The sequence below is a fragment of the Paenibacillus sp. JNUCC32 genome, assembly GCF_014863545.1.
Lineage (GTDB): Bacteria > Bacillota > Bacilli > Paenibacillales > Paenibacillaceae > Paenibacillus_AQ > Paenibacillus_AQ lautus_A.
In genome coordinates this window covers 6186543-6301885 of record NZ_CP062260.1, presented here as the reverse complement: position 1 = coordinate 6301885, position 115343 = coordinate 6186543, and the positions used below count along the sequence as shown (strand labels likewise).

Genomic DNA, 115343 nt, shown 5'->3' with positions numbered 1-115343 from the left:
GGGACAGCAGATCCACGGTATTTTCATAAGTGACTCCGGTTGAGCCTCCGACCATAATGGCATCGGTTCCTGACAAGCATACCGCATCAAGGGTCTCGTCATCGATCTCCTTGTCGGGGTCCAGCTTAAACACATGCCTCCAGGATTGTATCATCTCTTTCAAGCGTCATTCCTCCACGTTCACGGGTTACTATCATACTAAAATAAGTCTATGCTAGCACGGTAAGCAAGTCAATTTATGTTCGTATAAAATACGAACATTTTTTTGGTAATTGCGGTTTATCGGTTCAGCCGATATACGAACCTCGTCGCTGGAAAGAGATTTGGGCGGATACCTGGTTAAGAAAAACGTCTACCGACGTACAATCCCAGACCGCATGACGCACAATCCCAGACATATAAATGGTGGCTTTCAGTGATATCAAGTAGGCCAAGCTTCGAAGTTTATATTTCTGATAGCATGAAAAAGCCCGCAATCTCTTATGGAGATCACGGACTTCCATGCTCTGCATTATTATGGATGCAAACTTAAACTTTTCCACAGACGGACGCGATATGAGGCGTGCCTTGTAAGGTACATCTACTCCAGTCGCTTTGTCATCGTATATCTCAAGCTGTTCCGCTCCAGCTCCGGCTCGGTCAGCAGATCCGAGTAGACGCCGTACACGCCCCATTTTTCATAATTGTTCACGGTGTTCGTGTCATTGATGGTGTGGACATAGGTCACGGCTCCCGCTTGCCTTAGCTTGGCTACGAAATTCGGGCTGACCTTGTACTCCGGCATGGTAACCGCGTCAATGTGGTTCTCCTGTACGAAGGCGGTGATCTCAGCAGGTGAGTCCTGCGTGGCATACAGCGTATATATAATCGATTGAAACGGATAGATGTCCTGAACCATATCAAGCATCGGCTCATTGTAAATTTGGACGACGACCCGCTCCAGAAGCTTCGGATCCCGTTCTTTAGCAGCGTTTACAATCTCCGCGAACAGGTACTGTATATCCCGGTCCTTCTGCTCCTTCGTATCCGTCACGATGTAGATATCGGGATGACGCTCCATCATATCCATAATCCCCTCAATATCCATCGGCTGGTATTGTTCCAAAATCGGCGTGTTAATAAACTCCTCATGGCTCAGGCGGGCGGCCTGCTTATCGTCCGGAAGCTTCTCCTTCTGACCCAGCTGCTGCGTCATGCTCTCCGTCCACTCATGCCTGGCTACGACTTTGCGATCCTCCGTCAGCATCAAATCAATCTCGAATACCCGGGTGCCTTTCTCGTAGTTAACAACCATGGCTTCATAAGCGTTCGTATAGGGCTGTTCGCCGATGCTTCCCATGGCATGGGCAATCAGGCGATAGGCCGCGAATCCTTGCGGCGCTTCCTCCTCCATCTCCAGATGAGTCAGAAGCAGTATCATAATGGCGGAAAATAATAGAAGGACAGCTGCGATCCGTTTCATGGTATCCCCACCCTTTGTTTCGTTCATTGCTGTTGCTAGGTAAATACCCGGTTAATGGAGGGGCCAAACAAAAAAACGCCACTTGGCGGCTGCCAAATGACGGAACGATTTTTATGATGCTTAGGGATCACTAGCTCTTGGCCTTCAAAAGGTGAATATACCATTTCAATCCCGCGTTGTGGTTAAACACGCTGACTTTATCTACGACGTCAAACCCATCACAGCTTTCGATTTCGCCGATCTTATGCTCTACCATGAGATAATCGGGATCCTGGGTGTTCTTATGTGAATATAGGGAAGATATGATGACGCCATCCGGGGTCAGGTAACGTGCATATTCCAACAGCTTGCTAGCGGTATTGGGCACGTACTGCAGCGATTCATTAAAAACGATGACGTCGTAGCTTTTATGAGGAACATAATGATTGATGTCCGCGCGCTGAAATAAGTTCTTTGACGTTTTGCCGGATGCGATTCTGATCGCTTCCTCGGACAGGTCTACACCGGTATAATTCGATTTTTCATCGTCCAAGAGCATGTCATACAACAGGCCGGCCCCGCATCCCATATCCAGAATGCCCTCTTCCCCAAGATACTTTCGGATGTAACCGTACACGACCGAGTATCTGGCATATTCCGTGATGTCCGATAAATAATCCCACATGCGGGATCTGTACTCTTCGTCCCATTGCTCTTGGCTGCTTTCGATGAAATCCTGGACCTTGGCGTTTTCCATATCGATTCCTCCCATAATGCGTATTGGATGTGATCCTTCCGTTAGGCAAATGAAGCGGCTAGATAAAAACACGGTTATTTCGAAAACATTAGAAATCTCCATGACACTGAGAGCGGACCATCATAACTAACCTGAGCCTCTGCGTAATAGGCAACTCTAGCAAAGTATCGATGAATCCAGTATTTCATTATAATAGTATTATAGTTATATTTTGTAAATCATTCCAGACTACTATTGTCCGCTGTGTTGTACATGCATGTTGAAGTGAGCGGAATGGATCGAATGTCCGAAGTTTTTCTCGGCTATGTCACAAACTTACAGGAAGCGACAGCATTCGGTATCTTTACAACGGGACTTGGTAAGCAGCTTTAGTCGAAATATGCTTCTAGGACAGGTAAATAAAAGACGCCATCCAGCTCAAGCCGGATGACGTCATCATTTAAATTTCAATCAATATGCGTTTTTGAATCCGTTACGGATCGTGCGCAGAATGATTTTGATATCAAACAGAATGGACCAATTCTCGATGTAGAAAATATCGTGCTTGATCCGCTCCTCTATCGAAGTGTCCCCGCGCAGGCCGTTGCTCTGCGCCCACCCCGTGATGCCCGGGCGTACGTGGTGTTTCACCATGTACTTCGGAATCTCCTCTTTGAACTGTTCAACGTAATAAGGTCGTTCTGGTCTTGGGCCCACCACGCTCATATGTCCGAACAGGACATTAAAGAACTGCGGCAGCTCATCCAGACTGGTCTTCCGGAGAAACGAGCCGAACTTGGTGCGGCGCGGATCATTCTCCACCGTCCAGCCCGTATCCGGCGCCCCTTCCGGCAGCGGCTTCATCGACCGGAATTTATACATATAAAAGTTTCGGCGGTTCAGCCCGACCCGCTCCTGCTTGAAAATGACAGGGCCCCGGGAGGTCAATCGGACACCGAGGTAAATTCCGATCATCACCGGCAGGGTGAGGATAATGGCCACTAACGAGAATACGATATCAAACGCCCGCTTGAACAGTCGGTTTGCCGCTAGATCCAGCGGGATATCGCGCACGTTGATCATCGGCATACCCGCAAAGTTATCAAACACCGGCCGTGCCGGGAGGTAATCGAAAAAGTCCGGGATAATTAGCGTTCGGACACCTGCTTTTTCACAAGCAGCAATGATCTCCGGATATTTGTGGTGGGCATTCAGAGGAAGTGCTAGCACGACCTCATCGACAAGCTTTTCGTTCAGCACCTTATGTAGATCGCCGACCGAACCCAGAATGGGTTTAAGCCGTCTCGCTTCGATCTCGTCCCACTGTTGGTAATCATCCAGGAAACCGATGACTTCATAACCAAGCTCCGGGTATTGCTTCAGATTTTTGAAGAAGCGCTTGCCCAGTGACCCTGCACCCACGATGAGCACGAATTGGCGGTTGTAGCCTTTTTCCCGAAAATGCTTGAGCGATTTCTTGAGGAAATAACGGTATAGGATAATGAAAGCTACGTTGAGAATCATGTAGATGGCGAGATACCAACGGGAGATATCCACCTCTTTAACAAAAAACATAATACTGAGGAGAATGAACATCCCGATGAAATGCATCTGGAAGATCTTCATGAACTCGTCGGCAAAGCGCTTTTTCCGCTTCGGCGAGTACAAGGTAATCATGATGCCGACAACCACCGCAACCGCTCCGTACACCAGACTCCACAAAGCATAGGTTTCGAGAGGTAACGGCTCTTCATAGGGAAACCAACCACTTTCGAATTTCACCCACCATGCGAGCAAAAACGCTAACTGGATAAAGGCAAAGTCGGTTAACATATACAATTTGGTCAGAAAGCCCTGATTCTGGCGGATCATGATTTCACCTCCATTCCATCTGAAGATTGCGTTATCGTTGCTGGACGAATGGGCTTAAGCCGGTTCGTGAGCAGGGACAGGAGCAATTTTAAACCAACGCCCGCATACACGGCTCCATTAACGAATATGTTGTATTTCTGCCGGTAATGCTTCCGATGAAAAAGAATCATCGCCCGATGGAACTCATAAATGATCTTGAACGGCCGGCGCCGGGCGCTGCCGCCTTTATAATGGGTGATCGTCGTCCGCGGATAATAGTGAATGCCCCATCCCGCCTGCTTGATGCGATAGCACCAGTCGATATCCTCCCCGTACATAAAAAAGGTCTCGTCCAGCCCGCCCACCTGCTCAATCGTCTCGCGACGTACCAGCATGAACGCACCGACCAAACAATCCACCGGATACTCTACGTCCGGATTCAAATACCCCAGCTGATACTGGTTAAACTCCGGCTTGTCCGGGAACAGCTTGCTGAGCCCAAAAGCATAATAGAAGGACGCCGAAGGCGTCGGGAACCCTCTTTTGCAGGCCTTATCCAGTGAGCCGTCCGGGAGGACGATTTTGCAGCCAGAAGCGCCAATGATCGGGTTATAGTCCATAAAAGCGACCATCGTCTGGATCGTATCCTGCTGGATAATCGTGTCGGAATTTAGCAGCAGCATATAGCGGCCTTCCGCCACTTCCATTCCCTGATTGTTTGCTTTGGCAAAGCCGGTATTTTCCGCGTTCTCGATCAGCTTAACCTGCGGAAATAACTCTCGGATGGTTGGAACGGACTCGTCCTTCGAGTTGTTATCTATCAGAATCACTTCATATGTATATTCCGTCTCCGATGCAAACACGGATCGCAAACAGTCCACCGTCAGCTGCCAGGTATTGTAGTTCACGATTAAAATGCTTAAATCCATTGCATAACGTCTCCTGACAAATATAGTAATCTATCGACATTATAGCATAGTTCGTAGGGAAATAAGGAATATCAAGGAATAAGTTTGCTCTGTCCTCTTCCATTCAACTCTCATATAAAGCCGATCAAAATAAAAAACTTAAACAACAAACTCTCTGCCTTGGATTGTCTGTACAATTTGCTCTTGCGTGCATAATGTAATCTGTCCATGAATCTTGTGCGAGTTGCAAGAAATAAATCCAGCTGCTCTTTCTGTTCGCCAATCAATCGCGATCCATAGATTCGATCAAACTCGCTCGCTTGTTTATGCAGCAAGTCTTTGCCTGTATGTCTTTTAAAACTGGCCCATTTGCTCTTCAACTTACCCACGAGGGAGTTGTTGCCCCCTACCACATTATTATTGTGTTGACGGTATAACATGGATGGCTTGTTATCGTAGATTACGGTTCCAAAGGCGGATACGAGCAGGTAGAACCACCAATCGTGCATAAGAACCTTTTGACTGTCCACCGATTGACTATTGATAAACAGGTTTCTCGCCGATCGATTCATCGTGATGGTCGCGCCAATGGCAATATTTTCGTACAACGCATTAAAGAAAGAGGGCTCCTGAGCAGGAGGCTTTGGCCATGCACCTTTCCGGTTTAACTCGTCATCCGTAAGGTAGGTCGATGTAAATACCATCGCCGGCACTTCCGTATGTATAGAGGAATTCAAGCGCGCTATAGCATGTTCTACCTTATGATCAAGCCACACGTCATCCTGGTCGCAAAAACAGTAGTAATCAGCTTCAGCATCTGCAGCACGCAGCAGTTCAAAGAAACTGGACACAACGCCAACATTCGTTCCTTTTATGAGCTTGATCTTATCGGGGTGTGTTGTCACCCATTGGTCGAGAAGCTCCATCGTTTTATCAGTCGATCCATCGTCTCTTATCAGGATGGAGACAGCAGCATGCGTCTGATTGAGAATACTCTGGATTTGCTCGGATATATATTGTTCGCCGTTATAGGCGGATAACAATACTTGCACTTTTTTCATACGGGAACCTCCGAAAAAACACTTGAAATCAATAATCTCGTAGACCCAATACAGCTGAGAGGTCTATAGAGAAAGAAGCTAGCTAAAAAAGGCCAGATCATACAGATCAGGCCTTTCGAGTCGCTGTATTCATTTTAAGTATAGTTCAGGGTGCTGCTTCATATCCAGCATAAACTGCTTCAGCCCTTCACGCCAATGTGGCAAATCCTCAAATTGGTTTAGTCGGATAGCTAAATGATCCATGACTGAATTGGCCGGACGTGGAGCGGGTCTTGGAAACTCTTCAGTAGTACAAGGCTGCAATTCAGCGGTTATGGTAAGTCCCAATTGTTCACGAGCCTCTTCAAAAATGGCGCTAGTAAACTCATACCAAGTACAAGAACCATTGTTGGAGGCATGATATATACCGTATTTTTCAGTGGAAATTAAGTTTATCAAGAACTGCGCCAGATCTACCGTGTAGGTGGGCGAACCTTTTTGGTCGTTAACCACCTTTAACAGCGGTTTTTCTTGTCCTAGACGAAGCATCGTTTTTACAAAGTTGTTGCCATGCAGGCCGAACAACCATGAAGTTCGCACAATAAACCAACGAGAGCAAAAATGTTGAACCATCTGTTCCCCTGCAAGCTTGGACTTTCCATAAACGCTTTGCGGGTCGGGAGAATCATACTCGTTATATGGCCTTTCACTCGTACCACTAAAAACGTAGTCCGTGCTAATAAATACGATCTTGGCATCGATTTTTTCAGCAGCGAGAGCCATGTTTCTAGTACCTACTGCATTCACGAGATAAGCACCGTCCACATCCGTCTCTGCAGCATCAACCGCGGCATATGCCGCACAATGAATGATCCAGTCCGGTCTGCGGGTTGAACTTACTTGGAAGCATTGATCTAAGTCCGTTATGTTTAGTTCTTCTCTACCGCAGCTAAAAACTTCATGACCAGCTAGGTTAAATATCCGCGCAATATCCTGCCCTAGCTGACCATGTGCTCCTGTGATTAATACCTTCATCCGTTCCCACCCAAACGGCTGCCATACTGCTGGGTCATATAATCACGATATGCGCCGGATTGAATTCTCGTCCACCACTCTTTGTTGCTCAAATACCACTGAATCGTTTCCTTAATGCCTGTCTCGAAGTTGTGCTTTGGCTTCCAGCCCAGCTCATTCATGATTTTTGTAGGATCAATGCCATAACGTCGGTCGTGGCCTGGACGGTCTGTCACGTAAGTAATCAGTGACTCCGGCTTACCCAGCTCGTTCAAAATGGTTTTGACGATATGAACATTGGTACGTTCGTTGTTGCCCCCAATATTATAAACCTCACCTAGTTTCCCCTGATGAATAACCAGATCGATCGCACTGCAATGATCCTCGACATACAGCCAATCACGAATATTGAGGCCATCGCCGTAGACCGGCAGGGATTCATCATTTAGGGCACGAGAAATAATCAGGGGGATCAGCTTCTCAGGGAATTGGTATGGACCGTAATTGTTCGAGCAGCGGGTAATGTTAACCGGGAGACCAAAGGTCTCATGGTAAGCTCTTACGAGCAGATCCCCGCCTGCTTTGCTGGCAGAATACGGGCTATTCGGTGCAAGTGGCGTCGTTTCAGAAAACAAACCGGTTTCGCCCAAGGACCCATATACTTCATCCGTGGATACTTGGACAAACTTAGTCACGCCATATTTTTTGGCCGCATCCAGAAGAACCTGTGTACCCATGACATTGGTGTTTACGAAAATTTCCGGTTCCAGAATGCTGCGATCTACGTGTGACTCTGCCGCGAAATTAACAACCACATCGATACCCTGTTGGAAAATCGCGTCCACCGCTGGTTTGTCAGCTATATCTGTTTGGACGAAAGAATAGTTAGGGTGGTGTTGAACGGATCTTAAATTTTCAAGGTTGCCCGCATACGTAAGTGCATCCATGTTGATGATCTGGTAATCGGGATGCTGCTGCATCATATATAAAATAAAGTTACTGCCGATAAAACCGGCGCCGCCGGTAACAAGAAGTTTCATCCTCACTGCCCCCTAGTCAAAATTCATCTCTGCGTCTTTCAGCAGCGGGTGCCGCTGGTCTTTATCCGACAATGTCGGATTCGACGTTGGCCAATCGATCCCCAAAGCCGGATCATTCCATAATATGCCGCGGTCATTCTCGGGGGAATAATATTCGTCCACTTTATAGAGGACCTGGGTATTGGGTACAAGCGTACAAAAACCATGTGCGAAGCCCTTAGGAACAAGCAGCTGACGATGGTTATGCTCGCTCAAAATGACGCCAACCCACTGACCAAAAGTAGGGGAGCTTTTTCTGATGTCTACGATGACATCGTAAATTGCTCCGGTTAGGACACGTATGAGTTTGGTTTGAGCCTTAGGGTTGAGCTGATAATGAAGTCCCCGTAGCACCCCAGCTTCGACGGATAGTGATTGATTGTCTTGAATGAAATTATAGGCAATGCCGTGCTGCTTAAAAAGTGAATCATTGTAACTCTCCATAAAAAAACCCCGGTGATCGCCGTGGACCACCGGTTCAATCACCATAGCATCGTTTAATGATAAAGGAGTAATATTCAATAAAATCCCCCCGATTATTAAAAAAATTTATCACTTTTTGAAAACCCATAATCTTGAGACAGTAAAGTTAAATACTGGAACAACTGCAATAGCTATTAATTGGCCATACAAGTAGTATAAATTCAGCATATTCACAGTAACAAACATTATCAAAACATTTACTAACAATCCAATTAGACATGTTGCTACATATTTAAAGAATACATCGATACTTACAGTAGTACTAAAAGTCCAAATTGAATTAAGTTTATATGATATTACTAGCGAAAATATAAATCCGAGCATAGTTGAATAAATAGGTGCCATCTTAAATAGCTCAACAGAAATAGTTAATACAACTGTATGAACTAGAGTTCCTATCACCCCAACAAGGGCATATTGAATAAACTTAATCAATTCAGGATGTTTTTCAACTAAGATTCTCAATTTATTATTCATAAAATACCCTTGAAACTTCTTTTTTAATACCGGAATTTGTTTTCTTTACTTGTTCTAATTCATTTTTTAGAAGACCAACTTCTTGAGTAAGTTTTCTAGTTTGATTACTTAATTGCGATATAATCACAGTATTACTATAAAGTATTATAAAAACAACCACAAATGATAGTAAATATAAAGCGTTTACTGGCGTTTCAATATAGATATTATCAGAAATAAAAAACAAGATTTTAGGAAAGATAGCTACTACCAAAGAAGCTGAATTCAAAATCAACCACATTAGAGTATATTTTAACTCGAGCTTATATTTTCGAATGCTTTCAAGCAACAAGAACAACAGTCCTATGTTTAAAACAATTAAACCGAGCTGAAGATGTAATGAAATCATCTAGTAATCTCCTTGGTTTTACCTCTAAAAAAATCTATCAATATAGCTATTGATACTTTGATCATATAATACACTGCTTTAAATTTATTAATTGAGGATAAGCCCATTTCTCTGTGATTCATTAAAACAGGTACTTCAACAACCTTCAGGTTATTTCTAAGTAGAGTCACAATGGTTTCAGGTTCAGGAAAATCAGTAGGATATTTATTGGAAAATAGATTTATTACCCTTCTATTGCAAGCTCTTAATCCTGAGGTCGGATCAGTAATGGACTTGCTAAGTAGTAATTTTATTAACCAACTAAAATGTTTAATTCCCACTCTCCTCATAAAACTGGATTGAAAACCTTCACGATGTATATATCTAGAGCCAATTACCAAATCCGCCTCATTCAATATAATAGGTTCTATTACAGCAGAAATATATTCTGGGTTATGTTGCCCATCACCATCAATTTGAATAGCAATATCATAATTAGCCTTAGCTGCATACTGATAGCCAGTCTGTACCGCTCCACCTATACCTAAATTGTTTGGCAGATCAATATAGTTTACCGAATACTGTTTACAAATTTCAATTGTATTATCGGTTGAACAATCGTTTATCACAACTATATCCATTTCATATTCCTGAAGCTTCTCAAACAGCTTGCCCAAATTACCTTCTTCATTAAATGCCGGAATGATAACTAATAATTTCATATTTTACCCACCTTATAGTTAGCATGGCTATCATGCCTTACCGTTACAACGTATGACAAATGCTACATTTTCAAGGCAAATAAAGATTTTAACTAACGCCTTCTCTCATATCACCACGATATCACTACATTTTTACAACTCCGAATTCCTCATTGAATTCCAAGTCCTGTGCTAACTCATTTGCTTTAGCAAGGGATCTATGTGTACCGGCATCAGTCCACCAGCCAGTCAAAACATCATACGTTAATTCCCCATCAGAAATATACGAATTATTAACATCAGTAATTTCTAGCTCTCCACGCTCAGATGGCTCAAGCGTTCTTACTATCTCAAAAACTCGGTGGTCAAACATATATATTCCCGTGACAGCATAATTCGACTTAGGTTGAACTGGTTTTTCCTCTATTGCAACAATATGATTGCCTCTAAGTTCTGGTACACCAAATCTTTTAGGATCTTCTACCGAATGAATAAGAATCTTCGCTCCAATTTCTTGTTCTCTAAATTTTTGAACAAACTGAGATATATCATCCTGGAAAACGTTATCACCTAGTATAACAACCATTTGATCTTTCCCAACAAAATGTTCAGCTAGGCCCAGAGCTTGTGCAATACCTCCTGCTTCATCTTGAACCTTGTAGGTAAAGTTTACCCCCATATCATTACCACTTCCAAGAAGATTCACAACATCTCCCATATGGTCCTTCCCTGTAACAATAAGAATATCAATTATATCTGCTTGTTTAAGTTTACGTACAGCATGGAAAATCATTGGATATTTACCTACTGGAAGTAAATGCTTATTCGTTACTTTTGTAAGGGGGAAAAGTCTAGATCCAGTACCACCAGCTAAAATAATACCTTTCAACATTACACCTCTTTATCTAAATTATTAATATACCTTGCAATTATTCACTTATATTTAAAAGGGATAGGTTCAAGGCACCCAATATCGAAAAATTAATATGAACAACATGAAGGTTGTAGTGAAATAAGCGATAGGGAGTGTTACTACATCAAGCATATCGCGAGCCCTCTTCTTCCACTCATTAACAAATTGGTTGGAATACAAGAGAATAAAGCCCAATATTGAAAAAGGAATAAAATATCTACCCTGAACTCCTGAAACAATCTCAAAACCTATTCCTCCGATTTTTGGTATTGAGGTCCATATCAAGTAGAGGGAAGTTTCAACCAATAAAAATATTAATATAAACAAGGAGAGACAATAAAATTTCATCTTCCAAGTTATTACTACTTGATTATTAGTGTCCACAAAAGAAAACAATAACAAAAGGAGAATGTAAATTAGAATAAAAATTGGTGGAAAGTTAGTATCCAACCATCCTAAGTTACCAATAAAACTATCTAAATAATAGAATTTCAATTGAGAGATTGTTCTTATAAGGACTTCTACATATTTAAAGGGATTATTAATAATAAATATTAATTGTTCCTTAATATACGCTTCTCCTCCAGGAGCAGCAGTCGTGCTTTTTGAAACTAACAACCAAAATATATGCCCTAACAGGCCAGACGTAAAGATAATTGATACACTAGTAATTTTCTTTTTTAGAGTACCAAATTTAATGGTAGGGATAATAAATATTAGTAATAACAATGGAAAATAAACCTGCTTTAATTCAATTAATAATATAGATATAAGAGAAAAAATAATAATCTCTTTTTTCCCAAAGAAAGTATGATCTTTATTGTATCGATAGTACATAATCAAGCTAAAAGTTAGAAAACAAAGTCCGATGACCATTGAATCATAGCTTAATGAAGTAGCTAATCCAACTGACATAGGCATTATTGATAGGAAAAATAGCAACCTCTTATAAACCGGAATTAACCTTATTGATGAATATATGCAAATAATGTAAAAAAAGAGGTTTCCGATTCTTCCTGCATACATATACATTAGTGGAGATATTGATTGAAAGTCTCTCATCCCTAAAAATTTCATAAGTGAATTGACAAATAGCATTGCACCTGCTTGAGGAATGTATAGTATTGGATTGGTTTTTGCAGTGCTATACTCCACATGACTTTTCTCAATATAATCAGTAAATAAAGAAAAATATGTTGAAAGCCTACTATAACTATATTTCTCATCAATCGCATTAATCATATAACGATGAGAGGCTTCAAATTCTAATATTTCATTAGGAATATAGTTCCCAATAACCCCATCTACATTGTTAGGCAAAAAAGAAAACTGAGAAACTAAGTAAGCCTTTTTAAAATGACTGTCCTCATCTGCCATTTGAAAAGGAGGAACAATAAAAACAAACAACAGCCCAAACACAATCAGCAATTTCATAAAATGTTGTTCTATGGTCAAACCCTTAATATGAATATCTCTTGTAGCTTCCATTTCTGTTAACCACCTTCTGAACCATAGGGAAAGTCATTTCGTTCTACAAACCAATCAAGTTAAATAATGTTTTATTGTAATGAACTTTAAAGACAAGTTCTCCTTGCAGTTCAGAGCCATTAATATATAAATTCCCATGTTTATATATATTCTGATTGGAGATGTAGGCAGTTATTGAATCGCCATTAGAGCTGCCCTCCGAATAAATAAATAAATTATACTTGTTGTCTTTAGAATTTTTTATAGGTGGAAAACGATAATCAAAATAATTATTATCAATAATACTCTCGGCTTTAACTGTGGTCGAATAAATAATTCGATTGTTATCGTAACTCTTGATTCCTATAGTTAGTTTCCCTTTGTTCTGTCTCATATAAGTTCCTAATTTAACAGAAATCCCACTTACATTATTTACTGGTGAATAAAAGGATTGTGTAATTTCAGTCCCATCAGTGATTTCCCCTACGTTGTGATTCCCAATGGATTGATCTAGAATAGGTTGAACTTTACCAATGTTACTTCCATACACATATACTAATATGATTAGAATTACAACTAGTGGAAACAGACGATTAGCTCGATTTTTGTTCATAATAATCACCATTAGTTACTTTCTTATGAAAATCATACAATTCTAGCACCTCATATTTAATTTTACTCCATTCTCTTTCCTTAACTGTTTTCAAGCCATTCGCTATAATTTTCTTCCTTAGTTCTTCATTTGTACAAACAATCTCTATCATTTCTAAAGCGTTCTGTATATTTCCTGGCTCATATAATAAGCAGTTTACATTATGAATTAAGTATTCTAAATTCCCCTCATTAGGAGCAACTATCGAAACTCCTCCGGTTGCCATCATTTCAAGAGGGGGGTAGGAGAAACTTTCCAACCGACTAGATTTCAGCAAAATATCGCATTGTGAATATACATCACTAACTTCGTCATATGGAACTTTATGTAGAAACTTGTCTATAACATACCAACTCTTGGGCTTATCATCATAGGTTAGATACCAAATTTCATATTTTCCACGATCGAGTTGATTAGTAATCATAAAACTCTCATCTACGTTTTTATTCCGATCGCTTGAACTGCCTTCTATGAGAATCCTTATTTTACCATAATGTGTCCTCTCTTTAAAAGCGAACAAGCTTAGATCAATTCCATTCGGTGCGTATTTCACTTCTTTTTTGAAGTGATCTTTAAGCCAAGACTCACACCATTTGGAGATGGTTATATACTTAATTTCAGAAAAATAGTTGTAAGTCAAATTTGCCCATATTCTCATGTGGTTTCCAGGCTCATAAAAATTAGTCTCATAGCTTTGCACTAAATAATACTTATCTCTAATCTTTGGATAAGTATTCAAAAAATTTGTTGTTGTCCAAAGAGTCGCAACACACTTTCTAAATAACCCATGAAACGAATGAGCATAATACGAAATAACATTTACTTCTCCATCTTTATTAACTATGTTCTCATCATCTTCACTCATAGAGATTACTGTTACATCTATGCCTTCAGCTCGAAGAATGTTACAGTGTTTAATTACTACATTAACCCCTCCACTAATTTTTGTTGAAGGTAACACAAAAGCCACATTATCATTCAATTTTGATTCTATAAAATCCAGTAATCTATACCCCGTACTTGATGTTGTCCATCCATGCATTACATCTTTATGAGCGTATTCACCAAGTTTAATCCTATATTTTTCATCTTTAATAAGCATTTCCAAATTCTCAAACCATTCTTGTGAGTTATCACATAAGATTCCATTGACCTTGTGGTTGATGACTTCTTTAAAGGCCCCCACACCACTGGCAACAGTTGGGATTTTTACTAAAGCCGCTTCTGTCCATTTATTTTCAGATTTCGCCTCATTGAAGACGTTATTAACAAGGGGAGCTAGGTTTATATCAACGCTAGAAATAATCTCAGGAAGTTTTGTCCAATCCGTAAATTTTTCAATAATGATTCTATCCTTAAACACCTCTAATTTTTCGGGTATATCAAGTATGCCCACCACTTTAAGGAAAACGTTACTATATCTAATGAATATCTTTTCTAAAACTTCTAAAATCAGCTCAAAATCCTCATTATGTGTTATGCTTCCACTAAAATAACCTAATATAACTTTATCAGAAGACCGATCGGTTTGGTTAGCTAGTGCCCTATTAGATAACTCTATCATCTGGTCAGATGCTACGTTACGATTTATATACACCTCCTCAACATAATTACTTAATTCCTTAGCAAGCCTACTCGTTGTGGTTAATGCATAATCGCACATTAAAAGAGTTTTCTTATGGCGTTCTACACCTTCAAGATATAAATCCAACTCGGAACTACTCATTGTGTTGAGATACTTTACATCTTTTACATACTTTTGATCAATAACGAGGTCATCAACATCAAAAAAAACCTTTTTGTTAAAATATTTAGCTCGTTGAATTAATTCCCCTACTTCTTCTGTAAAGGGACAGCGAAAAAACACAAATGCCCTGTAATATTTCGCCATTTCCGATGTTACTTCCTCAAAATAAACCTTATCACATGAATAGCCATTATAATGTAATTGTTCAATCTGATGATCCACCCTATAACGTTGTGGGTGTGGAAGAGCACAACCATTTATGAAAAGTATATCTTTGAAATGGTACGTTGAAGGTTGTTGAACTTTCAATAATCTCCTTTTAGTATAATTTAGAGATTTCTTCATAAATGCAGATACACCTTCATATTTTATAGTAGCCATTGACTTATTAATTAATATTGATATACCCAAAAAAATCATCCCCTATTATTATCTAAAAATGACTCTTCAACATTCTATCCTGAACTTCTTTAATATACGGTTTGTTACCCTCTCCTCCAGAAGTAGACGTAGTTGAAATCCGCCAATGATAAAGCATTTTTGGTATATGTGCAATTTTATCTGTTAAATTCGTAATTCTGATGGCCAAATCCCAATCCTGTGCCCCCTCGTATCCTATTCTAAAACCACCAACTCTGCGTACTAGTGATATTCTATACACAACAAAGTGGCATATAAAATTAACTGAACTAAGCAAATTAATATTCCATTTTTTTTTGAAAAATGGTTGGACTCTCTTCCCATCCAATAGCTTATCCTCATCACTGTAAATCACATCAATATCTGATGAATCGTTTAATTTCGACACTACCTCATATAAAGCAACAGGCGATAGTATATCGTCATTGTCCAGCAACGCAACAAAGTCCCCATCTGCTAGTGAAAGCGCAGTGTTACTACATGCCGAGATATTACCATTGACTTCTCTATAAGCCACCTTTATTCGAGGATCTTTATTTCTGTATTCCTCTAAAATTTCTTTAATATACTTTTCAGATGAATTATCATCAGCTATACAAAGTTCCCAATTGTTATAAACTTGATTGCAGACGGAATCAAGACATTCTCTCAAATAACTTTCTTTGACATTGTATACCGGAACTAATATCGATATTAAAGGTTTGTAAATAAACCTTTCACATTCCCTAGAGATTTCTTCCATGGAATATTTTTCATTCTTGTCGATCCATTCTCCATACCAATTTATTGATCTCATTGTTACAATCTGTTTCACATTAACTTTAGTCTTAAACCTAATAAAGTACTTAATAAATGCATAATATATATTTTTTATATTCATAAAATACCTTCCACAAATTTTTGAGGATTAATTATACTTTGAATAATAAAAATCACAAAGCTCAGAAACTTCACCCATCTTAATCATATTTCCGTTTTCAAGGATTACTCCTCTGCTGCACAAGTTTCTAATTTGGTCAATAGAATGCGAGACTAATAAAACACTTGTACCATTATCTACCATTTCGTTAATCTTAGCCTCGCATTTTTGCTGAAATTTAAAGTCCCCTACGGACAATATTTCATCAACAATTAATATATCTGGTGTTGTAGCTGTAGCTATCGCGAAGCCTAACCTTGCATACATACCTGAGGAGAAATTTTTCACCGGTACATCGATAAAATTTTCAAGTTCAGAAAATTCAACTATCTCTGCAAATTTAGAATTCATTTCTTTTTTACTATAACCAAGCACTGCTCCGTTGAGATAAATATTCTCTCGCGCTGTTAGCTCAGGATCAAATCCCGCTCCTAATTCAATAAGGGGTGCCATTGATCCGAATACAGAAACTTTTCCATTGGTTGGTTTTAATACCCCTGCCACAACCTTAAGTAAAGTACTTTTCCCAGCTCCATTCAGTCCCAGAATACCAAAAAGCTCCCCTTTGTAAATTTTAAAGCTTACATCTTTGAGTGCCCAGAACTTTGTATATGCTATTTGCCCTTTAATTTTTTTTATAAAAAACTCTTTAAAAGTAGTTATCCTCTCAGTCGTCATATTAAAACACATCGACACTTGTTCTATTTCAATAAGAGTACTATTTATATCATTCATGTAGAAAGGATCTCCTTAAATATATAAAATGAACTTATCTTGTTTTTTCTTGAATAGATATAAGCCAAATAATAGAGTAGAAATTGCATACCCTGCACATTGTAAGTTCAATTCTAATGGAGGGATATGTCCATATAGAAGTGACTCTCTAAAATGTGTTAGGAAATAATAGATTGGGTTAGCATACATTAAAACCATATATTTATCAGGCATAATATCCATTGGATATATTATAGGTGTCGCATACATCCACGCAGTCAGTAATATTCCGTAAATATGCTCAATATCTCTAAAAAAAACTACTATACTACAGAGAATAAGCCCCATGCCTAAACTAAAAAAGAAAACATATATAAATGAAAACAAACTAAAAATTACTGTAAATTCTAGTTTAACTCCAGTTAGTATACACACTATTAATACCGCTAAAAATGCAAGGCACATATTAACTAATGAGTACAGGACTTTAGATACCGGAAATATATACTTGGGTATGTAAACCTTCTTAATTATTTGACCAGATGAGTATATTGAAGACATTGCTAGTGAGGTCGCTTCAGAAAAAAAAGTAAACAGAACTTGTCCACTTATCACATAAGCAGCAAAATTCTCTATATTAAATTTAAAAAGTTCTTGGAAAACTAAGGTTATGATTATCATGGTCAATAATGGATTTAAAACACTCCAGAGAATTCCTAGAATTGATCTTTTATATTTTATCTTAATATCTTTTATTACAAGCAATTTCAGCAAATCTCTATACTTCATAAAATTCATTAGATACTTCTTGATATGATTGTCCATTCTTTTCCCTCGCATGATTGTACTTTTTTTTCTTCTCTTCTAAGAAAGATACGTGTTCCCTAGCTCCCTTCAAGTCATTATGCTAAAATATTGTCGTATCTACAAGAAAAGGAGCTAAATACGTTGTCGAATCCAGTATACGGTAAAAAAGCCGCTGAGTCGAGGATAGAAGGAAAGAAGTCTGCTTTGTTTTGGGTGTTAATATCAGGAATTATCTTGTTTCTGACATGGACACCATTCCAAACGGCTCTATTCAATGGTCAAGAGTTGCAATTCGAGAAACCAATCTTCTGGGCTGCTATTTTAGCATGTCTCCTAATGTTTCTTTGGACAGCGCAATACTATAAACAAATCAAACTCAAGGATGAAAGAGATTGGCTTGCTGTTGGTGTGCTATTACTGCCTCTAACTTACATACTATCCCTCATCAGCGCCGCTTCCCATAGTCTTGCCATGAATATGATCATCATAAATTGTATTTATGCCATTATGTTCATCATTGGCTTGTACGTACTCCGTGACAAGTTAGGGAACCGAATCATTCAAAATACAATTATGGCCGTAGCATATCTTATTGTTGGTTTCGGTCTACTTCATTGGTTTGGCCAGGGCAAGACTGCAGGTACCATTGCGAAATGGTTTTCTAACACGGTCCTAAACGGTACATATACTCATGCTGTAATGACTGACTCTAACGGTCTCCGTCTGACCTCGGTGTTCCAATACGCGAATACTTATGCTGCTTTTCTCATGGCTTTCTTATTTGCAGCAGTCTTTTTCGCTACGAAATCAAAAAAATGGTACGGCAAAGCCTTCCACAGCTTTATGCTGGTACCCATCATTGTATCGCTGTTGTTAACATTGTCTCGTGGTGGTCTGGTCATGCTGCCCGTAGTATTTGTTCTGCTGCTCCTATTCTTGAAGCCAGCTAAACAAATATTGTGGATACTGTACTGCGGTATAGCGGGTGTGGCTTCGCTGATCATTTCCAAACCGGTAACAGAGCTGGGCTTGAGTTTAAATGAAGCTTTCAGCAGCAGTGGCGCCCTTAAAGGTTGGGGCATTTTACTCGGTGCGTCCGCTATTGTAGGACTTCTTGGATGGGTCATTCAAAGTTTCATTGCTCCAAAACTGGAGAAAGCATTAAGCAATTGGTCCACTAAAAAAGCCTCCAACATGTGGATTCCCATCGGTTCCTTAGTTTTGGGTGGCTTGCTGATATTCCTATTCATCGGCACCAATCTCAAAAATGTATTGCCACAAAATATAAGCGTCCGGCTCGAAAACATTAACTTCAACCAACATAGTGTCCTTGAACGGTTGACATTCTACAAGGATGCCATGAAAGTTCTGGCTGACTACCCTATTATCGGTGCTGGCGGAGGCGCTTGGGCTTCACTGTATGAGCAGTATCAGAACAACCCTTATACAAGTACTCAGGCTCATAACTTCTTCCTTCAATACTTAATAGAGGTTGGTCTTATTGGCTTTCTAGTATTTATGTCATTCATTGTGTATATCTTCTATAAATACATCCGCGGGTACGTTCAAACTGATGATGAGGGACGCAACAGCCACTTCCTATATCTCATCTTGGTACTGTCAATATTGATTCACAGTATTTTGGACTTTAACATGAGTTACGTGTTCATGGGAATCCTTGTGTTCCTTGGACTCGGCGGCATGGCATCCGTAATGAACAGCAAACCAATTAAAAAATGGAATGTGCAAGATTCGACAGCAAGAAATATCTACTCTGCTATTGTAGGCCTTGCTTCTATTATTTTACTAATTACTTCTATCCGTTACGTACAGGCTGCTGAAGCTGGTTTGGAGGCTCGAAAAATTGTCCAGGTTAGTACATCGTTTGAAGAGATTAAGGCACCACTGGATAAAGATCTCAGCGTTCGACCTAGCCACCCGGAATCCGTCCTTCTATTAAACTCATTGTATCAATCTCTTTACCAACAGAGTCAGGATGAAGGCTTTTTCCAACTATCTACTAATCTCTTAAATCAAGTTCTTGAAGATGAGCCTCATAACAAATCCATGCTGAATCAATTAGTTAAGAGTTATGAAATGAACAAACAGCCTGAACAAGCTTATGAAATTCTTATCAATAATGCCTACAAGTTTAAATGGGATATCAATTGGTACGAGCAGATAATAAATAAAGGATATGACCTGGGAATGAAAGCTTTAGGTGAAGGGGATACTGCCGGAAAAGAAAAGTACTTTAATTCGGCAACATCAGCCTTTGATAAAGTACAAGAAGGTATCAAGCATTTAGCTACATTACCTGAAGGCCAATTCCAAGGTAATCCTTTTGAAAATACACCCGATATGATTCTCCATGCAGGTAAAATGTACTTCATGATGAATCAGCCAGAACAGGCTTCGGAAGCACTAAAGCTTGGCATACAAGAAGATCTCTCGCAATCAACCCAACAGGAAATTGTTCGTTGGTATCTGGCAGCATTGCAAAAGCAAAACTTAAGCGATGATGCCCTTATGGAGAAATTAACTCAAGTTGATCCGAATGCGAAGGATAATGTTCAACAGCTTGCTAATCTTCAATTCTAATTAAAATGGGACAGTTCGTGGTAGAAAACCTCTACCCAACTGTCCCTTTTTTCATATGTTAAGTCTTATTAGATTACTCTACTGAACCTTCGCCAAAACCCCACTCAAATAAGCAAGCAAATCATCTCTTAACTCTTCACGCTGCAATGCATAATGAATGCTGGTCTCAATAAAACCTAACTTCTCGCCGACATCATGGCGCATCCCGTCAAAGTGATATGCATAGATCGGACTCCGATGAGCTAAGGTGGAAAGCGCATCAGTCAGCTGAATTTCTCCGTTCTTCCCAACCTCTTGATTCTCCAGTAAGTCGAAGATATCCGGCGGCAAAATATAGCGGCCCATGATGGCTAGGTTGGAAGGCGCCTCGGCACGGGATGGCTTCTCTACCAATCTCGATGTTTCATAGATTCGGTTTGATTTCTGAAGTCCATCTACGATCCCGTACCGATCGACTTCATTCCAATCGACGGGCTGAACGCCCACAATGGCAGATTGGTAGGTGTCGTAGACCTTCATCATCTGTTTTAGGCAAGGTACTTCCGACTCCACGATGTCGTCGCCGAGCAGCACCGCAAACGGCTCGTCCCCGATGAATTTGCGTGCGCACCAAATGGCATGACCCAGCCCCTTGGGCTCTTTTTGCCGAATATAATGGATATCTGCCATGTTGGAGGGCTTACGCACTTCTTCAAGGAGGCTCCATTTCCCTTTCTCAGCTAGGTTATGTTCCAGCTCAAATGATGAATCAAAATGATCCTCAATCGCCCGCTTCCCCTTACCCGTCACAATGATAATGTCCTCGATGCCGGAAGCGACCGCTTCCTCGATGATGTATTGTATGGTCGGCTTGTCCACAATAGGTAGCATCTCTTTCGGCATCGCTTTCGTGGCCGGCAGGAACCGCGTACCAAGCCCAGCGGCCGGTATGATCGCTTTTCGAATGTTCATCCTATCTTCTCCATTCCCGTAAGTGTCCCATATTGATGACATTGTATCATGAGTCCGGCTAACCCATCGATTAAAATCGGTTTTTGTCTAAGGCAGGCGGCTTATTGTTCGTGGCCTTGCCGCTTAGGCCGAGTTGCCCCTCCCTTCACTTATCGGTTTTGATGTGGCTTTTTCAAGGAGAGACAGAAAACTGGAGACAATACCTTCCAACTTTAACCATGGAAAGCCCCCTTACCGTCCGATATACTAGTACGAAACTTCGATGGACCGAAAAGCCAAAGGAGCTGGTTGCTGTTGAAAGAGAGAGACGCCTATTTCGATAACCTCAAATTCATACTGATCCTGTTGGTAGTCGTGGGGCATCTCATCGAGCCGTTTAACGGCGAAGCAGCGATGGGAGCGATCTATCAGTTCATTTACTCGTTTCATATGCCGCTGTTTATATTTGCGGCCGGTTATTTCGCCAAATGCATTCAATCCCCCAAACAATACGTCGGCCTGCTGTCGGGACTGGTCGTGCCGTATTTCATATTCGAGACGCTCTATACCCTGTTCGACTATTACATGCAAGGCTTGGATCGGATCGATTTCACGTACTTTTACCCCAATTGGATCCTGTGGTTCCTGTTCAGCATGATGCTGTGGAAAATGCTTCTGCCATACCTGCTGATGCTCAAATACCCGCTCGTCGTCTGTTTCGCGATGTCCATCATGCTCGGGTACTCGATCGATGTCGACTATTACGCCAGCATTTCGCGCACGCTTTACTTCCTGCCCTTTTTTCTCATCGGGTATGTTTTCAAAAGGGAATGGCTGGATGCCATCAAGGCCCGGCCATTACAACTGCTCTCGATCATCCTGCTTTCCTCCGGATTTGTCTTGCTGTACGTCATATCGCCGATCCTGCCAACTAACTGGTTCTACGGGGCGATGCCTTACCTGGAGTTTGGCTTGGACTCGTGGTATGCAGGCCTCTACCGTATGATCACCTACGCCTTCACCGTCATCATGGGGCTATGCGTCCTCTCCCTCATTCCGAGGTCGGAAACGCCCTTCACGGACCGTGGGGTGAATACCATGTACGTCTTTTTGCTTCATGGGTTTATCGTCAAAACGATGCAGCATCTGGGCTGGTTCGAAGCGTTCCGGTCCACGGGAGGCAAGCTGCTGCTGATTCTGCTCGGCGCAGTCATAACCTGGCTGCTATCCTCGTCCTGGATCAAACGCGGCTTCAGTTGGATCGTCGAGCCGAACGTCGGGTTTCTATTCCATTATCGATCCAAGCACCGCCATGAACGCGCAGAAACGAAGCGTGCCGACGCAAAAAGGAGTGATGCCTAACTTGGCATCACTCCCTCATATTATCTCGGTATAAACGCAATCCGCGTACTGCTTCCTTACTTCACCAGCTGCCCCCGCGTAACGCCAAGCTGGTTGGTCGCCTTCAGCTTCTTCCACACCTGAGTGCCGCTGATCTCGCCTCGCAGGGCGCGGTTGTAGAGATCGATGACCTCGTGGACTTGCTCCGGCGTTTCCTCGAGGAATTCAACGCGGTAGCTGGATACGCCCAGCTCCATGAAGTTGGCCAGGTACTCGGCGCCGGATTGCTCGATGGCATTGTACACCGTGTTCCGACAGCCTTCGTCCACTCGAACCGGGTGGGACATGCCGATCCGGTCCTGTAGGGATACGCGGCTCTCTTCACAAGGACGTCCACAGTTAGTGAAGTCCGTTCCTTCGCTGAGGAAGGTACAGTACACGCAGTGCTCCGTATGGAACATCGGCAGATGCTGATGGATGACGATCTCCATCTTGGATGTGTCGGCCTTCCCGAGAAGATCCACCATCTGCTGGATGTTCAGGTCATAGGAAGGCGTGACGGCGTCGCATCCGGCTTCGACGAACAGGTCAACCGCCTTGTGGTTGGCAATGTTCAGGGAGAAGTCGCCGATCAGCCGGGGATGCTTCGCCCCCGGGTTCTCCATCCGGTGGCGCAGGTAGAAATACAGCGCACCGGTGTTGCGCACCAGCACGGCGTCCGGCTGGAGGCGCAGGATGTTGTTGTGGTAGCCGTTCTCGCCCGGCATGTGAATGCGCGGCGTTGCCAGCGCAATCTGCTTACCGGCTGCACGCACGGCTTCCACCGCTGCCGGGAACTGCTTGATGAACTCGAAGTCGGCGTAGATCATCTCGACGCCGGCCTCAAGCGCAGCCTCAACCTGCGGGAGGCTGCGGCACAGCGCGGTGAGCTTCGCCTCACCGCGGGCCACGGGCGCTGCGGGCGCAGCCGCATCGCCATACACCGACACCGCCCGTTTCACGTACACGGGCGGCTTCGGCCGCTCGCCGGCGAGCAGCTCCACCGCACGGCGGCGGATGCTGTTGAGCTCGCGAATCGGCACGATGACGTCGCCGTACAGGTCGACGTCGAGTGCCTCAAGCTGGAACACCGTTCCGCCCAGGCGGCCAAGCTGCTCCTCCAGGATCTCCTGGCTGAGCGGCCGCTTCTGGGCGATCTCCAGTTCCAGCTCCGAATCCACCTGGACCGTCGTGCCTTTCTGCACATCGGTCCACCAGGTCGACAGCGGCTGTCCAGGACGGCCGCTGACCCGCACATGTACCGGGAATACCCGGTACGGCTTCTCCGTCTCGTACGTCTGACGAAGGCGCTTATCCAGCGCCGGATCGTTCGTCTTCCAGATCCGATCGCCGACATGCAGCTTGCGCAGGTCTACGTCGCTCCGGCCGGGAACGATATCGACAATCCAGCCTTCCTGCGCTTCGCCCTCCAGCTTGACGCCTTTGCGGCGCACGTCGTAGACGCGTCCGCCTTCTTCTTTTTTCGTTGGGTCCCCGGCATCAAACACGATACCGTCCCCGCGCTTCAGCGGTGCATCCAGCTTGCAGACGACCCCATCGCGCAGAATCTGCTCCACCCGCCCGAGGTACACGCCGCGGCTTTTCGGGAACGTGCCCTCGACCAGCTTTTTATTGTTCGTTCCATCCAGGAAGCCATGGGTGAAGCCGCGGGAGAAGCTCTGCTGCAGCTCGCGAACCTCTTCCTTACTCGGTCTCGCATCCTCGCCGTCAAAATACCGGTCGATCGCCTTCCGGTACTTGCTCACGACGTTAGCCACGTATTCCGGGCTCTTCAAACGGCCCTCGATCTTGAACGAGGTCACGCCCGCTTCAATCAGCTCCGGCATCAGATCGATCGCGGCCAGATCTTTTGGCGAGAGCAAGTAAGCAACATCGCCCATCGGCTTCTGCTCGCCATCCACGATCAGATCGTACGGTAGACGGCAGGCCTGCGCGCACTCTCCGCGATTGGCGGACCGGCCGCCCCACATTTCGGAAGTCAGGCATTGGCCCGAATAAGATACGCATAGCGCACCATGCACGAATACCTCCATCGGCAGCTTCGCCTGCTCCCCGATCTTTTGGATTTGCTTCAAATTATTCTCGCGTCCCAGCACGACGCGTTCCATGTTAAACGGCTTCGTAAACTCGACGGCCTCCGGCGACGTAATCGTCATCTGCGTTGAGCCGTGGATCGGGAAATCCGGAGAAATCTCGCGAATCATTTTCACCAAACCCAGATCCTGCACGATCACCGCGTCCACGCCGGCATCCACGCACGCATCGATCAGCTCCTTGGCATCCTCCAACTCGTTCTCAAACACCAGAATATTGAAGGTCAGGAACCCCTTAACCCCATAACTGTGCAAAAAGGCCATAATTTCGGACAGCTCGTCCATCCGGAAATTGTTCGCCCGTGCGCGCGCATTAAATTTTTCGACCCCAAAAAAGATCGCGTCCGCCCCGTTCGCCACCGCGGCTCGCATGCAATCCCAATCCCCTGCCGGCGCCAGCAGCTCCACGTCTTCTCTTCGTAGTGCTTTCGTGTCCATCTATATCCTCCCAGACCGGTCCAAGCCGGCGTGCTGTGTACTACTATTCTTCCATTGAAACCTGCTAGCCATACTCTATGTTCATAGAACAGGGCATCCGACATCTATATCAATTGTTTGTAAACCATTTTAAAGCTTTTCAACTTATCTAGTGTACCAAAAGTCCGGCTTCTCTTCTACCTGCTAACTTGATTTCCACACATTTGATAGTGTTGCCATAATCCGCATGGCACTCGGTTTTGTGCAAAACAAAAACAAGCCCTCCCATCGGAAAGCTTGCCTCACATGATCCTCTGTGGCTGTTACTGGCGCATGATCACCGTGCGGGGCTAGTGCTCTTAATTCTCTTTTCTCTGCCTAAGGAGATTACTTTCCCTTACCTTTATGCCAGGGATGCCGCATTGGGATTTCAAAATCCTGTAGTCAGAATCTCCTTAACATCTCAGCGGTCGGCAGCCATCCAAGAATGTCCCAACGACCACGCACCGTGCACACAGGGAGCAGTGCACACGATGTACAAAACTTTAAAAAGGAATCGCCCCAATCCTTCAACTGGTTCCAGGATTCCTCCATTACAGTTTTATCTGTGCACGACCTGCCCCTAGGTTTGCCAGTACATCCCCTGCACCACGCCCCTACTCTTACTCCGCGCCCTCCAGCACAAAATCCATGCTGGCCAAACGCTTGCCGTTCACGACGATGTGAAGGCGGTGATCGCCGGAATAGAAGCGGCGGGTAGAAATCGGCTTAAACGATTGCTTCTTCTCGACCTTCCAGCATCCCGGCGCATAAATCTTGTCCGAGCATTTATAGCGTTTCGGCGCAAGCTTGCCGCTTGCCTTCATATAATCGATCTCGTAATCGATGCGGAGCGCCATCGGATAGCCGGTTTCGTTGACTACCTGAAAAGCGAACTCCAAATCGTCCCCCATCGTAATCACGGAACGTTTGATGCGCAGCTCGCGCACCTCCAGTCCTTCCAGCTTCTCAAGCTCCTCGTATCCGAAAATAGCCAGTGCCCGGATATCCCCTTTTCGCAGCAGCGAACGCAGCGCATGACGTACGATCCAATCCGTTAGCGGATGGCGGCCATACCATTTGGCTGCGATCTCCAACACAAGCTCCGGGTGATCCTTGGAGATATCGTTCAAGTGATTGGCGACGCTTTTTCTAACATACAAGGAGGAGTCCTCTTTCAGCTGCTCCAGAATCGGCAGCGCCGGGCGCGGATCCTTGATCAGGGCCGGCAGCTGCGGCGCCCAAGGCAGGCGCGGTCTGCAGCCTTCACTCGCCAATCGGCGCAGATGCTCGTCATCGGACTGCGCCCATGTCATCATCTGGGCCAGCATCCGATCCTGGTCCCGGATGATAAAAGGCCGGACGGCAAACTCCGCCGTGGAAAAATGCGTGAATACCGCCAAAGCTCCCATCGACGTCTCCAGATCATCCATGCCGTTCACCTCGACATAATCAGGAAAAAACACGTATTCCACGCCTCTGAAATGCGGAGCCACCTGCTTCAGGATCCCGACGGCTTCCGGGTAAGAAGCAGGCAGCGTGTCCGTTAAGGCCAGCGTAATATGCCGGATGCGCTGCTTGAACTCCTCCTGCTCCCAGGCTTCATTATGAATCAGCGTCATGAACCGGTCCGCATCGAATGCCGGATAAGCCTCCTTCAGCCGGTCGGTCACTTGCTGGAATAATGTATTCGAATATAGATCCTTCAGCGTTTCTCTCATATCAGATCTCCCCAAAAAATAATTTTTAAGATCTTGCATCCTCGTCTCATGGAATCCTGAAAGCCCTTTATTCATGCGATAAATCGGCGGTTCCACCTCATCCCCATATGAGCCGCCTACCGCTCTAACCCCATTCCCCGCCTCTTCCCAATCCAAAACATGTGGTGTAGGATGAAGTTGCACGCCTTTCGCTTTAGTGCGGTAGTCTGGTTGATTCCAGTTTACCAAATTGGGGGGGCGTTTTGCTTTATCCGCATCCGGATCGCCCTGTTGGGACCTCAACCGATGCACGGATGGACTGAACACCAATCGAGACCGCAAAGTCATACGTTTATCGACGTACTTACTCAAGTGAAAGATCCACATGTAAAGGAAGCGTTTCTTCCAAAAATAAGGCTGGTAAGCCCATGAAGCTTACACTTTCTTATTTCTGATACATGTAATACATACACCATTACTTATTTAAAAAAGACAGGAGGCGAAGCTCGAAGGAGTACAACAAATCGCACATCAGGAGATGAAGAAGACATGGAAAGTTGGAAAAAGAATTTATGGATACTATGGTTCGGCTCATTTATCGTTTCATCAAGCTTCTCGATGGTCATACCATTTCTCCCGCTTTTTCTGATTGAGCTCGGCGTTACCAAGCATACGGAATTGTGGTCGGGACTGCTGTTCAGTTCCGCTTTTTTTGCGGGCGCCTTGTCCTCTCCCTTCTGGGGAGCCGTCGGCGATAAATATGGACGCAAACCGATGATTATCCGCGCGGGCTTAGTGCTCTTTGTCATCTATGTACTGATGGCATTCGTCACGAACGAGTATCAAGTGCTGATTCTCCGCCTGCTGCAAGGCCTGCTCTCCGGCTTTATTCCGGGCGCGATCGCGATCGTAGGCACCAATACCCCCGAGAAAAAAGTCGGCTACGCCCTCTCCATGATGTCCACGGCCACCGCAACCGGCGGCATCATGGGCCCGATGATCGGAGGCACCCTGGCCTCCCTGTTCAGCAACCGGATGGCATTCGGATTGGCAGGGATGCTGTGCTTCGCAGCCACGCTGCTCGTCATATTCTGGGTCAAAGAAGAGAAATTCGTACCCAGCAAAGAGCGCGTCTCCGTCATGAACACGTTTAAGGTCGCCGGACACAACAAGGCGCTGATGACCGTGCTCATGCTTACGGTACTGACGCAGTTCTCCGTCATGACGATCGAGCCCGTACTGCCGCTGTATATCGCTCAGATCGGCGGCTCTTCATCGCATACCTCGATGATTGCCGGCTTTGTGTTCTCCATCGTCGGGATCGCCAGCATCCTGTTTGCGGCCCGCTGGGGACGCCTGGCCGATAAAATCGGGTTCCAAAAGGTGCTGCTGATCGGCCTGCTCGCCAGCGGAATCGGATCGCTCGCCCAGATCCTGTTCAGCAACATTTGGGCATTCTCGGCCATCCGCTTTGCTTACGGCGCGTTCTTTTGTGCCGTGTTCCCGGCACTCAACGGCCTTGTGGTCAAACATACGCCTAGCGAATTCCGCGGGCGCGCGTTCAGTCTCAACCAAACCGCCAACCAAATCGGCGGGATGGCCGGGCCGCTCGCGGGCGGCATGATCAGCGGCATCTTTAACATTCACTCGGTATTCTTAATGACAGGCGTCTTAATGCTGATTACGACCGCCATTACGTATTGGACGATGCGGCCGTCTCGCGGGCAGCCTGTAGAAAAAGGCTCTCTTTCTTCATAAATGTCTCCCGTATGCGCACGCGTTAAGTTTTGATATGACGCGTGCGCAACTCATTACGGATATCAATAAACCCTCTCCCACGTTCTTTCCGAGAAGCTCTTTTTCATGAACCAGCATGTACATACACGAATCCCACAGCTATCTTCAATCACACCTTATTGAATGAATCCTCCAACTCCCTTACAACCGCGAACCTCTTGCGTAACAACTTGGTCTCTTCCACCGCTTCACACATGCATGTGACGATCCGCTTCATCCCAAGGCACCGCATAACCGCTGCCCTTGGCGCAGAATATCGAAGAGGAGCTGTATTCCGGGTCTGCGTTCTTGTCGTATCCTTTGCGTTCAATGACCTCTGCCTCGTTATGGCACCGGTCATATCCGCCGTATACCAGCGATATCGTTCCTCTTCCTTTGGTGTACGCCGCTAATTCCATTCCATATTTCATCATGGTGGATACGGGTGCCGATCCCGTGACCGTTACCTTGTCTCCCACCGTTTCCGGAGGATCGAAGCTTGCTTTGGCCTGTGTCAAATCGGACATTAACCGTCCGATAAACTCGGCATCCACCTTTACCTTGAAATGATAGTATGGCTCCAACAGCAGACTGGTTGTTTTCTCCAGCCCCTGTCGCAAAGCGCGATACGTGGCTTCCCTGAAATCGCCGCCATGCGTATGCTTGTTGTGCGCCCGTCCCTTCAGCAGGGTAATTTTCATATCAGTGACCGGCGAACCTGTAAGCAGCCCGTGATGATCCCTCTCGCCAACATGCTGGGCAACCAGATGCTGATAATTAACCGGCAGCATATCCGGATGGCACGCATTGGCAAACACGATGCCGCTGTTCCGCTCTCCCGGCTCCAGCCGGAGGTGCACCTCCGCGTAATGCTTCAGCGGTTCAAAATGGCCGCTTCCCACAACAGCCTCCGTTATGGTCTCTTTATATAAAATCTCCGGCTCGCCAAACGCAATGCGGTAACCGAACCGCTCAAACACGATTCGTTCCAGCACTTCAAGCTGAATGATGCCCATCACATGAATATGAATCGCCTGTGCCGGCTCGTCCCACTGCACGGACAGGGAAGGATCCTCCGCATCCAGCAGCTGGAAGCAGCGCAGCATATCCTTGGGATGAATCGAGGACTCGAATTGCACCTTGGACTTCAGCGTCGGCACCAGCTCGTACACCGTCCGGCCGCTAAGAGCCCCCATCCCGACTCCTGCCGCAGCAGCGGAAATGCCGGTAACCGCAAACAGGTCGCCCGCATGCACACGGTCGACAGGGGTTGCCCGCCCCCCATTGATCAAGCGGATATGCGTCACCTTCTCCGTGATCGTCTCCGTTCCGGAGACATACGTGATTTCTTCCCGCACCTGCAGCGTGCCGCCAGTGGCTTTGATATAGGTCAGCCGGGCGCCCTGTTCATCATGGCGAATCTTATAAGCCCTCCCGGCAAATGCCGCCTCGGGATCGTAATCCGTTACCGTCAGCAGATCCAACTGATGCATGAAATGGGTTACGCCCACGTTCTGCAGGGCGGATCCGCTGAAGCACGGAAACAGCTCCCCCTTCCGCATCATTGCTATCATCGCATCCAGCCACCGCGAAACCTCATATCCCTCTTCCATATAGAGCTCCAGCAGCTTCTCGTCCCGCTCCGCAATAAACTCAATGAGCGAAGACTGCATCAGGCCTTCCTGCAGCACATCCTCCTCGGTGACCCAACAGACGTCTTCGGCAAGCTCGCTGCGAATCTCCGCCAGCACGCGCGGCACGTCTGCGCCTACCCGGTCGATTTTATTGATAAACAGGAACGTCGGCACGCCATGCTTGCGCAGTAACTGCCATACCGTCTCCGTATGCCCCTCGACACCTTCCACGGCGCTGATGACGACAACGGCGGCATCCATGACTTGTATGGCCCGCTCCATTTCCGGCGAGAAGTCGACGTGACCCGGCGTATCGATTAAATAATACGTGGAACCGTTAAAATGCATGGTGGCCTGATCGGCAAATACGGTAATGCCCCGTTCTTTTTCAATGTCATGACGATCAAGATATGCGCTCTGGTGATCCACCCGGCCGCGCTCCTGAATCGTATGGGTCGTGTATAACAACTGCTCCGCCAGCGTGGTCTTGCCCGCATCCACGTGGGCGAACATGCCTATCGTTTTTTTCATCCGCTTATCCCTCTTCTGCAAGCCGGTTTCATGAATGATCCATTTGCTCTCACTTTTTAATTTTAACATATCAGGCTCCCTGATCGGCACATATGTTCTACATTATTCGGATGAGGGCCCGTCATTCCGCTGCCTAAACCAAAATAGCTGCCCATCCGCACCATGAGTGCAGCAGGACAGCTATCGGTGTTATCAAACATTCGCTTTATTCCATATGATGTGAGTTCATAATTCCATTCTGCGGGTTATTTCACGAGCTCAAACGAGGTGAGCGTACGCGCCAGCGCCGCTTGCTGCACTTCCGTTGCATTGGCATCATTCAGCGTTGTCATGATCGTGTACGCGATATCCCCGCTTTCAAAGACGATTTCCTCGGTCGTATAACCAACGCCGTTCTTCACCTGATGCACCTTGAACGACACGGCAGGCACGCCGGCAAACGTGATCTTATCGACGCCCAGCAATTTCACCGACGAAGCCGTGCTGGCTTCGTTATAATACCGTTTCAGATTGCTGACGATGACTTCAGCTGTTGTATCCTTTTGGGCGGTAATTTCAAAGCCGCCCCCGGCAAAGCCATACTCCACGATTCCCTGCTCGAACTGATCGTTCAGCGGCTCCCAGTACCTCGGAATATCGATATGATAGCGGTACGTCTCGGAGCTTTTGCTTCTCATCTTGGTTTTATCGGTCAGGTAGCCCTCTTCGCCGATGCGGCCGAAATTTGCCGGTACCACATCGTAATCGATCTCGATTGATTCGAGAACCTTTTTCCAGTTGGAAGCCGTCCGTTCCTGCCCATCCGGTATCGCATACTCCAGATAATAGCGGTAGCCGTTCTTCTGGACCATCACCTCATATTCCGTTATCCATTTATTCCCGAAGTTGTACCGAACCTCTTGAATCTGCCCTTTGACGCCGGAAATCTCCACAGGCGTAAGTCCGACGTATTCGTACGATTCCTCGACAAAGGATTCGGCCAGCCAGTCTTTAAGGCGCTGCCCCCAAGCGGCGAGGGTACCATCGGCCGCCGTCGGAGCGGATGTCACCGAGACGGACAGATAGCCCTCTCCTTCGCTGCCGTATAACATATCCTTGTTGTTGATTTCCCAGCCTGCCGGAATGCCGAACCATATGCCGTATTCTTCGTTTCCTGCTTCGCGGAACCCATCCACGATGGAGGATACGTCTTTTACAGATTTGTCTTCTGCCCGATATGCCGTTCGGAAAGAGCCCAGCAAGCCTGCGTGTTGGTCCATATCTTTATAGTGAACCGCTTCGGCATCGGCAAAATACAGTTCATAAACGCGGTCGTTGGCATAGTACTGCCGACCTTCCCACAAGACGCCGTCAACATCGCGGGAGACCACTCTGGCATACGGAACCGCTGCGCTTGTGACCGTCTCTTGGTGCAGCACAACGTCTCCGGAGTCGCCCACTTCCTTCAGGAGCCGTTCCAGCAGATCATCGGGACTCAGCTTCACCTTGTGGGAGGATGCGTGCACCTCCAGGTAATAGCGGCCCGTAGCATCATTGAAAGCCGAACCGCTCTCATCGTCCGTGCCTCTTCCAACCATCATCCAGGAGGGATAATTCAAACTCCATTCATAATAGCTGTTCCCGATTCGGGTCTTCCCGGTCGTGTTGTTGATTTCGCCCTCGTCCTGCTTCTCTTCCTTATCCGTGACCATGAGGCTGATGGCCAGCTTGCCCTGGGAGGAGCTTACCTTGGCGCCGATTCCCGCCGCAACCGGGCGCAGCGGCACCATCAGCGTACCGGACACCATGGTCGGTTCCACCGGCAGCTGCACCTTTTTCCCGTCGATCCATGCCGTCTTGTTGTCCATGACGAGCACGACCGTATGCGGCCCTTGCAGCAGCCGTATCCGGTTCTCGCCCTCCAGCCTGATCTCGCTGCCAAACGCTTTCTTGAATACGCCCAGCGGTACCATCAATACGCCATGCTTCAGCTGCGGCTTGGCAATCGTGTAGGAAGTGCCATTGACCGAGGCTGTGCTGCTGCCGTTTTGCACGGTCAGTATACGCTTCTCCGGCACAACCGCTTCATCTCCCCATGCGGGAAGAGACAACGTCGTAAATAACATCAGCGCCGATAAGGTTCCGGCTGTCACCTGCCGCAGGCGACGGCTAGTTTCCGTTCTTTCTCTCTTGTCCATTACTCGGCCTCCCCAACGCTTGACGAAGCAGCTCCGTTACCGTCCTGGCTGAGCGTCAGTTTTACGTTCACGATATCCCCATCCCGCTGCATCAGCAGCTGAACCTGCTGACCGGGAATATAGGGCTTTAACCGTTCGTTGATATCAACAACGGAATAAATGCGCTTGCCGTTAATCGCATATAATACGTCATCCTCTTGAATGCCGGCCTGCTTGGCCTGCTCGGACAACACCTTCGTAACGGTCAACGGATCGTCCGAAGGGAGACCCACGATGGCGGACCAGCTCTCTTCCAGCTCCAATCCGAGTCCGGCTCTAATCACCTCGCCGTATTCCAATAAATGCCCCACAACGTAGCGGACCGTTTCCGCAGGTATGGAGAAGCCCATGTTTTCAATGCCGACGGCGGCGAACTTCTTGCTGTTGATCCCGATGACCTCGCCCTTCAAGTTGACGAGCGGGCCCCCGCTGTTGCCCGGGTTAATGGCGGTGTCGGTTTGAATCAGGCGATAAGAGCCGTCTACGCTCCGGTTTAGCCCGCTAACCACGCCCACCGAGGCCGAGTTTCGCAGCGAGAACGAGATCGGCGTGCCAATGGCAACAACCGTTTCCCCGACTAGCGCATGCTGCGCTGTTGCCGCAAATTTGGCCGGCTTCAGGGACTTGGCATTGATTTTGACCAACGCAATATCGCTCTTGGGATCGCTGTATACGCCCTTGGCTTTATAGGATTTGCCGTCTGCGGTCACGACCGTGATTCCGGTAAGCCCGTCCACCACATGGGCGTTCGTCACGATCCAGCCGTCCGACTTCCAGATGACTCCCGTGCCATGCGCCAGGTTGTATCTGTCGTCCACTTCGCCGCTTCCTTGAGCGGCCTTCCCGATAATGCCGACCACCGACGGCGACATCCGGCTGATGACTTGAGGCACCTCGTTTTGCTCATATGTATTCTTAGGCTTCGCGCTTGCTGCATCCGCAACCTCTGCCTGTGTGAGCATGCCGCTGCTTCCTGCCAAAATGACGGTCCCCAGCAGCATGGCCGCGGATCTTTTTTGCCATTGTACGTTTTTCAATTGGTATGTTCCTCCCCCGGTTCCATCCTCTACCCAACTTGTACTCCTCAATTTATCATGTTTTTCCATTTGTAACCATTGCTGATAGACCTATTTCTTTTACGTTTTTCCTGCGGATCGTGTAACTTGCCCTCGAAGAAACAAAAAGACGCCTTCACACTGCAGGTAGCAGAAGGGCGTCTTGTTTGTATGTATTTCATTCCATTCGTCATGAAGCCGCTTTAATAGCGTGCATCACGCCAACCTAATTGTTAAACCATCCTGTAATCATGGCATAGTCAGAATACAAGAACACAAATAAGCTGACGAGACCGAAAGCGATTGCGAATTTATTTTTTTGACGGGCCATCAACAGGCGAACCACGCCAACAAAGATCAGAATCGTAAACAAAATCATGAAAATATCAAATGTCTTAAATGTCGCGGTCGCATCCGATGCTGCTGCAAGGATCATGAAACGTACCTCCTCGTGGGTTTCTTCTCGGGCAAATTTACATATCTTCTTCTATGTTATCCATGTGCCCGTCCAGATGCAAGCCCTCCGCCCCTAAAAATGAAAAAAAGTCATAGAAATTTCTCATTTTTAACCAAATTGTCAGACATTAGCATGACTTTCATCATGGCAGGGACTAGATCAAGCTAACGAAATGGAACCTAACACAGGTTGTTCCGTTATCCAAGAGGTACCCGGGTGGGATCGAGAATGGGATCCTCATACTCCTCCTGATCCTTTTGTTCCTCTGGAGCCGACTCCTGCTCGGTTACCGTCTCCTCCGCCAGATCCTCGCTTGGCAAAGCCACGGAAGGATCCATGATCGTGATCCGATCCACGGGGTCCTTTCTGACATCCAAAGTTACCTCGTTGGACGGTTCGCTGCGGATATGCCATTCGTTCACGGCGACCACATGAATCGTATACCGGCCGGGCAGACCTGCCAGCATATGGAGATTCGGAATGAGATAGGCCGGGCTCTCTAACGGTTCATCGTTCAAACGTGCCCCCGTTCCGTCGGGTCCTGTGTAGTATACATGATAGGTTACGCCTTCCTGTGCATCTGACCAGGTTAAAGCAATGGATTCATCTTCCTCATTTAGGATGGCCTGAAGGCCCGACACTTTATTCGGGCGGCTCGAAACTTCGTTAGAGTAACCGCTCTTGCCGAAGCTGTTCACAGCCTCGATCACGTAGTAAGAGGGCTCTTGAAAACGTACATCCGTAATGGCATAAGAACCTGCGTCCACATTCGATCCCTCAGCCAATAAGGCATACCCCGCTCCCGATTGTCCGCTGGAATAGATATTGTAGGTCACGCCCTGCTGATGCGTCCAGGTTAATTGAGCCTGCCCCTTCACATGGTGGAACTTCAGATCATTCGGAGCTGATGGTGCCGTTGTTGGCAAAGCCTCCGATACGGTAGCTGAAGGTCCCGTCTCTGTCGGAGCTTGCGTTGGTCCGGAATGAACAGGAGTTGCCGAGGTTGTTCCCGATGAAGTAGCAACGACGCCATGAATGACAGGAAGAGGGCTATTCGGCGGCGGTGTTTCCGTTTCGCTCACGGCAGCGTTCAAATCGATTGACTCCACGGATTCCAGCCATTTGGCTGTAGCCCAGACAGCTTCTTTCCGAGTGACGGTACCCTTGGGGTTCAAACCGTCAATGCCGGATACCCGAAACAGTCCTAATTCCAAGGCCAGTGCCATAGCTTCCTTGGCATCATTGCTGTAGGATCCCTCCTCTAAATTCTGCTGTGAAGGTTCCGCGCCGGATCCGATCTTATCGGATATCCCTCGCAGAGCTCTTTGATACAGCATAGCCATATCCTGACGCGTCAGCGGCAATCCGAGCCCGAATCTCCCGTTGCCGACCCCTTTGACCAGCCCTTCCTGAACCGCAGCTTCGATCGCGGTGAAGGCATAATGATCCTTAGGCACATCCTTAAAGGTAATGACTTCCGGAGGACTATCCGCGTTTAGGTTTAACATGTGGACGATGAATATGACAAAATCCTGCCGGCTTATAGCCTCTGTCGAGCTAGACTTCCCCTGCCCGTCTAGGGGAAGGAACCCTTTATTTAATCGGGTAAGGGCTTCCTGTGCATTGAAGTGTTTCACACCCGAAACGGATACCCCCATCTCTGCCTGCACGCGATCCGTAACGGGTCCCCCTACCTCTGCCTGTACGCCGTCGGTTGAGTTTATGTATAAAGCACTTGCTGCCAAAACGATCAGAATGGAACAGGTGATCCTCTTCATACAATCCCTCCGTTTTAACGAAATCACCAAGATCATACCATATCTTGGAATACGAAGATATTGGAGGATAGCATGAAAATAACGCCGGACATAAGTGCATTCCTTGAAGTTTTCTCTAAATGACTTGCTCGCCGCTCCCTGCTCGCACGGTTCGTGGTCCGGGGCATGCTCGGATGGCTGTCGACCATCACAAAAAAAGAGCCCCTGGCAATTCCACCAGGGACTCCTCTCATTTTCTTATCGATGCCGGCATTGAGAATGGCAATGTGCCATTCCCATTGCTAGGCAATTCCCATGCCGACAAAGAACAACTTTACGTCCGCTAACGTTTATTAGCGGGCTGCTTCCACCTTGTTCAATTCCTCGGTTCGCTTCGTATCGCGTTCCAGAATCGGCTTCAGATACTTGCCTGTGTAAGACTCAGGCACCTTGACCAGATCCTCAGGCGTTCCCGTAGCGATAATGGTACCGCCGCCGCTGCCGCCCTCCGGACCCAGGTCGATCAGATAGTCCGCGGTCTTAATGACATCGAGATTATGCTCGATGACGAGGACGGACTCCCCGGATTCCACCAGGCGGTGAAGCACGACGAGCAGACGATCGATATCGTCCACGTGCAGGCCGGTGGTCGGCTCATCCAGGATATACATCGTTTTGCCTGTGCTGCGGCGGTACAGCTCGGAAGCCAGCTTCACGCGCTGCGCCTCGCCGCCGGACAGCGTGGTGGCAGGCTGACCCAGCGTAATGTAGCCCAGGCCCACATCCATCAGCGTTTGCATCTTACGGTGAATTTTCGGAATGTTCTGGAAGAAATCCGTTGCATTCTCCACCGTCATCTCCAGGACTTCGGCGATGTTCTTGCCTTTATATTTGACTTCCAGCGTTTCGCGGTTGTAACGCTTGCCCTTGCAAACTTCGCAAGGCACGTAGATATCCGGCAGGAAGTGCATCTCAATCTTGATAATGCCGTCTCCGCGGCAGGCCTCGCAGCGTCCGCCCTTCACGTTAAAGCTGAAGCGGCCCTTCTTGTATCCGCGAATCTTCGCTTCATTCGTCTGGGAATATATATCCCGGATATCGTCGAAGACGCCTGTATAGGTTGCCGGGTTGGAACGCGGCGTACGGCCGATCGGAGATTGGTCGATGTCGATGACCTTCTCGATGTGCTCCAGACCTTTCATTTCACGGTATTGCCCCGGACGTACCTTCGCCCTGTTCAAATCCCGAGCGAGCGTCTTGTACAGGATCTCGTTGACCAGCGTCGACTTGCCGGATCCGGATACGCCCGTTACCGCCGTAAACACGCCAATCGGAATCTTCACGTTAATATTTTTCAGATTGTTCTCTTTCGCGCCCTTAATCTCCAGCCAGCGTCCATCGGTCTTGCGGCGCTTGCTGCTGACCGGAATGAACTTACGCCCGCTCAGGTATTGGCCCGTCAGCGAGTTGGGGTCGTTCATAATCTCCTTCGGCGTTCCTTCCGCAATGACTTGGCCGCCATGAATACCTGCGCCCGGGCCGATGTCGATGATATAGTCCGCGGCCATCATCGTGTCTTCGTCATGCTCGACCACAATCAGCGTATTGCCCAAATTCCGCATATGCTCCAGCGTGGAGATCAGTCGGTCGTTATCCCGCTGATGCAGCCCGATGCTCGGCTCGTCCAGAATGTACAGCACGCCCATGAGGCTCGATCCGATCTGCGTGGCTAACCGGATCCGCTGCGCTTCTCCGCCGGACAGCGTTCCCGCCGAACGGCTGAGGGTCAGGTAATCCAGCCCGACATTAACCAGGAAGCCCAAGCGGCTGTGAATCTCTTTCAAGATGAGATTGGCAATCTGTTTTTCTTTCTCGCTAAGCTCCAGATGATCGAAGAATTTCAGGGACTCTCCGATCGACAAGCTGGTAACATAGGCCATGTTGCGATCATTGATCGTAACGGCCAAGCTTTCCTTACGGAGACGATGGCCTTTGCATACATCGCACGGCTTGCTGCTCATATAGCCTTCGATGTATTCGCGGATACCCTCGGAGTTCGTATCGCGGTAGCGGCGTTCCAGATTCGGAATGATGCCCTCGAAGGTGACGTGCGCTTCCTTCCGCTGACCGAAGTCATTCTCATAACGGAAGTGAACCTTCTCTTTGCCCGTGCCGTACAACAGTTTATTCATCTGTTCCTGGCTAAAGGTACTGACCGGCTTGTCCAGCGGAATGCCGAAATGCGCGCAGACCGATTTCAAAAACTGCGGATAATACGTGGATGTGCCCCCGCTCCATGCGGCAAAGGCGCCTTCCTCGACGCTTTTGCTCATATCCGGCACAAGCAGCTCTGGATCCACGATCATCTCCACGCCCAAGCCGTCGCAATCCGGGCAAGCACCGAAAGGCGTATTGAAGGAGAACATTCGCGGCGTCAACTCTTCCATGCTGAAGCCGCAGATCGGGCAGGCAAAGTTGGAGCTGAACCTCAGCTCCTCCTGACCCATGATATCGACCAGGAGCTGGCCGCCTGACAGGTTCAGTGCCGTCTCGATCGAATCGGCGAGGCGGGCCTCGATATCTTCCTTCACCACGATCCGGTCCACTACCACCTCGATCGTATGCTTTTTATTCTTCTCAAGCTCGATGTTCTCCGACAGATCGCGAAGCTCCCCATCGACGCGCACCCGAACGAAGCCCTGCTTCGCAATGTCGGCAAACAGATTTTTGTGCTCGCCCTTGCGGCCGGAAATGACCGGCGCGAGAATTTGCAGTCTCGTCTTCTCGGGATACTGCATGATGCGGTCTACCATCTGCTCGACCGTCTGGGAGGTAATTTCCACCCCATGGTCCGGACAGTGCGGGTGTCCGACCCGGGCGAACAGCAGACGCAAATAATCGTAAATTTCCGTCACGGTGCCTACCGTCGAGCGCGGATTGCGGCTCGTGGTTTTCTGGTCAATCGATATCGCCGGCGACAGGCCTTCAATGGAATCGACATCCGGCTTCTCCATCTGTCCGAGGAACTGGCGCGCATAAGCGGATAAGGATTCCACGTAACGGCGCTGACCCTCGGCATAAATCGTATCGAATGCGAGGGAGGATTTGCCCGAGCCGCTAAGCCCCGTCAGAACGACAAACTTGTCACGCGGTATCGTGACGTCGATATTTTTCAGATTGTGTGCGCGGGCGCCTTTGATCACAATTTTTTCACTGGCCAAACGATATCATCTCCTACTCCATATGGCATGCATGTGGTGCTTATATTTCACAAAGAGAACGACCGCATAGGCCGTCCCCCTTGTCATTCGTCTCTCCTTATTACTCGGCTTGCAGTTCCAGCAGCGCGTCACGAAGCTCGGCCGCACGCTCGAATTGCAAATTCTTCGCCGCTTCCTTCATCTCGGCCTCGAGGCGTTGGATCAGCTTCTGACGCTCTTTCTTCGACATCTTCTGTCCTTCGCCCACCAGGTAATCCGCCTTGCCCTCGGCGACCTTCGTCGCTTCGATGACATCGCGCACCTTCTTGCGGATCGTCTGCGGCGTGATGCCGTGCTCCTCGTTGTAAGCAACCTGGATGCTGCGACGGCGCTCGGTTTCCTTGATCGCCCGATCCATCGAATCGGTGATCTTGTCGCCGTACATGATAACCTTGCCTTCCGAGTTCCGGGCCGCCCGTCCGATCGTCTGGATGAGCGAGCGGTCGGAACGCAGGAAACCTTCCTTGTCCGCATCCAGAATCGCTACGAGGGAAACCTCCGGCAGGTCAAGACCCTCCCGTAGAAGGTTAATACCCACCAGCACGTGGAATGTACCAAGCCGCAGATCTCGCAGGATCTGCATCCGCTCCAGCGTTTTGATATCGGAGTGCATGTAACGGACCTTGATTCCGATTTCCTTCAGGTAATCGGTCAAATCCTCGGCCATTTTCTTCGTGAGCGTGGTCACGAGCACGCGCTCGTCCCGGTCCACGCGGTCATGGATCTCGCCGATCAAGTCATCGATCTGCCCTTCGGTCGGGCGCACGTCGATGATCGGATCGAGCAGGCCTGTCGGCCGGATGATCTGTTCGACCATCGTATCGCAGTGCTCCATCTCATACGGTCCCGGCGTGGCCGATACATAGATGATCTGGTTCACCTTCTCCTCGAATTCCTCGAACTTCAGCGGCCGGTTATCGAGCGCGGACGGCAAGCGGAAGCCATGATCAACCAGCACCGTTTTACGTGCCCGGTCACCGTTGTACATCGCGCGGATTTGCGGCAGCGTAACGTGCGACTCGTCAATGACGAACAGCATGTCGTCCGGGAAGTAATCGAGAAGCGTATATGGCGTAGCCCCAGGCTCCCTGAAGGTCAGGGGACCCGAATAGTTCTCGATCCCGGAGCAGAATCCGACTTCCTTCATCATCTCGATGTCGTAACGGGTGCGCTGCTCCAGCCGCTGAGCCTCCAGCAGCTTGCCTTCCGAGCGCAGCAGTTCAAGGCGCTCTTCCAGTTCGCGTTCGATATTCACGAGCGCTACCCGCATCGTCTCTTCGCGGGTGACGAAGTGAGACGCCGGGAAGATGGCGATATGCTCGCGTTCCCCAACCAGCTCGCCCGTCAAAACGTCGATCTCCGTGATCCGTTCGATCTCGTCGCCGAACAGCTCGACGCGGACGGCATGCTCTCCCTTCGAGGCCGGGAAGATCTCGACGACATCCCCGCGCACGCGGAACGTGCCGCGCACGAAGTTGATATCGTTCCGCTGGTATTGGATATCGACCAGCCGCGACAGAATCTCGTTGCGAGGCTTCTCCATGCCCACCCGGAGCGAAAGCAGCATTTCTCCGTACTCGTGCGGCGAACCCAAACCGTATATGCAGGATACGCTCGCCACGATGATGACGTCGCGCCGTTCGAACAGCGAGCTCGTGGCGGAGTGGCGAAGCTTATCGATCTCTTCATTAATGCTGGAATCCTTCTCGATATACGTATCGGAGGAAGGAATGTAGGCTTCCGGTTGATAGTAATCGTAATAACTCACGAAATAATCCACCGAGTTGTTCGGGAAGAATTCCTTAAACTCACTGGCCAGCTGCGCAGCCAGCGTCTTGTTATGCGCAATGACGAGTGTGGGACGGTTTACCTTGGCGATTGTCTGCGCGATCGTAAACGTCTTACCCGTTCCTGTTGCACCTAGCAGCGTCTGATGTTTTTTCCCTTGGCGGAGTCCTTCGACCAACGCATCAATAGCCGTGGGCTGATCGCCCTGCGGCTGGAATTCAGACTGGATCTCAAAGGATTTGGTACTGACAACTAAATCGCTCATTGCCCTTCATCACCCTCATACTCTAAAATGAAATTCATGCTAAAAGATATGTCGAAACTTCCCGATGATATACTATGGGAAATTAGTGGTGTCTGCGTAAGGAATAAGAATATTTGTTCCCGTCTCATTATACCCTTTACGTTTTTTTGATGCAAACAGTTTAGTGAAAATTTCAATAAGTTCCAGGGCAAATCTTTAAGTCCCCGGCTTCCACGACTTCGGGAGCCTTCAGTGTTCATGTCGAACTTGTAGCATACGAACCGATGATCTTAATTAACTTCCTTAAGGAGATGATACAGCGTTATGGATATTACGATTATTCTTGGCATTCTCGCCGGTCTGGCCGCGTTGATCGGAGGGTTTTTATGGGAAGGCGGGCATCTGAGCGGCCTGCTGCAAGGCGCGGCTGCGCTTATCGTATTCGGCGGGACCATCGCCGCCGTCATCGTCAGTTTCCCGGCCACCCGGCTCCGTACGATCCCCGCTGCGCTCAAGCTGGCCTTCGGCCGCAGCAACCGTTCGACGGACGAGCTGATTGATGCCATCGTCGATATGTCGGTAACGGCCAGAAGAGACGGGGTGCTGGCGCTCGAGCGCATCTCGGCCGAACACGAGGATCCGTTCCTGCGGGAAGGCATGCAGATGGTCGTGGACGGCAACGACCCGGAAATGGTGCGTCAAATCCTGGAGCTCGATATCAATGCCGCCGAGCAGAAGCACGAAGGCTATGCCAAAATTTTCGAGTCCGCCGGAGGCTATGCCCCTACCATGGGGATCATCGGTACCGTCATGGGATTGATCCACGTGCTGGGCAGCCTGCAGGACCCGACCGGTCTCGGCCCGTCCATCGCTGTCGCGTTTACCGCCACTTTATACGGCGTCGCAAGTGCCAATATTATCTTTTTGCCCATTGCGTCCAAGATTAAAGCACGTTCCGAAGAAGAAATTGTAAAAATGGAGCTGCTGCTCGAAGGAATCATGGCCGTTCAGAACGGAGAGCACCCGCTGTTGGTTCGCAAAAAGCTAGCCTCCTTCGCTTCCGCAGGCACCACGGACATTCCGTCCTCAAGGGGGATCGCGCATGAGACAGCCGAATAGACGGCGGCGTCAGCGCAAACAGGCCGAAGGCGAACAGCGTGACCGCTGGATGATCACTTATGCCGACCTGATTACGCTGCTTCTGATCTTTTTTGTTGTGATGTATGCCATGAGCCGGCTCGACACGGAAAAATACAAGCTCGTCACCCAATCCCTGCAGGCCACCTTCCAGAGCGGGGACAGCATTCTGGAGATGGGCTCGGGGATTACCGGAACTGCCGATACCGAGAACCATAAAAATCCTCCGCCGAAGCCTGCTGCCGACGAGGAAGGCGAGGACAAGGATAACGGGCAGGAACCGCTGACCGAGCGCGAGCTTGCTTTCCGTGCCCAGGAGGAAGAGCTGGCGAACTTTATGGGGCTCATTCAGCAATACGTGAAGGATAACCAGCTCGAAGAGGACATCTTCATCTCGGACGAGCCGCAGGGGATTGCCATTACGTTAAGCGACCGCTTCCTGTTCGATGTCGGCAAGGCCGAGCTTAAACCTGGCGCCGCTCCGGTTCTGGGCAAATTAGCCAGCCTGTTCGGCGATTTAAACACCACGGTGAGCATCGAGGGGCATACGGACAACGTGCCGATCGGCCGCTACTCCAGCTATAAGGACAACTGGGAGCTCTCCGGCGCCCGAGCGATGTCGGTGCTGCGATTCTTCCTGGAGCACAGCAAGCTGGACCCGGGAGGCTTCCAGTATGCAGGCTATGCCGATACGAGGCCGGCCGCGGACAACGCGACCGCCGAAGGCAAGCAGAAGAACCGCCGGGTTGAAATCACGGTGTTACGGCAGCTGAAGGAGTAGGCAATTGCCGCTATGACCGGCCCATGTACTTCCATGCTTTGCGTTGAAGGAAATCGTAACACATCCGCATAAACCGAATAAGCGCCCGGCAGACTGAATCGGCATGGATTCAGATCTGACCGGGCGCTTTTGCATATATAAACAATGGTTGGATCACTAATAACAAACCTGGGCCTCACGATACGGCACCAGGATATGCAACCTCCGGTCGAAGCTCCAAGAGCTTTATTACGGAGGAACTCCTGGAGCGAATAATTTAAGCGCCGTGCCCAACCCCGCTCTCGCTCGGCCGCAGGACAGCGGAACCGACGGCCAGCAGAATGACCGCCATCAGGCCCAGCACGGCAAGCGGCAGTGCGATGTCGGATAACGTGCCGCCCGTAGCAGCGGTCTCCACCGCCTCAATGGCCCATTTTTGCGGGATGAAATTGGCGATCTTCTGCATGAATTCCGGCATGATGGCAAGCGGCCAGAAGCACCCGCCCAGCATGCAGGTCGGCGTGACGATCATGGAATTGATCATGGCCGCATTTTGCCCGTTCCGGATCAGCCCCGCGACCGTGCTTGCCACGCCTAACGATACGAGCATGAAGGCCATCAGAATAAGGAAATGCAGCACGAACGGAACTCCGTAATCGTAACGAAGGACATACCGGCTGAGCACGAGCACGATGACCACCTGCAGCGAGCCGACCACCAGGCTGCCCAGAAAATTACCTAAAGCGATCTGATAGGCGCGTACCGGCGCCGTATACATGCGGGACAGCGTTCGCTGCCTGCGGTCATCAATCATCATCGACACCACGCTGGAGATAAGGGTCATCATGAACATCAGGGTAAATCCCGTTACGTTCGAGAGTCCCGGCTTCGCATATAGATTCAGATCCGTGACCTCGGTATCCACCCGATTCAGCGCGGATTGCTTGAGCACCTCTTGCAGCGCCAGCATACGATCCGCGTCCGGCTCCGAGGTTTCCCGGATCAAGGCGGCCGTACCGCTCAGGCGCGTAACCGCGGAGTCCGCCGTCATTCGGATCATTACCGAGGCCTCCGAGGTGGAGACTTCGTATATTTTAACCGCCGGCCGTTGGCCTTCTATTAATCCGTCGCTGAACCCCTGCGGAATATAAACGCCCACCGTGCTTTTATTCTCCACCAGGTCTTCCCTCAGCATATTCTCGGACCCGGACTCCTTGAGCACGTATTGGCCGCTTCGCTCCAGTTCATTCATCAAGTACCGCCCTGCAGGTCCCTCATCCTCGTTCACGTAAGTGACCAGAATGCTCGCGGCCGTGGTCTGCCCCATGAGAAACACCGTCAAGGTGACCACAACGCAAGGAACCAGCAGGTAAACGATCCAGCCTCTCTTTCGCCCGAGCGTCCGTCTCACCATATGCCAGGCAATGGTTAAGCTATGCATGGTATCCCACCTTCCTGTACGTAATCATGGCTGCAGCCGACAGGGCCGCGGTAATGGCCGCCAGCATGCCAACGCATGTGACAATCAAATGCACGTCGCTGTTCAGCATCATCCGCAGCATGCTCTGCATCGCCCAATGGTTGACGGTGAAGGCGCCGAGCTTCTGGAAGAACTCCACGGGCAGCGGCATAAACCCTCCGCTGACAAACGTCATGGCGATAATGATCGCCTGCATCAGCCCTCTGGCTCCAGCCGCCGTGGAGGAGACCAGGGTTATGAAAGTGGCGATGGTCATGGACGATAACGTGATTAATACGCAGACCACGATGAGCAGCAAGGGGTGCGGTCCCCATTTAACGCCGTACAGCCACATGGATCCAAGGACGATGGCGGCTGCCTGTGCCAGCGTGATCAGGCTGCATCCGATAATTTTTCCGGCAAACACGGTTCCGGGGTTAACGGGCGCGCTTTGCAAGCGATATAAGGTCCGGCTTTCCCGCTCGCCCAGCAGGCTGCTGCTGGCCATCAGACCGGAATACAACAGGAACATGATCAGCATGGAGGCAGCGTAATATTGGGCTGCGGAGTACGTTGCTCCTTTCTCGCTCAGCTGCCCGATCGTAACGTTGGGTCCGTCCGACGCATCGACAGGCGCTGCCGCTTGAGCCGCAAGAACTTGGTCTCCGCCCATAACGACTACCTCCGCCTGTTTGTGATTGGCATCTGCGATAAAGGTCTTGAAGACAGTGTCTGCCACGAGGTTTAGATCACGGTCTCTTCCAGGTAGCAGCTCAAGCTTCACATCCTCTCCCTGGCTCATTCGTTCATCAAAGGAAGCAGGAATCACCACCGCGTAATCGACCTCGCCCCGGCGCAGCTTTTCTTCGGCTTCTTCGCGGCTGGATACCACCTCAGGTTCCAGTAGGTCCTGAATCTCCGGCAAGCCGGTCAGCGTCTGCATGCTCCCCGGCATCTGTCCTCCAGCCTCGGCATCTAACACCAATCCCACTCGGACCGATGGCTGTTTAAATTCCTGATCATTGCCAAACCAGCCCGAAAGCGCGTTTCCCAATATGAAAATAAGGATCAGCGGCAGCAAAAATTGGTTGATCAGCACCGATCGGCTGGTGGCCATCCGCTTCAGCTCGAACCAAGCGATAATCATCGTATTCATCTTCGGTATTCCTCCTTCATGGATTCCTCTGCTCGTGTCCGTTATGATCAATCGCGAAGCGTTCGCCCGGTCAGGCTGAGAAACAGCGTTTCAAGCCCCGGCTCCTCGCACTGCAGGGAGCGAAGCGTCGTATGGTGTTTACTGCAAATGAATAAAATATCCTGCAGCTCATCCTGAGCTGACGGTACATAGACTTCGACCTCGTTATCATTCTGCGCCACGCGCCTAACGCGCGGGTGAATGGTCAGCTCCTCCACCAGATCCGGTGTGATCCCATCGGCAGTAAGAATGATTTTTTCCTCATGCGCCACGCGTGCCCGAAGCTCCTGCTGCGTCCCGCAGGCGATAACATGACCTTGATCCATGATGGCCACCCGGTCGCTGATCGCGGCAACTTCCTCCATGTAATGACTTGTATAAATAACGGTAGACCCCATGCGGTTCAACGTCTTCACCGATTCCAGGATATGATTCCGGGACTGCGGATCAATCCCCACCGTCGGCTCATCCATGATAATCAGCTTCGGACGATGCGTAATCGAGCATGCAATATTCAGTCTTCGTTTCATCCCCCCGGAGAAGGTGGACGGTCTTTCTTTTGCCCGATCCTGCAGCCCGACAAACGCCAGCGCCTCCTCCACCCGTTCCTTCAGCAGCTGGCCGCGCAGGCCGTACAATTTGGCGAAAAAAGCGACATTATCCCAAGCCGTCATCTCTTCGTACAGGGCCAGATCCTGGGGCACCAGCCCAATTCTCCGTTTCACTTCCAGCGGCTGCTCCTCGATGGAGATACCGTCTACTTTGATGATGCCCTGATCCTTCGCCAGAAGGCCGCAGATCATATTGATGGACGTGCTCTTGCCCGCTCCGTTCGGTCCCAATAATCCAAAAATCTCGCCTTCGTGCACTTCCAGGTTCATATGATCCACCGACAGCTTGCTACCATATCGTTTTACGACATCTTTCATCTCCAGAAAGACCGTCATAATCATCATCTCCATTTCCCTCATATCCATCTGTTGATTACATTCTATCTGGAATCGCCGGATTTTGAAGGTAGAGGAAGTCACCTTATAGGGTGACGAAAGTCATCTCCTTGCCGAAAACATCCATGTGCTATAATGTAGCCAATCGTTTGAACGGTTTGACTTCACAATGGAAAAGGGTTGGATCGCACGTGACATCTCCACTTGCCTATCTCAGGTACGGCCTCATTCTCCTGCCCGCCGCAGCGGACATCTTTTTGCAGCAGCTCGACGATTACGGGGAGTATATGGTGTACATCCTGCTTTTTCTGGCGATTGCGGTGCTGAGCCGTTTCCTGCCTTCGCCTGCTTACCGGAAAGCAGCCATACTGCTGGAAATCCCGTTGTCCCTATGGCTATGCCACCAATACGGCTTCATGATGGTATTCCTGTCCATATCCTCCCTATGTGTCTATCTGCCCTTGTTCGAGCGGCCTGGCAGGCTGTGGCTGGCATTCGGTCACCTTGCGCTGCTCAACATCGCGATTACCGATTACGATGCGCTGCTGCATACGACGGCCAATCTGCTGTTTCTTTTCTTGGCGGTCACATTCCACCGCATCCATGAAATGAACCAGAAGGAATTGGATCACATTCATTTATACGACGAGCTGAAAAGACTGCATTTCCAGCAGGACGAAGCAGGCAGGCAGCTGCTGCAGTTCGCCCATCAGGTGGAAAGCGCGGCGCAGGCCGAGGAGCGTAACCGCATCTCCCGCCAGCTGCATGACGATATCGGCCATCGGCTGATTCGCGTCAAAATGATGATGGAAGCCGCTCTTCATATCGTGCCGCAGGATGCCGCCCGGGGCATGGATATGCTCCATCAAATCCGCGACCAGCTGGGGGAGAGCATGGAGCAAATGCGGATCGCCGTGAAACAGATGAATCCGTCAAGGCGGATCACGGACGATTATTCCCTGGATCGGCTGCTGGAGGAGACCGGCAGGGAGACCGGAATCGAGACCGAGCTTGTACTGCAGGGAATTCCTTATCCGCTTTATCCGAGCCAACAGGTGGTATTATACAAAAATGCCCGCGAAGCCATCACCAACGCCATACGCCACGGCGAGGCCAAGCAGGTCCAAATTTTTCTCCAGTACGGAGACGAGGAAGTTCGAATGGAGGTCTCCAACGATGGCACGGTCCAAGAGGAGGCGAACCCGATCGCTGCGGCAGACCGTCATGGCATCGGGATAAGCGGCATGCTCGAACGAACCAAGGTGGTGGGCGGAACGCTGGAGGTCAGAAAATCCGTGCCTTTTACCGTCATCACCCGGCTGCCTGTCTACCGGAAGCGCGAGATTATGTGACTGGCACGACGGCAGGACCCTAATTTATAGAAAGGATCGTGGCTATCCATGATATCCGTATTGATTGCAGACGATGACCCGTTCATTCGGGAAAGCTTGAAACTGTTGGTGGGGATGGATCCGGATATCGAAGTATCGGCTGTCGCGGAACACGGGGAGGAGGCACTATCGTTATTGATGGACGGACTTCATGCCGACGTCGTGCTCATGGACATTCGGATGCCGGTATGCGACGGCGTGGAAGGAACCCGGCGCATTCGCGAGCGATACCCTGATGTACGGGTGCTGATGCTGACTACCTTCGATGACGATGATTACATCGTGGAGGCGCTGCGGAACGGGGCCAGCGGTTATCTGCTGAAGAACATTCCGCCCGATCGCATCATCCAGGGGATCAAAACGGTGCACGATGGTAACATGCTGATACATCCCGATATCGCTCGCAAGCTGACCGGCATGCTTCGTCCAACCCCGCAGCCGGTCCCGAGATCCGCTGAGCTGGAACAGTTCGGGCTCACCCCTGCCGAGAAAAAGGTCGTCGCCCTTATCGCGGAGGGCCTGTCCAATAAGGAAATTGCCGCGCAGCTTTACCTAAGCGAAGGCACCGTCAAAAACTACGTCACCGATATACTGGGCAAGCTGAATCTTCGGGACCGGACGCAAATTGCTATCTTTTATTTAAAAAAGGTGCAGGGCTAGTCCCGCCTATTCATTACATAACGGCATGAAGCTAAAAAACGGGCCCTTGTCCATATTGGACAAAGGCCCGTTTGCCGTATCACGATGAAGGGAATCCGGCTTCTTCGGAACCGCCGGACGTCTTGCTGCCGGAAGCCCCCCGTTTGCTGCGAATATGAAGTTTATTGGCCAGCAGCGTGATCAAGCTTACCGGCTTCAACCCCACTGCAATGCCATCCCTCGGGTCTGGCGCCACGATAGCTCCCAGCTGATGATGATCCCCGGCGTAGATCGCACGCTGGAGAAATTTGCTCTCCCCTTGATGGTTCTGAACCTCCAGCTTGCAGAAGGCCGGATTCTGGCGCAAGGCGCTGTGCAGCTGCTCCTTGCTGTGAATCAGCTTACCGTTCACCTTGAGGATCGTCTCCCCTGCCAAAATGCCGAGCTCGCTCGCCGGACTGTCCGGCAGCACGGCGAGAACGCGTAATCCGCGTACCGGATGTACAAACATCGGGCTGCGTTGCTGTTCTTCGTATCTGCTGTACCATACCAAGCCTTCATGCAGCAGCAGCGCCGCTAATGCGGCCGCGATGGTAAGCGGCGACCACCACTCGGCCAGCAGGCTCAACGCCAGCACAATCGCTCCATAGAATATGAGACGCTTCGACGTGATCCCTGCCTTCTCCTGCGGGAGCATGCTCTGCGTCATCTCTCCGAAGCCGATCACGACCGGAAGGGCCATCATGGTAAAGCCCGTACTCCAAGCATCGCCGCCAAAGAACGGTGTCCACGGCAGCACGCTGCCCCCGCCAACCGCCGGAACGAGCAGGAACAACGGCAGGGGCCAGAAGCTCTGCATATGATAGCCGCCGACAAGCTTGCCGCGCTTGCCCTCCAGAAACAGCGGGGTGGCAAATCCCGCCCCTTGTATCCTTACCAGCAAAGCTTCCGCAAAATGCAGGACGGCGGACAACGCCAGCAAGGCCGGAATGTCCAAACCAAGGATCGTTGCCGTTACCTGATGAACCCAGCCTTCCGGCTGCCAATTCGGAAACCAGCCCAACACAAACTGAATGATCCCGAGCAGACCGATGGAATAGGCAAAGCATAAGTACCGGATATGAAACAGCATCAGGATCAGCGAAGTCACCCATATGCATATAATGGCTTCCAGACTTAATGATATCCCCAAGAAGGCCACCACGATGGACACGCCGATGCCTGCCGCCAGTCCCCCTAGAAACGTACGCCAGGTCTGCAATCCCCAGGAATGCAGCTTCACATGGAACAGCTTGCGCTCCACCAACACCTGCCTTCGGTAAAACAGCATGACAAACAAAATCGAAATATAATAAAAGGGCTGCGTCAGCAGTTGTATGCCTGCATCTATCCCATACATCAGCAGTTGTTTCAATGTCTCCAACGGCTTGCCACGCTCCTTTCGGTTCCAAGATGCTTCGAAGTTTACGCTTTCTGATATCTCCAAAGAAAAAAGAAGGCTAACGTTCAGCCTTCTTACTTGTTCGACGCCTTAGCGGCGATTTCCTTCCGAACCTCGGCAATTCCGCGATTCATTTGATTATCCTCTTTCGGATCCTGAATCTTCTCGATCAATGCCGCTTCCAATGCCTCGGCTGTAGCGCTGTTAATGATGCCGTCCGCTTTCAGCTTGTGCTTGCTCTGGAAGCTCTTGACCGCCTTCTCCGTATTCCGGTCGAAGTAACCATCCGTGCGTCCTGCCGCGTAACCAACCGCTTCAAGCATAATCTGCGCGTTCTTCACATCCGTGCTGTTCGTGTCGTACGCATAAGTTTTCTTCTTATCGATCGGCGCAACGGTAAAGTATTCAGGCTGCGACACCTTAATATCCGGCTCGATTCCCTTCTCATGGATCCAGGTACCGTTTGGCGTCAGCCATTTGGCAATGGTTACCTTGAGCAGGCTTCCGTCGCCAAACTGCTTGTCAAAGCTCGTTTGCACGGTCCCTTTTCCGAAGGAGTGCTCGCCCATCAGGGTAGCTCCGGCGGACTGCTGCAATGCGCCTGCCAAAATCTCGGAAGCGCTGGCGCTGCCCTTGTTCATCAGCACCGTAATCGGGTACGATTTCGCCACGCCATTGGAAGGATGCTTCTCCCGCTTCTTATCCTTGTCTTCGACCTGAACGATCAGCTCGCCTTTAGGCACGAACTGCTCTGCGATGTCAATGACAACGGACAGCACGCCGCCGGGATTGTTCCGGACGTCGATCAGCAGTCCCTTCATGCCTTGGCTTTCCAGCTTCTTGAGCTCTTCCTTAAAGCGTTCGCCCGTATTCAGCGAGAATTGGGAAATCTCGATCACGCCGATTCCGCCCTTCTCCATCCGTGCCGACACGGTTTCCAGATCGACGTCATCCCGAACGATAACATACTCGATCGGCTGCTCGGATCCTGCCCGCTTGATCTGAAGGACGGCCTTGGAGCCCTTCGGACCGCGAATCTTGTTAACGGCCGCATTCAGCTCAAGGCCCTGCAAGGATTCGCCATTGACGGATAGGATGGTATCCTTGGCCCGAATGCCGGCTTTATCCGCAGGCGATCCCTTGATCGGGGATACAACGACGACGCTGCCGTCTACGGAGGACACTTCCGCGCCAATCCCCGTGAAGGAGCCCTCAATACTTTCTTCAAACTGGGCCGCCGTTTCTTTGCCCATATAGTTGGAATACGGATCTTCCAGCGCTTCCATCATCCCGTTGATCGCGCCGTCGATCAGCTTCGACCGATCGATATCCTTGTAATAATTGCTTTCGATGAGGTCAATCGCTGTCCCCAGTTTCTTCGCTTCAGACTGCTCCAGTCCATTCCTGTTCGCGATGCTGGCCAGCAATCCCTCGCCGCCGTCTCCGGTCTGACTTGGAGCAGGCAGCTGGGTCAAAGCCATCGTTAACAGTCCGCCGCACAGCATGGCAGCGATGACCAGAAAGACAGCCGTTCGTTTTTTCAGCAAGTACTTCACCGCCTTTGTACGTTTCAACTGCTACACACAGGGGAATCCCGTCCACCTAGTATATGATTGGCTTGCCGGGAATATTTATACAGCGGTATTGAAGGTTATATGGCTTGCGTCATCATTTCTGTTACAGATAAGGCGAAGGATTCACCGGCGATCCGTTGACCCGAACCTCAAAATGAAGATGCGGTCCCGTGCTCTGACCCGTGGAGCCTACTTCGGCAATCTTCTGCCCTCTGGACACCTTGTCGCCTTCGCTGACTTTAATGCCGCCGTTGCGGATATGCCCATACAAGGTCCATACGCCGCCCCCATGATCAACAATAACACAGTTTCCGTAACCGCTCCACCACTCGGCCAAGATGACGGTGCCGCTCTCGGCTGCCCGGATCTCGGTCCCTTGCGGAACCGCGAAGTCCTGACCCGTGTGCATCTTGCCAACCTCGCCCGTTACCGGATGGACGCGCGGTCCGTAACCGGAGGAGAGTCTGGCTCCGGAGACCGGTATCGCAAACGGTCCGCCGTTGCCGGTATACCCGCCGCCGCCTTTGCTGCCGCCAAGGGTTGTCGCCTTCGCTCTCTTCGCCGCAGCCGCTTTGGCAGCCGCCGCTTTACGGGCCGCTTCTTCGGCGGCAAGCTTATTCTTTTCCTTCTGCAGGTCCGAACGCTTGCTTGCCAGGGCAACCAGCATTTTATCCTGTTCTTCGGTCAAGATGTCCGCATCCTCGATATCCTGATCGTACTGGGCCAGCAGAACGCGCTTCTCCTGTTCCTTCTCGTTCAGGATGCTCTTGCGGTCCTCCATCTGGCCGTACAGGTCCTTGGCGGTTGCGTACTGCCCTTCTAGTTCTTTCTTCTTGTCGATAACCAGCAGCTTGTCCTGCTTATGCTGTACCAGCAAATCCTGGTCCTGATCGACGATGGTCTTCAAGGAATCGGCACGCTCAATAAAATCGCTGAAGCTGGTTGCGGAGAGCAGCACATCCAGATACGATACTTGCCCATCCATATAGATGAGGCGAATCCGGGATTCCAGCAGCTTCTCGCGGGAGGCGATGCGCTCCTCCGCCGCTTCAAGCTCCTTGGTCGTTGTTCTCAGCAAATCCTCCGTCTCCTCGATCTTGACGGAAATCTTCGTCAATTCATTGCTGACGATGCTGATTTGCTCCATTACGTATTTCAGGTTCTTCGTCGTTTTATTCTTATAATGCTGGGCTTCTTGTTTATCATCCGCAGCCTTGCTCTTCTGCGCCCGCGCTTTCTTGACCTGCTCCTGAAGCACCCTCAGCTCTTTGTCTACATCGGCTGAAGTCTTCTTCTCGGCTTGTCCGACGGTCGGTTGGATCATAACAGTGGCCAGTAATAAGGCTGCTACTCCTGCGGCGATTTTCTTCAAGTTTCGCTCCCCATCCTTTACCTTGTTTTATACTTTCAAAAATTTACGTATCGACATGGTGCTGCCCCAAATGCCAATGACGATGCCAAGGGCCACGATGATGGTCCCGAGCAGCAGCCACAGATCTCCCAATGGAATCAGGCTCTGCGCCAGCGTCAAATCCGTCTGCGACGCGGCGTACAGGCGATTGTAGCCTATAAACAGCAGCGTAACCGTAATGATCGAGCCCAAGAGGCCGATCATGGCTCCTTCCACGAAGAACGGCCAGCGGATGAAGTTGTTGGTCGCGCCGACAAGCTTCATGATGCCGATCTCGCGGCGACGGGCCAAAATCGTTACCCGAATGGTGTTCGAAATCAGAAACATGGACATCAAGCCGAGTCCCGCTACGAAAATAAAGCCGATATTCCGCACCGTTTTCGTAATCTTGAACAAGGTTTCTACCGTGCCCTCCCCGTACTTGACGCGCAGGATCGGCTCTTCCGCATACTTCTCGTTCAGCGCGGTAATCTTGTCGGCAACGAACCCGACCGTGGTCGGTTCGATAACAGAAACCTCGAATGCGTCCGGAAGCGGATTCTGGTCCGCTTCGCTGAAGCCTTCCACCCATTCGGAACCGAGGCTTTCCTCAAGCTCCTTCATGCCCTCTTCCTTGGACACGAATTTGATGGCGTTGACTTCCGGCATGGCCTCGATCTCGCCTTTGATGGTTTCGCGCAGCTTCTCGTCCACATTGAGATTCAAGTACGTATTGATTTGCACGTTGCTATCTGCTTTATCGGCTAATGCGTTCACATTCATGACTAACAGCATGAAAACGCCCAGTATAAATAATGACACCACGATGGACGTAATCGATGCGACCGACATCCACCCATTCCGGAAAACGCTCTTCGCCCCTTCCCGCAAGTGCCGCAAGAAGGTTCTAAAATTCATACCCGTACTCTCCTCTCTGCTGGTCGCGGACGATTTGTCCGTGCTCAATCGCAAGTACGCGCTTACGCATCGTGTTCACGATATCCCTGTTGTGGGTAGCCATTACGATGGTGGTTCCCCTGAAATTGATTTCGTCCAGCAGCTGCATGATGCCCCAGGAGGTTTCCGGGTCCAGGTTGCCCGTAGGCTCGTCCGCAATAATGACGGACGGGTTGTTCACGATCGCCCTGGCGATTGCGATCCGCTGCTGCTCTCCGCCGGAGAGCTGGGAAGGCTCGCGGTTCGCCTTGGCTTTCAGGCCCACCAGATCCAGCACCTCCATAACCCGTCTCTTGATGAGACGCTGCGGCGCTTCGATAACCTCCATGGCAAAAGCTACATTTTCGTAAGCAGTCAGCTTGGGCAGCAGACGATAGTCCTGAAAAATAACCCCGATATTTCGGCGAACATAGGGGATTTTGCGCTGCTTCAGCTTCCCGATATTAAATCCGTTAACGGAAATTTGGCCTTTGGTCGGCACTTCTTCTCTATAGATAAGTTTCATGAATGTCGATTTGCCGGCACCCGACGGTCCGACAACATAGACGAATTCATTGCGGTTAATGGTAACGGAAACTCCTTGAAGCGCATGGGCGCCGCTTGGATAAGTCTTCCATACGTCCTGCATTTCGATCACTTCATCACTTCCCAATCCATAATTAGCCATTATACTTTCGACAGTTTCCATCGAATTCCTTTAAAATCCAAGAAAAATCCTCACGACATCGTCTATTGTAACAAATTTGTTACCTTTTGAGTACCCGAAAGTTTGAGCCCACCGTGACATATACATGAACAAGTGCATGTACTGCGGCCAATACGAAGTTAAGAAGGTGGTTTCAAATGAAAAAAATTCATCTCGGTCTCATCTTTGTCATCAGTATCGCTCTTCTCCTCTCCGTCGGTTTCGGTCTATTGACGATGTACGCGAACCAAAAGGAGCTGCCGAAGGGAGTCGTTCTCTCCGGCTGGCAGGTAGGGGGGCAACCCGCCGACGAGGTATTGTCCGAGCTGGAACAGCGGCTCCACGCCATGACAAGCATCAAGGTGACGCTGGAGTCGGAGGCCCTCAAAGGGCGCACGGAAAGCTTCAGTCTCCAAGAAGCCGGCGTTCGGTTCAGCGCAGCCGATTTCAAAGAAGCCATTGCCAAGCTGTCCGAAGGATCGCTATGGGAACAGGTTCTTTACCGGCGGCAGTTTCAGCTGGAATGGCATATATCCACCGACTGGAATCGCGACGTATTGAAAGGGCGGTTAAACGAAGACTGGCAAAAAGAACGCTTTGGAGAGCCTGTCAACGCAGTGCGGAGCATTTCCGATGACGATGTGGTCCGGTATACCCCGGAGAAAACCGCGTACCGCATCGATTGGCCTGCGTTCTATGAAGGGTTCAGCGCAGCGCTTCCGAACGAGTCCCACTTCACGGAACCGTATCCGGAAGAAGCCATTGCGGTGCAGCTGCCTCTTATCCGTCAAAAGCCCCCCGTTACCGTAAAGTCGCTGCAGGACGAGGGCATTGAGCGAAAAATCGTTGAATTCTCTACCGGTCTTGGATCCAGCGGGCCCGGACGCGTACATAACGTAACCGCTGCCGCCAAAGCCGTGGACGGCATGATTCTGAAGCCCGGCGATGAGTTCAATTATGCTCATATCATTGATGTTGCTAAAAAGGAGTATGGATTTGAGGAAGCTCCCGTCATCGTGAACGGCAAGCTGGTGCCCGGTATCGGGGGCGGGATCTGCCAGGTATCCAGCACGGTGTATCATGCCGCCCTGCTGATCGGGCTGGAGATCACCGAAAGGCGGAATCATTCCCTTCCGGTCAGCTACTTGCCCAAGGGACAGGACGCCACCTTTGCCGAAGGGGCGATCAACTTTCGCTTCCGAAACAATACAGGCAAGCACCTGCTTATCCTGTCCGAGGTATCGCACGGCAATTTAACGCTGAAGATGTTCGGCACCTTCCCGGAAAATACGGAATACGAGCTGGTATCCACCACGATTGAAACCTTGCCTTCGCCGGAAAAGGTCATCCACAACAACTCGCTGCCGCCGGGATTGAAGCAGGTGGTTCAGAACGGGAAACCAGGTTATGTGGTAGAAACCTACCGAACCAAGAAAGTGAACGGGAAGGTCGTGGAGAACGTGAAAATATCCAAGGATACCTACCGTCCCCAGAACAGCATCGTTGCCATCAATCCGACGAACGAGGTCCCGCTGCCGGATGCGAACGAAACGCCCAAAGAGGAAGTCGTTGAGGACGGTATCAGCGCTCCGTAAATCGAAGCTGGCACGAAACAGCCCGCATTCGCGAATCGAATCGCGAATACGGGCTGTTTTCCTTGCCGTTATTTTAATGTCGTGCATCGATTTTATAATAGCTTCCGATTTCCGCCTGGGCATCTGCGCTGAACGTCTCGGTATATTCCACCCGGCCGATGGAGCAGCTCTTTCCGATATGGACTCTACTGCCCCTGACAATGGCCGCGCTCGTATTCTCCAGACGGATATCCTCGCCTTCAACCAGCTCGGCATTCAGATATCCGATCCGTGAGGAACGGAACCATTTGGCCAGCACCGTTGGAGCTACGAAGACCGTGCGGCTTCGGAGTTCGTTGACGCGCGAGGCTTGCGCAACGAGCCTCAGCGTCAATTCCCGAGCTATCACGGACCCGCTCACGCGTAGTATGCCGCGGACCGTCATCTCTTCGGCTTCCAGGTTGCCGCCAACATCCAGGGTACCGTTCACGACGCCTTTGACCGCAAACAGATCGGCTCCCGTGCTCAAGCCGCCATTGATTCCGATGCGGCTGATCCTAACGCTTCCGCCGGCATCCAAGCTTCCATTCACCCGGACGTGCTCCATCTGGACATGATGGGACACCTTCACATGGCCGTTCACTCTAGCCTGCCTTCCGAGCAGGCTTCCGTTTATGACCGCGCTGCCGTTGCAGCTTAGCAGATGGCAATCCGTGTCGCCATGAATGACGCCTTCACCGTTTATCCGAAGCTTGCCGACCATACCGCCGCCAACGACACCGTCACCCGTTATGGAAACACCGGGTCTATCTACGGCTGTTCCATTATGCACCATATCGCTGCCTCCTTGCCATCTATTCGGCCTATGCCCGGATGTTTGGCCCAATGTCGCCCTTAAAACTTAAAACCGCCGGGATGCTCTGACCTGGGCTTCCGGATGCTGCGTCAATTCATCCCGGTATTCCACTTGCCGAATCTCGCACCCTGGGCCGAGAATCACCCGGTTGCCGCGGACGATATCGGCTTCGACATACTCTAGATCCAGGACATCGCCCTCAATAATGCGTGCCTCCAGCCGCGTTCCCCGTAATGGCAGGGACAGCATCTCCCAGAGACGCTTTCCTTTTTTGCGGATCGTGATCCGGTCTCCGACGATTTCCTGCGCAAGGCAGCGGCCCAACAGCCGAATATCCGCTGTTCCTACATGCAGGCGGCCATCGATCTTGAAGCCCCCATGAAACGTGGCCGTCTCACTCCGCACGTCACCATGGCTTCTCAGGTTTCCGGTTACATCAAGCCTCTTCGATTCGGAATCACCGTGAATGCTGCAATGCCCCCCGATAAAAATGGATCGGCTGCGCACGCCTCTCTTCACGCTCAGGCTGCCGGCTACATGCAGCTCCTCCGCGTCCACCGTCCCCTTAATGGTTCCCGAACCGTTCACGCGAATCTTGTCGGCAGCTACGTCGCCGTTCAAACTCATCGTTCCGTTGCCTGTTAATTCCCGGCAATCCAAATCTCCATTCACCTGCCCGGCACCATCGATTCGCACCTTGCCGTATTGGCCGCCGCTTGAGCTGCCGGTTCCCGTAATCTTCAGATCGGACAGTTTATCGTCATGTGGTATCATAAGCATACTCCTCCAGATTCACAAATAGGATCATCATGCTATATCTTAATTGGACACTCGCTAAACTTCTAAATCTATGCTATTGAATCCTCCACCAGATGGAGCCATAATCTCCCTCTAAGATAACACAACGCAGCGCATCATAGAACAGCCCGATGGCTGAACCTCGCCTCGGTCTGAAGACCGAGGCGTTTTATGCACGGATTCATTCCATCCGTTTCGACTCGGTCGCCGGCCGCCTTTATGCTCCTGGAGAATGGCGAAGCTTCCGAATGCAGCAGACTTTAAATCCGTGCTCGCCCGCCGCAGACGATGACTTAGATTTACTTGGAGCAAGGGGGATCGATTGTGATATGATCCTAATAGGCTCGTCACTTTGATCTCTCATTTTCAAAAATGAAAGGGGATACATAATCCATGGCTCTTATGCAATGTCACTTTTACTCGGAGGTGCTCGGTCTCAGCACGTCCATGACCGTCATTCTCCCTCAGCAAACCTCTTCACAAATCGGCATGACGAATCATGCCAAAAGCGGTCTGCATCCGACGCTCTTCCTCCTGCACGGCCTGTCCGACGACGATTCCATCTGGCTGCGCAGAACCTCCATCGAACGCTACGTGGCCGAGATGGGCATTGCCGTCGTTATGCCGCAAGTGCATCGCAGCTTCTATACCGACATGGAATACGGCGGCAAATACTGGACCTATATCAGCCAGGAGCTGCCGTCCATCGCCCGTTCCTTCTTCCCGTTATCCCACGCGAGGGAAGATAACTTCGTCGCCGGGTTGTCCATGGGCGGCTACGGGGCGTTCAAGCTTGCCCTTCGCTGTCCCGAATCCTTCGCCGCTGCTGCCAGCCTGTCGGGCGCGCTCGACATGGCGGGTCATATTAATAGGAACGAGGCTTTGTTTGAGCATCGTTTAGTCTACGGAGATCGGGACATTACCGGCACCGACAATGACCTGTTGTGGCTGCTTCAGGAAGTGGACCGCTCCGAGGGACCGAAGCCGCTGCTGTTTCAATGCTGCGGTACGGAAGACTTCCTCTACCAAGACAATCAAGCATTCCGCAAAGCCTGCGAAGCAACCTCCCTGGATCTCACGTATCAGGAAGGCCCGGGCGGCCACGATTGGGGATATTGGGATACCCATATCCAGGATGTTCTGAAATGGCTTCCGTTGAAAGCCTGATGAACCCATAATATCCACGCCATGAACGTGCTTGCGGTTCATTCGCAGTTCCATGGGGTGTACTGGGTGCACTTCTCTTCATGAGAGGATTTTAGGCAATCCCTCGTTCAACGAATCTCATCGTTACACAACAAAAGGTGGATCAGCAAATATAGCTTTTGCCGATCCACCTTTATTTTTACTACTTCAAGTTTTCTGTATCCTTTACTCTACATTCCCCTGGCGGAGACCCAGCCATTCTTCCGTGACCTGAAGGATCTGCACGCTGCGGTCGATCGCCGCTTTCACCTGCTCGGTTGCCGTGCCGCCGTAAACGTTACGCGCATTGACCACCGTCTCGGGTTGAAGCACGCCATAGATGGAGTCGTCGAACAGCTCGGAGAACTGCTTGAATTCGTCCAGCGTCAGGTCCAGCAGGTATTTGTTGTTCTGGATGCAGTACAATACGGTCTTGCCGATCACTTCGTGCGCCTGGCGGAACGGAAGCCCTTTGCCGACCAGGAAGTCCGCAATATCCGTTGCATTCGAGAAGTCGGTGTTCACTGCTTCGCGCATGCGGCCTTTGTTGACCTTCATCGTGGCGATCATCGGCGCGAATAGCTGCAATGCGCCTTCCAGCGTAGCCACCGTGTCGAACATGCCCTCTTTGTCTTCCTGCATGTCCTTGTTATAAGCAAGCGGCAGCGACTTCAGCACGGTAAGCAGACCCATCAGGTTGCCGTATACCCGTCCGGTTTTGCCGCGGACAAGCTCGGGCACGTCCGGGTTCTTCTTCTGCGGCATAATGCTGCTGCCCGTGCAGAACGCATCATCCAGCTCGACGAAGTTGAACTCGGTGCTGCTCCAAAGCACCAGCTCCTCGCTCAGGCGGGACAAGTGCATCATGATGATGGAAGCATCCGAGAGGAATTCCAGGATAAAGTCGCGGTCGCTGACCGCATCCAGGCTGTTCTCGTAAACGCCGTCGAAACCGAGCTGCTCCGCCACGAAATGGCGGTCGATCGGGAACGTTGTGCCCGCAAGCGCGCCTGCCCCGAGCGGCAGCACGTTAATGCGCTTATAGCTGTCGATCAGACGGTCGATATCCCGCTGGAACATGGACATGTAAGCCATCAGATGATGCGCGAACAGAATCGGCTGCGCACGCTGCAGATGCGTATACCCCGGAATAATCGTATCCAGGTTATCCTTCGCCTGCCCGATCAACGCGGTCTGCAGCTCGTGCAGCATGCCGGTCAACGCCACGACGCGGTTGCGCAAATACAAGTGCATGTCCGTTGCCACCTGGTCGTTGCGGCTGCGTCCCGTGTGGAGCTTGCCGCCGACAGGTCCGATTTCCTCGATCAGATTCTTCTCGATGTTCATATGGATATCCTCATCCGATACGGAGAACTCGATGCTGCCCTCACGGATGCGCTCCAGCACTTTGCCCAATCCTGTCTTGATCGTCTCCACGTCTTCCGCCGGCACGATGCCGCATTTGCCCAGCATGGACACATGCGCAAGGCTTCCCTGGATGTCCTCCTCGGCCAGCTGCTTGTCAAAACCGATGGATGCCGTATATTCCTCCACCAATGCGTTGGTCTGCTTCGTAAAGCGTCCGCCCCATAACTTGCTCACAACACTTGCCCCTCTCTGATTTAAGGCAGAGGGCCGCTTCCCGCTTAAGAGGTTCCGTTCATCCCGTTGCACGAGAATCGACGGAGCTCTCCAGCATGAAAACGGCCTTCAGCCTGTTCATTACTAGTACGTCCATAGCCATACGCTTATATTCGATCAATTACCGGATATAAGACATAAGGCATCATATCATGTATCCTTCGGCCGCGTTGTTACCGCGCTCTATCCGATGCGCTGTTCCGTTAAACGGGCCCTCAGACTGTTTTATTGATTCTGATTCACGCCGGTTGCCACTTTCAAACGCAATGCGTTCAAGCGGATAAAGCCGGTAGCGTCGCCTTGATCGTAAGCTTGCGTCGGATCGGCTTCCATCGTGGCGATGTCCGGGTTGTACAGGCTCACCGGACTCTTCACGCCTGCGCCGATCACATTGCCTTTGTAGAGCTTCACGCGCACCGTACCCGTAACGTTCTTCTGGCTCTCTGTCACCAGCGCCTGCAATGCCAGACGCTCCGGCGCGAACCAGAAGCCGTTATAAACCAAGGTGCTGTAGCGGGTAATCAGGCTGTCGCGCAGGTTCATCACTTCACGGTCCATCGTGATGGACTCCATTTTGCGATGAGCAGTGAACAGGATCGTGCCGCCAGGAGTCTCATAGACGCCGCGGCTCTTCATGCCGACGAAGCGGTTCTCCACCATGTCCACGCGACCGATGCCGTGCTTGCCGCCCAGCTCGTTCAGCTTCTCCATCACTTGCAGCGGGCTCATCGACTCGCCGTTCAGCGCAACGACATTCCCTTGCTCGAACGTAAGCTCGAGGTATTCCGCCTCATCCGGCGCATCCTCAGGCGATACGCTAAGAAGGTACATATCCTTGCTGTCCTCTGCGCTTGCATCGAACCAAGGGTCCTCCAGCACACCGCTCTCGTAACTGATATGGAGCAGGTTGCGGTCCATGGAGTAGGATTTCGCAGCGGATGCCGTTACCGGAATGCCGTGCGCTTCCGCGTAAGCGATCATCTCCGCGCGTCCCGGGAAGGAGTTTCGGAACTCCTCGATGCGCCAAGGCGCGATCACTTCAATGTCCGGTGCCAAGCCGGCTACGCCCAGCTCAAAACGAACCTGGTCGTTCCCTTTGCCCGTAGCGCCGTGCGCAATTGCCGTCGCGCCTTCGGCACGTGCGATATCCACCATGCGTTTCGCGATCAACGGGCGCGCGATGCTGGTGCCGAGCAGGTACTGCCCTTCGTACATGGCACCCGCCTGGAACATCGGGAAGATGAAATCATTCGCAAATTCGTCGCGCAGATCGTCGATGTATACTTTGGAGGCGCCGGTCGCCAGCGCTTTTTCCTCAAGTCCGTCCAGCTCTTCCTTCTGGCCAATATCGGCCGTGAAGGCAATGATCTCCGCATCGTAGGTTTCTTTCAGCCACTTCAGAATGACGGACGTATCCAAACCGCCGGAATACGCCAGTACGATTTTTTGTTTTGCCATGGTTTAACTCCCTCTCTTTGTTACTAACAACCCTGTCCTTCATTATACTAAAGAAAACGTCCATTGACGCATTTTCATAGAGAATGTTCGCTGGTCATCGGCGGCTTTATGCCATCAAAGCAACCATCAAAGCCTTCTGGGCATGGAGACGGTTCTCCGCCTGATCGAAAATGACGGAATTGGCACCGTCGATCACGCCTTCGCTGACCTCTTCGCCGCGGTGGGCCGGGAGGCAATGCAGGAACAAGTAATCCGGCTTAGCTGCTTTCACCAGCTCCTCATTCACCTGGTAGTCCGCAAAGGCGGCTTCCCGCTGTGCCTGCTCCTCTTCAAAGCCCATGCTTGCCCATACATCCGTGTAGATCACGTCTGCATCCTTCGCGGCTTCGAGCGGGTCTTGGGTGATCGTGATTTTGCCGCCCGTTTGCGCCGCGATTTCCTCGCTCAGCTTCACGATGCTGGCTTCCGCCTCATAGCCCTTCGGACTGGCCACGGCCACATGCATGCCCATCTTGGCACCGCCGATCAGGAGCGAATGCGCCATGTTGTTGCCATCGCCGATAAAGGCCATTTTGAGGCCTTTCAGCTTGCCCTTGTGCTCCAGCACCGTCTGCAAATCAGCCAGCACCTGACATGGATGCGCCATGTCGCTCAGGCCGTTGATGACCGGAATCGAAGCATATTTCGCAAGGTTGACCACGTTGTCGTGCCCGAAGGTACGGATCATCAGGCCGTCCAGATAACGGGACATCACCTGTGCCGTATCGCTGATCGGCTCGCCGCGTCCGAGCTGAATATCGTTTTTGCTCAAAAATAGTGCATGTCCGCCCAGCTGGAACATCCCAGCTTCGAACGAAACCCGCGTCCGCGTGGACGACTTCTCAAAAATCAAGCCGATCGTCTTGCCTTTCAGCGGCTGATAGACTTCCCCGTTCTTCTGCTTGCGCTTGATCTCGATTGCCGAATCGAGCAAGAACTGAATCTCTTCCGTCGAGTATTCGTCCAGCTCGATCATATCCCGCCCTTTCAGGCTTAATTCCTTCAATTGTCCGCTAGCGGCCATATTCTTCAGTCCTCCTTAACCATGCTGTTATTGTCCATAATGCTGCTGCACGATTCTTCTATGCTTGGCTAACCGCCGTATGTTCATGTATAAGTTCCGTAACGATCGACACCGCCTGGTCGATCTCTTGTTTCGTGACGTACAGATTCGGAAGCAGCCGGATCACGTTCGGTCCTGCCGTTACGAACAGCAGCCCGCGGCTCTGTCCTTTCAGCACCAGCTCCCCAACCGATTCGACGCATTCGATGCCGATCAGCAGGCCTTTCCCCCGGATCGCCTTCACAAAAGGATGACTGCCCAGGCTCTCATTCAGCTTCGTCATCAAATATTCTCCGGCTTCGGCCGCGCGCTGCGGCACGTTGTCTTCCAGCATCGTCTCGATGGTGGCCTGGATGACGGCGCTCGCAATCGGCGTGCCGCCAAACGTCGTGGCATGGCTTCCTGCCGTGAAGGCTTCGCGCAAGTAAGCCTTGCCCAGCATCGCGCCTACCGGGAACCCGGAGCCGAGCCCTTTGGCCACGGTGAAAATATCCGGCTCGATGCCGTAATGCTCGTGCGCAAACAGCTTGCCGGTCCGGCCCATGCCCGTTTGCACCTCGTCCACGATCAGCAGCAGTCCGTGCTTCTTGCACAGCCCGGTGACGGCTTGAAGGAATTCCGGTTCCACCGGATGCACGCCGCCCTCCGCCTGCACCATCTCGATCATGATGGCTGCGGTATTGTCGTTAATGGCTGCTTCCAGCGCCGGAAGGTCATGCAGGGGAACGCTTTTGAAGCCTGCCGGAAGCGGGAGGAAGCCTTCCTTCACCTTATCCTGGCCGGTGGCCGTCAGCGTAGCCAGCGTCCGACCATGGAAGGACTGGGTAAACGTAATGACCTCGTAGCGTCCCGTTCCCTTCACCTTCTGATGGTAGCGGCGTGCCAGCTTAATGGCAGCTTCGTTCGCTTCGGCCCCGCTGTTGCAGAAGAAGACCGCATCCGCGCAGGTGTTGGCTGTCAGCAGCTCGGCTGCTTTTTCCTGGCCCGGAATGTGGAACAGGTTCGAGACATGCCACAATTCATCCAGCTGGGCTTTCAGCTTCTCTTTCACTTTTACCGGGGCATGGCCGAGATTCGTTACCGCCAGACCGGCCATAAAATCAAGATACTTGTTGCCTTGATCATCCCATAGCCAGCTGCCCTCCCCTTTGACCAGGGCGATTGGGTATCTGGCGTACGTTTGGAACAACGAGCTTTCATTAGCTGCCTTGATACCGCCTGCTGCTTCTTTTCCCATAGCCTTCACACACTCCTTTGCATTTGGCATTGCTTCGTGTTTCACGTTTGAACCGTCCTACGATATGAACATCCATTAAGCTTAACCAACACTGCGAATTCGGATCATTCCTCCGATCCCTGTTGCCCACAGATTTTCATGGAATCATGTAATCAAGGATAAATTCCGGAGGCAAAGGCGACCGCGCTGCTTCTCCAGAACAATTCCACCTTCTCCGTTGAAGCCGTTATATTCTACAATCTCGAATCTAAATCTACATCCGCACGATGCGCGTACCCAGCACTTCGCCTCCAAGCACCCGGCTCAGCACGTTCCGCTCGCTTCCGTCCACGATGACGACCTCGCTCACTTTGCCGTGAATGCAGCTGATGGCTGCTCTTACCTTCGGTATCATGCCGCCATAGATTTCGCCCGTTCCGATCATATCCTCGATCTCCTGCACCGTTACGGTCGGAAGCACCCGCTTCTCGCCGCCCGATCCCTTCATGATCCCCGGCACGTCGGTGACAACGATCATCCGGTTAACGCCCAGATGAGAAGCCACGGCACCAGCTGCGGTATCGGCATTGATGTTATAGCGCTGACCGGATGGATCCACGCCGATCGGCGCAACCACCGGCATGTACCCCATCTCCAGCACGCCGCTCAGGATCGATGACTTCACCAGCGTAACGTCGCCGACCCAGCCAACCTCCGCATGGTTCGTTACCGGTTTGGCCTCGATGAGCCCGCCGTCCGAACCGGACAAGCCGATGGCAGAACCGCCCACGCTTTGAATCCGTCGTACGATCTGTTTATTGATGGTGCCCGCAAGCACCATCTCCACGACGTCCAGCACATCCTCCGTCGTCCTGCGCAGACCGTTCACAAACTCGGTCTCGATGCCGAGTTTCTCCAGGTTGCCGGAAATTGCGGGACCGCCGCCGTGCACGATAACAGGGTTAACCCCTTTATCCTGCAGATTCTTCAAATCCTCGAAGAAGCTGTCCGGAAGGGCCGCGAGCGTGCTGCCGCCGCATTTCATCACAAACGTATCCGCGCTTGAGGTTTGAACCGGCTGCGAATTCTCCTGATCGATCGTGCTCTTCATATCCATCTCCTCCGTCCTGATTTTTTAGTTATCTAAGTACGATAAGCCGCATTAATGCGGACATAGTCATAGGTTAAATCACAGCCCCAAGCCGTAGCCGACCCGCTGCCGATATGCAGCTTCACGTCGATATCCACGGTGTCGCCTTGAAGGTAAGCCAGCGCCGCATCTTCGTCAAAAGCGACGGGCCTTGACTGCTCCAGCACCGAAATCGGGCCAATGGCAATATCCACCGTCTCCGGATTGACCGGACGGCCTGCGCGGCCCACAGCCGCAATGATCCGTCCCCAGTTGGCATCCGCACCGAACACCGCCGATTTGACCAAGCTGGAGCCGATGATCGTCTTGGCGATCGCTTGCGCGTCATCGTCGCTTTCGGCGCCGTCCACGCGAACCTCGATCAAGCGGGAAGCTCCCTCTCCGTCACGCGCGATTGCCTTCGCCAGCTGCTGGCACACATAGTGGAAGCCGGCTGCGAATGCATCCCAATCCGGATGCTCCGGCGTTAACACGTCATGCCCCGCCAGGCCGCTGGCCATCGCAACCAGCATATCGTTGGTGCTTGTATCGCCGTCCACCGTAATCATATTAAAGGTCAGGTTGGTCGTTTGGCGCAGCAGCTGCTGCAGCGCTTCCTGACCAATGACCGCATCCGTCGTCATGAATCCGAGCATGGTCGCCATGTTCGGATGAATCATCCCCGATCCCTTCGCCGTGCCGGCGATGGTCACCTTCGTGCCGTTAACCTGTACGGTAACGCAGGCTTCCTTTTTTACCAGATCGGTTGTCAAAATCGCTTGGCTGAAGCTTTCAGCCCCTTCGCTTTCGCCGCTGAGCCGTGCAGGCAAGCCGGCAATACCGGAGGATACTCGGTCCATCTTCAGCAGCTCCCCGATGACACCCGTCGAAGCAACGGCCACATCGTTCACGTCCAGGCCGAATTGCGCAGCCGTGCTGGCGCGCATCGTGTATGCATCCTCTTCGCCCTGCTTGCCCGTGCAGGCATTGGCATTCCCGCTGTTCACGACAATCGCGCGAAGCTTGCCGTCCTCCAAGCTTTCACGCGTTACCTTCAGCGGTGCCGCTTGGAACAGGTTCGTCGTATAGACGGCAGCCGCCACGGCAGGCACATCGCATACAATGACGCCCAGGTCGTTACGGTCGGTCTTCTTAAGTCCACAGTGGAGCCCGGCAGCCTTGAAGCCTTGCGGCGTTACGATGCTGCCCCCATCGATAATCGCAAACGTATTCTCTCCCATGTCTGTATCCCCAGCCGCTTACGGATAAATCGGCGTAAACGTAAGTCCGAGGCTCTCCTCCCATCCCATCATCAAATTCAGGTTCTGGATCGCCTGCCCGGCCGCACCCTTCACCACATTATCAATGACCGATATAATGGTCACTCTGTTCGTGCGCGCATCCACCGCAAAGCCGATATCGCAGAAGTTCGACCCGCTGACTTCTTTTGTTGCAGGCCATACGCCCAGGTCGCGGATTCTCACAAATTTACGATCCTTGAAATACTGGCGGTACAGTTCAATGAAATCCTCTTCCGTGTAAGGACCGTTCAGCGTGGCATACATGGTGCTCATGATCCCCCGCGTCATCGGTACCAGATGCGTCGTAAAGGTGACCGTGATCGGTTCGCCCGCTACCTGCGTCAATACCTGCTCGACCTCGGGAATATGCTGATGCTTATTCACCTTGTAGGCTTTGAAGTTCTCGTTGATTTCAGCATAATGCGTCATCAGGCTCGTTCCCCGTCCTGCACCGGACACGCCGGATTTGGCGTCGATAATAAGGGATGAAGCATCGATCCAGCCCGCGCTGATGGCCGGAATCAGGCCCAGCAGCGTCGCGGTCGGATAACAGCCCGGATTGGAGATGAAATCCACATCGCGGACCTCTTCGCCAAACACTTCGCACAGGCCATATACGGCCTTTTCCAACAGCTCCGCGCTCGGAGCCGCGTGTTTATACCACTGTTCATAAACGGCTCCATCTTTCAAGCGAAAATCGCCCGAGAGATCAATGACCTTCAAGCCTGCATCCAGCAGCTCCGGTACCAGCTTGGCACTGACGCCCGAAGGCGTAGCCGCAAATACCAAGTCGGCCACCTCGGCGATTTCAGCCGGGTTAACGCCATCCAGGTTGCGTGTGATGATATTGGTCAAATGCGGAAATCCGTCCGATATCGGTACGCCTGCCGTCGATGAAGAGATTACCGATGTAATCTCAACGCGCGGGTGCGCTTGCAGCAAGCGGATCAGTTCCACGCCACCGTAGCCGGTAGATCCAACAATAGCAACTCTTACTGTATTTGTGTCCGTCATATCCTCATCCCTCTCCCCAAGGAACAGCTGAAGGACCTTATGCAAGGTCCCATTCATCCATCCTTCATCTCTACCCCATGCTCTTCCGTTTCCTTCTTCCGATCGAGCCATGCCGCCGCCTAAATTCCCTCTTCATCCTATGTTGGGTATCAAAAACCACGCGTGTCCGCTGATGATTCTTGGTATCATTTTGCTTCAAGAAGCAGTCAGGCTGGTCATGAACTTCTTCGGAAGCGTTCCGTTTCCTGCGTCAAAAGCGATATGTGCTTCCAAGGTATTCATTGACTTTATCCGTCTCATAAATATGTATTATTATACGACCGTATTCATATAAATACAATGGATTATTCAAATTTGGTCCAAACTGCTAACGGGCTCCGAGGCAATGTCTATCGAGATGGATCGAACTCTTCCTTCAGAATGGAATAGAGCTTGAGGTCCCAATGCTGGCCCTTAACCTTGATCCCCTTCCTCACCGTCCCCTCATAGGACATGCCGATCTTCTCCATTACGCGCTGAGAGCCGATATTCTCCACCAAACATCGAGCCTGCACGCGTACAAGCTCCATACGGCCGAAACCAAGCTTGAGCAGCGCAGAGGCCGCCTCGGTCATGATGCCTTGTCCCCAACAATCCCGTGCCAGCACATATCCGATCTCCGCGGCCTGCTGCTCGGGCTTCCACCATACAAAATCAACCGTCCCGACCAGTCGCCCGCTCTCCTTCAGCTCGATCCCCCACGGGGCAATATCATGCTTGGCATACTGAGCCAGTATGAATTGAATAAACCGCTTGCTGTCATCGATCGAGCGATGGGTCTCCCAAGTAACGTATTTCGCCACCTCATCGTCTGAGGCATAGGCATACATCTGATCGGCATCCTGCATCGATACTCTGCGAAGGCGCAGACGTTCGGTTTCCAGCACCGGCAAACTGCCGTAGATCTGTTCGATTTCCATTCGTAACTCCCCCTGTTCTATAAACCTAAGACTTCACGCTCCCTATTACTTTTAACCTAATAAATAAGTCTATCGACCTAAACGGTGCTTTGATATAATCCTCTTAGGGAAATATGTTCCTACAACTTAGATTCCTGGAGGTAAAACCATGATATTCAAAAGAACGACGGGCCTATTATGTTTTCTCTTACTGATCTGCCTCACGTGGCAGGCTCCTCATCCCAGTTTCGCTGCCGCTTCAACCACCCAAGCAAAAACCAAACCTGCGCCAATGTTAATCCTCAACAAGAACACGGCGGCTTATTTGAAAAAAGGAGTCATCCCAGGCTTTGGCGGCGTCCAATTCGGCATGACCCAAAATCAGATCGCCTCCAAATTGGGAAAACCTGTGAGTTCATTCTACCACTACGGCGGCGAGTTTTGGAAATTCAAAAATATTTCGTATGCCGGATTTAATTTCGAGAACCCTTATACAGGCTCAAACGGCATGTGGTGTTTGTTGATAGGTAAAGAAGGCTTCCCGGACCAAACCTTTGCGGACGTCAAAAAGCATTTAGGCAGCGCCTACGAAATGTATTATAACGACATGGAAGAGGCATACGAGATGGTCTACACTTTCGGCAAGACCCGCATCTCCTTCATGGCGGACACCTCGAAGTCAAAGATTACGCTGATTCAGATCAGTCGTTAACGATCCCATTACATAAAAAAAGAAGTAACCCCTGCTCAGACTACGCTGCCTGACGAATGGTTACTTCTTTTTTATAGAGAGTATGCTGACGAGCCGCGAGGCTACGCCTTAATATTGCGGAATCCTTCGCCCAATACCTCATGGGCATTGCTAATGATGACGAAGGCATTCGGATCCACCGATTGGACCACCGTTTTGAGACGGGGAATTTCGCTCTGTCCGACGACGACCATCAGGACCGTCCGGTGTTCGCCCGTATAGCCTCCCTCTGCGGTAAGCTTGGTTAATCCGCGGTCAAGGTCCTCGAGAATGGCCTTGGTAATCGGCTCCGTATGATCGGATATAATGTAGGCCACCTTGGTAAAGCTAAATCCCAGCTCGATGGCATCAATCACCTTGCCTGTTACGTACAGTCCAATCAGCGCGTATAACGCCTGCTCCAGCGAGAGCACAAGGGCTGCCGATGAGATTACGATCGCATCCAGCAGTACGACGCAGACGGAAAAGCTGAGGCCGCTGTATTTTTGTAGGAGCTGCGCCACGATGGTCAACCCGCCGGTTGACCCCCTGCCGCGATAGACCAGCCCCATGCCGATACCGACGCCGATACCGCCATAAATGGAAGCCAGAAGCGGGTTAGAGGTTGGAATCGGCCAGTCCTTGGTCAAAAATACGAACAGCGGCAAAATCACGCTTCCCAGCAGGGAGCGGATGCCGTAGTCGCGCCCAAGCAGCCAAAAGCCAAGCACGAACAAAGGAATGTTCAGCGCCCATTGCGTAAAGGCCGGTTCAATGCCGAGCCACGCTTGCGCAAGAACGGACAAACCCGACACCCCGCCCGAGGCGATGTGATTGGGCAGGAAAAACAGATTAAACGACAGCGCCATAATAAAGGAGCCGACGATAATAAAGATTGCGTCCACCGTCTGCCGGAGCGGACCGTTGATCGGAATCAAGGGTTCTCTTTTTCGTTTGTTGATCGATGGATTGCCAGCGGATTGCGCCATAGTTCTATAAATCTCTCCTCAACGTCCTACTCGACTTCCTGCTTGATCTGGCTGCGCAAATATCCGTCGATAAATCCGTCCAAATCTCCGTCCATGACGGCGCCGACATTACCGGTTTCTACTTGCGTCCGATGATCCTTGACCATACTGTACGGATGGAATACATACGAACGGATCTGACTGCCCCAAGCAATATCGGACTGTTCGCCGCGGATTTCCGCCAATTCCTTCTGCTGCTCCTCGATTTTGCGTTCGTAGAGCTTGGAACGAAGCATCGTCATCGCCCGCTCGCGGTTCTTGATCTGGGAGCGTTCATTCTGGCACGTCACCACCACGCCGGTTGGCAAGTGCGTAATCCGTACGGCCGAGTCCGTCGTATTGATATGCTGTCCGCCGGCGCCGCTCGCCCGGTACGTGTCGATCTTCAGATCCTCGGTACGGATGTCGATCTCCACGTCATCCGTAATTTCCGGTACGACGTCACAGGACACGAAGGACGTATGCCGTCTGCCCGAAGAGTCGAACGGAGAGATCCGAACCAGTCGATGGACCCCTTTTTCAGCCTTCAAATATCCGTAGGCATTAAAGCCTTTGATCAACAGGGTTACGCTTTTGATTCCCGCTTCATCGCCAGGGAGATAATCCAGCGTCTCCACCTTGAAGCCGCGCTTCTCGGCCCATCGCGTGTACATGCGGTGCAGCATTTGGCCCCAGTCTTGAGACTCGGTACCCCCCGCGCCGGGATGCAGCTCAAGAATCGCATTCATTTTATCGTAAGGCTGGTTCAGCAGCAGTTGAAGCTCAAATTCCTCCACGCGCCCAACCAGGTCCTTGATCGTCTCTCCGATCTCTCCCGCAAGGGAGTCATCGCCCTCTTCATCCGCCAGCTCGATCATCACGACGGCATCATCGTAATCCGCCTGCAGCTTCTGATATTGATCCACGGAAGACTTCACGGCATTCATTTCGGCGATGAGCGCCTGAGCCTTCTCATTATCGTCCCAGAAATCCGGAGCCGCCATCTTCTCCTCAAAGTTCTCAATCATTTCCTGTTTGAGATCTAAGTCAAAGAGACCCCCTAAGATTGGTTAGTTTCTTGCTGATTTCACGCAGGTCCTGCTTCACACTTGGATCGATCATGAGTCCTCGTCCTTTCTTATCTTCACGTAATAATTTCAGTATACCCTCTCCTCCATGGAAAACGTTCCATTTCAAGAGAAATTTACGTTGCTGTATCAGGAATTTCGCTGTTTATTCAGATAAACTCCCTTAAGCGCAGCAGGGGTATTCGGATCACCGTGGAAAAGACCACCATCACCCGGTTCATCTGCCGCTCTTAAGGGAGTTGAAAAGTTGCCCATAACCTGGACAGGCTGTATAAGGATTATCGAAGTTTGTTGTGATGCTGAACAAATTCGATCATCGCAAGAAAAATATCCTCTACACGCGGTCTTGCTTCTGTAGAAGCACGTCAATGGATGCTTTTCTTATATTCATCACCATTAGGCTGGATCGCTTAAGCGTTCTGTCCATGGCAGTGCTTATACTTCTTGCCGCTGCCGCAAGGGCATGCATCATTCCGGCCGATCTGTTCAGCCACTTGGACCGGACGCTTCTCGGCAGGTTCGCTGCTGCTGTTCGTGGAGACTTTATTCTCGTCCACAACCGCTTGACGCTCCTGATTCGTTGCGATTTGGGCCTTCATGATGTACGTCGCAACTTCTTCCTGTATCGTCGCGATCATGGCATTAAACATCTCGAAGCCTTCGAATTGGTATTCGCGAAGCGGATCGGTACCACCGTAAGCACGGAGGTGGATACCTTGACGCAGCTGATCCATTGCATCGATATGATCCATCCACTTGCTGTCCACCGCACGCAGCACGATAACCTTCTCGAACTCGCGCACCATTTCTTCGCCGATGGCTTGCTCACGCTCTTCGTACTTCTTCATCACGCGATCGAAGATGTACTCCGTAAGCTCTTCGGCTTCTTTACCCCACAGATCTTCGCGGGTAACGGCACCTTCGTCCAGCAGCTTGCTGTTCACGTAGTCTGCCACTTCCTGCAGTTCCCAGTTCTCCGGAATGTCATCGCTGCAGTGAGCCTGAACGACACGATCAATGACCGGCTTAATCATCTCTACAACGATTTGCTTGATGTCTTGAGATTCCAAGATCTCACGGCGCTGCTTGTAGATGATCTCACGCTGCTGGTTCATGACGTCATCGTATTGGAGAACGACTTTACGCATGTCGAAGTTGTTGCCTTCTACCCGCTTCTGCGCGGATTCAACCGCACGGGTAATCATCTTGCTCTCGATCGGCTGATCTTCTTCAAATCCAAGACGCTCCATCATATTCAGCACGTTGTCTGTACCAAAACGCTTCATCAGCTCATCGCCGAGGGACAGATAGAACTGAGTTGATCCCGGATCACCCTGACGACCGGCACGACCACGCAGCTGGTTATCGATCCGGCGCGATTCGTGACGCTCCGTACCGATAATGTGAAGTCCGCCAATATTCTGTACGCCTTCGCCAAGCAAAATATCCGTACCGCGGCCCGCCATGTTCGTCGCGATCGTGACCGATCCCGGCTGTCCGGCGCGCGAGATGATTTCCGCTTCCTCCGCATGGTATTTCGCATTCAGCACTTTATGCTGGACGCCTTTGCGTTTCAGCATTTCAGACAAACGCTCGGAGTTCTCGATGGAAACCGTACCCACCAGAATCGGCTGGTTCTTCTTATGGCGTTCCACGATCTCGGCTACAACCGCCTTGAACTTGCCATCTTCGCTCTTGTAAACCACATCCGGCATGTCAATACGCTGATTCGGTTTGTTCGTAGGAATTTGAAGCACTTCAAGACCATAAATCTTCTTGAATTCTTCTTCCTCCGTCTTAGCCGTACCGGTCATGCCCGCCAGCTTGCGGTACATCCGGAAGTAGTTCTGGAAAGTAATCGTCGCCAGAGTCATGCTCTCGTTCTGAACCTCGATGCCTTCCTTCGCTTCGATCGCCTGGTGGAGACCGTCGCTGTAGCGGCGTCCAGCCATCAGACGGCCCGTAAATTCGTCGACGATGACCACTTCGTCGTCGGTAACCACGTAATCCACATCGCGGCGCATGATCACGTTCGCTTTCAGCGCTTGTACGATGTGGTGGTTCAAGGTTACGTGGTTGTGGTCATACAGGTTTTCAATCCCGAAGGAACGTTCCGCCAGCGCTACGCCTTTTTCCGTCAAGGCTACGGATTTGACTTTGATGTCTACCGTATAATCCTCTTCGGCCGTCAGACGCTTCACGAACCGGTCGGCTGCAAAATACAGCTCGGTCGATTTCTGAGCTTGTCCCGAGATGATAAGCGGTGTACGCGCTTCGTCAACCAGGATGGAGTCCACTTCGTCAATGATACAGAAATACAGCGGACGCTGTACCATCTGCTCTTTGTAGAGGACCATGTTGTCACGCAGATAGTCAAAGCCGAACTCATTGTTCGTTCCGTACGTAATATCGCAAGCATATGCCTGCTGTTTATCCGGGTGCTCCATGCCGCTCAGGTTAACCCCGACCGTCATTCCCAGGAAATTATATATTTGCGCCATCTCTTGGCTGTCACGCTGCGCCAGATAATCATTGACCGTTACAACGTGAACGCCTTTGCCAAGCAGGGCATTTAAGTAAACCGGCAGCGTACCTACAAGGGTCTTACCTTCACCGGTCTTCATCTCTGCAATTTTGCCTTCGTGGAGGGCCATCCCCCCGACCAACTGCACGTCATAGTGACGTTTGCCGAGTGTCCGTCTGGAAGCTTCACGAACTGTCGCGAACGCTTCAGGAAGCAATTCCTCCAGCGTCTCACCTTTCTCGATCCGCGCACGGAACTCCTCGGTTTTGGCTTGCAGCTGCTCATCGGAGAGCTTCTCAAAATCCGGTTCCATTTTGTTGATTACATCGACCGTCTTCATGAGACGTTTGACATCACGCTCGTTGGTGTCGCCGAAAATCTTTTTGACAAGTCCTAGCATGGTTAACCCCTTTCGTGCAAAACAAGTGATAGAATCAACTTCATTAAATGCCAAAGGGTTAAATGATGAAATCGATTCATTGATTCCTTATGATGGTCCCATTTCATGCAGGCTAAAAAGCCCGTCCCATAAAATGAGGGTTTGCATAAATTGTAACAGTTTGTAAGGGATGCCGCAACAATATGTGCTATTACAAGAGGTGTCTGTTACGCGAAGCCTTACTCTATGAGACGCGGAGAGGCCCAAAAAAGTTGCGTGGAGCATTTCCCCAGCGCGCAGCAATGGAATTATCTTCATCCTCGAAGTGAAATTCTACATCTAATGAGGACAGAAGCAACGATGTCCATTGTAGGGAATAAGCTGAGGTTAAAGCCTGAAGCCATCGTCTGAAGCATCGTTAAAATATTGGCTATCATCGGCCTTAATTCGGCTATATAGGAAGTTCCTAACTGTGGCTGTGTCTGGTGCTGTTTAAGGTGGCCCGGTAGTCACCTAGGAACCCATTCAAATTAGAAAAAGGTTGCACTATTCGGCATACTCCGATGGGCCTACCATCAAATTCCATCCTTATTGCGATTTTTACGCGCCTCGAAGCCGTATATCCAAATAAAGAGCCCCACCCGCTTGCACGGATGAAGGCTCACCTTACATTTCGATTTCATTTTAAAATTCGAATCGGGCCAGCTGCCTCCGCATTTCCTTAGGAATGCTGCCGTTTAAAACTTAGTCCCGCTCGATCAATCCGTACTTGCCGTCATCACGCTTGTAGACGACATTTACTTCTTGTGTGTCAATGTTGGAAAATACAAAGAAATTATGGCCTACCATGTTCATCTGCAGGATCGCTTCTTCCACGTCCATCGGCTTCATGGTAAAACGTTTCGTACGGACGACTTCGTACTCGTCCTCGTCATACTCCACTTGCTCTGCATCCACCTGACTGGTGGCCGCTGCCCCGTTCTCCGCAATGAGCGTCTTCAGTCCGCCCTCTTGCTTGATCTTGCGGTTCAGCTTGGTTTTGTGCTTGCGAATCTGACGTTCCAACTTGTCCACAACGGCGTCAATGGAAGCGTACATATCATCGCTTCGGTCTTCCGCACGAAGTACCACACCGGTAAGCGGAATGGTCACTTCCACCGTGTGCAATCCTCGAATGACACTCAGAGTGACGTATCCTTCGGAGGTGGGGGGTGCATCAAAATACTTATCTAGCCTGCTGAGTTTCTTGTCAACATAGTCCTTCAAAGCATCGGTCACTTCAATTTGTTGACCTCGGATAGTGAATTGCATTGGGCACTCCTCCTTTGCACCCTCATTATACCATTTTGTTATGGCTATGTAAAAAGACAGAATTGTGAATTTTAGCACAATATTTTTCGGAGGTCGGATACAAAAAAAAGACCCCGGAAGTTCCGGAGTCTTGGGCTAGCGAATCTCCAATTGTTAACCATCGATTACCGTTTATGTAGGTCGGCTATGCCGGGATGATTATAATTTGATTACGTTAGCTGCTTGCGGGCCACGAGCGCCTTCAACGATCTCGAATTCTACGGATTGTCCTTCTTCCAGAGTCTTGAAGCCCTCGGATTGGATCGCGGAGAAATGTACGAATACGTCGCCGCCGTCCTCAGTCTCGATGAAGCCATAACCTTTCTCTGCGTTGAACCATTTCACTTTACCTTGCATGCACTAACATTCCCTTCATTGTCAAATAAAGTGTGACACTAATTGTCCACATTTCCGACTATAGCACCCGACTTATCCAGTGTCAATTACCAAGGAAAAGGTTTTCTTTTGCAGAAAACCGGGAAAAATGTCGACTTGGCTTCACGACTGAGTTGGCAGGCGAAAATAGTTTGCGGACAAAATAGGTTTATGGTTATTTAACCAGGGAGCGTGGGGGTGAAACAAGGACCTGAAAGATTTCGAAGCCGACCCGCAGTGAGGAGCCGCGTAGTTCATATCTTGCCCTCAATTTCGGCCAGGAGAGATTAGAATCATTCAATAGGAGATAAATTTATTATCTTCGCTTTAATTTGCTGTTTCAGCTTTAATACTCCTTCATCAAGGCAGTGTACTTGATTGAGAAAACCAAATGCCTCTTCATATAGGCCGATCTTCGTTAATACATAACCAATATTATAAATTGTATCAGGATCCGTTGGCGAATATCTTAATGCAACTTCTAAAAAAGGAATAACCGAATCATATTCATCATTAAGAAAGCAACCTATTCCAATTGTGTTCAATACTTTTATTTTATATATAATATCTTTTTCTATGACCGTACAGATATCTTTGAATGCGTACTGTTTCTCTTTTAATACTTTAACAATTTCTAATATCGCTTGTTCACGGTCAACATCATGCTCTATTCGTCGTAATAAAAATGTTACTCGTCGATCCACCTTCATCTTGAATCCTCCCTGATAACCCCGTAATAATCAAGGAAAATTTGTTGATATACATCATAAGATTCAGTACTAGGAACTCCACAGTCATGAATACTCCAAGGTTGATTTTGTCTTGGAATGCCTACGTGATAACCAGCTTTGATAAACTCCATGCATTGCGAAATATCATAGAAGTGCCAACCATTGAAGATATCCTCCCTCCAGGGTAAGTCGTATTGAGTGATCATAATAAGACCGTCAATTCCCTCAACAATTTCAATATCATTTGTTACCTCACCTAGTGATAAAATCCTCATTTTACTATTATAGCTATTCTCGATGACTACCCCATATTGCTCCTTAGCTTCCCACCAAACTCCTGAAGGAGGAATTTGTTTGGCTCCTATAACCCCCAGCATCCCTACTTTTGGGTGTGAGTGGAACAAATCTAAGATTTCGGTTATAAATTCCTTGTTTATGAGGAAGACGTCCTGATGCAAATATATTTTATATTTGGCATCTGACATTTTCATGCCATGGTTATATCCCTCTGTCATGCTGGAGGCATTCCTTACAGAGACAAATTCAATAACAATTCCCTCTGGTACATGTAAAGAATTTATATATCTTACAGATTCCTCATATAATTCTTCATCATTTACGCAGCTAATAAAGCAAAGCTTGTACTGGTCCATCGTTATTCTCCTAATAATCATTTATTGGATATAACATTTTAATTAGTTCATTGTACATATCAGTGTTTACTTCTCTTAAAGTTTTCATAAAGAATTCCGCACGTGCAGGTTCACCGATATAACTCAAGAAGAAGGAAATATTGAATAGGACATCCGGATCACGATCATCCAAAAAATACCCACTTTCAAAAAAGGGAATGACTCGCTCATACACACCCATTTCGAAATGAGAAGTACCGATACAATTTAGTAATTCCACCTTCTTTTCTATCACAGTAAACAATATTGCTTGTACTATTTCTGTATCGGAATAATGCTGCAGTCTATCCACAAGTATTTCCTTTTCTTGTGGATGTTCCAGAGCATATAAAAATGTTTCTTCTAAATCGTGTTTATAAGCACACACAATAAATTGATATACATTCAACTGTTCAACGAGCTCGGAATCAATATACGGTGTTATTTTATTGAGCAGAGAAGCTTCACCAATTTGATTCGTCACTGTTTTTGTATTAATAGTAAGCCGATAGTAACCAGTTTGAAGGAACATCTTTTGAATTTCCTTGAGAGTAAAAAAACGAATGTGTGTTCGATCAAGAAGTCCGGAATCTGAATAACTCCAAGAACCTTTAAGTAAACTGTCAATCACACTATAATGCATAATATTCGGAATACTTGCTATAATTTTACCGTTTGGTTTAAGATGCTTTTTTATATAGTTTAGTACTTTCCATGGATCGTACAAATGTTCTAGAACATCACCAAAGATAATGTAATCAAAAAAGTTATCGGGATAAGTTAAAGCTACCTTCTCAATGTCGTCATTGCGGACATCAGCAATTAGGGCCGCAATTGAAGCAGCATCATCATTTAATTCAATTCCGTACAGGCTACTATTTTTATATTTATTCTTAATATCTAGAAGAGTCCCCCCGCAAGCACAACCTACTTCTAGTACATTGATCGCTGCATCAGGGGGGCTATCCATCATCTTTACAATATCAAACCGGATACCTTGAGAATAGTTGGGATTGAATCCCCACTTATCTTCGAATTTCTTTGCATTACTAGCCAAAATATTGCTAAAATAATCTGAGTTTGTCCCGAAAGAAACACTGCCAAAATGGTAAATAAACGTATCCTTGCAGAGTAACAATTTGTAACCGGCTTTTCGAATTCTTACGGATAAGTCATCATCTTCATAGTTCCCTGGGGTAAATCTTTCATCGAGCATACCAACCTTGTTTATCACACTACGTTTTACTAGATAGCAAAAACCAACCAACTTCAAACGTTCTTCCCACTCGGAGGCATTACTTTGGTTATATTCCTCGGCAAATATTTGCATCTCTTCTAAATTACTATAATTTTCCGGTATTGATTGAGCATATGAACTGTTATTTGTGATACAACCGACTGCTCCGATTCTTTCTTCACTATAAAGACTAACCAGCAAATTATTTAGCCAGTTTTTCGTCACAATTGTATCATTATTGAGAAGCAAGATTGCTTCTCCACTTGAAATTTCTATTCCTTGATTGCATCCTTTCGGAAATCCAAGATTACTCTTATTTAGGATAGGTTTAATATCATTTTGCCTTAAGAGCCACTCTTGCGTACCGTCTGTCGAGTTGTTATCTACAACAATCATTTCATAAGAGTGGGGCTTTGTAAATCGACGAATGCTTTCAATGCATTGGATAGTATACTCGAGTTTATTATAGGTTAATATTACTATACTTGTTTTCATATTTTCTTATCCTTCTTCTCCCGTATCGAGACTCAAGTTTGGGAATATTATTTAATTCTTAAATATATTATCGGTTAATAGCTAGATACCTATAAGAATAAAGCGAACTCCACTTTTAGGAATTCGCTCGTATTAAGCTTTGTTTACGTAACCCAGCCAGTCACCAATGACAGAACTACTATCTGTATCATTAATAACAAAAATCTATATCATAATACCTGTAGATATACTGGGAATTCCTGTAGCAATGTATTTTTTTTACATGAAGGAGAGATTCCCCGAGACCTATTCATTGCCAATTTACATTCATCCCAAATCTGTTAACCGATTCGACGCGGGGATAAAATTTTGATCCGCGCTCTGCCTATAATATTTTTTAGCATTTTGCTGGTCTCCAATCACTTCATAATATATTCCAAGGTTGTATGCCGCTCGAAAGGAACCTACACCCTCCACTGACTCATATTTAGCCGTGCCGACCTCTCCAAGCGAAAGACAATGTTCAAATACCATCTTTATATTTTCAAAATTCTCAACTGACTTTTGTTCTATTAGCATGGAACCATATAGAAAATATAAATCTGTATAATCTGGGAACAAATCTATTGCATCTCTGAGGATCAATTCCAAAACATCATACTCTTTTTCCCGAAGTAGACAATATCCATAAGATAAAAAGAGTGTTGGAGCATAACTCGGCAACTCACTAAATTTGGAGAACAGTTTGATAGCATCATCAAAATATATAATAGCTTTCTTATATTCACTTTTCACATAAAAAGTTTGACCTAGTTGAAATAATGTATATGTCGATTCAGGCTCCAATAAGAGCTGCTGTTTCAGCAGGTTTATATTTCGATCAATTTTATGCTTTTGGACTATTTCGCTTCTCAAATAACCATAGTGATGAATAACCACATTAGTAGAATCTGAACATGCGATTTCCTGTCCATTCAATCTCAGCTGTTCATGTATCCGGCCATAATATCGGAATTCCATTTTGTTTGGAAATAATCGGGTGATCTCAGAGATTACACAGGAGCCATCATCCATATGATTCTTTAAGATTACCTTTGCTGGTTTTCTTTTTGAACTTGTAGCATAATCCATTAATTGAGTAATTGAATCCGCATCAAGCACTTCGTCAGCATCTATGATGAGTATAGATGGCTGTGACGCCAATGAGATCGAGTAATTTCTTGCTGCTGAAAAATCATCTTTCCATGCAAAATCATACACCTGGACAGCAAGATCGCCTAATATTTTTTTGGTATTGTCCTTAGATCCTGTATCTACCACAATAATTTCTTTTACAAATTCCTGTAATTTACGGATACAACCTTCAATATTTGTTTCTTCATCCTTCACAATCAAGCAGGCAGACACAGGGACTTTATTGAACATGAATCTCTTCACTCTTTCTATCCTTCAACAAGGATGCGATATGGGCTAGTGTAGTAAAACCATTCTCCTCAAGAAGTTCCATCATGCCGCTCAAATAGGTATCATTATGTTCAATGGCACGTACAAAAGACTGGATAATCTTAATTGCCTGGTCTGTACTAAGTCCTTTGGAATACCCTGAGATTCCCACAAAATGCACCTTTAACATAGCAAAAATTGTCGATAATTTAGTATAGTCTTTAAAAATTTTACCAGATGCCATATTGGGAAACATGCTTTCGAACATGTAATTCACGACATAATTTTCAAAAATATATTCATGCTCATTCATAAAAGGCAGATAGTAGTTTGTGTAGTTATATAAATAAGTATCTTCCAATTTGCTCTTTAAAATTTCCTCTTTTCCGTCAAGATCCAAACCACGAATCATATCATTAAAGCATTCTAAATATCGGCTACTAGTAACTCCCGATCTCTTCCGGGCAGCAATGAGTTCTAAAATCGTTTCAATTTGGAGAGATAAACTATCATTTATATTTTCAAGACTGTGCAAGTAAGCCGGATTATTTATCTTTTGCTGATATTCATTAACTAATCTGTTTATTTCTTGATAATTTTTCCTGTCTAATATTTCTTGAAGCCTATTCATAAAAAGACCTAAGAAAATGAGTCGATCACTTATTTTCAGCTTTCTATTTTGAACAATATCAATGGCAAATTCACGGACCTCCCAAGAAAAAAGGTCTCTGTTGTTTACGCCGTCAGTTTTTAAACTCATCATTGTAGACCAATTTTTATTCACTTCGTATTCTTTTTTGTCGAAGTCAATACCATCAGGGTTTAGAAGGGCTAGCCTTGCAATTTCCGGACATGATAATTTAGCGGACAGTTCGTACTCTTGATCAATTTTATTAAGCATTCTCGGATACGTTGTACATACAGGGGACAGCATATCTTCGCCAAAGTTTAATTGTAGTCCGCATAGGTTTTTCTCATTTAACATAGGGCAGCGCTTCTCGCTATCCATAGAAAAATAGGCATACTTTGAATCAGATGCGGTTTGGTTTTTTATTCGTTTCAAACCCTTATTTAGTTTCACGCTTAATTCTGCATGCTTTATTTTTTTATATTTTTGATATGTCTTCTTATTTAAAGTGACCTGCCAACCTATGCAACAGCTATCCTCGCAATCACTGCCTATACATGAAAATGAATTCATGTAGGTCGGTGTTAGCACAATTTCCTTCATCATTCTGCCTCCTATGCTCATCTCTAAATGTATATCGACTAAAAATAACAAAAAATGAATAAGCTAAAAAAGGAAAGGTACCAATGAGGTACCTTTCCAAGTTATCTATCAACTATTACTTATACTCAAAATCCTTCGAATTACTTACTTTTCCATCAGGATTTATTACTTTAACTGAGATTACACCAGGCCCTGCTGCTGGAGGAACAGTAATTTTAAATCGAGTATTATTAACAAACTGCGGAATAATATTAGTTCCACCAAAATCAATAGTTGCACCATTTTGAAACGCTGAACCGTCTACATACAGCGTATACCCGCCAGCAATAGAACCACTAGTAACTGATAATTTTGTAATAGTAGGATCTGGTATTGGAGGAGGAGCATCATAAATAAACTCGATTGAAGCTGTTGTTCCTGCTGGACTAGTCAATACTATCGGAACAGGACCCGAAACTGTACCAGCCGGAGTAATAATACGAATTCTCGTATTATTAACGTACGTAAAGCTTATCGGCTGTCCATTAAAAGTAACAGTCATACCTGGATCATAATTAGCTCCGTCAACATACACAGATGTATTCCCGGCTAGCGGCCCATTACCAGGAGTTATTCTAGTTACTGTGAGTTTCGGCTCTTCATAGGTGAACCCGTTCTGTACAGTATGACTCTGGCCATCTGGATTCGTGATTGTTACATCCACAGCTCCAACAATTGATGAAGCTGGAACCATAACTCTAACCCTGGTAGAATTCACATAGGAATAGAGATTGATTTGGTTTGCTCCAATAGTTACCGTAGCATTCTTTTGGAACTCCTTCCCGTAAATATCTATGATGTAGTTTCCTGTAGTTAACCCCAAATTAGGAGAAATGGATGTAATTTCAGGAGCAGGAATAATAATTGGTGGATCATACGAGTATGCATTTTCTTTTTCAACTGATTTATTATCAGGATTTATAACTTTTACATTCACATAGCCCTGAATCGTTGCTGGAGGTGCTGTAATTGATAGTCGAGTAGCATTAACAAAAGTTGTAGCGACTGCTTGATCATTGAAATAGACCTGAGCACCATTTACAAAGTTTGAACCATCAACATACACTCTGTTTCCGCCTGTGAATGGACCATTCCCCGGTGTCACAGCTTTTAAAGTCGGTTCCGGAGCTGGTGGGGGTGGAAGATATTCAAATGCATCAGATAAGCTTGCAGTCTGTTGGTCAGGATTAATAACTGTAATACTTACTTTTCCTGTTACAGCCCAAGGAGGCGTGATAACTCGAATTCTAGAAGAATTGATAAATGTTGCTTGTGTGATTTCCATGTCATCAAAGAAAACCATTACTCCCGACTGAAATCCGCTTCCATCGACATAAATTGAGTCTCCACCAGCAAGTTTCCCTTCTGCAGGGGTTATAATCTTAATAGTCGGTGCAGGTGGAGGAGGTAGGGTTTCATAAGTATATGCCAATGGCAGTGTTACAGAATATCCATCAGGCCCTTCAACCCTTACATCAACCGGACCTGCAATCGGATTTGCCGGAGCATTAACTACCATGGAAGTAATGCTTGAATATTTATAGTTGCTACCCTCTATATCCCCAAAGAAAACTTTGGTGCCAGGCTGAATCAATGTACCAATGACCGTAATTGTTTCACCGCCTGTTACAAGCCCCTTCTCTGGCGAGATAGAGCTAATGGTCATTTTAGGCGGTTCATTATAAGTAAACGATTGAGGCAGGGTAGCCGTTCTTTCGTCCGGATTTTCAACAGTTACATCTACTGTTCCGGGAGCGATTCCTGCAGGTGTTCTCGCAGAAAGATAACTACTATTATTAAATGTCACACTAGGAGAATATGTGTCTCCAAATTTAACCTTTGCCCCCTTCATGAAGGCACTTCCTCTAACTTGTACAACTGTATTTCCTTCTAATGCCCCATTATTAGGTGATACAGATGTAATTAACGGGTTATCATAATAAATATAAGTCGCAACGGCTGCTTGTCCGTCTGTATTAACAAGTCTAAGTTCGGCTGTACCTTGATATCCTGCTGGTACAAGCGCCTTTACTTCTGTTGGGCTTATATAGTCAACCTTAGATGAGTACGTTCCAGCAAACGACACTCTAGCCTTATCTCTAAAAAATTCACCCGTTATAGTTACTGTTTCGCCACCAGTAACTTTACCCTCTCCTGGAGTGACGGAAGTAATAATCGGTGCAGGATATTTAACCGTAACTAGAGGATTAGGAATAGCTGCCTGTTTCGAAGCCCCCGTGTAATCTTTATATGTGATGGTTGAACCACTAGCGTTCACAGGGAGACTCCCTACCCCACTATCTTTCTTATGTCTAATTTTATATGTAAACGTAAGGGTATCTTTTTTCATTTCCAGAAAACTCCATGATAACTTATTCCCATCCACAGTAGGACGAGGTATATTATTATCATATGAACCTGGAACTATTTCGAACTTGTCAGAGATTACATCATTCACAACTACGTCATAAGCACTTGCTAATCCGATCTCCTGAACAATCGCAGCATAAATATCCGATAAACCAACGGATCCTAATACAAAGTGATGGTGATGCGCTGTCGTAGCCATCTCTTTCATTAATAAGTTAGGACCGCTGGTTTCTGGATTAGCGTTTGTCTCAAGTAATGCGATCGTATAGAAAACAATACCTGCCTCCTTAGCTTCATTTGCTGAATCTAAGGCGAATTGATAAGGGTTTGAAGTCGGAATCGTTGCATCGCCATCCGTTAGAAGTACAATAACTGGTTGAGCATCGTCTCTGTGATTTTGAAGCATTTCCTTTGCTTTTAAAATAGCATCTCCTGTGGCAGTTCCTCCACCTGATTTAAGACTAGATATATAGTTTTTAGCTGCAGCCGTATCCGTTGTTAAATCGAAGGTACGTGAAGTATCGCTATAATCGACAATGCCGACACGGTGTTTGGAAAAATCCATTAAATCTATAAACCCTTTTGCCGAGTTTTTGGCATCCTCCATCTTTTGAGTACCCATACTTCCTGATCTATCGATAATCAAGACCACATCATTCGGCAATACCACATCAACAGGCGGGGTACCTGTTATATCAAGACTAACTTCAACTTCTTCCCCCTCAAGAATACTTGACGGAGAAACAGTTTTGTTTACTGTCAAATAGTTATTCGCTGACGCTGAATCTGGAGCCAGCTGCAAACCAGCAAAGATAACAGTCATTACCATAAGACTTACCAATAAACGTTTAATATGCATACTTTTTCCTCACCCTCTAAACATGCTTTTACCCCTTACGGTCAATATAAAAGGCCTCTGGATTCACTTGGTTTCCGTAGTTCAACTTCCTAGCACGACGCATTTCCGCCATTTTTTGGGTCACTAGTGTGTTTATTGTATTGTGTATTTTATACACCTGTTCACACTGTATCTTCCATTTTTCCAAATCACTGAAATCATGGGTATTTATGTCGAATAATTTGTGATAAAGAGAATCGATTTCCTCCGCCTCTTCTAAGTAAGAAGACACATCAAAACGGCGGAGATGTTTGTCATACAGCCCCATAATTTCATGCAAAATAATCGTTGCTTCATTTTGATTCATTACTCATTACCGCTTTTTACAATTTGTAATGCCTGTCTCCAGGTTTCTACCATTCCTTTTGCAAAATCGATCACATCATTCAATATTTCAATATCTTTTTTAACAATAAAGTCACTCAACCGTCTTAAATAATAATCATACAGTTGGTAAAGCTGTTTTGAAATATCGTAATCCATATTGAGGGTAACTAGAAGTTCCTGAAGGATATCACGGGAACGGTAAATATTATGCCTGCATTGCTCAATATCACCATTCTCAAATTGACTTCTGGCTAAATTAAGACTTTTGTACAATTCCTCATACAAAATAAGCGTAAGCTCCCCTGGACCAGCAGTTTCTACTCTAACCTTTTGATAGTGAAGTTGATAATTCTGCTTCATCATAGTTATTCTCCTCAATATTTTACGTATTTGTTACATACTTAATTGCTGTGCTAGCCACGAACCTTGGCTGTTTAGCTGCTGCAGCGCTTTTTCCATGGCAGTAAATTGCTTATAGTATCGATCTTCAATTCTCTCTAGCCGATCATCCAGTGTAACAATCTTTGAATTCAAGTTCTTCAGTAAGTTTCCATAATAGCTGTCATCAATAGTCTCACTATTTATACCGTTACCAATCTTCTTAATAATCTTAGCGCTTTGTTTTTGAAGTGACTGGTAGATTCGGTCTGCAAATCCCGTCTGTTCAAAATATTCACTTGAAGTTTTATCTGCGGTAGGCAACTGGGTAAATAAGTTAATTACATCTTCAGGATGATCGTTTATCGCTTGTTCTAGTTTAGCTTCATCTATCTTTAATTTACCAAGTTCACTAACCCCACCGTCCATAAATGACTTAAAGCTAATACCGATGTCACTTAAAGATTTAAACGTCCCAGTAGTATTAAGCGCCTTAGACAATCCATTTCTAAGAGAATTAATAGTATCTTCAATAATGCTATCATTTCTCAAAAGACCGCTTTTCGCTTTATTTTCCCACAATTCAACTTGCTTCTCGCTCATTGCGTCCTTTTCTTCATCGAGCAGAGGCTTATAATCTCGAAATACCGATTCTGATGATTTAGCACGAAGAGAATCAATGGTCTCATTATACAAATTAACAAAATCCATTATCGTGTTTTTGACAGAAGTTGTTTCCTTTGTTACATTTACAAGTACTGAACCTGAAGAGACCCCCTTTAACTTCAAGGAAACTCCATCCAGTTCTAAAATATTGTTTGAGATTTCAACCTTTTGCCCATTCACCAATACCTCCGCATTATCACCACGTATCGTTCCTGCTTGGAAGCCTAATTGTTGAGTGTCTCCAGCTAACGTAATTTGCGATTTATCCCCGATGGAACTTGAAACTAATGAGATCCGATTATTGACGGAATCATAGCTTGCCCGAATTCCTAAACTAGACTTATTAATCTCATCAATTACATTTTGAGGAGTTTTGGAGTCCAAAGTAATGTTCTTACTATCGGTTCCATTGGAAATAGTAATTGTACCTGTCAAGCCGCCGCTTGAAAGCTCGCCTCCGATCATTGTAGCAGATGTTGCCATTCTGTTAACCTGAATGCTGTAGGAAGCTTCCTTGGCTCCAGATTTCATGGTCGCCTCTACTACAGATGAATTACTTGAATTGGCTGTAAGTTTCGTAAAGTTAGAAGAAAATCTCAGTTTATCTGCAGCATTCGCCAATTTCGACAATATAGTATTCACATTACGATACTGATCTCTTGTCCAAATAATTGTTTGTTTTTGCTGGTATACCTTTGTAGCAGGTAATTTCTCTGCCCTCATTAAGTCAGATACGATCTTGTCAATATCCATACCTGAGGCCATACCGCTGATTCTGATAGTCATAGTTATCACCCCTTAAATTCTACGATCAGTAAATAGCCCAGCTAGTTCACAAAGATTGTAAACTAGATCAATTAATTTTTCGGGTGGAATTTCTTTCAAAACCTCATGAGTTTTAGAGTTTACCACCTTAATCATCATCTGATTAGTACCTTCATGAAAAGATACCTTTACTTCCGTATCAAGATCATTTAAGGTCTTATTCGCTCTATTAACAAGATTCTCTAATTCCTTGTCATCAACTGGCAGCGCACGATCTTGCTGATGAGTCTTAAACAAAGATGAAGAATATTCTCCGACCACTGAAGGCAGCTGCTCCTGTTTAATGAAAGGAAGTGCAGGTAAGTCATGACTTACTTTCATCTTAGAATTCTCCTAACTCAAATAAAATTCTATTCTTATAGCAAAAAACCGGCCGGAAAAACCGGCCGGCCTCATTCTACTGGAATTATCTAAGCAGTTGCAGAATGCCTTGTGGTTGTTGGTTAGCCTGAGCCAACATTGCAGTTGCAGCTTGAGTAAGAATGTTATTCTTTGTGAAATCGCTCATTTCCTTAGCCATGTCTACGTCACGGATTCGGGATTCAGCCGCTTGGAGGTTCTCAGCCGTAGTTCCCAAGTTGTTTACTGTATGCTCGAGGCGGTTCTGAACAGCACCCAGGCCGGAACGAATTTCGGATACTTCGTCAATTGCCGTTTGTACCTTAGTCAAGTTCAGTTTTACTTCATCATTCAATTGATCTGCATCAGTAATAAGTGTGAGATCCTTCAAGTCATTAATAGCAAGCTCAGCAACCTGTGCCGATCTCAGTGTCAATGTAATAGTATCACCTTCGTTAGCACCTACTTGGAAATCCAATTGATTAGTATCCACAGCCGTGGTCAACAGCTCTCTACCATTGAACTTCGTTTGCTCAGCAATGCTATCGATTTGAGCAGTCAATTGAGCAATCTCATCTTCAATTTTCTTAGCATCCGAAGTAGTCAAAGTTTCGTTGGCAGCTTGAGTATAAAGTTCACCCATACGTTGAAGCATGGAGTGAGTTTCATTCAAAGCACCCTCAGCCACTTGAATCATAGAAATACCATCCAAGGCGTTACGGCTAGCTTGCTCCAAACCGCGAACTTGGTTACGCATTTTCTCGGAAATAGCCAAACCTGCTGCATCGTCTGCCGCACGGTTAATGCGGTAACCAGAAGAAAGTTTCTCCAGGTTCTTAGCAGAGCTGTTGTTGTTGAAAGTCAATTGACGCTGAGTGTTGTACGAGCTGATATTGTGGTTAATACGCATGATAAAATTCCTCCTTGGAATGTGTTGGTGATTCGCATCCATGCTTCACCCATTTATGATCGAAAGATAGCGTTCGGCCGTCACTGCTATGTCTTCCAACCTATATTATATTTATCGGCGCATCGGTCTCAATGTTTATAGATAATTTGATAATTTTTATATATTTTTAATTCTTTTTTTGATTAGCTACTTGATTCAAAATTTCCTGGATATCGGCGTTGAACTCGATGGCATGCTGATTCTGCTGTTTAATTGCGTCATAGATCTCTTCCCGGTATATTGTGACATTTGTAGGGGCATCGATACCAATTCTGACCTGGTCACCGTTGATTTCAAGAACGGAGAGGACAATGTTATCGTTGAGTATAATTTTCTGCCCTTTATTTCGAGACAGAATTAACATCGGAATCCCCTCCTTTCCTACCCCCTCCCGATAATGGTTGTTTTGTTGTATGACTTCCTTGATCCAAAACGATCTGGGCAGCGATATTTTTGGCTCTATTTAACACAATTGGAGCTCTTAGATTGCAGGTGACATCTTCAGCGGAACGGATAGTTACAATCACCATCACCTGAATATACTCCTTATCCTGTATATCTAAAGCTCCTATCCAATGAGGGTCCAGCTGAAACTCATATTCACTAAAGAACGTAAAAGGGTCCGTCACAATAAAGGTCAAATTTTCATCCTCTATAGATTGTAAAAACCCAAAAGGGTGTTCGTTGTTCTCGGATGGAATAAAAACATACTTTTGCAGCCCGCCAAACCCCAATATGGGCCCCCTGAACGTTATCACTTCTTTTTCGTCGACCTCTATAGCACCAAATCTCTTTGTATTCACAATCATATTTTCGAATCCTCCCTTTCTAACAGCAATAGCTATAATGACACTTGTCCATTATAGCTATTGTATACCTGCCGTCAGACAACTGCATCCAGCTGTTTACCCGTCGCAGACATAAATATAAAATTTTGTTGAATCAAATATGGATTTACTTTACCGGGATAATAATCAATAACCGGCTTATATGTCTCAGGGTTAAACGTGACTCCACCCGGTGTATAATTTGTACGCACTTGTCCTGGAGTGAAGGTAATCTCGACATTGTCGTACCCTGGTTCTCCAGCCAACTCGACTCTCGGCCTGTCCTTAAACACATTATCTCGTGCAATTTCAGCAAATACGTTGCCACCTTCATGAAAAGCCATCATTCGGTCCCCGTTACGAGCGATTTCCGCAATATTATGCATGGAAATCTGAAGGGATGATTGTGCGATCCGGTCCGTCATTTCTTCAAATCGAGCCCTGCCGAGTGCGGACCAGGCTTTCCTCGAATCGATTTCAAGAACGGACCTAGTCTGTTCCATTTCAAGTACACCACGCTGTTGTTTCATATTTAGAGAGGGTCTAGGCTGCTCTATGCTCTGTCGTCCTTCTGTTATTTCAAGCCCCAATCGTGAATATCCTTGTTGAATCTGAATACGAGGGATATTCATTCAACCCCCCCTTATCTTAGAAAATCCATCAAGCTTGGACGTATAATGCGGGCCATTGTATCGAGCGAAGCCTGATAAACGCTTTCCGACGTCTTAAGGCCGATAATTACCTTGGAGATATCAGCATCCTCCACCTTGGACTGCAGATCCATGTAATTAATGTTCAGATCACCTAGTCTACTTAATGTGAATTCCAACCGATTTTGTTTACCACCAATTTCAGATTGGGCTGTAATAACTGTCTCCAAATTATTTTGGAGGGAAGGAATAGCCTTCTGAATTTCTGCAGTATCGTTTGCTAACAACGCCTTTTTAAAATTATCTACAACTGCATATATACCAGTTGCATCCCCATAAGCACCAAAAACTTGCTCTCCTAATGTGTTTACTGATACGGTAATCCCAGCACCAACCTGATATTTAACCTCACCTTGATCCAAAGTATAGGCTGTTTGAGACGGATCATCTGGGAATGGTTTTTGATCAATTCGATCACCATTAAAAATATACTTCCCCTTAAATTGGGAGTTACCGAGAGAAACAAGCTGTTCATACAATTGTTCTACTTCCTCGGCAATATTTTTACGTGCATCGGCTGGTACAGTATCAGTTCCACCTTGGACAGCAAGATCAGCCAATCGTTGTATAATCTGCGTTGTCTCTGTTAGAACCGTATCTCCATATTTCAACCACGAATCCGCATCCTCAGCATTTTGCTCAAACTGCGTTGTAGCCGTGATCTGACCACGGTATTGGAGAGCACTTGCAACACCCACCGGATCGTCGGAAGGACGGTTAATCCGGCGCTGGGTCATCATTTGCTCCTGGTATTTGTCCAGTCTGCGGTAGTTGCCTTGCAGGCCACTCATCATGGAGCTAGTCATCATAGATTGAGTTATGCGCATGATTTATTCCTCCTATCTGCCGACAATGCCGGTACCGTTAATTAATTTGTCCAGCATCTCGTCAATGGTAGTGACTACACGAGATGAAGCGCTGTAAGCATGCTGGAAACGAATGAGATCCGACATCTCTTCGTCAAGCGATACACTGCTAATCGATAGGCGGAGTGTATCCGCATGCTCAACCAACAACGTGCCGTTCTCCACCATCTTAATGGCATTACTGCTGTCCGTACCTAATTTGGAGATAACGGACTGCAGATATCCTTCAAAATTAGTGATATCCGTGACTGAACCATTGTTGTTGTTCGGATTGAAATTAAACGTACGTTCTGACAGTTGCGCGATCAAAAGCGCCATGCCGCCGTTTCCTTTCAATACCACCTCGGATGTCGTACCGTTCACCGGATCAGTCTTCATTTCGGTCCGCAGGGAGGCGCCGATGTTCTTCAGATCCGATTGAATGGTCTGGCTAAGCCTCATATTCCCCGCTGTAATCGGCCCTCCATTAGCAGAGACAAAGAAGTCGCCGCCGGTTGTCGCCGGCTCATTCAGAGTGTAACCCAGCTTATGCAACCCATTGAGACCGTCTACGGTATGCTTGGTATCCGCGGCGAGTTTACGCGGATTATTCGCATCCATAACCGCATTCGGTATGTTGACACCTGGTGGAAGAATCGTTCCAGCCGGCAGTGTCACTTCCACTTTGCCGGTAGCCAGCGTATTGGCCATAATGTTCAACTGTGTGATATACCCTTGAACATGCACATCACGGGAGGTTACATAACCAGCAATCTCCCCGCCGGTCAATGCGCCGGCAATTGCGTTCGTAATCGGGGTGAACGTCATATCGTCAACCACGACCTGGTTGCCAAACGTCACTTGATAAACGTCACCGGTCTCCGTGACATTGACGTTTCCGAGCAATGACAGCTGATCAACGAGCAGATCCCGCTTATCGCGCAGATCGTTTGCGTTATCGCCAAGACCCTCAATCCGTTTAATGCTTTGCGTTAATTCTGCCACTTGCTCAATATAATTGTTAGCTTCCGCTACCTTGGTGTCGATGCGGGACGTCAAGTTGTTGCTGAGCGTATCCAATTGGGAGTAAATATGGTTAAATGTCTCCGTCAAAGCAATCGCTTTCTGCTGAACCGCCATCCGGGCGGACAAATCGGTGTCGCTTGGATTCTTGCTCAGCGTCTGCCAAGCCGTCCAAAACTCCGCAATGCTTGCGCTCAAACTGCTGTCCGAAGGCTCATTAAAAATCCCCTCAATATTTGAAAGCGTCTCTTGCTGAACGCTCCATGTCGACAAATTCGTGTTCTGATTGCGGTATTCGATATCCAGCAGGAAATCCCGAACGCGCTGAATACTCTCCGCTTCTACGCCCATCCCGAGCTGACCAGCCGCTTGAGAGCGCTGCAATCCCGGAAAAGCGATCGGGTTAGCTGCAACCAGGCGGGTTGTCTGGCGGGAATATCCCGGCGTATTCGCGTTCGTAACGTTATGACCAGCTGTGTTAAGCGCAGCTTGCTGGGCAATCAAGCCCCTCTTTCCGATTTCGAGCAAATGAAATGTGGATCTCATCTACATTTTCCTTTCTGCTTATGCCCTGGTATCAAACATGCTTCGGCCTTTGCCCGCCGGATTCTGATGTTGCGGATGCCGGTAAAGCATATCATCCTCCGGACGGCTGACTAATAAATTCAAACTATAATCTATGAATGCCAGTGACTGCTCAATCAATTCCCGGTTCATGGCATTCAGTTCTTTGAGCTCCATGAGCCTGTCCATCAATTGCTGCTGCACATCCTGAAGCTCTGTTTTTTCATCCGGATTAAATACAAGACGAGTCATTTCAGTAACCGTCAGCTGAAGCTGGGAGCGGATGCCCTTCTCACGCAAAAAATCATCTCCGGCACCTTGACGCAGCGCTTCCGTTTCCGCCACCTGCTTCAGCAGGCGGTTCTCCTTGGTCATGACCGCTGTAAGACGTTCCACATCGTTATCCAGAATGGCTTGCCTTTTATCTTTCCCTGCTTCTATGAGCTGCTGATGCAGCTCATCCTGACGCTTCATATATTCGATTATGGATCTAGCACTCACTTGGACTCACCTGATTTATTGTAGGATTGAAAATACGGGAGTAATTTGTCTGCCAAACGGTCAACCGGCACTTCATATGTGCCGTTTGTTACAGCTTCCTTCAAACGCTGGATCTTCTCTGCGCGTTCCGGATCCTGTACTTTACTCTGTGCACTCAGTTCCATCGCCTCCGGGGAGATTGATACTTCATCCTTGCGGCGTTTCTTCTTATCGATATGCTGCATCTCCCGAGATTCAATATTCCGTTGATACGAATTGATGCCGTTCACACGTCCCGATTCGTTAATCTTCACGCCCTATTCACCTCACTTAAAATAAAAGACCGATAAGCTTTACTAAGTTTATCGGCCGGATATGAAACATTGTTAATAGTTCAAAAGTTAGTATTTGCGCAGTTTATCGACTGCACTGTAAGTCTCTCTATCTTTGCGGGACCCAGGCTGATGTTCCTGGTCGCCAGCCGCCGCCTGCCTTAGCTCCCTCGTTAATCGGGTCCGGCAGGACTCGCACATATTGCTCTCGCGAATCAACGTTCCGCACACTTCGCAAGGATACGCCAGGTTCGGAGCGTTCGCAATCGAGATCCGGCCTTCCTTGATAAACTTCGTAATCTGCCGCACGGATACTTCCGTAGCCTCAGATACCTCATGGATGGTTGCGCCTTTTTGCTCACGCAGGAAGGTTGCGCATTTCTCGTATTCCTTCTCAATCACTTTCATGCATTCAGGACACATTTCCCGAATATTCACCGTATATAACTTGCCGCACCGAGGGCAATTCCCCAAATTCATGCTTAACAACCTCCATGCCACATAGAACCTTTGATACCCCTAGATTACATTATCTGACGGCTTACGTCTATCATTCGAAAGGAGAATCCACATATTTTTCCTATTTCGGTTGTTTATGAGCGCGCCCAGGTTAAACTATAAATCTCGATGGGCATTTCCAAGAAGGGTTCGTATCCTCGCAAAACCTGCGCACAAGCGTTAATCGTACTGCCGGTGGTATAGATATCATCGACAAGTAATATACGGAGAGGCCCTATGATCCGAGATATCCTCTCTGGAGAACCGATATTCGCTGCACCCCGCTTACTTATAGACCACAACACTTCGGGTGCTTGCTGTAACGCGCCAAAAACACCCTCCATATCCTTTAGTCTGTCCATCCGGCTCTTAAAACTCTGTTTATCCGTGTGACGGTTACGTTCCAGCAGCGGAGCATAAGGAGTTTTAATGCTAGCGGCAAGCCCCATAGCCAGCACTTCCGCTTGATTGAACCCCCTCTCCCGCAGCCTTTCCTGGCTAACCGGGACCGAAGTGACGGCATGTATGCTCCAAGGCACACTACGAGCGTTCCTCAAACGAGGATCAAACATACGGACGTTGGTCTCTCGATAGAACATCGTATAGGCTCGCAGCAGCATCTCGACCAAAAGAGGCGCGTACCGCTCATTCCCCCTATATTTATACTGGGCCAGCCACTCCCTCATCTGCGCGTCATAGGTTACCGCACTCCGATTCAAAACAAAGCTCCGATCGTTCATGCCTAATCGAGTACAGTCAGGACAACCGATTCCCCGCCCGCATCGCAAGCATCGGGGTTTGAAAATCCATGGGATCTGCCGATAACAAGCATGGCATATCCCCGGAAGTTCCTGGTTACATGAACCTATCTTCCCGCAAGTGAGGCAGATCTCGTCAATCGGTTTAAGCATTCGATGCATGTGTCCGATCAACTGACTAAAAACGTTGGATATCAAATACAAACCTTCCTTTCTTGGTTAGATTGAAAAAAGAATGCCCCTCAGCGGATAAAAGACTGCAGAGTGGACAAACAGTACGTACATATCGCCATTGCGGCCACTGATATAACCTTTATTTCGCTTATTATTGAATGAGTTAAATGATTCAGGATTAATATTTACTTTCGCTTTGACAGCGAACTCTCGATTCGGATGTAAATTAGTCACTAAATCCCCCATGCACAGGAGCTGTTGAAGCTCTCGATCCATTACCATGTCCCCAACAGTCATCTCGGTCATCTATTATCCCGTTATGTAAGGTGGTTTGGAATTATAGGAATCTGAGAACTATGAGAAGCACTGGGAATCTAAGGGAATCTAAGGGGATCTAAGAAATCCTATAGACTATAAGAGTCTATGGAAGGATACGAGTATCCATGAGAGACGAGAATGTATGGGAGCTAAAAAGTATCTATGTGAATCTATGTGAATCTATTAGATTCCATAAGGTACCCTGAGATTACATCAGGAGTACGAGAACTATAATTAACGCCCACACGCTTGCTCCCAGTCACCCCTCCTATTTACCTGTCAACTCTTGAACTGTACGTAAATACCCGCCCTTACCAGCGATTCGGTTCATCGCCTTGATTTGCCGAACTGCCGAGCTTTGGCACCTGGTCCATTGTGGTGCTGCAAACACTACCCGTCCTGCTGGATCATCCTTAGATCGACCTGCACGACCGGCCATCTGAATCAAGGCGGCTTCATCAAATAGCTCGCTATCTGCATCCAAAATATACACATCACTCTTAGGAACCGTTACCCCGCGTTCAAGAATGGTTGTTGTCACCAGCAAGCGAATCTCGCGGTTTCGGAAGGCCATCACTTTGCCCGCCCGTTCCGGATCGATGGATGAAGTCCCTTCAATCGGCATATGGGCAATCGCCTCGCGGAGCAGTTCCAGAATAGGATCAATATGCTTGATCCGGGAAACGAACAGGAACACTTGAGCTCCACGTCTCAGAGAGGCACTCAGGCTGCGAACCAGGAGTGGGGAAAGCTTTTTTTCTTGAAGACAGCGGCTCACTGCAAACATTTTCAGTTTCTGAGGAACGGGTAATGGATGGCCATGGAAGCGTGCGGGAACTTTCGCATGTGGCAACCGACCAGCAGCTGCTTCGCGCTGTAGAGGCGTTGGCGGGGTAGCTGACAGATAGATATATTTCCCTCCTGGTTTGCAAGCACCCTTGGCCGCGTAATCCAGCATCGGATCGTTATGATAGGGAAAGGCATCAATCTCGTCGATCACGACCAGATCAAAAGCTCCCCTGAATCGCAGCAGCTGATGCGTCGTTGCCAGCGTGATGCTCCCCCGCTTCCAACGCTCCGGACATCCGCCATATAACGTGACCACCGTCTCTTGGGGAAATGCCTTGGATAACCGAGGTGCCAACTCCAGCACCACATCCCGTCTTGGAGCGGCGACCAAGACGCGCCCGCCTGCATCCAGAATGGACTGCAGCAGCGGAAAGATCATTTCGGTCTTTCCGGCACCGGTCACCGCCCAGATGAGAAACCGGGCGGCAGCCCCCGCGGAGCCCCCTGCGGGCGGCTCCGCCAAAAACCGCAGCGCAGCGCCAGCGGCGGCGCTCTGCGCTGCGCTAAGCCCCCACCGGCCCAAGGCCGCGGTGGGGGAACCCCCGGCCGTGCCCCGCACGGCCGACCCTGCTGTGCCATGCAGCAGCAGGGCACAAGCGCGGCTGCGCCCCATCGCGAGGCAGGCCTCGCAATAGGCGCAAGCCGCCGAGCCGCACGCGGCGCATGCCGTGCGGCTCTTGGCCTCGCTGCCGCAGCGCCGGCAGCGGGGGGCCATGGCCCGGCGGCGGAGCCAGCCGGGCCCTCCGCGCGGGTCGGGCTGTGCCAGCCCCGCTTCCAAGCGCAGGCGGCCCAACAGGACGCCAAGCTGGGCCGCAGCGCGCCAGTCGCCGGTGCCCACGGCGACCTCCCCTAGCAATGCCTCGACCTCGCCGGCAAGCAAGGCTCGTCCGGCCATGCACTCGATCAGCAGCTCCGCCTGCTGCACTAGTGCATCCCAGCCCACTAGTATGGCTCCCTTCTCGATCAGGGAACTTAGATATGTCCCATCCAACAGTTGGATTTCCTGCAGCAGAACGCTCCATTTAGATCTGCTGCTCTCCGGCTCTTGCAGTAAAAACGGGCTTAATGCCCGATACATATATCTCAGCCAATCCGGCCTCTCCCATCGATCCATGTCTGGAACCGGCTGAAATTTCGCTTGGATTTCAACAGCCCATCCCAGTGGTGCTCGAGAGGACAGCAACACCAAAAACGGTGTACCAGCCCTTTCATCTGCCTTTCTCATTCTTCCATACCACCATTGAAGATCCGCCCTCATATCCAGCGAGAGATAGCAATTCCATTTCTCTGCTTCTCGAATGGTATAAATGGCAATCTGCATGACATCAACTCCAATATTGAGACGTATAAACAGCTCAAAAGATCATGTATGGGTACTGGAACTTGGTAGTTCACAACATGCTTCAGTTGCTTTTCAAATCCTTGTTCAAAAAATTTGGTGGATCTAATACCAGTCGGGGAAGCATTGAATGAAAGATTCAATAGAACTCCGTGAATAACTATTAATTATGCTCCTTTCTCGAATACCTATCTTCCTCATCTTCAACAACTCAAACCCTTTAGCCGATCCTGCTAATAGAAGATAGAATCTCAAGCCAGAGTTTGAGTTAGTTTCAAATCAATATAGATGCACAATCGTCCTGATCTAACTGCAGTGACTTCCATTTCCTATTTGTTTCTCACCTCAACGCTCAGATCACCCAAACCAAAACATCTCCCTTTCACAACGCCTTTTGTCGAATACTGTCACAGCTACGATTTATTAGCATCTGATCTCTACATCTTCCACCCCAATACGCCAATAAACGCAAAAAGCACACCCCTCTCTATACGCTCGGAGTGTGCTTCACGCCTTCAACAATATGAGTATCATCCCGTGAACCAAAACAACTTGCCGATGTTTATCCCTGTACATATGGAATCTGAACAGCCTCCATCGGGTTTCTCAGATCGACCCGTATGACTTCATCTTCATTCGGATCGACATCCGTTTCTTGTGATGCCGGATCACCGGATCTCCAAGTCCCGTATACCAGTTCAATTCCGGACAAATGAGTCAATCTCTTGACAATCTTTAACGTATCATCATACGACTGGTCATCAAGGACGGTGACGCGCACGCGCGTCCCGCTCAGCAGGGCATACCAGGAAAGGGCTCTCAAATACCATTCCACCTGCCGCTCATGGTTGGACGTGATCAGCACATAATGTCTGCGCCGCCCCGTGCCTTCACTAGCTCTTCGGAGATGACGGGCATGCACGATATGAACCAGAGCAACAGCGATCCCGTACACCGCGAGTATCCACAGCAATTGGGCAACCATGAGACTCACCTCCTTCTCTTATCAACAATATATGCTGATCAGGAAAGGACGGTGACAGTTATGTAACCGGTGCCCACACGGAACTTGTCGGGAACGGCTTATTTGCCATAAGGAAGACATTTCGACATTCCCTCTACAAGATAAGCTGCCGTTCTTGCGATACCAATAAAGCCCTCGTACTTTAATCAATAACAGGCAGCGGTATAAGCAATTGTTTTTTATGTATGCTAGTTACCGAAAGAGTTCAGCTATGCTGTAAACCTCTAATTTCTCATAACAAAAAGGAACCGCCCTTGGCAGTTCCCTCCCTATATAAGACGCGTCCGTGCATTCGGATCGGCGATTACAACGTCACCCAACCATACTTGATCGAGTTGATAACCGCTTGCGTACGGTCGTCCACTTCCATCTTCTGCAGGATGCTGCTGACGTGGTTTTTTACAGTTTTTTCACTAATGAACAGGTATTCCCCAATCATCTTGTTGCTCTTGCCTTCGGCCATTAGTCTAAGCACTTCCGCTTCGCGCCTTGTCAATGGGTTGTTCTCGCCTGCCACAAACTTGACTCCAGCTTCACGCGAACCGCTCTCCGCCATCGCGCCTGCTTCGTTTACATACGTCATCCGGCGGAGCTGGTGGATCAGCTTGCCCGTTACTTTCGGATGGATAAATGCATATCCCTCATGTACCGAACGAATCGCATTAATCAGTGACTCGGCTTCCATATCCTTCAGGAGGTAACCGTTCGCTCCCTTACGGAGCGTTTCAAACACATAACTTTCGTCGTCATGAATCGACAGGATAATAACTTTGATCTCAGGAAACATTTCACGTAGTTTCTCGGTCGCTTGAACGCCGTTTTCGGTCGGCATGTTGATGTCCATCAGCACGATATCCGGCTTCACTTCGTTGCAGAACTCCAGCACTTGAATGCCGTCGCCGCATTCGCCGATCACGTCAATGTCGTCCTCCATATTCAGTATGCGTTTCAGACCCTCCCTAAACAGCTGGTGGTCATCCGCTAATAATACTTTGATAATCGTGTTCTCTTTCTCCAAATGTTCCATCCGATTACTCCTTTCTCTTTTCTACGTTCGTCGGGATATGAATCACGATCTTGGTTCCTTGATTCTCGGCTGAATCGATCTCCATTCTCCCTTCGAGCAGCTCAACCCTCTCCCGCATGCCAATTAACCCAAAGTGGTCCTTGCTTTTCTGCTCCAGCAAATCGACATTGAATCCCAGGCCATTGTCCTGTACCACGATTTTGACCAATTGCGCCTGGTAGGTGATTTCAACAAGCACATAAGTCGGGTAAGCATGTTTTGCAGCATTCGAAAGTGCTTCCTGCACCAACCGGTAGATGGCCGCCTCCATCGCAGAAGAGAGACGATGCTCTTTCCCCCGTGTCTCGAAGATCGTGCGGATTTTCGATTTCTCTTCATAATCATGCACATATTTACGCAGTGTGGGGATTAATCCTAGATCATCGAGTGCCATTGGACGCAGATTGAAGATAACTTTTCGCATTTCCTCCAGGCTCGAACGCACCTGGCCCTTCAAATCTACTATTTCGTCCTGCACCATCTTAAATTCCTGCTTTGCAAGCATTCTTTCTACAATTTCCGTCCTAAGAACCAGATTCGCCAGCAATTGCGCAGGTCCATCATGAATCTCTCTGGATATTCGCTTCCGTTCCTCTTCCTGCGCCAGAATAATTTTGAGTCCAATGACCTGCCTGTTCTTCGCAGATTCGATGATTCGGGATACCTGGCCCAGCTCGCCAGACAAGTATTCCAACACCACGCCCATCTGAGATCCGATCGATTCTGCGCGCTCCACCGAGTTCTCGACATTTCGAACCCGCTTCTGCAGCTCATCTCGTCTAGCCTTCAGATACATTTCCTTCTCCCGGTAGATCATGAGGTCAAGCTGAAGCTGCGTTGCTTTCTCATACGCCTGCTTGATGTCCTCTTCCTTGTACCGGACGAAATCCCGGCTGACCTCGGTCAGCCGGATCCGGGATCGGCGGTAGTTCAGCTCCAGCTGATCCACCTTCTCTAAGGTTTCCGTCGTTTCTTTTAATGTCCGCTGCAGTTCATGATTGAGAGACGCGAGCTCCTGCCGCGACGCCTCCAATATTTCGAACATTTGGTATTTGCTGTCCTCCATCACTTTGATGGCATTTTTTATGACACGGTCGATGGCATCGGCTTGATAATCCACGCACTCTACTCCATTTCTAACGTTTCATATACATATCATACCATATCATGATTCGATCGTAACGGTCTTCGTGTTCTTGTCCCATTTTACTTTAAGGCCTAATTGCTCGGAAACGAGACGAAGAGGGACCAAAGTCCTACCACCTTGAACCATAGGTGCCACAGCCGCCGAACTGCGTTTACCGTTGAGGATGAATTCCTTTTTGCCTACCGTCAATTCCATGAGCATGCCGCCTCTCAGAACGCCTACCCGCTGCGCGGATTGGTTCCAGGTCGCTTGCCCGCCGAAGGCGTCGAGCACATGCTTAATCGGAACATAGGTCGTTCCGTTTTTCAGGATTGGCGCGGAATCGATTGCCACTTTCGAACCATTCAGCATGAGCGATTTTTGCCCAATGGTCATGACCGCTTTACCTGTTGGAAGTCCTTCATTTCCTGACAGGGACGGCATCGTGAAGCGAATATCGTCAAAAGACACGGCCCCAGTCAATGCACGCTCGTCCTGGCCCTCTTCCACGTTCACGACATACAACCGCTTCATTTGGGCCGGGAACGCAATGTTATATCCGCTCAAATCGATGCTCAGCGTCTTCCAGCCGCTCCAATCAATCGCCTTAGCCAGATCGACGTACACGGTTTTCCCGTTATTGTCCTTGAGCTCCGCACGCAGCCAGTTCAGGCTGTTATCTCCCTCCACGTCAATCGTCATGGACGTTGCCTGTGCAGGAATCGTTTTGCCTGTCGTGCCATTCAGCTCGGCATAAGCGTACATTTTTTGTCCCAGCCCGCCTGTCATATCATAGGTTAGGTTCAAGACTTTGGAGGTTGCCCTTGTTCCGCTGCCGTTTTGGATCGCTGCCGTCCCGGTAACTGCAGGCACGTTGGTCGTGAACTTCACCGGGTAATTTACATTCTCGAAGTTCTCCCACGTGCTCTCGCCTGCTGCCGACAAAATAACGACTGTGCTAAATCCATCATAACGTGCGATGGCATAACCGACTTTCGTATTGCTGTTCACTGAGGATACGGTCAGGCGGCCGTCTTTGACGCTGCCTTTGAAGCCGATAAACTCCCATTTCAGCGCACTGCTCGGAACCTCCAAGCTTTGGCCGTTGCTCGTTACGGCGGTTACCGGTACGGAAACGCTCGTTCCAGCCTGCAGCGGTGCACTGGAAACGCCTGTAGTCAAGGCAACGAGATCATCCGCACCCAGCACCTTGACCTGCATCGTCGCTTTGGTGCTGCCGCTTACCGCCGTCAGGGTCGATGTGCCCGGCTTCGTTGCTTTTATGCTTTGGCCGTTAACCGCAAGGTTGCCATTGCTGGATTTCCAGGTCGGTTTAATCGAGCCAGCCTCAATGGGATTATAGTAAGTATCATAGCCCTTGAGTTGATATGTTCCGATTTGCCCAATCAGAAGTGTGTTGCTGCCGCTTACCTTCAAGCCCTTCAAGCTGCCTTTAGGTGCCGTCGAGAACACGCCGAGTGCATTTACGATGCTTCGCTGCGTCGTTCCGTACTCCGTGTTGAAGGTCAACTGGGTATTCATCTCGGCTAATGGTCGGTTGACCATTGTGGTCGATCCGCCGCCGTCGAGGTTCATTCCCTTCCATACGCCAACCTTCGTCATGAAATCCTGAAGCTGCTGCAGCGTCATGCCTTTGCTGTTATCGTTGCTCTCCGTGGCGATCAGGTAGGCGTAACGTCCGTCTTTGGAGTAACCCACTGCCGTACGCGCACGATTGCCTCCGAGATCATTCACGTTTCTTGAAAAGGACTTCGCTTTGCCGTTATCCACCAGTATCGTATGGCCGCCAATCATCATCTGCAGATTCGTAGGATCCAGCTTTTGACCGGTCTTTTTCGATACGAGCGCATAATCCGCTTCTAACCTCTGGCCTACGGCCAGGTTGTTCTTCACGAACTCGGCAGCGGCGCCATGCGTACGAAGAATGTAGCTTCCTTCCGGAACTGCCGTAGGTATTCCGGCCATCACCGAAATATCCGTTATGACCCCGTCGGTCACCATCACTTCGGTCGGTGTGCTTGAGCTGTTTTTCGGACGCTCCAGAGCCTTCCATGCACTCGTGTATATATAAGCTGCGTTCACATGGCTGTAATTCGATCCGGTACCTTCCGGTGTATATGCTGTTTTGTTCATGCCTGCCAGCGGGAATGTGGTTCCGTTCTCAGCGGTAATGCTTCCCGAAAAAGCAAACTCATCCAGGATCGGCTTTCCGTCATTCGTCACGGCAAAAGCATACATGCCTTTAAGATCCGAAGGCGACGACATCAAAAGACCATTCGAGACCTGAGCGCCCATCGGTGCTCCTTCTCTGCCGGTGTTAAAGAAATCCCCGTTGATCGCTGCTACCGCACCGTTTTCCTTCGCCATTCCGCCCGTGCTTTGTCTTGTTGTAAATTGATTGCCTTGCCCTGTCATGACATCCAGCTTCACATATTTGTTGTTGAGATCCACCCGAATGACATTCGCCAGCGATTTCGCGCCGGCACTGTTGATATACTGATACTTCATCAAAACCGCGCCGGACGTAATGATTTCCTCACCCAGCTTCTTCGCTGATGTGGTTGCCGCGTATGCTACCGAAGAAGTTGATAGATTCTCTATCACCGGTATACCGCTGCTTAGCACAGGGCCCACCCAGATGACCCCGGCCAATGTGATAATCAACCATTTCTTGCCCACGCCTGATTTTGCAGACTTCAGTGTTTTCCCCTGACTAACCATGTAATCGTAACTCTCCCATCTCTCGTTCAACACGGATGCCGAACATATAAAGTCTCTATTTAATAGACTTCATTTTTGAGGAAAAGTTACGAATTTGTTATAAAAAAAACACTTTCGCGTATCGTACACCAAGTCTTAGCAAAATTGTAGCGGCATTTTTTAGGAGCCTATGTAAATCAATCCTATGTTACTATATTTTCATCTAAAAGTAACTAGTTTGTCATAAAGTATATTCCTTTGTTACCAATTATTAATCAAAAATAGCCGATACCTACGCTAGATATCGGCATTATAATTATTGCATTTTTGTCATAAATTCAAATCCTTCTCCAGTTTCATCGCTACATCTTGAGAGGATTTAAAACACAAAAAGGCATGTGCCTTTTTCAAAAGAAAAATGGAATCGGCACATGCCTAAACTTTATATCCGGAACATATCCTATAATTACCTTATTTTACGCCAGCTTGTTCTTTCAGCGCATCGGCTTTGTCAACGCGTTCCCAAGGCAGATCCAGGTCGGTACGTCCAAAATGTCCGTACGCCGCCGTTTGCTTGTAGATCGGACGACGAAGATCCAGCATGCGGATGATTCCAGCCGGACGCAGGTCAAAGTTGTTACGCACAAGCTCAACCAGCTTCTCTTCGCTTACTTTACCTGTACCATATGTGTCGACACTGATCGACACTGGGTTAGCGACACCGATGGCGTAAGCCAATTGGATTTCGCACTTGTCCGCGAGTCCTGCGGCAACCAGGTTTTTAGCCACGTAGCGCGCCGCGTAAGCAGCGGAACGGTCGACTTTTGTAGGATCCTTACCGGAGAATGCACCGCCGCCATGACGAGCGTAGCCGCCATAAGTGTCAACGATGATTTTGCGGCCAGTCAGACCAGCATCGCCTTGAGGACCACCGATGACGAAACGGCCGGTAGGGTTGATGAAGTATTTGGTTTCTGCGTCCAGCAATTCAGCCGGTACGACAGGAAGAATGACTTGTTCTTTAATATCCTTCTGGATTTGCTCCAGTGTTGCTTCTTCGGCATGTTGAGTCGATACCACGATCGTATCCACGCGGACCGGCGTATTGCCGTCATACTCGATCGTTACCTGAGTTTTACCGTCCGGACGCAGGTAATCCAGCGTACCGTCTTTACGTACCTCGGACAAACGACGAGCAATGCGGTGAGACAATGCAATTGGAAGAGGCATCAATTCTGGCGTCTCGTTCGTTGCAAAACCAAACATCAGACCTTGGTCACCAGCACCGATGTTCTCCGTTTCCTTGTCCACTTGGGAAGGATCACGATTCTCCAGTGCAGCGTTTACCCCCTGTGCAATATCGGCCGATTGCTCATTCAGCGATGTCAGCACCGCGCATGTATTGGAATCAAAACCGTATTTTGCACGGGTATACCCGATTTCCTTCACGGTATTGCGTACGATGGATGGAATATCCACGTATTCAGATTTAGTGCTAATTTCACCAATGACCAAAACAAGACCAGTCGCAACGGAAACTTCACAAGCTACGCGTGCGTTCGGATCGTTAGCCAAAAAAGCATCGAGTACCGCATCAGAAATCTGGTCACAGATTTTATCCGGATGTCCTTCAGTTACGGACTCAGATGTAAATAAACGTCGCCCTGTTAAAGACATGAGATCAACCTCCCATATGAATAGTATGTGATATATCAAGAGGTCCTACACAAAAAATGAACCTTTTCCGACAGGAAAAGGTTTGAAATGTACAATCCTCAACATGCATATTAACTTATTTGTTACCAGGTGTCAATCCAGTTAGTGAGCTGTTTTTCAAGGATTTTCTTGGGTTTTTCAATCGAATGTTAATCAAGAATAAGTTCCGTCTTATATCGAAAAATGACTACAGTCTGCCGAAGAGGCTTTGCTCGGCGTTCTGAACCAAACGCTTCGTGATCTCTCCGCCAACGGATCCGTTCTCGCGGGATGTCAGATGCCCCCATCCAGCGCGACGGCTGGAGGAACCTCCTCCGATGGCTCCAAGCTCAGAACCGAATTCCGTATCTGCTCCATACGAGCTGCTGCCATATCCCACCGGTAATCCAAACTCTGCTGCGATTTCGTATTTCATTTGCTTCAGCATTTCACGACTTTCCGGAACCACTTGACGATTACGACTGCTGCGTGCCATGAAAATACACCTCCTGTATTGGTTTTTACAGAAGTAGTATGAGTCGATTTCAAAGCACTCACACGTATAAAACGTTGTCACAACTGGCAATAATTATAAGAGGATTGTACCGGACGAAAGTTATCACGTACTTGGTGGAAGAGGCAATATTATTAGGGGCTAACGCCCCTAGTTGATGACACTATTTGATGGTGTACCCGCCGCGTACCATGACAATCAGATTGCTTGTCTGGCCTTCTTTCACCTGGATACCGCGACCTTCACGTGGGAAGGAAAGCAGATGGTTCTTAGGCGCCGTTTCGCCATTTAACAGGTCTTTACCATCGGTAAGATCCGCAACGCCGCTAGCGACTTCTGTGTAGATCACAGCGTTACCTGAACGCACGATGAATTCCGTACCTGCGTCGGCGATTAGAATCTTGCCTGGCTTCAATGCAACGTTCTTGACTTCATCGGCACCTTGGGATGGTTGGGTAGGATTGGTTGGGTTGGTAGTCCCCCCACCACCTCCATTAAGTGCTTGCTGGATTTGTTGGTCTACGTAACTCTTGGTGACGACTGGGTCGTCGGTGGTGCCGGGGGTTGTGCCTGCGCCTGTTACTTGGAAATTCAGAAACGAACCTACAAAAATACTGCTTCCTACAATAAGCACTCCGAGTGCCATTTTGTAAGCTTTTCGCATATTATTTCTCCTTTAAAGCATGTAATAAAAAACTGCCCGGAAAGAATTCCGGACAGTTCTTTTGTAACAAAGAGATTATTACTTCTTGATGATTTCCTTGTAAATAGCGTCTGCAGCGTTGTCATTTGCATCAACGATATATTTACCTTTTGCAACGGAAACTTGACCACCTTCAGTTGGATTGTATGGTTTGTCAAGTTCTACACGAACAACTTTCGCGTTAAGGTTTTTAGCACCTTTTACAGTAACTGTGCTACCGTCAACATACACTTTGAATGCATCTGGAGTATAGTATACTGTAACGTCTTCGTTGAATTCAATGTCTACATAGACAGATCCGACAACGGATGTTGCTTCGACTGCTTCTGGTACGATACCATCGCCGATAGCTTTATTATCTGCGGTATTAATTACTGCAATCTTGTGGCCAAGATTATCAGAACTTTGAGGAGTTCCAACAGTTGTCAAAAGACCTAAGTTTGCTGGATCCAATTTACCGTTCAATGTGAACTCAACTGTTGTTACACCATTATCGAATGTTGGCTCTCCAGCTGTTCCTGTACGCTGTACTGAACCTGTTCCGAAGTAAAAGTCGCTTGAAACAACAGATGTAACGTTCCCGTTGAATTCAACTTTCACTTTATCAAGAGCAGTTGCTTTAACTGACTTCACTGGAATAGCTACGCTCGCGGAAATTGGAATTTGAAGATCAGTCAGATAATTTCCGTTAAGATCAGCAACGTTTACTACGCGCAGATCGGCACCAGTCAGCTTAGCAGGATCAAAGTCCTTCTTAGGAATAGTAAGACGAACTGTTTCAGCATTTCTCAAAGTTGGAGCTGAAGCATTTTTAGTAGGGAATGCACTGTAAACAGTACCAGTTACGTAGCTGTACTTGTTAATATCCAATGCAGAACCGTTTCCTTCTACTGCAACAGCTCTGTTAAATTGAACATCAACGTACACATCATCATTATCGGAAGTGCTATCTACCCATGCTCTTACAAGTTGAAGTGCATCGGAGTTAGTAACATCAACCGAAAGAGTTTGTGGCAACATCGTGTTTCCGATGGAAGCAGTATCACGAATGTTAGCTACGTCCAAAGTGTATTTTCCTGCTGGCAATTTGCCAATGGATTTAATTACTACACGATTGTTATAAGTCTTAGTTGTACTCACTTCAAAAGTAGGAACATTGACAGGTTTACCGCTATTAAAACCTTTGTCAGTTACAACTTCACCTTTAGAATTTTTCAGTACGAAGTTGTCACGGTTTTGAATGTCGCTCAATTTAACATCTTTAGAGAACTCGACAGTCAAGAGGGTGTTGTTATCTTTCACATCTACTTTAACATCTGTAACTGTAGGACGTGTAGTATCCAGTACTGGAGTAACTTTCGCCTCACGGTTTGCAGAGTTATCGCTGTAGTCTCTTACACCATCAAGATAGATCGTGTTTTCACCCAAGCTCAACTTTTTGCTTTCAGTGCTGAAAGTCAGAATAACAACATTATCCTTGATTTCAACTTTATCAGCAGTTTTGCCGGAAGAAGTATGATAAGCCTTATCTACAGATTTAACGGACTCATTGAATTCAACTTCAACTTTAGTCAAATCTTTAGTTTTTACAGATACCACTTCTGGAGCTGTTTTATCTTCAGCTACCGTGAACTTAACATCTGTAGGGCTCACTTTGAAACTCGCAAAGTCAGTTACGCCTTGAATGTTCAATGTATGCTCGCCTACAGCAAGATCAGTAGTGATGAAAGCTACGTTAGGATAAGTGAATTTCACCCAGCCAGATACTGCTTTACCATCGATTTTGTAGTTAGAAATGTTGGAAGCTGTTGTAGCTTGAACTGGCTCGGAGAATACCACTTTAAATGCTTTCGTTCCGAGACCTACAACTTCAGTTACTTCTGGAAGTTGAGTATCAACCGCTCTGATAGTTACAGTTTCTTTGAAAGTTCTGGAACCGTCAGAGTTTTTCACGCCATTGATTTCAAACTTAGCATCTTTTTGCTCAGGAAGTTTGCCACCGTCTTGAGCAACTAGCAAAGATACACTGCGCTTGTCAGCAGACAATGTAGCAGATTCGAAAGTTACGCCAGTAACTTTGTAGTTATCTTCGTTTTCTGCAGTTTTAGCTTCAACTTCACCATCGAACTTAACAGTAACTTCTTTGTAGTTGGTAGCAGTTACGGAATCGATCTTAGTAGCTGCAGTTACAACCCAAGTTACGCTTTCAGTGTAGTCGTAGCTGTTATGGGAGAACTTAACTTCTGTAGCTGTGTTAGCTTTCAAAGCAGTTTCCAAAGTTACTTTAACAACTTCGTTGTTAGCAAGTTTGAACTCAACTACTTTGCCGTCTTCCTTAACTTCGTAAGAAACTACAGCTGGTTTTTGTTGAGCCAGGTAGATGGAATAAGCAACGTCAACCAGTTGGGAACGGGAAGCGTTCGCTTTAGGGTTCGCTTTAGCGTCTACCAGACCAGCGTTGATTGCTGCTTGCACATAACCTTTAGCCCAGTCAGAAGCGTTGTTGTTCGTTTCAGTTGGGATTTCGAGTTTTTGTGCAGTAACGAGAACCTTCGCCATTTCTTGAACGGTGATTTTACCGTTGAAGTCGAAGATCATTTTTGTTGTGTTTTTACCTTCCATCAGACCTGCAGCGTAAACTGCTTCTACGTAAGGAGCTGGCCATTTGTCAGCTTTGTAGTTTTTGTCTTTGAAAGATGCTTTGCCTTCGATTGGCTCAAGACCCATGATACCAACCAGGACTTTAGCGAACTCAGCGCGAGTCATTTCTTTGTCCAGGCCAGCAGTTCCGTCTGGATAACCAGTGAAGATCCCTTTTTCTTTCAGTACATCAAATTTCTGTTGAGTGTTGAGTGCGTCGTCACCGAATGCAACAGAAGCAAACATGGAGAATGCCATTGCTGTAGACAGTGCTACGGATAAAATTTTCTTCATAACCTTTTTTTCTCCTCCTTGAATCATCACTTGATTATTTTCTTTAATTTGGTAGCTCTTATCACTCATTTGTCCTGCACCTCCTTTCCCGAGTTGAGCATAAATCATAAATGATGTCTGTGACGATATCACAGAATCTTGTTAACGAGAGAACACTACATACTAGAATAGATTCCTAATCCTACCTAGGTATTATACAACGAGTCCCCAACACCGTAAAGAACATTTTTCTAATTAATAGACAATCTTCTTGCATCGGATAATCTTGGTTACTTCGTTGGGCTCTACATTATAAACGTTTGATTTTCCAAAAAGTTGCGGCAGTTGCAAAGTTTTTTTAAAAAATTTTTTCAAAGATCCCCTGCTTCATATAACAGGCCTTCATTTACATATTGCGACAACAAAAAAAGACGCCTTATCGGCGTCCTTTGTAGAATGCTAGCGAATCTTCATAGCGAGCTGGATAATCCGCGCACGCATCTCCGGATTGCTGTGGAGCGTGCTGTACATCTGATCGATCTCCGCTTTATTCGTACGATATGTCTTATCATGTTTAATTGTAGTATGTGACCATTGGATCAACGCATTCTCAGCCGCTGTCATTTCGTTAAATGAATCATGAAAGCCTGTCTCAACAACGAGTCCCTCCATGACTTCCTGAGTTATCTCATCATGAGTGGCACGAGCCAGCTCAATCTTCTTCTCCATCACTTTGGCTTTTTCCTCGAACTTGGTCTTCGCCTTCATGTAGTCGAGCTGCGCTTTTGATAATATCGGCTTCATAAATTCATCTTCACCCTCTAAAAATAGTATGTGCTTCCGCTATTGTAGCGTATTCTACATGAAATTACAAAACAATAGATATTGGTAAACGGTTTCCGCGGGGCATATGACGCCCATAAGATCTTGTTAATTATGACATATATAACCTGTTCCTTAAAGGCTGCACAGGAAAAAACGAGAGCACTGCCAATAGAAATTGGGCATCGGCTCTCGTTCCTTTTGTCATGCAAATCCTAACTTATGAATAATGGCTTACAGCATTTTCAGCTTGCTCATCATGCGTTTAACGACGGTTGCCGTATCGGCACGATTCAGCACCGCATCCGGGTTGAAGTTATACGTCGGCTTTCTCTCGCCTTCCTTCAAGCTGTTCGCAACGCCGGTCAGAATGCCGGCCTTGCTTACGGCAAGAATGGCTGGATAGGAGTAGTTCGACTTGATATTGCCCACATCTTCGAATTGCTTCTGAAGCGCAGCTTTATCTTTTTCGACTTCACCCATCTTCAGGTTCAGCGCGCGTGCGATCATGTTGGCCGTTTCCTCGCGGGTCAGCTCCATATTCGGAGCAAAGCTTCGAGGCGCAATGCCGCGGATGATCCCTTTTCTGGCTGCCGTCTCGATGTAACGGTAATCCCACTGCATGCTGTTGACGACACTTTCCTGATAAATGTCATCAAAGGTCAGCTTGTTCTTGTCGGTATCGTAATCCAACGGAATATCCAGCAGCTTCACGATAATCGTAGCAAATTCGCCGCGAGTCATCGGATCGTACACGCCGAACGCATCCTGCTTGGACGCTTTCATGTATCCTCTGGCCAGCATCAATTCAATATCGTTGCGGGCCGTCTTATGCGAGATCGCATCAGAATAGCTGTAACGCAAGGATTTAACGGCGTAGTAACCGAAGCCCTTGAATGGAGCGGTAATGGTTTTCTTCTTGGCATCTACTTTTCCGCCGATGTTGATCCAGGTCCCTTGGGACGGGTTGTACCACCAGATGCCCAGGTTGCTGGAAGCCGAATTCACCAGCGCGGAATCGTATTTCAAGGTAATCGTACCTTTTTGGGAGAGCTCCATCCAGTTCTGTGGAATCAAACGTTGATGGAATTCGTGCCCTTTTGCGTACGGATGCGTTGCCGCTTTTACATTAAAGTCTTCCACGTTGCTGCTGTAGGCATTAAGCGAACCTGCATCCAGCCAGTAAAGCGGAGACGCATATCCGAAATGCGCAGCCGGAGTGAAACGGAACGCATTGTTGTTATCCCCTGGAATCAGGGACAGGCGTCCGTCCATTTCCACGCCGTTCTCGATTTCGCCGATCCGGTTATAGGCTTTAATCGTACGACCATCGATCTGGTTGGCAATGCCGAACAGGATGTCATGCTCGCCGAGCAGGTTGATCGTTGGCACTTCAGCCGTAGGGCTTGATTTCGCCTGCTGAAGCACGGTGCCTTTCGGCAAGGACAGCGATACGCCGCCTTTAAATACGGACACTTTACCGGACTTCGAAATATTCGTTTTAAACTGGGAGCCTTCCGTTGCATCGTCGGTGTACGTTACGACGAATTGGCCGTTTGTCTTTTTGGTGCCTTGTTCGATCGTGAACTTGATGGTGTTTTTGCCGTTTTTCAGGTTCTTGACCTCAAGACGGAAAATGTCGCTGATTTCGGATTTCACCATTGGCGTTTTGCCAATCAGAATGGCGTCCGCGCCTTCAGCCTTGATGCTTACCTCTACAAAGTTCTGTTTCAGCACGCCTTCGTTCGGAAGTTTAGGAGACAGCACTTGATAAGGTGCACGTTCGCGCGTGATTTCGATGGTATCGGTTGTTGTAACCGACTGATAACGCGATCCGATGCTGATTGCCTGTAATCCAACCTCTGGAAGTGCGAGCTCTTTGAACACCACGCGGGCCGAGCTTGAGTTGGCTCCGTTGACAATGGAATAGTACAGGCTGTGATCCGCTTGATTAATGGCATCCAATTGCGTCTTCAGGGCACCGCCCGAAAGAGTCCAAGTACTTGCGTTGTCTTTGGTAAAGACGGCAAAGATCGTTGGCGTAGGATGACTGAGGTTTACCGTAATCTCATCCGTGTATTCTACTTCAAAGCGCAGACCTAAAGCTTTTTCATATGTGTTGTAAGCATTCTCAGCCGTTTCTCTGAACAAGCCGTCCGGATCGGATTCCGTTGCGGAACCAACCGGGAATGGGATCATGTTTTTGATAACCGAACGGGTATCGCTAAAATAAAGCAGGGTCAGCTTCGTTGAGATTTTCCCGCTCTTATCGGCGACCACCAACGTATTCGGACCTGGAATCAGCTGCAGGAACGTCGTATCCGTAAAGCTGAATTCCCCGTTGCCGTTCACGTTCAGATCGCGAGTGTTACCGTTCAGGGAAATCGTAAGTCCTGTAGTCCCTGTGTAGTTGACAATGCGTCCTGTCACTTGGTTGAAATCTGAGCTGTTCTTAAATACCTGGTTGTTGTACAAATTGAAAATATCGATATAAGAAGAAGATAAGAACGTCACCGGGATGACTTTGGTATCGGAAACGCCCGACCCATTGCTGACCTTGATGATCAGATTTTGCTGACCTGTCGGCAGGTTCGTGATTTTGAAAACCGTGTTGCCGTTGTAGGTAAACTTCTGGGCGATCGTGCCGCCGCCCTTGCTGGACTCAATCTCCACATTGCCTGCGTTCACTTGATCGACCATCAAATAGATCGGCAGCTCATTCAGGACGGTGTTGTTACTGCTTGGGAAAATAGATTGGGAGGTAGCCGATACCGTTCCTCCGCTCTCCGTTACGCCGTACAATTGATACACCTGCTTGATGGTAGGCGCATTGACATCGCGATAAGTAAATGGATTCTTCACATCGAAGCCAGTAGTAGAATCCTTAGTGAGTACAAAGTAATCCCCACTCTGAGTGATACTGGTTGTGCCAGTCGTTGTAAAAGGGTACATCAAGGTATTGCCCAACACGCTTGCCGCACCTACGGTTGCTGGCGAGGTGGTGATCGGATTTGTGGATCCTACCGAGAATACGGATACTTCAAGAATCGGGGGAACCGCCGGGGTACCAGCCGGAGGAGCATCCACGATCACATAACCGGAGATAACGCCGTTAACCGTACCGGTTACAACCGCCTGCCCATCGATATTTGTGCCGCCAATCTTCAGTTGATTGACAGTTATGGAACCTGTCGAATGATAAACGACCTGTCTATTGATGGTCTGGGATTTCGATTCGGAGTTCACGACGATCACCAGATCGTTGACGCCCTTCTGCAGCAGGATCCCTGCGGAGTAATACGTATCGCCGCCGCCGGCATACATATTCTGCCCATTGACGGTAACACCCTTGGATCCATTCGTCGCTTTGACGGAAATGCTGACGGTCTGCGTAGTAACGACAACCGGCTTGGAAGCATTCTCTTCCAGAACGCGTCCGTCACTGAGCGCTACTTCGTAAACAGCCGGTACATCGGAGAACTTCACATAGGCCGTAGCACTCATCTGCTGCCCTTGGGTGCTCATACCGGACACGATGATTTTGTTCACGCCCTGATTCAACTGTACATTCAGGAACTCGAACGTATTCGCTGCTTCGTCCAGGATCGGCTTGACGCCGGTGCCGCCCGTGGTCGTGTCATCGAAACGTTTGATTTCATAAGAGATGGTATTCGGATTAATGCCGTTATAGGTACCCGTAACCGAAATCGAGCTCCGGTTCTCCGGCGTTGGAGAATTCGGATCCGTACTTAGATTGGAAAAGTGAAAAAACAAGGCTCCATTTGCAGCTGAAGCCGGTAATGCCGGAATAAGGGAAAAGAACATAGCAATGGCCAATAACAGGCTTGCTATTGTACGGAAATTTTTCTTCAACGGTTGTGCCTCCTTGATCATTCGGACGTTGGCGTCCGTTTTGGGTGTTGCGTCGTTCACTGGGTCCCCTCGCTTTCACTGACAGATTGGTACTTGCGCATAGTTCATATATCGGTTCCAGACATTCAATTATTTAGAAAAAAACGCAAAAAAGCCTCACCCTTTTTGGGCGAGGCTGGCATGTCCGTACCGGACTCATAATGAAAAAGAATAAGTTCTATTTGGTGCGGCTTTCGGGATTTGCCTTCATCCGCATCCGGTTAATCAGCCCGAGAATCGGCCGTTTGGTCTTGCCGACCAGTCCGATGACTTCGGCACCGATCTGCATGAAACACATCATGACGCAGATGACCACAAACGTCACCCAGTTCGCTTCATACATGGCAGCCGACGATTGAATGACGGCCAATACGCCGAAAAACGCGGCAATGACGTAAATGATCAACACGGTCTGTCGATGGCTGAATCCAAGCTCGCGCAGGCAGTGATGCAAATGGCCCTTGTCCGGAGCAAAGATCGGTTTCTTCTGGATTTTGCGGCGAATGATCGCGAAGAACGTATCCGACAACGGAACGCCGATAATGATCAGCGGCGTAATAAAGGATACAATCGCAATCTGCTTAAATCCAAGCAGGGACAGCATGGCCAAACTGAATCCAAGGAATAATGACCCCGTATCTCCCATGAAAATCTTCGCCGGATGGAAGTTGAAAAAC

At 48.3% G+C, this 115343-nt stretch carries 94 protein-coding genes (2 of these 94 cut by a window edge); 10 read left to right on the top strand and 84 right to left on the bottom strand.

Going from position 1 to position 115343, the window contains the following annotated elements; genetic code table 11:
* From JNUCC32_RS27790 to JNUCC32_RS27700, 19 genes are all read right to left on the bottom strand, one after another.
* Window positions 1-163, bottom strand: partial view of a heptaprenylglyceryl phosphate synthase gene (locus JNUCC32_RS27790; protein WP_192570463.1) — the 5' portion only. It extends 527 nt beyond the left edge of the window; only the first 163 of its 690 coding nucleotides appear in the window; it begins with the start codon at window positions 161-163; the stop codon falls past the left edge of the window.
* A gap of 417 nt (window positions 164-580) precedes the next feature.
* A complete protein-coding gene (locus tag JNUCC32_RS27785) occupies window positions 581-1462 on the bottom strand; it encodes a phosphatidylinositol-specific phospholipase C/glycerophosphodiester phosphodiesterase family protein (RefSeq protein ID WP_192570462.1) in 882 nt (293 codons plus the stop codon).
* Between the two features lie 130 nt (window positions 1463-1592).
* Entirely contained in the window at window positions 1593-2198 is a 606-nt protein-coding gene (locus tag JNUCC32_RS27780) for a class I SAM-dependent methyltransferase (protein WP_192570461.1), read from the bottom strand.
* A gap of 450 nt (window positions 2199-2648) precedes the next feature.
* Window positions 2649-4049 (bottom strand): undecaprenyl-phosphate glucose phosphotransferase, encoded by a 1401-nt coding sequence (locus tag JNUCC32_RS27775; protein ID WP_192570460.1) that lies wholly within the window; start codon window positions 4047-4049, stop codon window positions 2649-2651.
* A complete protein-coding gene (locus JNUCC32_RS27770; RefSeq protein ID WP_192570459.1) occupies window positions 4046-4957 on the bottom strand; it encodes a glycosyltransferase family 2 protein in 912 nt (303 codons plus the stop codon). The genes JNUCC32_RS27775 and JNUCC32_RS27770 overlap by 4 nt, the downstream gene beginning before the upstream one ends.
* A gap of 110 nt (window positions 4958-5067) precedes the next feature.
* Window positions 5068-5997, bottom strand: a complete 930-nt coding sequence (locus tag JNUCC32_RS27765) for a glycosyltransferase family 2 protein (protein ID WP_192570458.1) — start codon at window positions 5995-5997, stop codon at window positions 5068-5070.
* Between the two features lie 129 nt (window positions 5998-6126).
* Entirely contained in the window at window positions 6127-7011 is an 885-nt protein-coding gene (gene rfbD, locus JNUCC32_RS27760) for a dTDP-4-dehydrorhamnose reductase (protein ID WP_192570457.1), read from the bottom strand.
* Window positions 7008-8030, bottom strand: coding sequence for a dTDP-glucose 4,6-dehydratase (gene rfbB, locus JNUCC32_RS27755; protein WP_192570456.1), 1023 nt, complete (start codon window positions 8028-8030; stop codon window positions 7008-7010). The genes rfbD and rfbB overlap by 4 nt, the downstream gene beginning before the upstream one ends.
* 12 nt (window positions 8031-8042) lie before the next feature.
* Window positions 8043-8558: a dTDP-4-dehydrorhamnose 3,5-epimerase gene (gene rfbC / locus JNUCC32_RS27750; RefSeq protein ID WP_430623474.1), complete on the bottom strand. Its 516-nt coding sequence runs from the start codon at window positions 8556-8558 to the stop codon at window positions 8043-8045.
* A gap of 63 nt (window positions 8559-8621) precedes the next feature.
* Window positions 8622-9029: a GtrA family protein gene (locus tag JNUCC32_RS31865; protein ID WP_192570454.1), complete on the bottom strand. Its 408-nt coding sequence runs from the start codon at window positions 9027-9029 to the stop codon at window positions 8622-8624.
* Window positions 9022-9417, bottom strand: a complete 396-nt coding sequence (locus JNUCC32_RS27740) for a DUF2304 domain-containing protein (protein WP_192570453.1) — start codon at window positions 9415-9417, stop codon at window positions 9022-9024. Before JNUCC32_RS27740 ends, JNUCC32_RS31865 begins: the two co-directional genes overlap by 8 nt.
* Window positions 9414-10118, bottom strand: coding sequence for a glycosyltransferase family 2 protein (locus JNUCC32_RS27735; protein ID WP_192570452.1), 705 nt, complete (start codon window positions 10116-10118; stop codon window positions 9414-9416). Before JNUCC32_RS27735 ends, JNUCC32_RS27740 begins: the two co-directional genes overlap by 4 nt.
* Before the next feature lie 124 nt (window positions 10119-10242).
* Entirely contained in the window at window positions 10243-10986 is a 744-nt protein-coding gene (locus JNUCC32_RS27730; protein ID WP_192572744.1) for a sugar phosphate nucleotidyltransferase, read from the bottom strand.
* A 69-nt stretch (window positions 10987-11055) separates the two neighbouring features.
* The gene (locus JNUCC32_RS27725) at window positions 11056-12498 is read right to left on the bottom strand and encodes a DUF2142 domain-containing protein (protein WP_192570451.1); all 1443 of its coding nucleotides are present in this window, start codon (window positions 12496-12498) and stop codon (window positions 11056-11058) included.
* Window positions 12499-12541: 43 nt separating this feature from the next.
* Complete coding sequence (locus tag JNUCC32_RS27720) at window positions 12542-13090, bottom strand: hypothetical protein (RefSeq protein WP_192570450.1); 549 nt, start codon at window positions 13088-13090, stop codon at window positions 12542-12544.
* Window positions 13071-15287: a glycosyltransferase gene (locus tag JNUCC32_RS27715; protein WP_192570449.1), complete on the bottom strand. Its 2217-nt coding sequence runs from the start codon at window positions 15285-15287 to the stop codon at window positions 13071-13073. Before JNUCC32_RS27715 ends, JNUCC32_RS27720 begins: the two co-directional genes overlap by 20 nt.
* Before the next feature lie 22 nt (window positions 15288-15309).
* The gene (locus JNUCC32_RS27710) at window positions 15310-16176 is read right to left on the bottom strand and encodes a glycosyltransferase family 2 protein (RefSeq protein ID WP_192570448.1); all 867 of its coding nucleotides are present in this window, start codon (window positions 16174-16176) and stop codon (window positions 15310-15312) included.
* A 27-nt stretch (window positions 16177-16203) separates the two neighbouring features.
* A complete protein-coding gene (locus tag JNUCC32_RS27705; protein WP_192570447.1) occupies window positions 16204-16950 on the bottom strand; it encodes an ABC transporter ATP-binding protein in 747 nt (248 codons plus the stop codon).
* Between the two features lie 15 nt (window positions 16951-16965).
* Window positions 16966-17754 carry an ABC transporter permease gene (locus tag JNUCC32_RS27700; RefSeq protein WP_228468839.1) on the bottom strand — a complete coding sequence of 263 codons (789 nt, stop codon included), beginning with the start codon at window positions 17752-17754 and terminating at the stop codon, window positions 16966-16968.
* A gap of 123 nt (window positions 17755-17877) precedes the next feature.
* On the opposite strand from JNUCC32_RS27700, the gene JNUCC32_RS27695 reads away from it, so the two are divergent.
* Window positions 17878-20337, top strand: coding sequence for an O-antigen ligase family protein (locus JNUCC32_RS27695; protein ID WP_192570446.1), 2460 nt, complete (start codon window positions 17878-17880; stop codon window positions 20335-20337).
* A gap of 78 nt (window positions 20338-20415) precedes the next feature.
* Here the strand turns inward: JNUCC32_RS27695 and galU are convergent, their stop codons facing one another.
* A complete protein-coding gene (galU, locus tag JNUCC32_RS27690; RefSeq protein ID WP_192570445.1) occupies window positions 20416-21288 on the bottom strand; it encodes a UTP--glucose-1-phosphate uridylyltransferase GalU in 873 nt (290 codons plus the stop codon).
* Window positions 21289-21582: 294 nt separating this feature from the next.
* Between galU and JNUCC32_RS27685 the strand changes: the two genes are divergently transcribed.
* Window positions 21583-22629 (top strand): acyltransferase family protein, encoded by a 1047-nt coding sequence (locus JNUCC32_RS27685; protein WP_192570444.1) that lies wholly within the window; start codon window positions 21583-21585, stop codon window positions 22627-22629.
* A gap of 56 nt (window positions 22630-22685) precedes the next feature.
* On the opposite strand, the gene JNUCC32_RS27680 is transcribed toward JNUCC32_RS27685, so the two are convergent.
* Complete coding sequence (locus JNUCC32_RS27680; RefSeq protein WP_090909957.1) at window positions 22686-25199, bottom strand: U32 family peptidase; 2514 nt, start codon at window positions 25197-25199, stop codon at window positions 22686-22688.
* Between the two features lie 641 nt (window positions 25200-25840).
* Window positions 25841-26938, bottom strand: coding sequence for a DNA alkylation repair protein (locus JNUCC32_RS27675; RefSeq protein WP_192570443.1), 1098 nt, complete (start codon window positions 26936-26938; stop codon window positions 25841-25843).
* Window positions 26939-27466: 528 nt separating this feature from the next.
* On the opposite strand from JNUCC32_RS27675, the gene JNUCC32_RS27670 reads away from it, so the two are divergent.
* Window positions 27467-28675 (top strand): MFS transporter, encoded by a 1209-nt coding sequence (locus tag JNUCC32_RS27670; protein WP_090909955.1) that lies wholly within the window; start codon window positions 27467-27469, stop codon window positions 28673-28675.
* Between the two features lie 227 nt (window positions 28676-28902).
* On the opposite strand, the gene JNUCC32_RS27665 is transcribed toward JNUCC32_RS27670, so the two are convergent.
* The 7 genes from JNUCC32_RS27665 to uvrB form a co-directional block, all read right to left on the bottom strand.
* Window positions 28903-30858 carry a GTP-binding protein gene (locus JNUCC32_RS27665; RefSeq protein WP_192572742.1) on the bottom strand — a complete coding sequence of 652 codons (1956 nt, stop codon included), beginning with the start codon at window positions 30856-30858 and terminating at the stop codon, window positions 28903-28905.
* A 245-nt stretch (window positions 30859-31103) separates the two neighbouring features.
* Window positions 31104-33035 (bottom strand): stalk domain-containing protein, encoded by a 1932-nt coding sequence (locus JNUCC32_RS27660; protein WP_192570442.1) that lies wholly within the window; start codon window positions 33033-33035, stop codon window positions 31104-31106.
* Window positions 33035-34111 (bottom strand): S1C family serine protease, encoded by a 1077-nt coding sequence (locus tag JNUCC32_RS27655; protein ID WP_228468838.1) that lies wholly within the window; start codon window positions 34109-34111, stop codon window positions 33035-33037. Before JNUCC32_RS27655 ends, JNUCC32_RS27660 begins: the two co-directional genes overlap by 1 nt.
* A gap of 244 nt (window positions 34112-34355) precedes the next feature.
* A complete protein-coding gene (locus JNUCC32_RS27650) occupies window positions 34356-34565 on the bottom strand; it encodes a hypothetical protein (RefSeq protein WP_009594213.1) in 210 nt (69 codons plus the stop codon).
* A 218-nt stretch (window positions 34566-34783) separates the two neighbouring features.
* Window positions 34784-36364 (bottom strand): S-layer homology domain-containing protein, encoded by a 1581-nt coding sequence (locus tag JNUCC32_RS27645; RefSeq protein ID WP_192570441.1) that lies wholly within the window; start codon window positions 36362-36364, stop codon window positions 34784-34786.
* 332 nt (window positions 36365-36696) lie between these two features.
* Complete coding sequence (uvrA, locus tag JNUCC32_RS27640; RefSeq protein ID WP_192570440.1) at window positions 36697-39564, bottom strand: excinuclease ABC subunit UvrA; 2868 nt, start codon at window positions 39562-39564, stop codon at window positions 36697-36699.
* A gap of 100 nt (window positions 39565-39664) precedes the next feature.
* On the bottom strand, window positions 39665-41656 hold the full coding sequence (gene uvrB / locus JNUCC32_RS27635) for an excinuclease ABC subunit UvrB (RefSeq protein ID WP_009594250.1): 1992 nt from the start codon (window positions 41654-41656) through the stop codon (window positions 39665-39667).
* 303 nt (window positions 41657-41959) lie between these two features.
* Between uvrB and JNUCC32_RS27630 the strand changes: the two genes are divergently transcribed.
* Both JNUCC32_RS27630 and JNUCC32_RS27625 read left to right on the top strand, forming a co-directional pair.
* Window positions 41960-42754, top strand: coding sequence for a flagellar motor protein (locus JNUCC32_RS27630; RefSeq protein ID WP_090909949.1), 795 nt, complete (start codon window positions 41960-41962; stop codon window positions 42752-42754).
* Entirely contained in the window at window positions 42738-43553 is an 816-nt protein-coding gene (locus tag JNUCC32_RS27625; protein WP_192570439.1) for an OmpA/MotB family protein, read from the top strand. The genes JNUCC32_RS27630 and JNUCC32_RS27625 overlap by 17 nt, the downstream gene beginning before the upstream one ends.
* Window positions 43554-43809: 256 nt before the next feature.
* Here the strand turns inward: JNUCC32_RS27625 and JNUCC32_RS27620 are convergent, their stop codons facing one another.
* From JNUCC32_RS27620 to JNUCC32_RS27610, 3 genes are read right to left on the bottom strand one after another with little or no spacing between them, the layout of a single operon-like run.
* Window positions 43810-44973, bottom strand: coding sequence for an ABC transporter permease (locus tag JNUCC32_RS27620; RefSeq protein WP_192570438.1), 1164 nt, complete (start codon window positions 44971-44973; stop codon window positions 43810-43812).
* The gene (locus JNUCC32_RS27615; RefSeq protein ID WP_192570437.1) at window positions 44966-46147 is read right to left on the bottom strand and encodes an ABC transporter permease; all 1182 of its coding nucleotides are present in this window, start codon (window positions 46145-46147) and stop codon (window positions 44966-44968) included. Before JNUCC32_RS27615 ends, JNUCC32_RS27620 begins: the two co-directional genes overlap by 8 nt.
* Window positions 46148-46194: 47 nt before the next feature.
* A complete protein-coding gene (locus JNUCC32_RS27610) occupies window positions 46195-47142 on the bottom strand; it encodes an ABC transporter ATP-binding protein (protein ID WP_192570436.1) in 948 nt (315 codons plus the stop codon).
* Between the two features lie 182 nt (window positions 47143-47324).
* Between JNUCC32_RS27610 and JNUCC32_RS27605 the strand changes: the two genes are divergently transcribed.
* Window positions 47325-48485 carry a sensor histidine kinase gene (locus tag JNUCC32_RS27605; RefSeq protein WP_228468837.1) on the top strand — a complete coding sequence of 387 codons (1161 nt, stop codon included), beginning with the start codon at window positions 47325-47327 and terminating at the stop codon, window positions 48483-48485.
* A 48-nt stretch (window positions 48486-48533) separates the two neighbouring features.
* On the top strand, window positions 48534-49184 hold the full coding sequence (locus tag JNUCC32_RS27600; protein ID WP_192570434.1) for a response regulator: 651 nt from the start codon (window positions 48534-48536) through the stop codon (window positions 49182-49184).
* A gap of 79 nt (window positions 49185-49263) precedes the next feature.
* Here the strand turns inward: JNUCC32_RS27600 and JNUCC32_RS27595 are convergent, their stop codons facing one another.
* The 5 genes from JNUCC32_RS27595 to ftsE form a co-directional block, all read right to left on the bottom strand.
* Window positions 49264-50586: a PDZ domain-containing protein gene (locus JNUCC32_RS27595; protein WP_192570433.1), complete on the bottom strand. Its 1323-nt coding sequence runs from the start codon at window positions 50584-50586 to the stop codon at window positions 49264-49266.
* A 92-nt stretch (window positions 50587-50678) separates the two neighbouring features.
* Window positions 50679-52151, bottom strand: coding sequence for a S41 family peptidase (locus tag JNUCC32_RS27590; protein WP_015737691.1), 1473 nt, complete (start codon window positions 52149-52151; stop codon window positions 50679-50681).
* Window positions 52152-52281: 130 nt separating this feature from the next.
* Complete coding sequence (locus JNUCC32_RS27585; RefSeq protein ID WP_192570432.1) at window positions 52282-53550, bottom strand: murein hydrolase activator EnvC family protein; 1269 nt, start codon at window positions 53548-53550, stop codon at window positions 52282-52284.
* A gap of 27 nt (window positions 53551-53577) precedes the next feature.
* On the bottom strand, window positions 53578-54486 hold the full coding sequence (ftsX, locus tag JNUCC32_RS27580) for a permease-like cell division protein FtsX (RefSeq protein ID WP_015737693.1): 909 nt from the start codon (window positions 54484-54486) through the stop codon (window positions 53578-53580).
* Complete coding sequence (gene ftsE / locus JNUCC32_RS27575; RefSeq protein WP_015737694.1) at window positions 54476-55162, bottom strand: cell division ATP-binding protein FtsE; 687 nt, start codon at window positions 55160-55162, stop codon at window positions 54476-54478. The genes ftsX and ftsE overlap by 11 nt, the downstream gene beginning before the upstream one ends.
* Window positions 55163-55368: 206 nt before the next feature.
* Between ftsE and JNUCC32_RS27570 the strand changes: the two genes are divergently transcribed.
* On the top strand, window positions 55369-56805 hold the full coding sequence (locus tag JNUCC32_RS27570) for a VanW family protein (protein WP_192570431.1): 1437 nt from the start codon (window positions 55369-55371) through the stop codon (window positions 56803-56805).
* A gap of 73 nt (window positions 56806-56878) precedes the next feature.
* Here the strand turns inward: JNUCC32_RS27570 and JNUCC32_RS27565 are convergent, their stop codons facing one another.
* Together JNUCC32_RS27565 and JNUCC32_RS27560 are read right to left on the bottom strand one after the other, a co-directional pair.
* The gene (locus JNUCC32_RS27565) at window positions 56879-57619 is read right to left on the bottom strand and encodes a hypothetical protein (protein WP_192570430.1); all 741 of its coding nucleotides are present in this window, start codon (window positions 57617-57619) and stop codon (window positions 56879-56881) included.
* 66 nt (window positions 57620-57685) lie between these two features.
* Window positions 57686-58414: a polymer-forming cytoskeletal protein gene (locus JNUCC32_RS27560; protein ID WP_145039242.1), complete on the bottom strand. Its 729-nt coding sequence runs from the start codon at window positions 58412-58414 to the stop codon at window positions 57686-57688.
* A gap of 417 nt (window positions 58415-58831) precedes the next feature.
* On the opposite strand from JNUCC32_RS27560, the gene JNUCC32_RS27555 reads away from it, so the two are divergent.
* A complete protein-coding gene (locus tag JNUCC32_RS27555; protein ID WP_192570429.1) occupies window positions 58832-59605 on the top strand; it encodes an alpha/beta hydrolase in 774 nt (257 codons plus the stop codon).
* 204 nt (window positions 59606-59809) lie between these two features.
* On the opposite strand, the gene argH is transcribed toward JNUCC32_RS27555, so the two are convergent.
* The 8 genes from argH to JNUCC32_RS27515 all read right to left on the bottom strand — a co-directional run bounded on the left by argH (window position 59810) and on the right by JNUCC32_RS27515 (window position 69443).
* The gene (gene argH, locus JNUCC32_RS27550) at window positions 59810-61225 is read right to left on the bottom strand and encodes an argininosuccinate lyase (protein ID WP_192570428.1); all 1416 of its coding nucleotides are present in this window, start codon (window positions 61223-61225) and stop codon (window positions 59810-59812) included.
* A gap of 264 nt (window positions 61226-61489) precedes the next feature.
* Window positions 61490-62722: an argininosuccinate synthase gene (locus tag JNUCC32_RS27545; RefSeq protein WP_015737700.1), complete on the bottom strand. Its 1233-nt coding sequence runs from the start codon at window positions 62720-62722 to the stop codon at window positions 61490-61492.
* Between the two features lie 106 nt (window positions 62723-62828).
* Window positions 62829-63785 carry an ornithine carbamoyltransferase gene (gene argF / locus JNUCC32_RS27540; protein ID WP_192570427.1) on the bottom strand — a complete coding sequence of 319 codons (957 nt, stop codon included), beginning with the start codon at window positions 63783-63785 and terminating at the stop codon, window positions 62829-62831.
* 58 nt (window positions 63786-63843) lie between these two features.
* Window positions 63844-65061 carry an acetylornithine transaminase gene (locus JNUCC32_RS27535; protein ID WP_192570426.1) on the bottom strand — a complete coding sequence of 406 codons (1218 nt, stop codon included), beginning with the start codon at window positions 65059-65061 and terminating at the stop codon, window positions 63844-63846.
* A gap of 253 nt (window positions 65062-65314) precedes the next feature.
* Complete coding sequence (gene argB, locus JNUCC32_RS27530; protein WP_192570425.1) at window positions 65315-66151, bottom strand: acetylglutamate kinase; 837 nt, start codon at window positions 66149-66151, stop codon at window positions 65315-65317.
* 32 nt (window positions 66152-66183) lie between these two features.
* Entirely contained in the window at window positions 66184-67410 is a 1227-nt protein-coding gene (argJ, locus tag JNUCC32_RS27525; protein WP_192570424.1) for a bifunctional glutamate N-acetyltransferase/amino-acid acetyltransferase ArgJ, read from the bottom strand.
* A gap of 18 nt (window positions 67411-67428) precedes the next feature.
* Window positions 67429-68484 (bottom strand): N-acetyl-gamma-glutamyl-phosphate reductase, encoded by a 1056-nt coding sequence (gene argC, locus JNUCC32_RS27520; protein ID WP_192570423.1) that lies wholly within the window; start codon window positions 68482-68484, stop codon window positions 67429-67431.
* Window positions 68485-68873: 389 nt separating this feature from the next.
* On the bottom strand, window positions 68874-69443 hold the full coding sequence (locus JNUCC32_RS27515; RefSeq protein ID WP_192570422.1) for a GNAT family N-acetyltransferase: 570 nt from the start codon (window positions 69441-69443) through the stop codon (window positions 68874-68876).
* Between the two features lie 148 nt (window positions 69444-69591).
* Between JNUCC32_RS27515 and JNUCC32_RS27510 the strand changes: the two genes are divergently transcribed.
* Window positions 69592-70134, top strand: coding sequence for a hypothetical protein (locus JNUCC32_RS27510; protein WP_192570421.1), 543 nt, complete (start codon window positions 69592-69594; stop codon window positions 70132-70134).
* 101 nt (window positions 70135-70235) lie between these two features.
* Here the strand turns inward: JNUCC32_RS27510 and JNUCC32_RS27505 are convergent, their stop codons facing one another.
* From JNUCC32_RS27505 to JNUCC32_RS27325, 37 genes are all read right to left on the bottom strand, one after another.
* Window positions 70236-71141, bottom strand: coding sequence for a YitT family protein (locus JNUCC32_RS27505; protein WP_009594247.1), 906 nt, complete (start codon window positions 71139-71141; stop codon window positions 70236-70238).
* A 26-nt stretch (window positions 71142-71167) separates the two neighbouring features.
* A protein-coding gene (gene prfB / locus JNUCC32_RS27500) for a peptide chain release factor 2 (protein ID WP_096775885.1) occupies window positions 71168-72281 on the bottom strand; the annotation gives its coding sequence in 2 pieces (ribosomal slippage) (window positions 71168-72208 and window positions 72210-72281; 1113 coding nt in all).
* Window positions 72282-72657: 376 nt separating this feature from the next.
* Window positions 72658-75171 (bottom strand): preprotein translocase subunit SecA, encoded by a 2514-nt coding sequence (gene secA, locus JNUCC32_RS27495; RefSeq protein WP_192570420.1) that lies wholly within the window; start codon window positions 75169-75171, stop codon window positions 72658-72660.
* Between the two features lie 723 nt (window positions 75172-75894).
* The gene (hpf, locus tag JNUCC32_RS27490; protein WP_009594286.1) at window positions 75895-76461 is read right to left on the bottom strand and encodes a ribosome hibernation-promoting factor, HPF/YfiA family; all 567 of its coding nucleotides are present in this window, start codon (window positions 76459-76461) and stop codon (window positions 75895-75897) included.
* A 198-nt stretch (window positions 76462-76659) separates the two neighbouring features.
* Entirely contained in the window at window positions 76660-76857 is a 198-nt protein-coding gene (locus tag JNUCC32_RS27485) for a cold shock domain-containing protein (RefSeq protein WP_009594275.1), read from the bottom strand.
* A gap of 311 nt (window positions 76858-77168) precedes the next feature.
* Complete coding sequence (locus JNUCC32_RS27480; protein ID WP_192570419.1) at window positions 77169-77585, bottom strand: hypothetical protein; 417 nt, start codon at window positions 77583-77585, stop codon at window positions 77169-77171.
* The gene (locus JNUCC32_RS27475) at window positions 77582-78259 is read right to left on the bottom strand and encodes a glycosyltransferase family protein (RefSeq protein WP_192570418.1); all 678 of its coding nucleotides are present in this window, start codon (window positions 78257-78259) and stop codon (window positions 77582-77584) included. The genes JNUCC32_RS27480 and JNUCC32_RS27475 overlap by 4 nt, the downstream gene beginning before the upstream one ends.
* 10 nt (window positions 78260-78269) lie before the next feature.
* The gene (locus JNUCC32_RS27470; protein ID WP_192570417.1) at window positions 78270-80009 is read right to left on the bottom strand and encodes a bifunctional glycosyltransferase family 2 protein/class I SAM-dependent methyltransferase; all 1740 of its coding nucleotides are present in this window, start codon (window positions 80007-80009) and stop codon (window positions 78270-78272) included.
* Between the two features lie 306 nt (window positions 80010-80315).
* Window positions 80316-81413: a tetratricopeptide repeat-containing glycosyltransferase family 2 protein gene (locus tag JNUCC32_RS27465; protein WP_192570416.1), complete on the bottom strand. Its 1098-nt coding sequence runs from the start codon at window positions 81411-81413 to the stop codon at window positions 80316-80318.
* Entirely contained in the window at window positions 81403-82665 is a 1263-nt protein-coding gene (gene fliB, locus JNUCC32_RS27460) for a flagellin lysine-N-methylase (RefSeq protein WP_192570415.1), read from the bottom strand. The genes JNUCC32_RS27465 and fliB overlap by 11 nt, the downstream gene beginning before the upstream one ends.
* A 112-nt stretch (window positions 82666-82777) precedes the next feature.
* Complete coding sequence (locus JNUCC32_RS27455; protein WP_192570414.1) at window positions 82778-85930, bottom strand: choice-of-anchor Z repeating domain-containing protein; 3153 nt, start codon at window positions 85928-85930, stop codon at window positions 82778-82780.
* A gap of 28 nt (window positions 85931-85958) precedes the next feature.
* Entirely contained in the window at window positions 85959-86276 is a 318-nt protein-coding gene (locus JNUCC32_RS27450; RefSeq protein ID WP_192570413.1) for a hypothetical protein, read from the bottom strand.
* The gene (fliS, locus tag JNUCC32_RS27445; protein WP_228468836.1) at window positions 86276-86659 is read right to left on the bottom strand and encodes a flagellar export chaperone FliS; all 384 of its coding nucleotides are present in this window, start codon (window positions 86657-86659) and stop codon (window positions 86276-86278) included. Before fliS ends, JNUCC32_RS27450 begins: the two co-directional genes overlap by 1 nt.
* Window positions 86660-86689: 30 nt before the next feature.
* On the bottom strand, window positions 86690-88126 hold the full coding sequence (gene fliD, locus JNUCC32_RS27440) for a flagellar filament capping protein FliD (protein ID WP_192570412.1): 1437 nt from the start codon (window positions 88124-88126) through the stop codon (window positions 86690-86692).
* 12 nt (window positions 88127-88138) lie between these two features.
* Window positions 88139-88486, bottom strand: a complete 348-nt coding sequence (locus JNUCC32_RS27435; protein WP_192570411.1) for a flagellar protein FlaG — start codon at window positions 88484-88486, stop codon at window positions 88139-88141.
* A gap of 85 nt (window positions 88487-88571) precedes the next feature.
* The gene (locus JNUCC32_RS27430; RefSeq protein WP_192570410.1) at window positions 88572-89414 is read right to left on the bottom strand and encodes a flagellin N-terminal helical domain-containing protein; all 843 of its coding nucleotides are present in this window, start codon (window positions 89412-89414) and stop codon (window positions 88572-88574) included.
* A 166-nt stretch (window positions 89415-89580) separates the two neighbouring features.
* Window positions 89581-89817: a carbon storage regulator CsrA gene (csrA, locus tag JNUCC32_RS27425; RefSeq protein WP_192570409.1), complete on the bottom strand. Its 237-nt coding sequence runs from the start codon at window positions 89815-89817 to the stop codon at window positions 89581-89583.
* On the bottom strand, window positions 89795-90262 hold the full coding sequence (fliW, locus tag JNUCC32_RS27420; RefSeq protein WP_192570408.1) for a flagellar assembly protein FliW: 468 nt from the start codon (window positions 90260-90262) through the stop codon (window positions 89795-89797). Before fliW ends, csrA begins: the two co-directional genes overlap by 23 nt.
* Before the next feature lie 74 nt (window positions 90263-90336).
* Window positions 90337-90912, bottom strand: a complete 576-nt coding sequence (locus tag JNUCC32_RS27415; protein WP_192570407.1) for a DUF6470 family protein — start codon at window positions 90910-90912, stop codon at window positions 90337-90339.
* Window positions 90913-90923: 11 nt separating this feature from the next.
* A complete protein-coding gene (gene flgL / locus JNUCC32_RS27410) occupies window positions 90924-91817 on the bottom strand; it encodes a flagellar hook-associated protein FlgL (protein ID WP_192570406.1) in 894 nt (297 codons plus the stop codon).
* 12 nt (window positions 91818-91829) lie between these two features.
* Window positions 91830-93404: a flagellar hook-associated protein FlgK gene (gene flgK / locus JNUCC32_RS27405; protein ID WP_192570405.1), complete on the bottom strand. Its 1575-nt coding sequence runs from the start codon at window positions 93402-93404 to the stop codon at window positions 91830-91832.
* 18 nt (window positions 93405-93422) lie between these two features.
* Window positions 93423-93923 (bottom strand): flagellar protein FlgN, encoded by a 501-nt coding sequence (locus JNUCC32_RS27400; RefSeq protein ID WP_192570404.1) that lies wholly within the window; start codon window positions 93921-93923, stop codon window positions 93423-93425.
* On the bottom strand, window positions 93920-94216 hold the full coding sequence (gene flgM / locus JNUCC32_RS27395) for a flagellar biosynthesis anti-sigma factor FlgM (protein ID WP_015737724.1): 297 nt from the start codon (window positions 94214-94216) through the stop codon (window positions 93920-93922). The genes JNUCC32_RS27400 and flgM overlap by 4 nt, the downstream gene beginning before the upstream one ends.
* 87 nt (window positions 94217-94303) lie before the next feature.
* Window positions 94304-94714: a TIGR03826 family flagellar region protein gene (locus JNUCC32_RS27390; RefSeq protein WP_009594229.1), complete on the bottom strand. Its 411-nt coding sequence runs from the start codon at window positions 94712-94714 to the stop codon at window positions 94304-94306.
* A 113-nt stretch (window positions 94715-94827) separates the two neighbouring features.
* Complete coding sequence (locus JNUCC32_RS27385; protein ID WP_228468835.1) at window positions 94828-95451, bottom strand: ComF family protein; 624 nt, start codon at window positions 95449-95451, stop codon at window positions 94828-94830.
* A gap of 799 nt (window positions 95452-96250) precedes the next feature.
* Window positions 96251-98152, bottom strand: coding sequence for a helicase-related protein (locus tag JNUCC32_RS27380; RefSeq protein WP_192570403.1), 1902 nt, complete (start codon window positions 98150-98152; stop codon window positions 96251-96253).
* 580 nt (window positions 98153-98732) lie between these two features.
* Window positions 98733-99155, bottom strand: a complete 423-nt coding sequence (locus tag JNUCC32_RS27375; RefSeq protein ID WP_015737728.1) for a hypothetical protein — start codon at window positions 99153-99155, stop codon at window positions 98733-98735.
* A gap of 343 nt (window positions 99156-99498) precedes the next feature.
* Window positions 99499-100221: a response regulator gene (locus JNUCC32_RS27370; protein ID WP_009594205.1), complete on the bottom strand. Its 723-nt coding sequence runs from the start codon at window positions 100219-100221 to the stop codon at window positions 99499-99501.
* A 4-nt stretch (window positions 100222-100225) separates the two neighbouring features.
* Window positions 100226-101380 (bottom strand): sensor histidine kinase, encoded by a 1155-nt coding sequence (locus JNUCC32_RS27365; RefSeq protein WP_009594214.1) that lies wholly within the window; start codon window positions 101378-101380, stop codon window positions 100226-100228.
* A 45-nt stretch (window positions 101381-101425) separates the two neighbouring features.
* Window positions 101426-104128 carry a stalk domain-containing protein gene (locus tag JNUCC32_RS27360; RefSeq protein ID WP_192570402.1) on the bottom strand — a complete coding sequence of 901 codons (2703 nt, stop codon included), beginning with the start codon at window positions 104126-104128 and terminating at the stop codon, window positions 101426-101428.
* Window positions 104129-104578: 450 nt separating this feature from the next.
* A complete protein-coding gene (gene metK, locus JNUCC32_RS27355; RefSeq protein ID WP_192570401.1) occupies window positions 104579-105784 on the bottom strand; it encodes a methionine adenosyltransferase in 1206 nt (401 codons plus the stop codon).
* A gap of 226 nt (window positions 105785-106010) precedes the next feature.
* Window positions 106011-106298, bottom strand: a complete 288-nt coding sequence (locus JNUCC32_RS27350) for an alpha/beta-type small acid-soluble spore protein (protein WP_015737730.1) — start codon at window positions 106296-106298, stop codon at window positions 106011-106013.
* 181 nt (window positions 106299-106479) lie between these two features.
* The gene (locus tag JNUCC32_RS27345; RefSeq protein ID WP_192570400.1) at window positions 106480-106980 is read right to left on the bottom strand and encodes a hypothetical protein; all 501 of its coding nucleotides are present in this window, start codon (window positions 106978-106980) and stop codon (window positions 106480-106482) included.
* A gap of 78 nt (window positions 106981-107058) precedes the next feature.
* Window positions 107059-110022 carry an S-layer homology domain-containing protein gene (locus tag JNUCC32_RS27340; protein WP_192570399.1) on the bottom strand — a complete coding sequence of 988 codons (2964 nt, stop codon included), beginning with the start codon at window positions 110020-110022 and terminating at the stop codon, window positions 107059-107061.
* Between the two features lie 369 nt (window positions 110023-110391).
* Window positions 110392-110736, bottom strand: coding sequence for a hypothetical protein (locus JNUCC32_RS27335; protein WP_009594240.1), 345 nt, complete (start codon window positions 110734-110736; stop codon window positions 110392-110394).
* 252 nt (window positions 110737-110988) lie between these two features.
* On the bottom strand, window positions 110989-114627 hold the full coding sequence (locus tag JNUCC32_RS27330; protein ID WP_192570398.1) for an S-layer homology domain-containing protein: 3639 nt from the start codon (window positions 114625-114627) through the stop codon (window positions 110989-110991).
* Window positions 114628-114844: 217 nt separating this feature from the next.
* Window positions 114845-115343: the 3' portion of a glycosyltransferase family 4 protein gene (locus JNUCC32_RS27325; protein ID WP_009594254.1), read on the bottom strand. 626 nt of this gene lie beyond the right edge of the window; 499 of the gene's 1125 nt are visible here — the last part of the coding sequence; the start codon falls outside the window, past its right edge — the gene reads right to left on this strand; its stop codon occupies window positions 114845-114847.

Bases quoted from the DNA above. Each gene is read 5' to 3' on its own strand.
- JNUCC32_RS27450 (WP_192570413.1), bottom strand. From the start codon at position 86,276: ATGAATCAAAATGAAGCAACGATTATTTTGCATGAAATTATGGGGCTG.
- galU (WP_192570445.1), bottom strand. From the start codon at position 21,288: ATGAACATTCGAAAAGCGATCATACCGGCCGCTGGGCTTGGTACGCGG.
- JNUCC32_RS27565 (WP_192570430.1), bottom strand. From the start codon at position 57,619: ATGGTGCATAATGGAACAGCCGTAGATAGACCCGGTGTTTCCATAACG.
- JNUCC32_RS27660 (WP_192570442.1), bottom strand. From the start codon at position 33,035: ATGGACAAGAGAGAAAGAACGGAAACTAGCCGTCGCCTGCGGCAGGTG.
- flgL (WP_192570406.1), bottom strand. From the start codon at position 91,817: ATGCGCATAACTCAATCTATGATGACTAGCTCCATGATGAGTGGCCTG.
- JNUCC32_RS27710 (WP_192570448.1), bottom strand. From the start codon at position 16,176: ATGAATATAAAAAATATATATTATGCATTTATTAAGTACTTTATTAGG.
- csrA (WP_192570409.1), bottom strand. From the start codon at position 89,817: ATGTTAATTCTGTCTCGAAATAAAGGGCAGAAAATTATACTCAACGAT.
- JNUCC32_RS27435 (WP_192570411.1), bottom strand. From the start codon at position 88,486: ATGAAAGTAAGTCATGACTTACCTGCACTTCCTTTCATTAAACAGGAG.
- JNUCC32_RS27535 (WP_192570426.1), bottom strand. From the start codon at position 65,061: ATGGGAAAAGAAGCAGCAGGCGGTATCAAGGCAGCTAATGAAAGCTCG.
- JNUCC32_RS27780 (WP_192570461.1), bottom strand. From the start codon at position 2,198: ATGGAAAACGCCAAGGTCCAGGATTTCATCGAAAGCAGCCAAGAGCAA.
- JNUCC32_RS27360 (WP_192570402.1), bottom strand. From the start codon at position 104,128: ATGGTTAGTCAGGGGAAAACACTGAAGTCTGCAAAATCAGGCGTGGGC.
- JNUCC32_RS27625 (WP_192570439.1), top strand. From the start codon at position 42,738: ATGAGACAGCCGAATAGACGGCGGCGTCAGCGCAAACAGGCCGAAGGC.
- JNUCC32_RS27370 (WP_009594205.1), bottom strand. From the start codon at position 100,221: ATGGAACATTTGGAGAAAGAGAACACGATTATCAAAGTATTATTAGCG.
- JNUCC32_RS27720 (WP_192570450.1), bottom strand. From the start codon at position 13,090: ATGAACAAAAATCGAGCTAATCGTCTGTTTCCACTAGTTGTAATTCTA.
- fliW (WP_192570408.1), bottom strand. From the start codon at position 90,262: ATGATTGTGAATACAAAGAGATTTGGTGCTATAGAGGTCGACGAAAAA.
- rfbC (WP_430623474.1), bottom strand. From the start codon at position 8,558: ATGGTGATTGAACCGGTGGTCCACGGCGATCACCGGGGTTTTTTTATG.
- JNUCC32_RS27335 (WP_009594240.1), bottom strand. From the start codon at position 110,736: ATGAAGCCGATATTATCAAAAGCGCAGCTCGACTACATGAAGGCGAAG.
- JNUCC32_RS27505 (WP_009594247.1), bottom strand. From the start codon at position 71,141: ATGGCGCAATCCGCTGGCAATCCATCGATCAACAAACGAAAAAGAGAA.
- JNUCC32_RS27345 (WP_192570400.1), bottom strand. From the start codon at position 106,980: ATGCGAAAAGCTTACAAAATGGCACTCGGAGTGCTTATTGTAGGAAGC.
- JNUCC32_RS27665 (WP_192572742.1), bottom strand. From the start codon at position 30,858: ATGAAAAAAACGATAGGCATGTTCGCCCACGTGGATGCGGGCAAGACC.
- argC (WP_192570423.1), bottom strand. From the start codon at position 68,484: ATGACGGACACAAATACAGTAAGAGTTGCTATTGTTGGATCTACCGGC.
- JNUCC32_RS27555 (WP_192570429.1), top strand. From the start codon at position 58,832: ATGGCTCTTATGCAATGTCACTTTTACTCGGAGGTGCTCGGTCTCAGC.
- ftsX (WP_015737693.1), bottom strand. From the start codon at position 54,486: ATGAATTTTAGAACCTTCTTGCGGCACTTGCGGGAAGGGGCGAAGAGC.
- JNUCC32_RS27340 (WP_192570399.1), bottom strand. From the start codon at position 110,022: ATGAGTGATAAGAGCTACCAAATTAAAGAAAATAATCAAGTGATGATT.
- JNUCC32_RS31865 (WP_192570454.1), bottom strand. From the start codon at position 9,029: ATGAATAATAAATTGAGAATCTTAGTTGAAAAACATCCTGAATTGATT.
- JNUCC32_RS27765 (WP_192570458.1), bottom strand. From the start codon at position 5,997: ATGAAAAAAGTGCAAGTATTGTTATCCGCCTATAACGGCGAACAATAT.
- JNUCC32_RS27375 (WP_015737728.1), bottom strand. From the start codon at position 99,155: ATGGTTGCCCAATTGCTGTGGATACTCGCGGTGTACGGGATCGCTGTT.
- JNUCC32_RS27615 (WP_192570437.1), bottom strand. From the start codon at position 46,147: ATGAATACGATGATTATCGCTTGGTTCGAGCTGAAGCGGATGGCCACC.
- JNUCC32_RS27350 (WP_015737730.1), bottom strand. From the start codon at position 106,298: ATGGCACGCAGCAGTCGTAATCGTCAAGTGGTTCCGGAAAGTCGTGAA.
- JNUCC32_RS27670 (WP_090909955.1), top strand. From the start codon at position 27,467: ATGGAAAGTTGGAAAAAGAATTTATGGATACTATGGTTCGGCTCATTT.
- JNUCC32_RS27680 (WP_090909957.1), bottom strand. From the start codon at position 25,199: ATGGACACGAAAGCACTACGAAGAGAAGACGTGGAGCTGCTGGCGCCG.
- JNUCC32_RS27645 (WP_192570441.1), bottom strand. From the start codon at position 36,364: ATGAAGAGGATCACCTGTTCCATTCTGATCGTTTTGGCAGCAAGTGCT.
- fliD (WP_192570412.1), bottom strand. From the start codon at position 88,126: ATGACTATCAGAATCAGCGGTATGGCCTCAGGTATGGATATTGACAAG.
- argJ (WP_192570424.1), bottom strand. From the start codon at position 67,410: ATGGGAGAGAATACGTTTGCGATTATCGATGGGGGCAGCATCGTAACG.
- JNUCC32_RS27455 (WP_192570414.1), bottom strand. From the start codon at position 85,930: ATGCATATTAAACGTTTATTGGTAAGTCTTATGGTAATGACTGTTATC.
- fliS (WP_228468836.1), bottom strand. From the start codon at position 86,659: ATGATGAAGCAGAATTATCAACTTCACTATCAAAAGGTTAGAGTAGAA.
- JNUCC32_RS27485 (WP_009594275.1), bottom strand. From the start codon at position 76,857: ATGCAAGGTAAAGTGAAATGGTTCAACGCAGAGAAAGGTTATGGCTTC.
- fliB (WP_192570415.1), bottom strand. From the start codon at position 82,665: ATGATGAAGGAAATTGTGCTAACACCGACCTACATGAATTCATTTTCA.
- metK (WP_192570401.1), bottom strand. From the start codon at position 105,784: ATGTCTTTAACAGGGCGACGTTTATTTACATCTGAGTCCGTAACTGAA.
- JNUCC32_RS27430 (WP_192570410.1), bottom strand. From the start codon at position 89,414: ATGCGTATTAACCACAATATCAGCTCGTACAACACTCAGCGTCAATTG.
- JNUCC32_RS27380 (WP_192570403.1), bottom strand. From the start codon at position 98,152: ATGCAGATTGCCATTTATACCATTCGAGAAGCAGAGAAATGGAATTGC.
- JNUCC32_RS27630 (WP_090909949.1), top strand. From the start codon at position 41,960: ATGGATATTACGATTATTCTTGGCATTCTCGCCGGTCTGGCCGCGTTG.
- JNUCC32_RS27675 (WP_192570443.1), bottom strand. From the start codon at position 26,938: ATGAGAGAAACGCTGAAGGATCTATATTCGAATACATTATTCCAGCAA.
- JNUCC32_RS27510 (WP_192570421.1), top strand. From the start codon at position 69,592: ATGATATTCAAAAGAACGACGGGCCTATTATGTTTTCTCTTACTGATC.
- argB (WP_192570425.1), bottom strand. From the start codon at position 66,151: ATGAAGAGCACGATCGATCAGGAGAATTCGCAGCCGGTTCAAACCTCA.
- JNUCC32_RS27475 (WP_192570418.1), bottom strand. From the start codon at position 78,259: ATGGACCAGTACAAGCTTTGCTTTATTAGCTGCGTAAATGATGAAGAA.
- JNUCC32_RS27700 (WP_228468839.1), bottom strand. From the start codon at position 17,754: ATGGACAATCATATCAAGAAGTATCTAATGAATTTTATGAAGTATAGA.
- JNUCC32_RS27465 (WP_192570416.1), bottom strand. From the start codon at position 81,413: ATGTTCAATAAAGTCCCTGTGTCTGCCTGCTTGATTGTGAAGGATGAA.
- JNUCC32_RS27620 (WP_192570438.1), bottom strand. From the start codon at position 44,973: ATGCATAGCTTAACCATTGCCTGGCATATGGTGAGACGGACGCTCGGG.
- uvrB (WP_009594250.1), bottom strand. From the start codon at position 41,656: ATGAGCGATTTAGTTGTCAGTACCAAATCCTTTGAGATCCAGTCTGAA.
- JNUCC32_RS27390 (WP_009594229.1), bottom strand. From the start codon at position 94,714: ATGAATTTGGGGAATTGCCCTCGGTGCGGCAAGTTATATACGGTGAAT.
- JNUCC32_RS27480 (WP_192570419.1), bottom strand. From the start codon at position 77,585: ATGAAGGTGGATCGACGAGTAACATTTTTATTACGACGAATAGAGCAT.
- rfbD (WP_192570457.1), bottom strand. From the start codon at position 7,011: ATGAAGGTATTAATCACAGGAGCACATGGTCAGCTAGGGCAGGATATT.
- JNUCC32_RS27650 (WP_009594213.1), bottom strand. From the start codon at position 34,565: ATGATCCTTGCAGCAGCATCGGATGCGACCGCGACATTTAAGACATTT.
- JNUCC32_RS27545 (WP_015737700.1), bottom strand. From the start codon at position 62,722: ATGGCAAAACAAAAAATCGTACTGGCGTATTCCGGCGGTTTGGATACG.
- argF (WP_192570427.1), bottom strand. From the start codon at position 63,785: ATGGCCGCTAGCGGACAATTGAAGGAATTAAGCCTGAAAGGGCGGGAT.
- JNUCC32_RS27735 (WP_192570452.1), bottom strand. From the start codon at position 10,118: ATGAAATTATTAGTTATCATTCCGGCATTTAATGAAGAAGGTAATTTG.
- JNUCC32_RS27560 (WP_145039242.1), bottom strand. From the start codon at position 58,414: ATGATACCACATGACGATAAACTGTCCGATCTGAAGATTACGGGAACC.
- JNUCC32_RS27610 (WP_192570436.1), bottom strand. From the start codon at position 47,142: ATGATGATTATGACGGTCTTTCTGGAGATGAAAGATGTCGTAAAACGA.
- JNUCC32_RS27705 (WP_192570447.1), bottom strand. From the start codon at position 16,950: ATGAATGATATAAATAGTACTCTTATTGAAATAGAACAAGTGTCGATG.
- hpf (WP_009594286.1), bottom strand. From the start codon at position 76,461: ATGCAATTCACTATCCGAGGTCAACAAATTGAAGTGACCGATGCTTTG.
- JNUCC32_RS27740 (WP_192570453.1), bottom strand. From the start codon at position 9,417: ATGATTTCATTACATCTTCAGCTCGGTTTAATTGTTTTAAACATAGGA.
- JNUCC32_RS27600 (WP_192570434.1), top strand. From the start codon at position 48,534: ATGATATCCGTATTGATTGCAGACGATGACCCGTTCATTCGGGAAAGC.
- JNUCC32_RS27725 (WP_192570451.1), bottom strand. From the start codon at position 12,498: ATGGAAGCTACAAGAGATATTCATATTAAGGGTTTGACCATAGAACAA.
- JNUCC32_RS27415 (WP_192570407.1), bottom strand. From the start codon at position 90,912: ATGAATATCCCTCGTATTCAGATTCAACAAGGATATTCACGATTGGGG.
- rfbB (WP_192570456.1), bottom strand. From the start codon at position 8,030: ATGAAACTTCTTGTTACCGGCGGCGCCGGTTTTATCGGCAGTAACTTT.
- flgK (WP_192570405.1), bottom strand. From the start codon at position 93,404: ATGAGATCCACATTTCATTTGCTCGAAATCGGAAAGAGGGGCTTGATT.
- JNUCC32_RS27470 (WP_192570417.1), bottom strand. From the start codon at position 80,009: ATGAAAACAAGTATAGTAATATTAACCTATAATAAACTCGAGTATACT.
- JNUCC32_RS27785 (WP_192570462.1), bottom strand. From the start codon at position 1,462: ATGAAACGGATCGCAGCTGTCCTTCTATTATTTTCCGCCATTATGATA.
- JNUCC32_RS27770 (WP_192570459.1), bottom strand. From the start codon at position 4,957: ATGGATTTAAGCATTTTAATCGTGAACTACAATACCTGGCAGCTGACG.
- JNUCC32_RS27515 (WP_192570422.1), bottom strand. From the start codon at position 69,443: ATGGAAATCGAACAGATCTACGGCAGTTTGCCGGTGCTGGAAACCGAA.
- JNUCC32_RS27775 (WP_192570460.1), bottom strand. From the start codon at position 4,049: ATGATCCGCCAGAATCAGGGCTTTCTGACCAAATTGTATATGTTAACC.
- secA (WP_192570420.1), bottom strand. From the start codon at position 75,171: ATGCTAGGACTTGTCAAAAAGATTTTCGGCGACACCAACGAGCGTGAT.
- JNUCC32_RS27570 (WP_192570431.1), top strand. From the start codon at position 55,369: ATGAAAAAAATTCATCTCGGTCTCATCTTTGTCATCAGTATCGCTCTT.